The following is a 115,343-nucleotide window of genomic DNA, read 5'->3' as shown; positions in this document are numbered from 1 at the left end:
CCCAGCTTCTCAGCGAAACCCATGTCTTGCGATCCAGCCGATACCATTCGACGGGTACCATGCCGCCCAGCGCCAGCGAACCGACCATGCCGGAACCCTGAAGCTGGAAACCGCACTTTTGTATGACCCGGCGCGAGGCGATGTTGGTGACGCGGCACCGTGCGTCGATCTGCTCGATGTCGCGGGTTCGGAACGCCATGTCGATCAGGGCATGAGCGGCTTCGGTCGTATAGCCCTTGTTCCAGTAGGGTTCACCCAGCCAATAGCCCATTTCGAGGGTGTTTTGATCGGCCTGCGGCTCCAGCGCACAGCAGCCCATAAACTCGCCGTTCTCCATGCGGGTAATCGCATAGACGCACTTGCCAATCTCGCCCACTTTTGCACGTCGCACGAAATCCGCGGCATCTTTGGCCGTGTAAGGGTGCGGCATACGCGACACCATGGTCGCGATATTGGCGTTGTTGGCAAGATGGGCAAGGGCGTCAATGTCTTCTTCGTGAGGGGCGCGCATGACGAGCCTTTGCGATAATAAGACGGGGCAATCGCTCCTCGACCGATCAGGTCTCGGCCGTTCTTCGGGTGACCGTGATTGGTCTTCCCTTAACAATTCAGCTTGCATGGTTCAGTCCCTCCATGAGGTTAAGAAAAAAGGGGAGTTGGGTGGTGCCCCAACTCCCCTTTTTAATGACTGAACCTGTTACGTCTCAGCCGGGTCATTGGGACACCGGCTGCATATGACGCGACCGGCTTATTCTGCGGCTTCCGCTTTCGGTGCGACAGACACGTATACGCGGCCATTGCCCTTCGAGCGGAAGGACACGTTGCCGGCTGTCAGCGCGAAAATCGTGTGGTCTTTGCCGAGGCCAACATTGGCGCCGGGATGCCACTGCGTTCCGCGCTGGCGCAGAATAATGTTGCCTGGAATGACGGCTTCGCCGCCGAACTTCTTCACGCCAAGGCGCTTGGAATTCGAATCGCGACCGTTACGCGATGAACCGCCAGCTTTTTTATGTGCCATTGGATGTCTCCTTTAAACCTTGTTTCCCGTGTCGCGCCGATTAGGCTGCAACGATGTCCGTGATGCGGACGACGGTGTGATGCTGACGATGACCGCGCGTACGCTTGGAGTTCTGACGACGACGCTTCTTGAAGGCGATGACCTTCTTGCCGCGATTGTGTTCGACAACTTCAGCCTTGACCGTTGCGCCTGCAACGAAAGGTGCGCCGAACTGTGCGTCAGCGCCAACGCCGATCACGAGAACTTCGGTGAATTCTACAGTTGCGCCAGCGTCTGCTTCCAATTTTTCAATTGTGAGCACGTCGTTGGCCGCTACACGGTACTGCTTACCGCCGGTCTTGATGACTGCGAACATTTTTTACCCTTTCATGTTCGTTCCGGCTCTGCCCGCAAATGCGGTCTGGCCGTCTTTTTATCAGTCGAATAGCTTGGCTTCTTTAGGCTTTATGCTTGTGGAAACCGCGCCGGTGAAACCGCTTTTGACAAAGCGATACAAACGGAAGACGCAATACGCCCTCAATTTCACGTGCCGGATACGCGAGCAAGCCCTTTCTGTCAAGGTCTGGAGGGCATCGAAAACACCCCAAATGGCCAAGAATCTCGGGGGATTTAACCACTTGTGGCAAACAGGCCTCGAAATTTCGTCGGCAAGGGTTTATATGGGCCTCTCAACAAGGAGCAGAAATGGCCCGCATAGACAAAACCGACGATTGGCGGGATCGCCACGCGCCGACACTTTCAGCGTTCGAATCGCTTGCCATCGAGGCATATGGCCATTTGCCGGAAGAGTTTCGCGCGCTGACCAAGGACCTGATCATCGAGATCGCGGATTTTCCGACCGATGAGGTGTTCGAGGACATGGCGCTGGAAACGCCGTTCGATCTGCTCGGTCTGTTCGAAGGACGCGGCATTTCAGAACGTTTCACCATGGAAACCGGCGAGATGGTCAACCGCATCATCCTCTACCGTCGACCGATCCTCGATTACTGGGCTGAAAACGAGGAGACGCTGGGCGATATCATCACCCACGTCCTCATCCATGAAATCGGCCACCATTTCGGCCTGTCGGACGACGACATGGAGCGCATCGAAGAAAGCGCCGACGAGGCGGCGACGGATCGCTGATTCGATCATCTAACCCGTCATGGCGGACTTGATTTGGCATCCAGCAGCGCCGAGTTTGCGGGATGATGGTGTAGGTCTTTACTGCTCGCCCAGCTTCATATCCGGGTGGTATTCCTTGCCTTCGACGGTCTTGGTGACCGGCTGTCCGCAGTGCATGACGCCGGTTGCCGCATTGAACGCGTAGGTCGGTGATCCCGCCAGTTCCCAGCCTTTGTTGAGGGCTTCGGTGACGCGATGACAGAACTTTGCGTCGTCGGGACCGGTGATGAAACGATAGACTTTCATGGTGTTGCTGCCTTTCGTTGGGCAATGATGTCGGCCATGGCGACCAGCCGTTCAGCTGGGCCGACATGCAGCCGTTCGATCATTTTCCCGTTGGAATTGATGACGTTCAATCCCACAGATTCCGGTTTGGCGAAAGCCGAAATGATCTCGCGCGCCTCGTCCAGAGCCGATTCGGTGGGTTCAAAAGCCCGGTTTGCGGCGTCGATCTGGGCCGGGTGGATCAGCATCTTGCCATCGAAGCCCATGGAGCGGCCCTGCTCGCATTCTGCGGCAAAGGCATTGAGGTCGCGGAAGTCATTGGACACGCTGTCGATGACATCCAAGCCATAGGCGCGGGCGGCGAGCACGATCTGCATCAGCCACGGCACGAGGTACGTGCGCCCGGCTTCAGCGGGAACCCGCGTGTCCTTGCGCAGATCGTTAAGCCCGACCACAAAGCCGCCCAGCCGCGCGCCCGTCGTGTGGGACGCTTCGGCGATGGCGGCGGCATTCAAAACGCCCTTCGGCGTCTCGATCATCGCCCATATTTTCAGGTTTTCCGGTGCGTCATCCTCTGCCAAGAGATCAGCGACGTCCTGGATGTGGGAAAGCTGCTCGACCTTTGGAAGCAGTATGGCGTCCGGCGCGCAGGTCAAAATCGTCTTCAGATCGTTCTGCCCCGTCGTAGTGGAGATGGGGTTGATGCGGATGATCGTTTCACGCCCGGCCAGCGGCGTTTCCTTGAAGAAGGTCAGGAGGTTGTCGCGTGCCTCGTCCTTCGCATCCGGTGCGACCGAATCTTCCAGATCGAAAATGACGCCGTCGCAATCCAGTGTGCCGAGTTTTGCCAGTGCGCGCAGGTTGATGGCTGGCACCGACAGAAGGGACCGGCGTGGGCGAACAATATTGCTGAAATAAAAATCGGCCATGCCGCACTTGTGTCAACCTTTTGTGACATTCGCAAGCAGATAGGCGGTGCGCATCCTCTTGCAAGCGACGCAGAGAAGGCCCACATTCGTCTGGACAGAAAGGTTTGGATCATGCAGGGCATTCGTACATTCTTCTTCGCGGCTTCCAGCATTGCAATTCTGGCTCTGGCCGCACTCTTCACAGCGTCTCTGACGGTTGCGCTTATCGGCACCTTGGCCGTGCTCAGTGCCGCTCGTCTGTTGTCCGCCCGGCTGAAGCCCGCTCCCATTCCCGTTAAGCCGCGCCAGCGCGAGCAGCAGAACATGCGCGTTTGGAACGATGGCCGTGGGACGATCATCGATCTTTAAGATCGATCAGCAACGCGTTTCCATTACTTTGATATAGTTGGCGGCTGCTTTTTTGCGGTCGCCTTGTGCTCTGTCAGTGCTTAGACCTCGCCCGTGAGCCTCCTGTTTCTTGTAACGGAAAACCCGTTGTTTTCGTGAGGAGTTTTGCCTCAAACGGCATAGTCGTGTTGCAAAGTGGCGACTTTCCCAGTATCGACATGCCAGTCCAACCCACCTAATCGAGGGAAGCGAATGCGTATCGATGCTATTTCTATCGGCAAGAACCCGCCGGATGATATCAATGTGATTGTGGAGGTCCCGGTTGGTGGCCACCCGATCAAGTACGAGATGGATAAGGACGCGGGCGCTCTGGTCGTTGACCGTTTTCTCTATACCCCGATGACCTATCCGGGTAACTACGGCTTCGTGCCGCATACGCTGTCGGAAGACGGTGATCCGATCGATGTGCTGATCTGCAATACCCGCCCATTGGTACCAGGCTGTGTGATCAATGTGCGCCCGATCGGCGTGATGATCATGGAAGACGACGGCGGCAAGGACGAAAAAATCCTCGCCGTTCCTGCGCCAAAACTGACACAGCGTTACGACAAGGTTCAGAACTATACGGACCTGCCCGAGATCACGCTGAAGCAGATCGAGCACTTCTTCGAGCACTACAAGGATCTGGAGCCTGGCAAGTGGGTGAAGATGGGCGGCTGGCAGAATGTTGACGTCGCCAAGAAGCTGATCGTCGAAGCCATCGAACGCTACAAGGCGCAGAGCTGATTTAAACGACCGCATATTGCAAACGACACATCCTCCGGGTCGAAACCGATCCGGAGGATTTTTTATGTCGGTAGGAGCCGATCAAGCGACCAGCGGATAGATCGTATTCCACATCAGCGAGCGGATGAAGAAGATGATCAACAGCAGGATGATCGGCGAAATGTCGATGCCGCCGAGGTTTGGCAGAATACGACGGATGGGTCGCAGCGCCGGTTCGGTGACGTTGTAGAGGAAGCTGCCGATCGCGCCGACGAATTGGTTCGAAGAATTGATGACATTGAAGGCATAGAGCCAAGAGAAAATGGCGCTGATAATCAGCACCCAGGTATAAAGGTTTAACGCCAGATCGATTGTCTGAAACAGGGCAAGCATCAATGTCTCCATTCGTTGTTGGGTGACATTTAGTCATTCGCACGGCAACCGGCAAGTGGCCGTTGATTTGCATGCTCTTCCAGGCGGCACTCCGCTGTTTTTGCAATCCGCCGCGCAATCGTCCTCTGCTTTACTTGACCCCGCCATCTGTCCTGACGTGTGACACGGTCGATCGTCACCACGACCGAAATTGCACCAGTTTGAACATGCGTGCCATTTTGATGCAGGCGTCCGGTCTGCACGACATATGCGAGCGCGCGCCTGTGGATGTTAAGTCTGCGTTAATCATGTCGTCATTCTTTTGCAAATCCGCAGCCAACGGGCTCAGCGGCTCGACTAGAATGAAATCGACCCTATGAATGGGGCTGATTCGATTTGCTGAGGTGTTCCATGATGGATTCAAGTGACGGTACTGCGCCTTTCGCGTGGCCGGCTGTCGGCGCAAGTTTCAACCAGCCTTACCGGGTCGAGCACGCACTGAACTCTCCCATGTCGGAACGCCAAGCTGTACGGGCGCAACTATCGGATTGGGGCCAACCGGTGCACGATAACAGCCGCGCGCTTGTCGCCTCACAGCAGCCGTCAGGCAAACATTTCGATGAGATACCGCTGACGATGGAAGTCGTGATCGGGCAAGCGCAGGTTCCCGTTTCCGCGCTGATGGCCCTGACCAAAGATCAAGTCGTTCTCCTGAACAAGCGTTTTGGCGATCCGGTCGAAATCCGGGTCAACGGGCAAACCATCGGTCGAGGCGAAATCGTTTCCGACAATGACGACAACGTCATTGGCGTCAAGCTGACGGAAGTGCTGCGTAGCTAGACGCGTCTGTTTTCTTTAGCGTGCCGTTGAAGACCAAATCCAGAAACTGCGAGAGCCACGCCTTGAGCGCGTTGTCGAATAGCATTCGGCCTTCCAGGTGCTGGCTTCCGACCTGTGCGTTCGGCATGCCAAATTTCTCAGCACCACGCACCACCCAGCTCTGCATCATGGCGCGTGTCAATTCCGCGTGAAACTGCAGACCCCAGGCATTCTGGCCGTAGCGGTAAGCCTGGTTAGGATAGGCATCGCCCGTGGCCAGCAGCTCTGCACCGTGCGGCAATTCAAATCCTTCGCGGTGAAAGTGATAGACCATCTGCGGCCAACGGGGCAAAAGCAGGCGGCCTTTTTCGGTCGCATGCAGGGGATACCAGCCGATTTCCACTCTGCCATCGCTATCGGCAACAACCTTTGCGCCCAAGTGCTTGGAGAGCATTTGCGCGCCGAGGCAAATTCCCAGAAATGGCTTGTTTTCTGTCAGCGGAACTTTGAGCCAGTCGATTTCGGTCTGGATAAAGGCATCGGGATCGTTGGCACTCATAGGACCACCGAATATCACAGCGCCGCGATGCGCCGACAAGGTGGTCGGGAGCTCGTCGCCCAGTGGGGGCCGCCGGATATCGAGCCGATAGCCTTTTTCGACCAGCATCTGCCCCACTCGGCCTGGCGTGGATCGTTCCTGGTGGAGCACGATCAAGATTCTGTCTTGACTGCCTCTCTGGCAGGATGGGTCAAACAGCATCTTTCTGGTTTTCGCTTTCGTCGGATATATTTACATGCGTTGCAGCTTGCTGGCGCTGCAAAACGCGGTCTCGGACCGATACGCCCAGGAGATCGGCAACACGCCAGATGACATGATCTTCCATCTCGTTGCGTTCGCCATCGGCATAGACGATATCCCAGAGGATGCCGATCAACTCGATGCGTTTTTCCTCATCCAGATGGCGGCGAATGTCGGCGGTGAAGCGATAGTAGTCGACCGCTTCGCGCCCGGCCTCGCGGCCTGCATCCATCAACGCGTCCAGTTTGCTGGAGCTGAGATCATAATGCTCGTGCAGCAGCTCACGCAGACGCTGACGCTCAACCTTGGAAACGGTGCCGTCTGCCTCCATGACCTGAAAACACAGTGCGGCGATCGCGACACGCAGGTCGTCAGGTGCGAAGTCCTCAGATGCGCTGCCTTGCGTAAGAGTATGGAAAAATGACTGAATGCGCTCGAGCATAAGGGTCCTTACATCGGTTAAAACAATTTCAGTCGTGTTTTTTCGTCGGGCTCGGTCACAGGTTTCTTAACGCCCGGATCGTCCGGCGCCCCTCCGAAGAAGGCGACGGGCTCCTGTTGCTTTTCAAGCCGCTTGTCCTCGGTGGCATCCACGACAACGGGTTTCGGCGTTGTCGGCTTTTCCACTGTCGCCACAGTCGTGTCTGGCTTGAGCGCAGGCTCCACAGTTTTCACCGGAACCGGTACCTCGATGATCTTTTCACGAATCTCAGGCTTTGCGACATCGGGCAGGGACGACAATGCGCTGTCGACGCTCACATCCTCTACCGGGCCTTCGACTTGGCCGAATGGCATTTTCCATGCGAAAGCGTCCAGACGCCCTGTGACAGGGGAGGCAGGCAGCCATTTCTCAGAAACAATGCCATCTGCCACCCAGGCGTGATCTCGAGGCGCGCGCAAGGCCTGCGCCATCCAGTGACGAATGCGTCCCTGGTCACCGGTTTCGGCTTCCTCGATATCAGCGAGCAGCAGGAAGGTGCTTTCGCGCGGCTCGATGCGGGCGGCGGCCTGAGCCTTAGTGCGGGCGCGTGTGAAATCCTGGGCATCGAGAGCGGCCTGTGCGACGGCGAAGAGCGCTTCAACATTATTAGGCTTCAGGCTCTCAAGCCGCTCGGCGCGCTTGAGGCGGTCTATGGCTGTATCGCCACTGCGGGCACGCACATACAGCTGGGCGATCTGCGGGTGCGGTGCGATCTTCCAAACTGGCTCAAGAACGGCCGCTGCCTTGCGCAGATTGTCTTCGCGCAGATAGGACTTTGCAGCAACCAGAGCCGCAGGCACCAGCCCCTTGGAGAGTTTCAACGCGTGCTTGGCATCTTCGCGCGCGGCCTTCGGATCGCTTTCGAATTTCTCTTCCGCTTTTGCCGTCAGCAGAACCGCTTTCAAGCGCTCTGCTTCGCCGCGCTCGATAACGCTTGCCGCCTTCTGTTGGTCCAGCAGACGGATGGCATCGTCCCATTCGCCGTTGCGGGATTTGCTCTCAAGGGTCGCCTGCGCGGCCCATGGCAGGTAAGGCGCGTTCTTGGCCGCATCCTCGGCATATTCCAACGCCGCTTCGTTGGCGCCCTGGCGACGGGCTTCCATGTAAAGACCGCGAAGACCAAGCTCGCGTGTTTCCGGGTCCTGCGCCATCGCCTCGAATTTGCGGCGGGCAGCATCGTATTTGCCTTCGATCAGATCGGCCTGTGCCTCTAGAAGATGGATCAGCGGCTCCTGATCGGCATTCAACAGCCCTTGTGTTCGCGCCGTCATCTTGCGGGCGAGAAGAGCATTGCCAGCACCGGCTGCTATCAGCCCCGTCGACAGAGCCTGATAGCCCCGGTCGCGCTTACGGGAGCGGAAATAGCGGCGTGCCGCATGCGGCGAATTCCAGACGGTGTTGAACAGCCACCAGACGATCATCACGGCTGCAATCAGTGTTGCCACGATGGAGGCCGCCACCATGAGGCTCATCTCGATCAGTTGGCCCTGCCAGACGATGGACAGGACACCAGGGCGGTCTGCCAGCCACGAGAAACCGAAGCCGATGAGAAGAACGATGACGACGAAACTGATAATCTTTGTCATGTCTTACCCCTGCTGGCCGGTGCTGGTGATGGCGCGCGTCAGCGTGCCGTTCACGAGGTCTTCGACCTGAACGCGGGCATCGAGCGATGTCTTGAAGTCAGAAGATACGGCCTTGGCAGGTTCAGGCAGTCCGTCCCATTCCAGCGAGGCGCCCTTCAGGTCGCCATTGCGCAGCTTGTCCTCGATGCGGGCGATCTTGGCGTCAGCACCTTCGCCTTCTACATTGCCCACCGGCCGGACCTTGACCAGCGACAGCGCGCTTTCTGCGAGGCGATCGATGATGCCCTGATTGGGGTCGGTCTGGTTGAGCGAGTCGAGCATGGCATTTGCAACATCAGGGAAATTGCGCGACAGCTCGGAGCGGGACGGCACACCTGTGTTGGCGAAGGGCCGCAACGACTGTATCGCCGGATCGTCGGGCGTGACGCGCGACAGGGTATCGAGCTCCGTCAGGAACGGCCCGCCGCGATCGATGGCGGCTTTCAGACCGGCGGACGCAATGGCGCGCGCGACTTCGATGTCATCGCGTGGTTCGTTGATCTTGGTTTCTGCGTCACTCAGGCGGCGCGTCAAATCGGCATTGGCCGTGTCCTGCGCTGCTTTTTCCGATTGCAGGGTCGAGACTGTGCTTTCAAGCGAGGCGAGCTTGTTGGCGACATCGCCGCCACCGGATGCCGTGGAGCTCTCGAGTGCTGCCAAACGTGTTTCGAGCGCAGATGTATCAGCGGTTGCCTGTGGCGCACTGGCGATCTGCTGGCGCAGGGTTGAGACTTCTGCCTTGAGGGAAGCAAGCTCATCAGAGGAGCCGGCACTGGACGAAAACGGAGGAAGGTAGCCGGCATATTGCATGCTGCCCGCAGCCAGAAGCGCGACCAAACCACCAACGATGCCTGCAACGAGCGCGCCGGAGTTTCCGCTGCTGTTGCCCGTGCTGCTCTTGGCGGAGGCCGAGGATGTCGCAGAGGTTTTGCTGTCGGTCGCTGGTTTTGGTGCTTCCGGTTTCGGCGCCTGCGTTGTCGTCGTTTTCTCGGATTTCAGTGGTTCGCTCTTGAGAGGCGGAACGGTCGTCGTGCTTGCCGCCGCAGGTTTTGCGGTCTGGTCAGCCTTTGTCTCATCTGACTTATGGATGTTGGGCTCGGGTTCGATCGGTTTTTTGACTTCGTTATCCCATATCGGTTTTGGGTCCGATTTTTCAGCGCCGAAGGCCGAGGTTTTCGAAGATGCTGCATCGGTCTGCGATGCAGTTGCTGGTTTGGCCTCGATAGAGACGGTGTCCTTGTCCTTACCGATATCCTTCACGTCCTTTGCGTCCAGATCAATCGTGACCGGTTCAGCGGTGGACTTGGAGTGGCGTGGCGGTTTTCCCGATACCATGACAACCTCATTCTGCCTGCATTTGCCTAAACCTAGTCAGTGATAACGGCAAAGGAAAGGGGCGGAAGGGAATTAGGTTCCCGCATTTCGATCAAGAAGATCAAACATCCTGAATTCGCTTGGTGCCCCGCTGGCGAATGCCGCGTTTTGAAACGCTGCCGGGACGTGGGAAAGGACCTTGCTGCTGATGCAAATCATCTTGCAATGACGCAACTGCTCTAAACGTTGTTCTTTCTCCATCAGCGCAAAAAATATTCGCGCTGCTTCGCTGGAGTAGAAGAGGACCGCATCGACTGGTGCATCCGCGATACGCTCCTGCAACTGCTGTCGTGGCCAAGGCACTGGCTGCATCTGGTAGATTTCGACAGTTTCATAGGGAACGTTCAGGTCAACAAGCTTGTGCTCGAAGCCCTGATCACGCGGGGTGCCTGCCAGATAGAGAACTGTGCCGCGATGGCTGGCATCATCGTCTGCGATCCGTTGCGCCAGCGCCGTGCCATCGCTTCCGCCCGTGACAACAGCCTGAAAGCCCGCATCGCGTGCCGCTTTTGCGGAGGCCTCTCCAACGGCAAATAGGGGTCTGAGCAGGCTGGCGGACAGATTGGCGCCTGAGCCCACGAGCGCGCGGATTGCTTCCGCGCTCGTCACCGCCAGGGATGCCGGGGTCTTTGCAAGGGCGGTGATGGCTGCGTCCGTGTCATGGACGGGGACGGTCAGCGGTAGGAGGATAGGGTCATGACCGCGCTCGCGCAAAAGCTTCGCCGTCTTCAGTCCCGATGCTTCCGGGCGTGTGACGACGACGCGCATGGTTAGGTCCAGCTTTCGAAGAAACCGGTTCCAGCGGCGGCGCGAACCTGTTCGCCTGCCTTAAAGCCCAGTGCTTCGGCGTCGCTGCGTTTGCCCGATATTTCCACGCCGTGCTCCGTCTGGCCATCGGGTGTCAGGATCAGGCCATGGAAATGCAGCATATCGCCGTCGCAGGTGGCGTAGCCCGCAATCGGCGTGCGACAGGAGCCATCCAGCGCCGCCAGAAACGCCCGTTCGCAATTGACGGCATCAGTCGTTTCGCTGTGATCGACGGCGGTCAGCAAATCTTGAATGCGCGTATCGCCAATCCGGCTTTCCAGGGCAATGGCGCCTTGGCCGGGTGCGGGCGGAAAGGTTTTCGCGTCCAGCAATTCTGTCAGAACCGTTTCCTTGTTCAGGCGCTTCAGGCCGGCCAAAGCCAACAATGTGGCGTCGGCCTGGCCCTCTTCGAGCTTGCGCAGGCGCGTGTCCACCAGTCCCCTGAAAATGATGACATTAATGTCGGGTCTCAGACGACGAATAAGCGACTGGCGGCGAAGCGAGGCGGAGCCAACGGTGGCTGCGTGGGGAAGCTCAAGCAGCTTGGGCGCTGTTCTGCCGATGAAAGCGTCACGCACATCCTCGCGCGGCAGGTAGGCAGACAGATGCAGCCCGTCCGGTAATCGCGTCGACATATCCTTGGCGCAGTGAACTGCAAAATCGAGGTCGCCTGACAGAAGTTGCGTTTCCAGCTCTTCGGTGAACAGGCCCTTGCCACCGATTTCGGACAAAGGGCGGTCGGTCATGCGGTCGCCTTTTGTCGAGAGCGGCACGATCTGGAACATGTCCTGCGACAGGCCGTGTGCGGCCATCAGGCGGTCGCGGGTCTCGAACGCCTGGACCAGTGCCAGAGGGCTGCCGCGTGTGCCGATTCGGAAAGGTTTTGTTTGCATCCGCTTCTATCCATTGTTACCGGAGGTGTTCGTACCCAAGTTTCTGAAACACCGCAATCAACGAACCGGCTGATGACCCCCTTTCTTCGTATCCTCGGCATTGAGACAAGTTGCGACGAAACCGCTGCATCCGTGGTGGTTCGGCACGCTGACGGTCGAGGCGAGATCGTCTCCGACGTCGTTTTGTCGCAGCTGGAGGAACACAGTGCCTATGGCGGTGTGGTACCGGAAATCGCCGCACGCGCCCATGTCGAAGCGCTTGATACGCTTGTCGAGGAAGCGCTCGGCAAGGCTGGCGTCACACTTGCCGATATCGATGCCGTGGCCGCCACTTCCGGTCCGGGATTGATCGGTGGGCTGATCGTGGGGTTGATGACGGGCAAGGCGATTGCCAAGGCGGCGGGCAAGCCGCTCTATGCCATCAACCATCTGGAAGGTCATGCGCTGACGGCGCGGCTGACGGATGGCCTGTCCTTTCCCTATCTCATGCTTCTGGTCTCTGGCGGTCATACCCAGCTCATTCTCGTGCGCGGCGTCGGACACTATGAACGCTGGGGCACGACCATCGATGATGCCTTGGGCGAAGCCTTCGACAAGACGGCCAAGCTTTTGGGGTTGCCTTATCCCGGTGGACCCGCTGTTGAAAAAGCCGCCGCGACCGGCAACGCACACCGCTTTGCACTGCCGCGCCCCATGGTGGGTGAAGCGCGGCTCGATTTTTCGTTTTCCGGCCTGAAGACGGCGGTTCGCCAGGCGGCTACCGCGATAGCACCTCTTTCCGATCAGGATATCGCCGATATCTGCGCGTCCTTTCAAAAGGCGGTGTCTCGTACGTTGAAGGATCGCATCGGCCGCGGCTTGCAACGGTTTCTGGACGAGTTCCCAGAGGTCGACGGTGGACCGTCACTGGTGGTCGCGGGCGGCGTTGCCGCCAATCAGGAGATACGCCGCACGTTGCAGGATTTGTGCGACAAGCACCGTTTTCGCTTCATCGCGCCGCCTTTGCAGCTGTGCACCGACAATGCGGCCATGATCGCATGGGCGGGGCTTGAGCGGATGGCGCAGGGCATGGAGCCTGACAATCTCGACGTGCAGCCTCGCTCGCGCTGGCCGCTGGATGCGCAGGCGCAAACGTTGATCGGCTTTGGCAAGCGGGGAGCGAAGGCATGACAAAGCGTGAAAAGATCGTCGTCATCGGCGCCGGTGCTTTCGGCACGGCCATTGCCGTGGTCGTTGCGCTCGAAAATCGCCATGACGTGACGCTGTTGGGCCGGGATGCCGCCTTGATGGCAGACCTGCGGGACGATGGCGTGCACGATGCGGCGCTGCCGGGTATTTCTCTGCCGGATTCCCTGCACTATTCTGCCGAACCCGAAGTGTTGCGGGATGCGGGCATCGTTCTCTTCGCCATGCCATCGCAGGCGCAGGCCTACGCCGCACGCAATTACGGTCCTTACCTGGCTAATGATGCTGTTATTGTCACCTGTGCAAAAGGGATAGATCGTTCTTCTGGCCAGTTGTTGACGGATGTGCTGGAGCATGAGTTGCCGCATCACCCGGTCGGCGTGTTGTCCGGCCCCGGTTTCGCTGCTGACATCGCCAAGGGATTGCCGACGGCAATGGCTGTCGCAGCGGCGGATGTCTGTGTCGCTGAACGACTGGCGCAGACGATTTCCGGCCGCACCTTTCGGCTCTACGCGTCGACGGACCGCATCGGCGTGCAACTGGGCGGTGCCCTGAAAAACGTGCTGGCCATTGCTGGTGGCATTGTTGAGGGCGCCGGTCTTGGCGATTCGGCGCGGGCGGCACTGATCTCGCGGGGACTGGCAGAGATGTCGCGTCTCGTGGTTGCCATGGGCGGGCAGGCGGATACGGTGCGTGGTCTCTCCGGCCTTGGCGATCTGGTTCTGACGACCACCAGCCATCAGTCGCGCAATCTGCGTTTCGGTATCTCGCTGGGACAGGGTGGCGATCCCGACTCGTTCCATGGAGGGCTGGTGGAAGGCGCTTACGCTGCCTCTGTGGCTTCACGCCTCGCCGATGGTCTCGGGATCGAAATGCCTGTGACGGACGCCGTTGCCGCTATCATCGACGGCAGGCTTGATATCACAACCGCCATCCAACAATTGATGACACGGCCCATCACCACCGAGTAGGGCCCTCAAGAGGAGACGAAAATGTTGTTTGCCTTCATCTGCAAAGACAAGCCCGACCATCTGCATGTGCGCATGGACACACGCCCCGTGCATCTGGAGCATCTCAACAAACTCAATGCCGAAGGGACGCTGAAAATGGCCGGTCCGTTTCTGGATTCTGAGGGAAAGCCGAACGGCAGCCTGGTGATTGTGGAAGCAGCCGATATCGATGCGGCCAAAGCTCTGGCCGATGCCGACCCTTACGCCAAGGCGGGTCTGTTCGAAAGCGTCGATGTGAAGCCCTATAATTGGGTCTTCAACAATCCGGGAGTGTGAGCTGACATGGCGAATTACTGGCTTTTCAAGTCCGAGCCATCCACATGGTCGTGGGAACAGCAGAAGGCCAAAGGCGAGGCTGGCGAAGAGTGGGGCGGCGTTCGCAATTATCAGGCACGCAACAATATGCGTGCGATGAAGATTGGCGACAAAGGCTTTTTCTACCACTCCAACGAGGGGCTGGAGGTCGTCGGCATCGTTGAGGTCTGTGAGTTGTCGCGCCCTGACACAACGGCAGAAGGCGATGCGCGCTGGGACTGCGTGCATATCAAGGCCGTTTGCGATATGCCGACGCCGGTGACGCTGAAGGATGTGAAGGCCAATCCGAAGCTTGCGGAAATGTCTCTCGTTACCTCCATGCGGCTTTCCGTACAGCCGGTGTTGCTGGAGGAATATCTCGAGGTCTGCCGCATGGGCAAGCTCGACAAGCCTCCACGCTCTCCGGACTGAGCGGATTGAAAACCGATCCGCAGGTCTTCATCCGCGACAATACAACTGTCATGGCCCCGCCGCATGTGCCGGAAATCCGACTGCATCTGGCCAGTGAGGCCCATGAACTCTGGCTGAAGACGGAGGAAGAGTTGCAGGAGATCGGCCTGCCGCCGCCCTTCTGGGCCTTTGCCTGGGCGGGCGGACAGGGCCTTGCGCGTTACATTCTCGATCATCCTGAGGTGGTTGTCGGAAAGCGCGTGGTGGATTTTGCCAGCGGCTCCGGCCTTGTGGCGATTGCAGCTGCCAAAGCAGGTGCGGCCGGCGTGATGGCTGTTGATATCGACCCATGGGCAAAGACAGCCATTCTTCTCAATGCGGCGGAAAACAATGTCGAGATCGGTTTTTCCGGCGAGAACATCATCGGCGATGACGTAGAAGCCGATGTGTTGCTGGCGGGTGATGTTTTTTATGATCGGGCGTTTGCCGAGGTTCTCGCGCCATGGTTTTCAGCGCTCACGCAAAAGGGAGTTGTCGTTCTGGTCGGGGACCCCGGACGGGCATATCTGCCGCAAAAGCTGTTGCAGGCTTGTGCAACATATGAGGTGCCGGTGACACGGGTACTCGAAGACAGCGATGTTAAGAAAACCACAGTCTGGACGTTTGTCTAGGGGCGGATAACGCAGACGCCTGCTTCATAGGAGCATTCTGCGCCCACCGTCTTTTTGTTGACGTGGATAATGCGTGGCCTGACCGCGCTTCGGGTTGTTGAAGAATAGCGTATGCCGACACCATCATCCGCTGCAAAGTAGATGCCGTTTTGTGGCGCCCGGATTGCGGAGATGCCGCCCGCATATGTCCCGACGCCGCCGATATGAGACGGTAACCCGTCACCACCGTAGTAGGAACGATGCTGTTGTCGATGACTATAGAACCGGTTTTTCGACTCGAAATGGTCGGTTGCATATGAATAGGAATTGCCGACACATGAGCCGGTGATTGCTATCATAGCGGCGGCGATTCGGGTCGATAACATGACGAATACTCTCCGGATTTTTAATGGTCGAAATCGCCGTTAGGTGACATTTTTATTGACGTTGACGTAAGATAATTTGTGGGTCTTCAATTGGAAACGCTGGATATTTTATTTTCGATCCCCGGATTTGCAAAGATTCTTCTAGCCACAATCGATTAAATTCGTTTCCGCTGGCAATTGTGCTTGTGGTGATGACGCCGTGCTATTAAAGGTCGCGGTTGGTGCAATGCACATTCCTCCGTCATGTGCGTTGTTTGGGGGCGCCCGCAATTCGAGGCGCAGGAACGCCGTGAGGTTTATATGGCGAATACGACAAGCAATCGGCCATTGTCGCCGCATCTTCAAGTCTACAAGCTTATTCCAACCATGCTTGCGTCGATCGTGCATCGTATTACCGGTGCTGCGCTCTACTTCGGCACGTTGCTGGTCGCCTGGTGGCTGATCGCGACGGCGTCGGGTGTCGATGCCTATAGCTGGGTTCAGTGGGCCATGAGCTCCATCATCGGCAAGCTTGTGCTGATCGGCTACACTTGGGCGCTGGTTCATCACATGCTGGGTGGTTTTCGCCACTTCATGTGGGATCTGGGCCATGGCTTCGACAAGCATTTCACCACGAAGATCGCCAAGGCGTCTTGGGTGGTTTCGATCTGTCTGACCGCGCTGATCTGGGTTGTCGCCCTGATCGTGCGCTAGGAGATACTGTCATGGATATGCGTACACCTCTCAATAAGGTTCGCGGTCTGGGTTCTGCCAAGGAAGGCACCGAGCACTTCTGGCGCCAGCGCGTCACCGCGATTGCCAACGTGCCGCTGCTGATCTTCTTCGTCGTGTTTCTGGTCATGTATGGCGGCGCGCCGTACGACGTGGTTGCCTCGGCTCTTTCGAACCCGCTGGTTGCCGTGACGATGGTTCTTGTCGTCGTCTCCGGTATCATCCACATGAAGCTGGGCATGCAGGTCATCATCGAAGACTATGTTCATGCGGAAGTGCCGAAGCTGGTTCTTCTGATGCTCAACACCTTCTTCTCGGTGATCATGGCTGGTCTCTGTCTCTTCGCCGTTCTGAAAATCGCATTCGCAGGATAATCCGTCATGGCATCGATCAGTTCACCCACTCAGAACGGCAAGGCCTATACTTACGTCGACCACTCCTATGATGTGATCGTCGTCGGTGCCGGTGGCGCGGGTCTTCGCGCGACGCTCGGCATGGCCGAACAGGGCTTCAAGACAGCCTGCATCACAAAGGTTTTCCCGACCCGTTCGCACACGGTTGCGGCACAGGGCGGTATTGCCGCCTCGCTCAACAACATGACGCCGGATAGCTGGCAGTGGCACCTTTACGATACCGTCAAGGGTTCCGACTGGCTAGGCGACGTGGACGCCATGCAGTATCTGGCCATGGAGGCGCCGAAGGCGGTCTATGAGCTGGAGCATTACGGCGTGCCGTTCTCGCGTAACGCCGAAGGCAAGATTTACCAGCGCCCGTTCGGCGGCCACATGCAGAATTACGGCGAAGGCCCGCCGGTACAGCGCACCTGCGCTGCTGCCGATCGTACCGGCCATGCCATTCTGCACACGCTTTACGGCCAGTCGCTGCGCAACAATGCCGAATTCTTCATCGAATATTTTGCGCTCGACCTCATCATGTCCGATGATGGCAGCCGTTGCACGGGCGTCGTTGCCTGGAACCTCGATGACGGCACGATTCATCGCTTTACGGCTAAGATGGTCGTTCTGGCGACCGGTGGTTACGGCCGCGCCTACTTCTCGGCAACATCGGCGCATACCTGCACAGGTGATGGCGGCGGTATGGTTGCCCGCGCCGGTCTTCCACTTCAGGACATGGAATTCGTTCAGTTCCACCCAACCGGTATTTACGGCGCAGGCTGTCTGATTACCGAAGGTGCGCGCGGTGAAGGCGGCTATCTCGTCAACTCCGAAGGCGAGCGCTTCATGGAGCGCTATGCGCCATCCGCCAAGGATCTCGCCTCGCGTGACGTTGTTTCGCGCTGTATGACCATGGAAATCCGTGAAGGCCGTGGCGTTGGCAAGAACAAGGATCATATCTTCCTGCATCTGGATCACCTCGATCCTGCCATTCTGCACGAGCGCCTGCCGGGCATTTCCGAAAGCGCCAAGATTTTCGCAGGCGTGGACGTAACGCGCGAGCCGATCCCGGTTCTGCCAACGGTTCACTACAATATGGGCGGCATTCCCACCAACTATTGGGGCGAGGTGCTGAATGCCGATAGCGAGAACCCAGAGCGGATCATTCCGGGCCTGATGGCCGTTGGTGAGGCCGGTTGCGCCTCCGTGCATGGTGCGAACCGCCTCGGCTCCAACTCGCTGATCGACCTTGTTGTGTTCGGTCGCGCTGCTGCTATTCGCGCCGCCGAAGTGATCGATCGTGCCAGTGCTGTTCCAGCGCTCAACGTCGCTGCCTGCGACAAGATCATGGATCGCTTCGACCGCCTGCGCAACGCCAATGGCGGTACACCAACCGCCGTTCTGCGCGACAAGATGCAGCGTGCCATGCAGGACGATGCCGCCGTGTTCCGCACGCAGGAATCGCTGGAAAGCGGTTGCAAGCGCATCTCCGCCATCTGGAAAGAGCTGCCTGACATCAAGGTCACGGACCGTTCGATGGTCTGGAACTCCGATCTGGTGGAAACGCTCGAACTCGAAAACCTCATGGCCAATGCCATCACCACGGTTTACGGCGCGGAAGCCCGTAAGGAAAGCCGTGGCAGCCATGCGCGTGAAGACTTCGTCGATGGTCCGTTCGGTGGTCGCGACGACGTCAACTGGCGCAAGCACACGCTGGCCTGGGTCAACGAGCAGGGCGATGTGAAGCTTGATTACCGTCCGGTTCACACCGATCTCATTGCCGAGGGCATCGATCTCCAGAAGATCGCGCCCAAAGCACGCGTCTATTGATTTGAGAGGAACTGGACATGGTTGAACTTGCTCTTCCCAAGAACTCTCAGATGACCGAAGGCAAGGTCTGGCCGAAGCCGGCAGGCGCGAAGAATGTTCGCGAATACCGGGTTTACCGCTGGAACCCTGACGACGGCCAGAACCCGCGCATCGATACCTATTACATCGATGTCGATGATTGCGGCCCGATGGTTCTCGATGCGCTTCTCTACATCAAGAACAATGTCGATCCGACGCTGACGTTGCGCCGTTCCTGTCGCGAGGGCATTTGCGGTTCCTGCGCGATGAACATCGATGGCACGAACACGCTGGCCTGCACCAAGGGCATGGAAGAAATCTCCGGCACGGTGAAGGTCTATCCTCTGCCGCATATGCCCGTCGTGAAGGACCTCGTTCCTGATCTTTCCAATTTCTACGCCCAGCACCGCTCCATCGAGCCTTGGCTGAAGACGGTGTCTCCGACGCCTGCCAAGGAATGGAAGCAGAGCCATGATGACCGTCAGAAGCTGGATGGCCTCTATGAGTGCATTCTGTGCGCCTGCTGCTCGGCATCCTGTCCCAGCTACTGGTGGAATGGCGACCGCTATCTCGGTCCTGCCGTTTTGCTCCAGGCCTATCGCTGGCTCATCGACAGCCGTGATGAGGCAACCGGTGAACGTCTCGATAACCTCGAAGATCCGTTCCGCCTCTATCGCTGCCACACGATCATGAACTGCGCGCAGGCGTGCCCGAAGGGTCTGAACCCTGCCAAGGCTATCGCCGAGATCAAAAAGATGATGGTCGAGCGTCGCGTTTAAAGGTGGCTCATAATCGAAGATAGTGAACAGGCCGCGACTTCCCCGTCGTGGCCTGTTTGATAATAACTGGGCTGGAAATTTCTATAAAAATCGACTGAAATTGCAATTATCGCGGTAGCAGCTTGCGTTAGCTAATGCTTTGGTAATAATTCAGCCGTTTTGTGTAGACATGGTCCTGCCGAAGCAGAAAATCGGGAGCTTGAAATGCAGTTCAGATATGTGGTGACGGGTCTAGCGGTCGTTATGAGCCTTGCCAGTTGCCAGCGTACCTCCTTCGATTACAACAACAATAGCGCTCCAAGCGGCAATCCCGGTTATACTCCGCCGCTTCAGGCGCAGCCGGTACCGTCAGTGCAGTCCGGTGCGTTGCCACCTCCTGGCGGCTCCGCACAGTTCCCGAATGCGCCTGCAAATGCAGCACCTGGTGGCACAAACGTTGCCTCTGCTGCTCCGGCTGCTGCCATGGATGTTACCAAGGAAGCCATGGTCGGCAACTGGCGCGTGTCAAACGGCGGCGCAAGCTGCGATATGTTCCTGACATTGACGAACCTCGGCAGTGGCTCGCGTGGTGGTACGCGTGGTTGCGCGGGTGAATTGTCGTCCATGGGATCATGGGAAGTCTCCAACAAGATGGTTCAGTTCAAGAACCGCGCCGGCGATACGATCGGTCGTGTCTACAAGACCGGCGATACCCGTTACGACGGCACGACCAACAGCGGTCAGCCACTCAGCCTCAGCCGATAATTTTTGTCACGCGGGCAGCGTTTCACGTTGCTCGCGCCTGAGGCATGTTTATGAAGCCATTACCGGACTACAATCATAGCGTCGTTGAGCAACTCAACACATTGACCGCCTCTGGCGAGCTGAAGGCCGACGCCGCACAACTGGATGTGGCCGCCCATCTCGATCGTATTCTGACCGATCTCAAAATCCGCAAACCCGCCAAGAAGAAAAGCGCGCTGGGCTGGATGTTCGCCAAGAAAGCCGGGCCTGCTTCGTCCGTCAAAGGTCTCTACGTCGAGGGTAGTGTCGGTCGCGGCAAGACCATGCTGATGGACATGTTTTTTCAGTTGGCGCCGATCGAAAAGAAACGCCGCTGCCATTTTCACGAATTCATGGCAGACGTCCATAATCGCGTCCATGCGCATCGCCAGAAATTGAAGAACGGCGAGACCAAGCAGGCGGACCCTATCCCGCCCGTTGCCGCACAGTTGCTGGCCGAGGCGGAACTGCTGTGTTTCGATGAGTTTTCGGTCACGGATATCGCCGATGCGATGATCCTTGCCCGGCTGTTTACCGAACTTTTCGCCAATGGATGCGTGCTGGTGACGACGTCGAACGTCTTGCCGGACAATCTGTACAAGGATGGGCTCAATCGCAGCTTGTTTCTCCCTTTCGTCGATTTGCTACAGCAGCATGTCGAGGTCGTCACGCTGAATAGCCCGACCGATTATCGGATGGAAAAGATCAAGAGCCTGCCGGTCTATGTGACGCCGTTGGACGAAGCCGCCGACAAGGCCATGGATGTGGCCTGGCGGCAATTGACAGAAGGTCACGTCAGCGCACCCACCGAGATTGCCAGGAAGGGACGCTCGGTGCCCGTGCCGCAGGCTGCCGGTCGCGTTGCGCGTTTTTCATTCTCCGATCTCTGTGAAAAGCCGCTTGGTGCTTCGGACTTTCTGGCCATCGCTGACCGTTTCGATACCGTTTTCATCGACCATATTCCGTTGCTGAATGCCGACAAGCGCAATGAAACGAAGCGTTTCATCATCCTCATCGATGCCTTCTACGATCGTACGGTAAGGGTCTTCGCGTCGGCTGCGGCTATGCCGGAAGATTTGCTGGAGAAGCGCAAGGGTACGGAAGGTTTCGAGTTTGATCGCACCGCTTCGCGGTTGTTCGAGATGCGAAGCGCCGACTATTTGGCGTTACACAACGAAAAACGCGCCGCTGCGTGACACTTTTATAACTTAATTTCTTACGTTTACGTAAGTATTTTATGATCTAAACGATTGAAAATACTGACATCAAAACTATCTGTTGCCATTTATCTACAATAAAGCTAAGTCGAGTGCGACAATTTAAAGCCGCCATACATCCGCGGCGAAATTGAATTGAAGCTCGAGAGGAAGCATTCGATGTCTCGCAAAAAGATTGCACTTATTGGTTCTGGCATGATCGGCGGCACGCTGGCGCATTTGGCCAGCCTGAAAGAACTGGGCGATATCGTCCTCTTCGATATTGCTGACGGTATTCCGCAGGGCAAGGGTCTGGATATTGCCCAGTCCGGTCCGGTCGAAGGTTTCAATGCCAAGCTGACGGGCGCTTCCGACTATGCTGCCATCGAAGGCGCAGACGTTTGCATCGTAACTGCCGGTGTTGCCCGTAAGCCCGGCATGAGCCGCGACGATCTTCTCGGCATCAACCTCAAGGTCATGGAGCAGGTCGGCGCTGGCATCAAGAAATATGCCCCGAACGCTTTTGTTATCTGCATCACCAACCCGCTCGATGCGATGGTCTGGGCTCTCCAGAAGTTCTCCGGTCTGCCGAAGAACAAGGTCGTCGGCATGGCTGGCGTTCTCGACAGCGCGCGCTTCCGTCTGTTCCTGTCTGAAGAATTCAACGTCTCCGTTCAGGACGTGACGGCATTCGTTCTCGGCGGCCACGGCGATACCATGGTGCCTTTGGCGCGCTACTCCACCGTTGGCGGCATTCCATTGACGGACCTCGTCAAGATGGGCTGGCTCACTGCCGAGCGTCTGGAAGAGATCGTTCAGCGCACGCGTGACGGCGGTGCGGAAATCGTCGGCCTGCTGAAGACCGGTTCGGCCTACTATGCGCCTGCTGCTTCGGCTATCGAAATGGCTGAGTCCTACCTCAAGGACAAGAAGCGCGTTCTGCCTGCTGCCGCCTATCTGTCCGGCCAGTACGGCGTGAACGACATGTATGTCGGTGTTCCCACGATCATCGGTGCAGGCGGTATCGAGCGCATCATCGAAATCGAACTCAACAAGGACGAGGAAGCTGCCTTCCAGAAGTCCGTCGGCGCGGTTGCAGGTCTTTGCGAAGCCTGCGTCAATATTGCTCCGTCGCTGAAGTAATTGCCTTTCGGCACAAACAGGGATTAATCCATGAATATTCATGAATATCAGGCCAAGGCTCTTCTGAAGGGCTATGGTGCGCCGGTGGCCGAAGGGGTTGCTATCCTCAAGGTCGAAGAAGCCGAAGCCGCTGCAAAGCAGCTTCCTGGCCCACTTTACGTGGTCAAGAGCCAGATCCACGCTGGTGGCCGCGGCAAGGGCAAGTTCAAAGAACTCGGCCCTGATGCAAAGGGTGGCGTTCGCCTGGCCAAGTCCATCGAGGAAGTCGTTTCTCACGCCAAGGACATGCTCGGCAACACGCTGGTCACAGCGCAGACGGGCGATGCTGGCAAGCAGGTCAACCGCCTCTATATCGAAGACGGCGCAGACATCGACCGCGAACTCTATTGCTCGCTGCTCGTTGACCGTTCCGTTGGTCAGGTAGCTTTCGTGGTTTCCACCGAAGGCGGCATGGACATTGAAGCTGTCGCCCACGACACGCCTGAGAAAATCCACACCATCGCGATTGAACCTGAAGCCGGTGTAACGGATGAGAACATCGCAGCGATCTCCAAAGCATTGGAGCTTTCGAGCGCTGCTGCCGAAGACGCCAAGGCGCTCTTCCCTGCGCTCTACAAAGCCTTCGTCGAAAAGGACATGGCTCTTCTCGAAGTCAACCCGCTGATCGTCATGACCGATGGTCACCTGCGCGTTCTCGACGCCAAGATGTCCTTCGATGGCAACGCGATTTTCCGTCACGACGACGTGAAGCTGCTGCGCGACGAGACCGAAGAAGACGCCAAGGAAATCGAAGCCTCCAAGTGGGACCTCGCCTATGTGGCGCTCGATGGCAACATCGGCTGCATGGTCAATGGCGCCGGTCTTGCCATGGCAACGATGGATATCATCAAGCTGTACGGCAAAGAGCCTGCTAACTTCTGTGACGTCGGCGGTGGCGCTGGCAAGGAAAAGGTCGCGGCTGCGTTCAAGATCATTACCGCTGACCCGAAGGTCGAGGGCATCCTCGTCAACATCTTCGGCGGCATCATGAAGTGCGACGTCATCGCCGAGGGCGTGATCGCTGCGGTGAAGGAAGTTGGTCTCAAGGTTCCGCTCGTCGTGCGCCTTGAAGGCACCAATGTCGAGTTGGGCAAGAAGCTTCTGAACGAATCGGGTCTTGCAATTACGGCTGCTGACGACCTTGACGATGCAGCCAAGAAGATCGTTGCGGCGATCAACGCCTAATTGAGGGACTGGAAATAATGTCTATTCTTGTAAATAAAGACACCAAGATCCTCGTTCAGGGTCTGACCGGCAAGACCGGCACGTTCCACACCGAACAGGCGCTTGCTTATTACGGCACGCAGATGGTCGGCGGTATTCACCCGAAGAAGGGTGGCGAAACATGGACTGGCTCCAAGGGCGAAAGCCTGCCGATCTATGCGACCGTTGCGGAAGCCAAGGAAAAGACGGGCGCTGATGCGTCTGTCATCTATGTTCCGCCAGCAGGCGCTGCCGATGCCATCATCGAAGCCATCGATGCGGAAATTCCGTTCATCACCTGCATTACCGAAGGCATTCCTGTCATGGACATGGTTCGCGTCAAGGCACGGCTGGACCGTTCCAACTCGCGTCTGCTGGGGCCCAACTGCCCAGGCATCATGACGCCGGAAGAATGCAAGATCGGCATCATGCCGGGTTCGATCTTCCGCAAGGGTTCCGTCGGTATTGTGTCGCGCTCAGGCACACTTACATATGAAGCCGTGTTCCAGACATCCAACGAAGGCCTTGGCCAGACGACGGCTGTCGGCATCGGTGGCGACCCGGTCAAGGGTACCGAGTTCATCGACATCCTGGAAATGTTCCTGGCTGACGAAGCGACACAGTCGATCATCATGATCGGCGAAATCGGCGGTGCAGCGGAAGAAGAAGCAGCACAGTTCCTGATCGATGAAGCCAAGAAGGGCCGTAAGAAGCCAATGGCTGGCTTCATCGCCGGTCGTACGGCGCCTAAGGGCCGCACCATGGGTCACGCCGGTGCTGTCGTTTCCGGCGGTAAGGGTGATGCGGAATCCAAGATTTCGGCCATGGAAGCGGCTGGTATCAAGGTATCGCCTTCGCCTGCACGCCTTGGCAAGACGCTGGTCGAAGTCCTCAAGGGCTGAGACAGACATATATCTGGCAGCGGGCAGGGGTCGGAAACGGCGGCCTGCCCGAAGCCGCAAGAGGAATAGTCGATGCTTTTGCATCGGAGACTAAGCGGCAGACCGGCAACGGTCATCAACGGGATTGAGGAGGCGGGCGAATACGTCCGCGAAAGCACCATGGCAAGGCAAGAAGCCAACGAGCAGTTTTCGATCACGTCGTTTCTGGACGGCGCGAATGCAGCCTATATCGAGCAGCTCTATGCCCGGTATGAGGAGGATCCATCCTCCGTATCGCCAGAATGGCAGAGCTTCTTCAAGGGGCTTTCCGACAATCCCGAAGACGTGAAGGCTGCGGCGAAGGGTGCTTCCTGGAAGCGCTCGAACTGGCCGATTGCGGCCAATGGCGACCTGATTTCGGCACTGGATGGCAACTGGGCCACCGTCGAAAAGGCCATCGAAAAGAAGGTTCAGGCCAAGGCGGAAGCCAAGGGCGCTGAAACCGGCAAGACCGTCAGCGAAGCCGAGGTTCTTCGTGCGACACGCGATAGCGTTCGCGCCATCATGATGATCCGTGCTTACCGCATGCGCGGCCACTTGCACGCCAAGCTCGATCCGCTCGGCATCGCCAGCGCCGTCGAGGATTATGACGAGTTGTCGCCGAAGTCCTATGGCTTTGAGGAAAGCGATTACGACCGCAAGATTTTCATCGATAACGTGCTCGGCCTCGAATACGCGACCGTACGCGAAATGATCGAGATTCTGGAGCGCACCTATTGCTCGACGCTCGGTGTCGAGTTCATGCATATGTCGAGCCCGGAAGAAAAGGGCTGGATTCAGGAGCGTATCGAAGGGCAGGACAAGGGCGTTGCTTTCACCGCCGAAGGCAAGAAGGCGATCCTGTCCAAGCTGATCGAAGGCGAAGGCTACGAGCAGTTCCTGGACGTTCGTTTCAAGGGCACCAAGCGTTTCGGTCTGGATGGCAGCGAGTCGCTCATTCCTGCGCTGGAACAGATCATCAAGCGCGGTGGTCAGGAAGGCCTGGAAGAGGTCGTTCTCGGCATGGCCCACCGTGGTCGCCTCAATGTTCTCACCAACGTCATGGGCAAGCCGCACCGCGCTGTGTTCCACGAGTTCAAGGGCGGTTCGTTCAAGCCTGACGATGTCGAAGGTTCCGGCGACGTGAAGTACCATCTGGGTGCATCGTCGGACCGCGAATTCGATGGCAACAAAGTTCACTTGTCGCTGACGGCCAACCCATCTCACCTTGAGATCGTCAACCCTGTTGTCATGGGCAAGGCCCGCGCCAAGCAGGACCAGCTCGCCAAGGCATGGGATGGCGATACCATTCCGCTGTCGGAGCGTGCCAAGGTTCTGCCGCTGCTTCTGCATGGCGATGCTGCCTTTGCAGGTCAGGGTGTCGTTGCTGAAATTCTCGGCCTGTCTGGCCTGCGCGGCCACCGCGTTGCCGGCACCATGCACGTCATCATCAACAACCAGATCGGCTTTACGACGAACCCGGGCTTTTCGCGCTCGTCGCCGTATCCATCTGACGTTGCCAAGATGATCGAAGCGCCGATCTTCCACGTCAACGGTGACGATCCGGAAGCTGTTGTTTATGCGGCCAAGGTCGCCACCGAATACCGCATGAAGTTCCACAAGCCTGTCGTCATCGACATGTTCTGCTACCGCCGCTTCGGCCACAATGAAGGCGACGAGCCGTCGTTCACGCAGCCTAAGATGTACAAGGTCATTCGTGCCCACAAGACCGTTGCGAACATCTATGCCGAGCGTTTGATTGCCGAGGGTCTTCTGACCGAAGGCGAGTTTGAGAAGATGAAGGCCGATTGGCGCGCGCATCTCGAGCAGGAATTCGAAGCTGGCCAGAGCTACAAGCCGAACAAGGCCGACTGGCTGGACGGTCAGTGGTCCGGTCTTCGTGCCGCCGACAATGCCGATGAGCAGCGCCGTGGCAAGACCGGCGCACCGATGAAGCAGCTTAAGGAAATCGGCCGCAAGCTGTCGACCATCCCGGAAGGCTTCAAGGCGCACAAGACCATCCAGCGCTTCATGGAAAACCGTGCGCAGATGATCGAGACCGGCGAAGGTCTGGATTGGGCGATGGCGGAAGCCATGGCGTTTGGCTCGCTGGTCGTTGACGGTCACAAGATCCGTCTCTCCGGTCAGGATTGCGAACGCGGCACGTTCTCGCAGCGCCACTCGGTTCTTTATGATCAAGAGACGGAAGAGCGCTACATTCCGCTGGCAAACCTTGCGCCGACGCAGGCACGCTACGAAGTCATCAACTCGATGCTCTCGGAAGAAGCCGTTCTCGGCTTCGAATACGGTTACTCGCTTGCTCGCCCGAATGCGTTGACGCTTTGGGAAGCCCAGTTCGGTGACTTCGCCAATGGTGCGCAGGTCGTGTTCGACCAGTTCATCTCGTCTGGTGAGCGCAAGTGGCTGCGCATGTCCGGTCTCGTCTGCCTTCTGCCGCATGGTTATGAAGGTCAGGGCCCGGAACACTCGTCCGCTCGTCTGGAACGCTGGTTGCAGATGTGCGCCGAAGACAACATGCAGGTCGCCAACGTTACGACGCCGGCTAACTATTTCCACATCCTGCGCCGTCAGGTGAAGCGCGACTTCCGCAAGCCGCTGATCCTGATGACGCCGAAGTCCCTTCTGCGCCACAAGCGGGCGACGTCTTCGCTGACGGAACTGGGTGGCGAGTCCTCCTTCCACCGTCTTCTGTGGGACGATGCGGAGGTCATCAAGGACGGTCCGATCAAGCTGCAGAAGGATTCGAAGATCCGTCGCGTCGTGCTTTGCACGGGTAAGGTCTACTACGATCTGCTCGAAGAGCGCGAAAAGCGCGGCATTGACGACGTCTACCTGCTGCGCATCGAGCAACTCTATCCGTTCCCGGCCAAGGCGCTCATCAACGAGCTGTCCCGCTTCCGCAACGCAGAGATGGTCTGGTGCCAGGAAGAGCCGAAGAACATGGGTGCGTGGTCGTTCATCGACCCTTATCTGGAATGGGTTCTGGCCCATATCGATGCCAAGTACCAGAAGGTCCGTTACACGGGTCGCCCGGCAGCTGCATCGCCTGCAACAGGCCTGATGTCCAAGCACCTCGCGCAGCTCGCGGCATTCCTGGAAGACGCGCTGGGAGAGTGAAAACTCTCCCACACGCACCCTCTCAAAACCGATATTTGATGAAACGGAACTAGATCATGGCCACTGAAATCCGCGTACCAACCCTCGGCGAATCCGTCAGCGAAGCAACTGTCGGAACATGGTTCAAAAAGGTTGGCGATACCGTCAAGGCCGACGAGCCGCTGGTAGAGCTGGAAACCGACAAGGTAACCGTTGAAGTTCCGGCACCCGCCTCCGGCGTGCTGACCGAGATCGTTGCCCAGAATGGCGAGACGGTTGGCCTTGACGCTCTGCTTGGCCAGATCGCAGAAGGTGCAGCGGGCGCTGCTCCATCCGCACCGGCTGCTGCGCCTGCAAAGGCACCTGAGTCAGCGGCTGCTGCCGCCGCACCAGCTGCTGCCGTTTCGTCTGCTGCGCCAAGCTCCATGCCGCCTGCACCGGCTGCTGGCAAGCTTTTGTCCGAAAACAACCTTTCTGCCGATCAGGTCGATGGTTCCGGCAAGCGCGGACAGGTCTTGAAGGGCGACGTTCTGGCCGCTGTTGCTAAGGGTACGTCTGCACCAGCCGCAGTCCCGGCTGCCGTTGCTGCACCTCGCCCGGTTTCTTCGGAAAGCGATGCTGTTCGCGAAGAGCGCGTGAAGATGACGCGCCTGCGCCAGACGATCGCACGTCGCCTGAAGGACGCACAGAACACAGCCGCGATGCTCACCACTTACAACGAAGTGGACATGACGGCGGTCATGGAACTACGCAATCGCTACAAGGACGTGTTCGAGAAGAAGCATGGCGTCAAGCTCGGCTTCATGGGTTTCTTCACCAAGGCCGTGACACACGCCCTGAAGGAACTGCCAGCCGTCAACGCTGAGATCGACGGCACCGACATCATCTACAAGAACTATTGTCACGTCGGCATGGCTGTCGGCACGGACAAGGGCCTTGTGGTTCCGGTCATCCGCGATGCCGACCAGCGCTCGATTGCAGGCGTTGAAAAGGAACTCGGTCGTCTTGCCAAGGCAGCCCGCGATGGTTCGCTCGGCATGGCCGACATGCAGGGCGGCACCTTTACTATCACCAATGGTGGCGTCTACGGCTCGCTGATGTCTTCGCCGATCCTCAACGCACCGCAGTCCGGTATTCTCGGCATGCATAAGATTCAGGAGCGTCCGGTCGCTATCGGCGGCCAGGTTGTCATCCGTCCGATGATGTATCTAGCGCTGTCCTACGATCACCGTATCGTTGACGGCAAGGAAGCCGTGACCTTCCTCGTGCGCGTCAAGGAAAGCCTTGAGGATCCCGAGCGTCTGGTTCTCGATCTCTGATCGAACTTGCTTTTTCAGTCAGCGGGGTTTCAAGTGAAATCCCGCTGAAATTGTCTCAGGAGCTTGCTTGTGCAACCCACTTTCCTCGCCGCATCACCGTTTCTGCCCCTCATAGGGGTCAGTGTGCTCATTCTTATGGTGCATATCGCGCTGCAGGCCATGATCGCAACGAAAGAGCTTGGTAGCAGCTGGAATGCCGGTCCGCGTGACGATGGCAAAAAAGTGCAAGGCAAACTCGCTGGCCGCGCTGAGCGTGCAGCCTCGAATTTTCTCGAAACCTATGTCGCCTTTATCGCCTTGGCGTTTGGCGTCATCATGGCGGGTGACCCGGTTGGCCTTGCGTTAATTGGCGCATGGATTTGGATTGTCTGCCGCATCGTCTACATTCCGCTCTATCTGGCAGGCATCCCCTATATCCGGTCGCTGGTCTGGGTCGGCTCCATGATCGGGCTCTTGCTCATGCTCTTCGTCTTGCTGTTCTAGGAGGCAGATTGATGCACCAATATCTGATCGAACTTGCATCCTTGATGGCAATCTTCTTTTTCGGGATCATTTCACCGGGTGCCGATTTGGCGATGGTGATGCGGCAGGCTCTTTTGCACGGACGCCGCCAAGCCATCATCACGAGCTTTGGAGTCGGAACGTCTTTGATGTTCCATGTGACCTACACGATCCTAGGGCTCGGGCTGATCATCTCGCAATCCATCTATCTCTTCAACATCGTCAAATGGCTCGGCGTTGCCTATCTGATCTATATCGGCATCAAGGCTTTGCGGGCTGGCAAGATGGAGATGCCAGAGGCCGATGGCGTTGATGTCGTGCAGCAGAAAAGCCAGTCAGGTTTAAAAGCCTTCACGCTCGGTTTTGCTGCCAATGCGCTCAACCCGAAGCCGGTCTTTTTCTTCTTGTCGATCTTCTCGACGGTGGTGCATGCGCACACGCCAGTTCCGATCAAATTCGGCTACGGCTTCGTCATGGCAAGCTGCCTCATCCTCTGGTTCGTCGGTGTCAGCATGTTCATGACGACGCCGCGCATGCGCGCAGCCTTTGCCCGCGCCAGCCAATGGATCGACCGGACCAGCGGCGTCGTGTTCATCGCGCTCGGTATCAAACTGGCAACGGAAAAGTCGGCCTGATTTTTCAGGTCAAACGAAAGTAGGGCGGCTCACGTTGCTGCCCCCAATCTATCAGGAACGAACACATGGCATATGATGTAGTTGTAATCGGCACAGGCCCTGGCGGATATGTTTGCGCGATCAAGGCGGCACAGCTTGGCTTGAAGGTCGCCGTTGTCGAGAAGCGGGCGACCTATGGCGGTACCTGCCTCAACGTCGGCTGCATTCCATCCAAGGCGCTGCTGCACGCATCGGAAGTTTTCGCGCATGTGGCCCATGGCGTCGATAGCCTTGGTATTGAAGTTGCTGCGCCGACGCTCAACCTCGACAAGATGATGGCGCATAAGGACGGTGTCGTGAAGGCCAATGTCGATGGCGTTTCCTTCCTCTTCAAGAAAAACAAGGTCGACACCTTCCAGGGTCTCGGCAAGATCGTGTCTGCCGGCAAGGTGTCCGTCACCAACGATGCGGGTGAGGTTCAGGAAATCGAAGCCAAGAACATCGTCATTGCGACCGGTTCCGATATCGCGGGTATTCCGGGCGTGCAGGTCGATATCGATGAGCAGGTCATTGTCTCCTCCACGGGCGGCATTGCGCTGACGAAGGTTCCAGAAAAGATGATCGTCGTTGGTGGCGGTGTCATCGGCCTCGAGCTCGGCTCGGTTTGGGCGCGTTTGGGCGCCAAGGTCACGGTCGTTGAATATCTCGACAATATTCTCGCTGGCATGGACGGCGAGCTTTCCAAGCAAGCGCAGCGTCTGTTTGCCAAGCAGGGCATTGATTTCAAGCTGGGCGCCAAGGTCACCGCCGTCGGAAAGGCTGGTGATGGCGCCAAGGTTACGTTCGAGCCGGTCAAGGGCGGTGCGGCTGAAACGCTCGACGCCAGTGTCGTGCTGATTTCCACCGGTCGTAAGCCTTTCACTGAGGGTCTCGGTCTGGCGGAAGCTGGCGTTGTGCTGGATAGCCGTGGCCGCGTCGAGATCGACGGTCACTACAAGACCAATGTCGAAGGGATTTACGCCATCGGCGACGTGGTCAAGGGCCCGATGCTGGCACATAAGGCTGAGGACGAAGGCGTTGCGCTAGCGGAAATTCTTGCCGGTCAGCACGGCCATGTGAATTATGATGTCATCCCTGGCGTCGTCTACACTCAGCCGGAAGTCGCTTCTGTCGGCAAGACGGAAGAGGAACTGAAGGCTGCGGGCATCGCCTACAAGGTTGGCAAATTCCCCTTCACGGCCAATGGTCGCGCCCGCGCCATGCAGGTCACGGACGGTTTCGTGAAAATTCTGGCTGACAAGGAAACCGACAAGGTTCTCGGCGGTCACATCCTCGGCTTCGGCGCTGGCGAGTTGATCCAGGAAGTTTCCGTGCTGATGGAATTCGGCGGCTCGTCGGAAGATCTGGGTCGTACCTGCCATGCACACCCGACCATGTCGGAAGCGGTGAAGGAAGCGGCACTCGCCACCTTCTTCAAGCCGATACACATGTAAGCTTTCAAGCCAACAAAAAGGCCGCAGTCTCCACGGACTGCGGCCTTTTTTATGCGTGCTTTTTGCGCGCCGTATTACGTTCTGATAGCGTGAAGATATTGGAAGTGCCTGTCATATTGCAGGAGCACGTCCTGAATGAGCTCTTCTTTCGTAAAGCCCATCACGTCGTAATCCTGCCCGCCATCCGACAGGAAGACTTCTGCCCGGTAATAATACTCGGCTTTCTTGCGGCTGGATTGGCTTTCGAAGAAGCTATACCCAGGCGTCTCATAACGGCGCATGCGGATGCCGTAGATGAACTCCTCCGCTTCTCCCGGCGTAACGGTCAGCTTCAGCCTGTCATCATTGTTGTCCAACTGCGACGTGAGGGAGCGCTTCTCAAGCTCAAGCGCCACGGCTTCCAATGCAGGTGTTGCGGTTTCCTGCAGGAAGCGCTCGGTTTCGGCCTTGCCGGGGTGGTTGAGAATGCCCTGCAACTGTCGCTGCCAGCTTGCCGATTGGCGTGGCCGCAGACTCTGCACCAAGGCATTCTGGCGCAGGCCTTCTTTTTGCAGTCCCTTCCAAAGGCCCCAGCACATCAACAGCATGACGAAAGTGAAGGGCAGGGCACCGGCAATGGAGGCGGTTTGCAGGGCATCCAGTCCACCGGTCGAGAGCAGGATGGCACCGATGACACCAGAGACGATTGCCCAGAATACGCGACGCGCGGTGGGTCCATCCTCGCGTCCGCCCGATGTCAGCGTATCGATGACAAGCGCTGAGGAGTCCGCACCTGTGACGAAGAAGAACACGATCAGCGCCATGGCAAACCACGAGACGTAAACGCCGAATGGAAACTGCTCCAGGAACACGAAGAGAGCGAGAGTGACATCGTTGGCGACCGCTTCAGATACGGCTGTCGTCGCGCCCGTCAGGTGCATGGACAGGGCCGTGTCGCCAAAGACCGTCATCCAGGCGAAGCTGAAACCGGCTGGAACGAGCAGAACACCTGCGATGAATTCGCGGATGGTGCGACCGCGCGAAATGCGGGCGATGAACATGCCGACGAAAGGCGACCATGCGATCCACCAGCCCCAATAGAACAACGTCCAGTCACCCAGCCACTCGCTCGGTCCCTTATCGGGCGCATAGGCATACATGTAGAAGGTGCGCAGAACGAACTGGTCGAGATAGGCACCGAGGTTCTGCACGAAGGCTCGCAGAAGGAATGTCGTTGGACCCATGACGAAGACGAACAGCATCAGGGCAACAGCCATCAGCATGTTCAGATTCGATAGAAACTTGATGCCCTTGTCGAGACCGGTCGCGACGGAGACGGTTGCCATACCGGTGATGACGACGATCAACGGCAGCTGTATCCAGAAGCTGATCGGCCAGCCGAGAACATGGTTGAAGCCAGCATTGACTTGGAGCACGCCGAGGCCAAGGGACGTGGCGACACCGAAGAGCGTGCCGATGACGGCAAAGATATCGACGGCATTGCCGATCGGCCCGTAGATGCGATCACCAATCAGCGGATAAAGCGCCGAACGCATAGTCAACGGCAGACCGTGACGGAACGAGAAATAAGCGAGCGACAGGCCAATGACGGCATAAACGGCCCAGGCGTGCAGACCCCAATGGAAATAGCTGATTTCCATGGCCGTGCGGGCGGCTTCTATGGTGGCGGGATCACCGGTTGGTGGTGCGGTGAAATGCTTGACCGGCTCCGCTACGCCGAAAAAGACCAGCCCGATGCCCATGCCAGCGGCAAACAGCATGGAGAACCATGCGCCGTAACTATAGTCCGGCTCTGAATGATTGGGCCCCAGCTTGATTTTGCCGTGGCTGGAAAAACCCAGATACAGCATGAAGATGAGAAAGACGGCGACGGATAGGAGATAGATCCAGCCAAGCTCGGTAACGATCCAGGATTGTACCGAACTGAAGAATGCTGCGGACCCTTCCGGAACGACCACGCCAGCAATAACGAAGGCCAGTGTCAGCGCGACAGACCATATGAAAACCGGTTTATTGACACCCTCGGTCAAGCCCACGCGTTTTTGGGCGGGCGGTTGCTCCTCAGCCATATCTGTTCCCCTCACGAAATACTGTGTCCAGAACGCAGCGTGTTCCATCGGAACGGGGAATGAATTGCGCGCGAGAAAGTTGCATGCCGCGCGAATCTTTAGATTTAGAATTTTCTAATTTTACAGTGGGTTAGGGCGTTTCTCTGTCTCAATGAACAGCTTTCAGCGTAAAACCCTTGGCACGCAGAAGTTCGACGATGCCGACCTTGCCGGGCAGGTGCAACGCGCCGACTGCCATGAAGACATTGCCTTTTTCCAAATGCGGTCCAGCGCCATCGGCCATGACGTGGTTGCGGTCATCGATGATGCGCTGTTCGAAGGCATCGTAGCCATCCTGGCGCTCGCCGATATTGGCATCGATGTTTTTCATCATCGGCATGATCATGCCTACCTCACCTTTGAGGTAGAGGTCGATCATTGTCGCCATGACGTCTTCCATGCGGTCACCCAGTTGCAGCATGTCGATCAGCGACTGAACGTGGAAGGACATGGGCAGATCGGACAGCGCCTTCATCTGCTCCAGAAGGGTTTCGAGACCCACCAACTGCTTGCCGCCAGCCAATGCGTCATTGGCAAGTTTCATATCCAGAAAGCTGGCGCCGCGTGCCTTGCGGGCAAATTCGCATGCGGGCAGCGCAACGAAACTCGACAAGATCCACGGTTTCATTTTCAAAACGGCGTTCAAGGGAATGCCGCGTTCTTTCAGACCGGCCTCGAGCTTTGCGATATCGTCCTTCGACAGCATGTCGGTGATGGATTTTCCATCGGTGAACATCGTCAATTCCGGCTGTGCAAGCAGCTTTACGGTTGCCTGCTGCTGACTGGTGATTTCATCCGATTCGACGATGACGGTCGCTGCCTTGTCGAAGGCGGCCTTGGCACCTTCCGGCATGGCCAGTACGCGGGGATCGGAAATATGCATGGTGCCGAGCAGCCAGGAGGGTTCTGCGCCAGCCTTCTCGATTTTCCAGAACGTGCCCTTGCCATTCGGGATTGCCTTGGCTTCGGCAATGATCGCGTCATAGCGGGCGGTGTCGTTCTTTTGCATATCCGTCAGAATATCGCTGCCCGCACAGGCAACGGATGGCTCGGCTGCCTGCGCTTCGGAGAGCGACAGGAGGGTCAGCACGAGAACGGCGATGGCGACCACATGCACGGATGCAAACAGCCAAAGCAGCGTGTCACCGACGCGGCCCATCAAAAGTGATGTCATGTTTTGCGGTCTGGAAAGAACAATCATCGAATCACCCCCGTTTCCTGCCATCGCTTATAAGAGCGGGGTTTTGCATGGACGGTTAACGTCTGTGGTTAATAAATCGTTAGTGCTTGGTTCTTTTTAAGCATCGCTGGAAAGCCCCACCTTCATGCGCGTGGATGGGCGTTATCGTAGATTTCGAGCAGCCTTGCGGTATCGACGCCAGTGTAGATTTGTGTGGTGGACAGGCTGGCATGGCCAAGCAGTTCCTGAATGGTACGAAGATCACCACCGCCTGCCAGCAGGTGGGTGGCGAAGGAATGGCGAAGCGCATGCGGCGTTGCATTGTCAGGCAGGCCGAACGCGCCGCGCAATTTCTGCATTTCCCGCTGAATGATGGCCGGTTGAAGCTTGCCGCCGCGCGCGCCGAGAAACACGGGATCGTCTGGGGCCAAGTGGTAGGGGCAAAGTGTACGGTAGGCATCGACGGCTTCCAGAACGACGGGAAGGAGCGGAACGATCCGCATCTTGTTGCCCTTGCCGGTGACGCGCAGGCTGCGGGTGCCCGTGGTCAGGTCTGATGCCGTCAAATCCAGCGCTTCTGAAATGCGCAAGCCGCAGCCATAGAGCAGGGCAAGTACAGCGGCATTACGGGCTGCGATCCATGGCTCCTCGGACAGTTGCGCGTCCGCCGTTGTAATTTTCAGCGCCTGGCGGTCCGTCAGCGGTTTGGGCAGTGATTTCGGCTGTTTGGGTGAGCGCATGGCGGTTGCGCCGGCGGCGTTGACCAGCCCTTTCTTTTCCAGATGGCGCAGGAAAGACCGGAGGCCGGCGAGATGGCGACCGAGCGACCGGGCGCCGTCGCCGTGCTTACGGCGCGCGGCCAGAAAGGCACGCAGATCGACTGGACGCAGATTGCTGACATCCTTGATGCGTGTGGGATGCCCGAGATAGCCGGTCATGAACATCAGATATTGTCTGGTATCGCGCTCATAGGCCTCCAGCGTATTTTCCGCCAGCCGCCGTTCACTTTCGAGCGAAGACAGCCACAGCTGCCGTTCGTTCAAAAGGTCCTGATCGGCAAAGGTGAGGATATCATCCAAGGCGCTTGTCCCATTGTTTCCGTTCGATCCTAAGGCATGTGTCATCTGCATTTGGTTAAAATGCAGATGACATGGCAGGCTCGTCTCCGCTAAAGGTTCCCTTTCCCGATTCCAGAGGGCATTGTCGCCAGCATCATGGCAAAAGATTCGACCGATCTGTTCGGGGCGCTGTTTGATCAGCGCAAGCCCGCTTCGTCTGAGCCTGTTTCGGCTGTGCCCGTTCTGGTCCCTTTGCCGGCACCGGGACCGTATAGTTACGCGGTGCCGCAAGACATGGTGGTCGAGCCGGGTTCGGTGGTGCAGGTGCCCTTGGGTCCACGGCAGGTCATTGGGGTGGTCTGGGATAAAAGCGATGGCTCGACCGTCGATCCGAACAAGCTTCGGCCCATTACGAAAACCTTCGATTGCCCGCCGATGCGCGAGGAAATGCGCCGTTTCATCGATTGGGTGGCAGCCTATACGCTGTCGCCACCCGGTCTTGTGGCGCGCATGGCGCTGCGTGCGCCTGCGGCTTTCGATCCCGAACCGATGATCGAAGGTTTGCGGCTGACGGAAGCGCGCCCTGAACGGCTGACGCCTGCGCGCGAACGGGTGTTGGAGCTTGCCGCAGAAGGGCACGCCTGGACCAAGAGTGGGCTTGCCAATGCCGCCGGTGTCTCTACAAGCGTCATCGAGGGTCTCGCCAAGCAGGGGATTTTCGAAAGCGTCTTCCTGCCTGCCCCCGCCGTGGTGGCCGAGCCTGACCCTGACTATACTGAGCCCCGTCTTGAAGGTCCGCAAAAGCAGGCCGCATCTGAAATTCTGGAAGATGTGAAGAAGGGTGGCTTTGCGGTCTCTCTGATCGACGGCGTCACCGGCTCCGGCAAGACGGAAGTCTATTTCGAGGCTGTGGCCGAGACCTTGCGGCAGGGCAAACAGGTGCTGATCCTGCTGCCGGAAATCGCGCTGACAGCGTCATTTCTGGATCGTTTTCAGGATCGCTTCGGCTCCAAGCCAGCCGAATGGCATTCCGATCTTTCGCCACGCATGCGTGAAAAAGTCTGGCGTCAGACGGTGACGGGCGAGGTGCGTGTCGTTGCCGGTGCACGGTCTGCGCTCTTCCTGCCCTTCGATAATCTCGGCCTGATCATTGTCGATGAGGAGCACGACCCGGCTTACAAGCAGGAAGATCGTGTCTATTATAATGCCCGTGATATGGCGGTTGTTCGGGCGCGGATCGCGGATTTTCCGGTCGTGCTCGTGTCAGCCACGCCATCTGTCGAAAGCCAGGTGAACGGCACGTCTGGCCGTTACAACACCATTCATCTGCACACGCGTTTTGGCGATGCGGCGATGCCGGACCTGCATCTGGTCGATATGCGCCGCCATCCGCCGGAGAGAGGCGGCTTCTTGTCGCCTGTCTTGCTGCGTGGCATTGCCAAGACCATGGATAAGGGCGAGCAATCGCTGCTGTTTCTCAACCGGCGTGGTTATGCCCCGCTGACGCTATGCCGCGTTTGCGGTCACCGCTTTCAGTGCCCGCAATGTTCCAGCTGGTTGGTGGAGCACCGCTTTCGCAGCCAGTTGCAGTGCCACCAGTGCGGTCACAACCAACCGACGCCGGATCATTGCCCGGAATGCGGCACCTTCGATCATCTGGCGGCCTGCGGTCCCGGCGTGGAGCGCATTGCCGAGGAGGTGGAGAAACATTTTCCCGAGGCGCGCACCATCGTGCTGTCCTCTGACCTGATGGGCGTCAAGCGGTTGCGGTTGGAGCTGGAGGCCATCGTCAAAGGTGAGGCGGATATCGTCATCGGTACGCAGCTCGTGGCGAAAGGGCATAACTTTCCGCTGATGACGCTGGTGGGTATCGTTGATGCGGACATCGGTTTGGCCAATGGTGATCCGCGCGCGGCGGAGCGGACGTTCCAGCTTTTGTCGCAGGTCACAGGACGTGCGGGACGAACGGGCCTGAAGAGCCACGGCCTGTTGCAGACCTATCAGCCGCAACATCCGGTCATGCAGGCCATCGTGTCTGGCGATGCTGCCGCCTTTTACGAGCGGGAAGTTATCGAGCGGGAAAAAGCCTTGCTGCCGCCGTTCGGGCGGTTGGCATCGGTCATCATTTCCGCCGACACGCGGGCAGAGGCCGAAACGCATGCGCGTGGTTTGCGGGCGTCAGCCCCTCCTGCCTCCGGTATCATGCTGCTTGGCCCGGCCGAAGCACCGCTTGCATTGATCCGCGGGCGTTACCGGTTCCGCTTGCTCGTCCACGGCAAACGCAATTCGGACATGCAGTCCTTCATGCGGGCCATGCTGGGCAGCGGGCCGAAGGAGCGCGGATCGATCCATGTGCAGGTCGATATCGATCCACAAAGTTTTCTCTGACCTTCTTTCGATGATCTCTGCGCCATGCCATAAGGCGGCAGGGGAATACTGATTTGGGGACGATCATATGGAATTTTATTTTCCGACAGAGTTTGGCGAACAACTGGCCTTTTCGGCCGCTGCCGTTTCCGCCATCATCGGGCTTGTCATCATGTTTGCACCGGGGCTGACGTTTCGGCTGTTCGGTCTGAACTATCTGACGGAACGCCGTGATGGTCTGGTGCTGCTGCGCTCATCGCTTGCCGGGTTCTATCTGGGCTTCGGGGTAAGTGCCCTGCTTCTGGCGCAGCCGATGGTGTACCTTGCGTTCGGGATATCCTTTGCCATCGCCGTCTTCGGCGCGCTCCTCTCGATTCTGTCGGATGGAGGCGCAACTGTACGAAATTGCCTACTTATGGTTGTGCATTTAATGCTTGCCGCACTTCCGCTCCTGTACGTTTTTGGATGGGTCTGAGAGGCTGTTGGGGGCAAAATTGCCCGTCACCGTCGTCTTTCTTGGGTGATGTCGGAAAATTTAACGCCATCCCTCTTGCCCAAAAGACAGTTTCCGTTACTACGCGTGTTGCGAGTCCCGGCATCCTATGCTAGACGGACCGCGAAATCGAGATAAGGCAGGGGGGAATTCCGGCCTTTTTCGGGGAAATTGAAACGATTTCAAGAATTTGGAAAGCTGAACAATCGGCCCCGTCTTCTTGGACGATTAGCAGGGAAAGAGTGCGCGTGGCAGATACCTCCCATGGAACATCCGGTGTAGCGGAAAGGTATGCGTCGTCGCTTTTCGAGCTTGCCTTGGAAGCGGGTGTCATTGACGCGGTTGGTGCCGACCTCGATAAGTTTCAGGGATTGCTGGACGAAAGCGACGATCTGAAGCGCCTGGTTGCGAGCCCCGTCTTTTCGGCGAAAGAGCAGACCAATGCGATTTCCGCCATTGCAGAGAAGGCTGGTATCACTGGCCTCACCGCAAACTTTCTGAAGGTCGTTGCTGGCAATCGCCGTCTGTTTGCCGTTCCCGGCATGGTCGTTGCCTATCGTGAATTCGTTGCCGCTCATCGCGGTGAGATTACTGCCGAGGTTACCTCGGCCCATGCGCTGGACGAAGCGCAGGAAACTGAACTGAAGGCGGCGCTGAAGAGCGTTACTGGTAAGGATGTGAAGGTCGTTCTGACCATCGATCCATCCATTCTTGGCGGTCTCATCGTCAAGGTTGGTTCGCGCCAGACCGATACGTCTCTTCGCACCAAACTTTCCACCCTTAAGCTTGCACTGAAAGAGGTTGGCTGATGGATATCCGCGCCGCGGAAATTTCCGCAATTCTAAAAGACCAGATCAAAAATTTCGGCAACGAGGCAGAAGTCTCGGAAGTCGGCCAGGTGCTTTCCGTCGGTGACGGTATTGCCCGCGTTTACGGCCTCGACAATGTTCAGGCCGGTGAAATGGTCGAGTTCCCAGGCGGCATTCGCGGCATGGCCCTCAACCTCGAAAACGACAACGTCGGTGTTGTTATTTTCGGTTCTGACCGTGACATCAAGGAAGGCGACACCGTCAAGCGGACCGGCGCCATCGTTGACGTTCCTGTTGGGCCAGAGCTTCTCGGCCGTGTGGTCGATGCTCTCGGCAACCCGATCGACGGCAAGGGTCCGATCAACGCAACGCGCCGTTCGCGTGTTGACGTCAAGGCACCCGGCATCATCCCGCGCAAGTCGGTTCATGAACCGATGTCGACCGGCCTCAAGGCTATCGACGCTCTGATCCCGGTTGGTCGCGGCCAGCGCGAACTTGTCATCGGCGACCGCCAGACCGGCAAGACCGCGATCATTCTCGACACCATCCTGAACCAGAAGGCCATTCACGATAACGGCCCTGACTCTGAAAAGCTGTATTGCGTTTACGTCGCTATCGGCCAGAAGCGTTCGACGGTTGCCCAGTTCGTGAAGGTTCTGGAAGAGCGTGGCGCTCTTCAATATTCGATCATCGTTGCTGCAACGGCTTCCGATCCTGCTCCAATGCAGTATCTGGCACCGTTTGCTGGTTGCGCGATGGGCGAATATTTCCGTGATAACGGCATGCATGCGCTGATCGGTTACGATGACCTTTCCAAGCAGGCTGTTGCCTACCGTCAGATGTCGCTTCTTCTGCGTCGTCCTCCGGGCCGCGAAGCTTATCCTGGCGACGTTTTCTACCTGCATTCCCGTCTGCTCGAGCGCGCCGCCAAGATGGGCGACGATGCTGGCAATGGTTCGCTGACGGCTCTGCCTGTCATCGAAACGCAGGGTAACGACGTTTCTGCGTTCATTCCGACCAACGTGATCTCGATCACCGACGGCCAGATATTCCTTGAAACCGACCTGTTCTATCAGGGTATCCGTCCGGCTGTTAACGTCGGTCTGTCGGTGTCTCGCGTTGGTTCTGCCGCTCAGATCAAGGCCATGAAGCAGGTTGCCGGTTCGATCAAGGGTGAGCTTGCCCAGTATCGTGAAATGGCAGCATTCGCCCAGTTCGGTTCCGACCTCGATGCCTCCACACAGCGCCTGCTGAACCGTGGTGCACGTCTGACCGAATTGCTCAAGCAGCCACAGTTCTCCCCGCTCAAGACGGAAGAACAGGTTGCCGTGATCTTCGCTGGTGTTAACGGTTACCTGGATAAGGTCGCTGTTGCTGATATCAGCAAGTTCGAGCAGGGTCTGCTGTCTTACCTTCGTTCCGAAGGCAAGGACATTCTCGACACCATCCGCACGGAAAAGGCTGTTAGCGATGACACCAAGGGCAAGTTGAAGACTGCTCTTGAGAACTTCGCCAAGTCTTTCTCCTGATTAGCCTCGTGACTGGGACGGATAACGGATGCCTTCACTAAAGGATCTGAAAAACCGCATAGCCTCCGTAAAGGCGACGCAGAAGATTACCAAGGCGATGAAAATGGTCGCCGCGGCGAAGCTTCGGCGCGCCCAGGAAGCTGCGGAGGCCGCCCGGCCTTACTCGCAGCGCATGGGTGCCGTTCTTGCCAACATCGCTCAGGCGGTAGAGGCAGACGTTGCTCCGGTTCTGATGACCGGTACGGGCAAGGACGACGTGCATCTGCTCGTCGTCTGCACGGCTGACCGTGGTCTTTGCGGTGGTTTCAATGCGCAGATTTCCCGTTTTGCCCGTGATCGTGCCCGCAAGCTGATTACAGAAGGCAAGACGGTCAAAATCATGACTGTCGGCAAAAAAGGCTACGATAGCCTGCGTCGCGAATTCTCGTCCAACATCATCGAGCGCATCGAATTGCGTGACGTGAAGCGGGTGGGTTTCGAGAACGCCGACGGTATCGCCAAGAAGATCATCGCGCGTTTCAACGCCGGTGAGTTCGATGTCTGCACGCTGATCTATTCCGAGTTCAAGTCGGTCATCAGCCAGATCCCGACGGGCCTGCAGCTTATTCCTGCTGCGGCACCTGCGGTCGAGGTCGAGCAGTCTGCAACGACGGCGATTTACGAATACGAGCCGGATGCGGCTTCCATTCTGGAAGACCTTATTCCGCGCAACATTTCGGTTCAGGTTTTCCGGGCTCTGCTCGAAAACGTGGCTGGCGAAATGGGTGCCAAGATGAGCGCGATGGACAACGCCACGCGCAACGCCGGTGAAATGATCAACAAGCTGACGCTTTCCTATAACCGTCAGCGCCAGGCTCAGATCACCAAGGAACTGATTGAAATCATTTCGGGCGCGGAAGCGCTCTGAGGTTAAGGAAAGAGGGTAAGGATAATGGCTAAGGCAGCTACCCCAAAGAAAACCGCAGCGATCACTGGCGCGACCGGCAAGGTTACGCAGGTTATCGGCGCTGTTGTCGACGTGGCGTTCGAAGGCGACCTGCCTGCGATCCTCAACGCGATTGAAACTGACAATAACGGCAACCGTCTGGTTCTCGAAGTTGCGCAGCACCTCGGCGAAAATGTCGTGCGTACAATCGCCATGGACTCGACCGAAGGTCTGGTTCGCGGTCAGGCCGTTCGTGACACGGGCGCTCCGATCACCGTCCCCGTTGGTCCTGAGACGCTCGGCCGTATCATGAACGTCATCGGCGAGCCGGTTGACGAAGCAGGCCCGTTGGTCACCTCCGGCATGCGCGCCATCCACCAGGAAGCACCTTCCTACGTCGAGCAGTCCACAGACGGCCAGATTCTGGTCACCGGCATCAAGGTCGTCGACCTTCTCGCTCCTTACGCCAAGGGCGGTAAGATCGGCCTGTTCGGCGGCGCCGGCGTTGGCAAGACCGTTCTGATCATGGAACTGATCAACAACGTTGCCAAGGCGCACGGTGGTTACTCGGTGTTTGCTGGCGTGGGTGAACGTACCCGCGAAGGCAACGACCTTTACCACGAAATGATCGAATCCGGCGTGAACAAGCTGGGCGGCGGCGAAGGCTCCAAGGCTGCGCTCGTTTACGGTCAGATGAACGAACCACCAGGCGCGCGTGCCCGCGTTGCCCTGACGGGTCTGACCATCGCGGAAGACTTCCGCGACAAGGGCCAGGACGTTCTGTTCTTCGTGGACAACATCTTCCGCTTCACGCAGGCTGGTTCCGAAGTGTCGGCTCTCTTGGGCCGTATTCCTTCCGCTGTGGGTTATCAGCCAACGCTGGCAACTGACATGGGCCAGATGCAGGAACGCATCACCACCACGACCAAGGGTTCGATCACCTCGGTTCAAGCAATCTACGTGCCTGCCGACGACTTGACCGACCCTGCACCAGCAACATCGTTCGCCCACTTGGACGCAACGACGGTTCTGTCGCGTTCGATCGCTGAAAAGGGTATTTACCCGGCTGTTGACCCGCTCGACTCAACGTCGCGCATGCTTGACCCGATGATCGTTGGCGAAGAGCACTATGAAGTTGCCCGTAAGGTTCAGATGACCTTGCAGCGCTACAAGGCTCTCCAGGACATCATCGCCATCCTCGGTATGGACGAACTGTCTGAAGAAGACCGTCTGGCCGTTGCGCGCGCTCGTAAGATCGAACGCTTCCTGTCGCAGCCGTTCTTCGTCGCTGAAATCTTCACCGGCGCCCCAGGCAAGCTGGTTGCTCTTGAAGACACGATCAAGGGCTTCAAGGGTCTCGTCAACGGCGAGTACGATCACCTGCCTGAAGCTGCTTTCTACATGGTTGGTTCGATGGAAGAAGCCGTCGAAAAGGCCAAGAAGATGGCTGCTGAAGTCGCCTAATATCGAAAAGAAGGCGCGTGGTTTTTGCACGCGCCTTTGTCCGTCGCGCAACGAAAAAGAAGTGAATAGCCATGGCCGACAGTTTCAAATTCGAACTTGTTTCTCCGGAGCGCCTGCTTGTTTCCGAGACGGTCACTGAAGTTGTCATTCCGGCTACGCTCGGCGAGATGACGATCCTGCCGAACCACGCGCCTGTCATGACCACGATCAAGCCAGGTCTCGTGACGGTGAAGTTCGCATCCGGCGAGACGCACAAATATGTCGTCTTTGGTGGTTTCGCAGACATCGTTCAAAGCGGTTGTACGCTTCTGGCCGAATCCGCAACGGCTGCCGACGATATCACGCCTGACGATTTGCAGAAGCGGATCGATGCTGCCCGGTCGGAAATCGAAGATGGCAATCATCATCATGAGCATCTGACCAAGCTCGAGAAGCATCTCTATGAATTGACGAACCTGCATGAGGTTCTCGTCGCCGCTTGAAAGCACCGGGCGGGTTCTTAAAGAACGACTGCCCACAAAGCGGACACTTGAAGCGGCCTCATGGGCCGCTTTTTGTATTTGGGACGCGGGAATTACTCGGAGGTTTATCATGTCGATGACGCCAGCATATCGCGCGGTCAAGCGCATCTCCCGTCGCGACGGTCTGGTGACCGTTGGACAGCGTGATGTTCCCGAAGAGGTTCCGGTCGCGTTTTCCTATGGTGGCTCTACCCATGCCGTGATGATGGCATCACCGGTCGATCTCGAAGATTTTGCCGTCGGCTTCAGCCTGACGGAAGGGATCATCATCGAGCCATCGCAAATCGAAGCCATCGAGGTGGTCCATACGGAGCAGGGCTATGATGTGCAGATCACGCTGTTTGACGAGCAGGCGGATGCGTTGCGGCTTCGCAGGCGTCATATGGCTGGCCCGGTCGGATGCGGATTGTGCGGTATCGAATCCATAGAGCAGGCCGTGCGCCCAATCCCTGACGTCTCAACGGTGCAGCTTGCTTTGAGCGCTGATGATCTTGTTGCCGCGATGGATGCGCTTCATCAGGCGCAACCGATCTTTCGGCAGACGCGCGGCGTGCATGGCGCTGGTTTTTTCAGTCGCGAAAAAGGCTTGATTGCAGCGCGCGAGGATGTCGGGCGGCACAATGCGCTGGACAAGCTTGCTGGCGCCGTGCTTCGCAACGGAAATTCAGGTGCAGCCGGTGCAGTCGTCGTCACCAGCCGTATCTCGGTGGAAATGGTGCAGAAGGCGGCGATCCTCGGCAGTCCCATTCTGGCGGCAGTCTCCGCGCCCACAGCGCTTGCCATCGAAACTGCCGAGAAGGCCGGGATGACACTGGTTGCGCTTGTTCGTGGTGAGGATCTCGAAATATTCACGCGCCCCGACCGTATCACGATAAACGGGCTTACAACCGAATTGGGCGATTAACGGCATCATTCATTTTGCTTTCCGTTGCAGCTTTGATATTCGTCAATCCAACATTGCTTTGATGTGGCGCGACCGATGACGTCGCGCCGGAACGCGGCAATCTCCATGCACACAATCTGACGGACCGTTTGGCGATGGCGGCAACCGGAGAGCACCATGCAGCATGACCTGATCTCAAAAACACGGGCAGCAGCACCGGAAACCGATTTCGGTCCTTGGCTTGCCAAAGCGTCCATTCTCATCATCGATGACGAGCCGGGCATGCGCAATTTCCTGATGCGGACACTGGAGACCCGATGCGCCTTTGTGGACGAGGCGGGAGATACAGCCGAAGCGACCAGGAAACTGGATGAGCGCCATTTCGATATCGTCATTCTCGACAATATCATGCCCAAGAAAACCGGACTGGAATGGCTGGCCGAACAAAGAGCCATCGGCTTTTATGCGGACGCGATTTTGATGACGGCCTATGCCGATCTCGATACGGCCATTCAGGCCATTCGGGCGGGTGCTGCGGATTTCGTGTTGAAGCCATTCCGGTCTAACCAGATTCTCAATGCCATATCGCGCGCACTGGACCGATCCAATTTGCAGCGAGAAAACTCCGCACTGAAATACCAGCTGAAAAACGCGTCCGATCATCTGTTTCTGCGTGATCGTCTGGTGGGCAGCTCCGCCACCATTCAACAGACCCGCGATATGATCAGCCGCGTGGCACCGCTTCCGACCTCCGTCTTGCTGACGGGGGAATCCGGGACGGGCAAGGAAGTTCTGGCGCATTCCATCCATGAACTTTCAGACCGTGCCGGCAAGCCTTTCGTGCCGATCAACTGCGCGGCTATTCCTGCGGATATGCTGGAAACGGAACTGTTCGGCCATGTGAAGGGTGCATTCACCGGCGCCGAAAGCCGTCGCGAGGGACTGTTCCTGCATGCCCAGGGTGGAACGCTGTTTCTGGATGAAATCGGTGAGATGCCGATTGCCCTGCAAAGCAAGCTGTTGCGTGTAATCGAGGACCGCAAAGTCCGTCCCGTGGGTGCAGAGCGGGAAGTGCCGATCGATATCCGCTTCATCTTTGCCACCAATGCGGATTTGGCAGCGGACGTGGAGAAGGGGCGTTTCCGCGCCGATCTCTTCTACCGCATCAATGTCATGGAAATCTATCTCGCGCCGCTGAGAGACCGTGAACGCGACGTGGTGGAGTTGACGGACCTCTTCATGCACAAGCTCTCGCAACAGCTCGGTATGCCGCCGGTTGTCATCGATGATGCCGTGCGGGCCATGCTGCTGGCTTATCATTGGCCCGGCAATGTCCGGGAACTGCGCAACTTCATCGAACGCAGTCTCATTCTCGGGCGCTTCCCGATGGATTTGCGTGGCGGTGCCCCTGCCGCAGTGGCGTCCGGCACACTCGAGGATGTCGAGAGGCGGCATATTCTCGCTGTACTGAGCGACGTGTCGGGAAACAGGGACGAGGCGGCGCGACGGCTGGGCATTTCCCGAAAGACGATTGATCGCAAGATGTCGTCCTGGCATGGCTGAAACATCCGCTATTTCGACCTTTTGCGATGCCTTGAAGTCGGTTCGGTTCCGGTTACTGGCGATTGCGCTTTTGCCGACACTCGTCATCCTGCCATTGTTGTTGGGCGTGACCATGGTGCGCTGGAGCGGCAAATTCGATGCGCTGCTGATCACCAAGGTGAACAGCGACCTGACCGTCGCGCGCCAATATCTCGCAACCATTTTGGAAAACACCGGCGAACGGCTTGAAGGGATCACGGATTCTGCGCGGCTGCGAGACATCGTTGCGGCGGGTGATCCAGCCCCGTTTGCTGAATTTCTCGAGGAAAATCGCGAAAAGCTCGGCCTCGACTTTTTGTTCGTCGTTGATCGCGATGGCAACGTGTCTGCCAGTGCAGGAACGGATGCGCGTAAGACCCGTGTGGATTGGCCGGTTCGGACAACGGCGCTGTCCGGCACAGCATCCTACGCCATGGATGTGTTCTCGGAGCAGGATCTGGCGGCACTGTCCCCATCGCTGGCGGAGCGGGCACGTATCGAGCTTGTATCGACACCGGGTGCCAAGGAGGAAGGACGTCGATTTGAAACACGCGGGATGATGATCCATGCTGCAAGCCCTTTGCGTTTGCCCGGCGGTCAAGCCCTGGCGCTGGTTGGCGGCAGGCTGCTCAATCAGAACCTCGATTTTATCGATACGATCAACGATCTGGTCTATCGGGACGCCAGTCTGCCGGAAGGCAGCCGGGGGACGGCGACACTGTTTATGGATGACGTGCGCATCAGCACGAATGTTCGCCTGTTCGAAAACCGGCGGGCCTTGGGGACACGGGTATCGGAAGCGGTTCATTCGGCCGTTCTGGGTGCCGGTAAAGTGTGGCTGGACAGCGCTTTCGTCGTCAATGACTGGTACATTTCGGCTTACGAACCCTTGGTCGATAGTTACGGCAAGCGCGTCGGCATGCTCTATGTCGGCTTTCTGGAAGCGCCGTTTGCGCGCGCCAAATATGAGACGCTGGGTTCCGTCATCGCCGCCTTTTTAGGGATAACGATCCTCAGCATTCCGGTTTTTCTGCGCTGGGCACGCGGCATCTTCAAGCCGCTGGAGCGGATGACGCAGACCATCTCGAAGGTCGATGATGGCGATCTGGGTGCGCGCACAGGCCTGCCGCCCACCGGCGATGAAATCGGACAGGTCGCCGTGCATCTCGATGGCTTGCTTGAGCGGCTCCAGCAGCGTGAGGGCGAGCTTCGGGCCTGGAACGAAGAGCTGAATGTGCGTGTCGAAGAACGGACGCAGGAACTGCAACTCGCCAATCTGCGTATCGAAGCCACCACCAAGCAGCTCGTCATGTCCGAAAAACTGGCGACCATCGGCGAGATCACCGCCGGTGTGGCCCATGAAATCAACAATCCCATTGCCGTCATTCAGGGCAATCTTGAGGTGGCGCGGGCCATGCTCGGCGAGACGGCGGATGTTGCCAGAACGGAGTTCAATCTGATCGACGAGCAGGTGGATCGTATCAGCCGGATCGTTGGCAAGCTGCTACAATTTGCACGACCGGAAGAGTTTGCCGGTTATGTGGAGCGCCAAAGCCCCGAGACGGTGATTTCCGATTGCATGCCACTCGTCAAACACGTGCTGACCCGCGCAGGCATCGACGTTGTCAGAAACGACGAGGCGAGCGGACTTTTGGCAATGAACCGAACGGAGTTGCAGCAGGTTCTGGTCAACCTCATCGTCAATGCCGCCCACGCCATGCCGCAAGGCGGAACGGTGACGCTTGCAAGCCACGATGAAGAGCGGCATGGGTCTCGCGGCGTGGCAATCAGCGTGGCGGATACCGGCGTCGGTATGAGCGAAGATGTCGTGGAGCGCATTTTCGATCCTTTCTTCACCACCAAACAGCAGGAAGGCACGGGCCTTGGGCTATCGGTCAGCCAGATGCTGATCGCGCGACAAGGTGGGGAGATCAGCGTCAAGAGCACTCTTGGTTTGGGCACGGTGTTCACGATCTGGCTGCCGCAGGCGCTGTGACATCCGACAATTCAGTCATTTCGACATTCTAAAATATGGCGAAAATCAAGCAAAAATGTGGACATTTTGTCGCGCTATGTTGGACAAATTGTCTCATGCGACTGAGTCACCTGACGCATCCTATTGATAAGTCACAATCTATGTTCTGGCACGCGAATTGCTGGGTGTCATCGGCAACACATAAGGCCGATTGCGTGTGAGCGTCCCGTAGAAGGAGCCGCCACCGCAAGTCGGCCCGTGGGCTTGGGACATTGTTTCGGATGGAATGTTGCGTGACCTGCATCGACTTGCAGGCCACGCAACGACCCCGAGGCGAATAGCAACATCGAAATTCATAGCGCTGGGCGTTGTGAATGGAGGGACACACAATGACTGCGACGAACCAAACATTCGCGCCGGGGGCTGCGGGTGCAGGTCTTCTGGACCGTGAACGCATTATCGCAAAACCTGGCTTCAACCGCTGGCTGGTTCCACCGGCTGCACTTGCCATCCATCTTTGCATCGGCATGGCCTACGGCTTCTCGGTTTTCTGGCTGCCGCTGACGAAGGCAATCGGCATCACCTCGACGGTTGCCTGCCCTGATCTCAATCTCGCTTCGGCACTGTTCACCACCACCTGCGACTGGCGCGTCAGCGACCTCGGCTGGATCTACACGCTGTTCTTCGTGCTGCTGGGCTGCTCTGCGGCTATCTGGGGCGGCTGGCTGGAACGTGCTGGTCCACGCAAGGCCGGTTTCGTATCCGCCATCTGCTGGTGCGGTGGCATGGCCATTGCCGCCATCGGCATCATGACACACCAATTGTGGTTGATGTGGTTCGGCGCCGGCGTTATCGGCGGTATCGGCCTTGGCCTCGGCTACATTTCTCCGGTCTCCACGCTGATCAAGTGGTTCCCGGACCGTCGCGGAATGGCAACCGGCATGGCCATCATGGGCTTCGGCGGCGGCGCAATGATCGGTGCTCCGCTTGCGGATGCGCTGATGCGCCACTTCCGCACCGATGCATCCATCGGCGTCTGGGAAACCTTCCTCGTCATGGCGGCAATTTATTTCGTCTTCATGATGGCTGGCGCATTTGGCTATCGCATTCCGCCCGCAGGCTGGAAGCCTGAAGGCTGGACGGCACCCGCTGCCAAGAACTCCATGATCACGACCCGCCACGTTCATCTCAAGAATGCACACAAGACCAAGCAGTTCTGGATGATCTGGCTTGTTCTGTGCCTCAACGTATCCGCTGGTATTGGCGTTCTCGGCATGGCATCGCCCATGCTTCAGGAAATCTTCGCCGGTTCGCTGATCGGTCTCCCTGACGTGAAGTTTGCCGACCTGACGCCTGAGCAGCTCGCTCAGATCGCGGCCATTGCTGCCGGTTTCACTGGTCTGCTGTCGGTATTCAACATTGCTGGCCGCTTCTTCTGGGCGTCGCTTTCCGACCGCATCGGCCGCAAGGCAACCTACTTCACCTTCTTTGCGCTTGGCATCGTGCTGTATGCATCCGCTCCATGGGCGGCTGGTCTTGGCAATAAGGCTCTGTTCGTCGGCATGCTCTGCATCATCGTGTCGATGTATGGCGGTGGCTTCGCAACGATCCCGGCTTACCTTGCCGATATCTTCGGCACGCAGTTCGTTGGCGCCATCCACGGTCGTCTACTGACGGCATGGGCAACGGCGGGCATCATCGGTCCTGTCGTGGTCAACTATATTCGTGAAGCACAGATCGCTGCGGGCATTCCACGCGCGCAGGTCTATGATTTCACGATGTATATTCTGGCCGGTATGCTGGTGCTGGGTCTCATCGCCAACCTCATGGTCAAGCCGCTCGCAGACAAGTGGTACATGTCCGATGAGGAAGTTGCTTCCCTTCAGGCGAAAACGTCTGCTGCAAGCAGCGGCCCGACAGGTTCCTTCGGCATCGGCAAGGGCGGCTTCGACGCCAAGGCAGCGATTGCCTGGGCCGTTGTCGGTATCCCGATCGTCTGGGGTATCTGGATCACCCTGCAGAAGACGTTCGTGCTGTTCACCTGATCAGTGAACTCTTTAAGTAGAAAACAAGAAGGCGGCACCTGTGCCGCCTTTTTCAGTTCGCTGGTTCTGGTCTTCTTATCCTTTGACCTTTGTAGATTACCTGCGGCCAGATGCTGTCTTCTGGACAGCCGGTTCGTCGTAATCTGTCCCATATCGTGACGATGGCGCCGACGACGCTGGCCCGTCACTCACCTGGAACTGGGTCAGCAGTTCTCGTAGGCTTTCGGCCTCGCGCGCCAGCCCGTGGCTCGCAGCGGTGGTTTCTTCAACCATCGCGGCGTTCTTCTGGGTTGCCTGGTCCATCAGGTTCACAGCGTCATTGATTTCAGCCAGACCATTGGCCTGTTCGCGGGATGCCTCGACGATGGCCACGACGTTCAGATCGATTTGGCCGACCTGTTCGGCGATCTGTTTCAATGCGTCGCCCGTCTGGCCGACAAGCTCGACACCGTTGGACACGTGTTGGCGCGACTTGTTGATGAGTTCCTTGATGGCCTTGGCGGCACTGGCAGAGCGTTGCGCAAGCTCACGCACTTCCTGGGCCACCACTGCAAAGCCCTTGCCCGCTTCGCCAGCACGTGCGGCCTCAACGCCCGCATTCAGAGCCAGAAGATTGGTCTGGAAGGCGATCTCGTCGATGACGCTGATGATGCTGGTAATTTCGCCGGATGACTGCGAAATCTCGTCCATCGCTTCGATGGCGCGGTGGACGATCTCACCGGACCGCTCGGCGCTTTGTCTGGTCGAAGCGACGAGCCGTCCGGCTTCGTCGGCGCGGCTGCTGGAATCCTTGACCGTGGTGGTAATTTCCTCGAGTGCTGCGGCGCTTTCCTCCAGAGAGGCTGCCTGCTGCTCGGTGCGCCGGGCAAGCTGATCTGCGGCGACGCGAATTTCCGCAGAACCGGAGGCGATCGTTGCCGAGTTATGGGCGACCGTCTGCATGGTGGAGCGAAGCGTTTTCATGACCTCGTTGAAGTCGGCGCGAAGTTTCTCCATGCTGGGCACGAAGGGGACGTCGAGGCTCTGGCGAAGCTCGCCATCGGCCAATAGGCGAAGGGCGGAGCCGAGTGTGGAAATCGCACTCATGCGCGGGGTCACATCTGTCGCGAATTTGACGACTTTGACCACGAGGCCCTTGCTGTTCAGGATGGGGTTGTAGGCGGCCTGTATCCAGACTTCCTTGCCGTTCTTGCCGAAGCGCACGAACTCGTCAGAAATAAACTCACCGGCTGCCAAACGCTTCCAGAAGCTGGCGTAGTCCGCAGAGGCCGAATAGGTTGGCTCGCAAAACACCCGGTGATGTTTGCCAACGATGTCGCTCAGGCTGTAGCCCAATGTGGCGCAGAAATTATCGTTGGCGGTGATGATCTCACCTGTCGGCGTGAACTCGATGACGGCCTGAGAGCGGGAAATGGCTTGAAGCTTGTTGTTGTCTTCTTCGGCCTTAAGCTTCTTTGCCGTGATATCGGTTGCAATCTTTACAACCTTATAGGGCTGACCACCCCGCAGGACGGGATTGTACGAAGCTTCTATCCAGATTTCGCTGCCGTCCTTGCGAATGCGCTTGTAGTCGCGTGCATCGAACTTTCCGGCGCCAAGTCCTGCCCAGAAATCCGAATAGGCTTTCGAGTTGATATAGTCTTGATCGCAGAAGATGCGGTGATGTTTTCCGATGATTTCCGCAAGTTCATAGCCCAGCGCAACGCAGAAGTTCTTGTTTGCCGTGAGGATATTGCCCTTGAGATCGAACTCGATCACCGCTTGCGAAGCCGATAGGGCATCCAAGACGTTTCGGTTGTCAGCATTTTTTCCCAGCCAAAGCATGCTATCTCCAAGTAAGCTGAAAATGCCGCGGCAGTGCCATACTTCATTGTCGCGCGCGTTTTTGTTGTGGGGTTCGTTACAAGATATTTTCGTGTTTCAATTGAATTAGACATTAATGATATTAACAGTAAGTTGACGAGATGTTGAATTGAAGTTGAATTTATGAATTCATGAAGTTTAAATTTGCCTATTTTGATGACGTGACAGCAACACCAATGATTCTTTTCTTGATTGTTATGTCGACGAATTTTCTTTGCATCTGGGTTTCTTCACCGAAAAAACCGCAAACGAAAATACGCCGCCTGGTTACCCAGGCAGCGTGCTTCGAAGACTCAGTTGAATGCGCGGGTGATCGCGATTAAGCGGCCAAATCTTCCAGGTCTGTGCCCTTGAACATCTTGGCGAGGTTCAAGAAGCAGATCATGCCATGTTCGTTGGCGATGATGCCTTCCGAGAAGGACTTATCGAAAGAAGCAGAGACTTCAGGAACTGGCTGTACCTGGATTGCCGGGATCGTCAGAATGTCCGAGACGCGGTCCACCAACATGCCGATGACCATGTTATGAACTTCTGCCACGACGATGGCGCTGCGCTCATTGGCGACGGTGCTCTTCATGCCGAGCTTGTAGGCAAGGTCAATGATCGGAATGACCGAGCCGCGAAGGTTCATCACACCGATGACGTCTTTCGGAGCGTGCGGGAGAGGAGTGGATGGAGCCCAGCCGCGAATTTCCCGGATGGTGGTCGTTTTGACGCAGAACTCCTGATCATGCAGACGAAACGCGATGATTTCGAGGGTATCGCCGCCGAAGTTCGTAGAATTAATCGTAACCATCAGAATTCTTCCCAATCCTTGTTCTGGGCTAGTGCAAGCGCACCGACGCTCGCGTATCCGGATTTTGGCATCCTGCCTGGTGTACGAACAACCGGCTTATTTTCGTCCGGCTTCATCTTTTGATTCGTAGCAGAAGAATGTTTCTCAAATCTAAACTGCGTTAACAATTCTCGCAAAACATGCGCTTCATGCGCAAGGCTACGGCTTGCCGCTGTCGTTTCTTCCACCATCGCGGCATTTTGCTGTGTGTTGGCGTCCATTGCTTCAACGGCCTGGTTGATTTCTTTGAGGCCACTTGCCTGCTGGCGTGCTGTTTCAACGATGGCGACAACATTGGTATTGATCTCGCCAACCTGCGTCACGATCGTGGCGAGGGCCTTTCCGGTCTCGCCGACCAGTTCGACGCCGTCCTTGACCTGCTCGGACGATGTGGTGATCAGCGTTTTGATTTCCTTGGCGGCTTGAGCCGAGCGCTGGGCAAGTTCGCGCACTTCCTGCGCGACAACCGCAAAACCTTTGCCGGCCTCGCCAGCGCGCGCGGCCTCTACGCCGGCATTCAAGGCCAGAAGATTGGTCTGAAACGCGATGTCATCGATGACGCTGATGATGTTGCTGATTTCGTTGGACGATTGCGAAATGCGCCCCATCGCCTGTATCGCTTTGGTGACCACGGCACCGGAATGCTCCGCTCCAGCCTTGGTCTTGGCGACGAGTTCTCCCGACTGTTCGGCACGCACCGTGTTTTGTGCAACGGTTCTGGTGATCTCGCTCAAAGCGGTGGACGTCTGCTCGACGGCGGCAGCTTGCTGTTCGGTGCGTTTGGCCAGATTGTCGGCTGCTTCGCTCACTTCGCGGGAGCCGGTGGCAATGCCAGCAGCGCTTTCCGACACGTTGCGCATCGCATCCTGCAATTTCACCAGCGAGCTGTTGAGATCCCTTCGCACCTTTTCCAATGTGGGGCTGAAGGGCTGCTCGATGACAGCCGTCAGATCGCCGTTTGCCAGCGCTGTCAAGCTATCGGCCAGGTTATCGACAGCGCGAACCCGCTCCGTCACGTCGGTCGCAAATTTGACGATCTTGAAGACCCGTCCGTCCTGATCAACGATGGGGTTGTAGGAGGCCTGAATCCAGACGATTTTTCCGCCCTTGCCAATTCGTTTGAACGTAGCGGATATGAATTCACCAGCGGCCAATTTACGCCAGAACTCGGCATATTCTGCGCCGTTGCGAAAATCCTCTTCGCAGAACATGCGGTGATGTTGGCCGCGAATTTCGGTCAGGCTATAACCCAGGCAGTTCAAGAAATTTGCGTTGGCAGTGATGATCTCACCGGACGTGGTGAACTCGATCACCGCCTGCGCTCTTGAGATCGCGTCGATTTTACCGGAATCCTCGGCCGCTTTCATCTTCGCTTCGGTGATGACGGTCGCAAGCTTGAGAATGCTCCTGACCTTGCCACCGGTCATGAGAGGATTGTAGGATGCCTGTATCCAGACTTCCTTGCCGCCATTGGCGATGCGCTTGTACTGGCGGGCATCGTATTTACCAGCGCCGAGTTCTTTCCAGAACGTGCTGTATTCCGTGCTTTTTGCGTAAGCGGGTTCGCAGAATATGCTGTGGTGACGGCCAACGATCTGCTCTTCGCTATAACCCATGGCACGGCAGAAATTTTCGTTTGCAGACAGTATTTTTCCGCTGGTATCAAATTCAATCATCGCTTGTGAGCGACCCAATGCGGTAAGAACAGCTTTCGCATGCGTTCCAGGAAAAGATAGCACGTCGATGAAACTCCAAGGCATGAACCGACAGGTTCAATGCAGCCTTTTGCCGTTGCGCGCGGACCTGTCAGGTGAAAACCCGTTCAAGGCAACAAGAATTTACCTACAAGAACTACTTTAAAAATATCTGAATATGAGCGTTAAATATCGAGCATACGATAAGATCGCTGCCCCGCGACGATCTTATTTCAGGTGTCAGTATTCCTTTTCATAGAAAATACCGGCAGCACCTGCACCGTCCGCGCCTGCTTCACCACGCAGTTTTACGCCTTTGCCCACGTCGAGATTGATGATGGCTTTCGCACCTTCGCTTCCGCTCTGTTCAAGTTCGAGATAGGTGCGGTCGTTGATGTACTTACCAGCCGACACGCGCGCCTGACCTTCCGAATCGGTGGAAATGTCGAGATCGTCAATGCCGAGATTGCTGCGCAGACTATCGAACAGTGATGTGGACCGTCCGCCTGCCAATTGACCTGCAGCATCTGCCAGCCGCGCGATTTGCAGCGCTGATAATTTGGACATGGACTGGCCGAAAATGAGCTGCGCCATCACTTCGTCCTGGGGAAGGGCAGGGGAGGACGTGAAACCGAAAGCCGGGTCATTGGCATTGCCGGTGACCGTGACGGTAACCGTCGTGGAGCCTGCTGTCGATTCTGCTGCCATATTGAGGACAGGAACGAGACCGCCACCGAAGGTAATGTCGCCGTTCGTGAAATCCAGACGCCGCGTCAGGATTTCAAGTCGGCCACGCCGCATCTGAAAACCACCGGAGACCGCAGGATTGGCAGCCGTGCCGCGCACCGTCAAGCTCCCCGTCAATTCCGCATCGATCCCTCGGCCGCGGACAAAGATGCCGCTCGGCGCGTTCACTTGGAGATCGAGCGCCATGTCGGAAGAGCTGCCACTGCCGCCCTTGTCCGCATTGAGTTTTTTGTCCTGCGCGCGTACTGCCGCGGGTGCGTTTTTGTGTTTGATGTCCATCTGCGACAGCGATGCAGGCAGACGTTCCGGGATCGTGATCGCGCTTTTTTCCAGTGTGATGGTGCCGCCGAGAACCGGGGAATTCAACACCGGTCCCTTCAGGGTCAGCGTGCCGCTGGCATTGGTGGTGAACAACGTGCCGTCATTATAGGCGGCGCGATTGAGTGTGATTGTCAGGTCTGCGGGAAAGCCGGAGCCCGGTGTGATGCCGACGCTGCCGGTGCCGGACACCGTGCCGCCGCCCGCCAACCGGCCCGTCAATCGGGAAATCGTCGCACGGTCGCGCTCGAGGTTGATGGTTGCAGCCAGATTGTTGATGGTCAGGTTGCGGCGCACGTCGGTGACGCGGGTGCCATCGGTGGTAATGCTGCCGGTGACGATGGGGGCGCTGGCTGTGCCTTCGATCTTGACATCGACCGCCGCCTTGCCGCTGACATCGAAACCTTGCGCCGCTGTCTGTGCAGCAACAGCACCAAAGGGGAGCGCGCCCTTGAACGCCATCGAGATGGGTCTGTTGCCCGCAATGCCGAGCGTGCCGCCGCCGGACAGCGAAAGCCCGCCCTGACCGGTCGCTGTGGTATCCAGACGCAAGGTGCCGCCAGCAAACCGGCCATTGGCCTTAATGCCTAGCGGACCCAGACCTACGGAGCGGGTCTGGCTCACTACGGCATCGGCCCATATCAGATCGTAATCGACGGATGGGTCAGACGCCGTGCCCTTTGCCGTCACGGTGCCGGAAATCGTTCCGGCTGCGTCCAGCGCGGACGAAAATGCATTGGCGAGGCTGGCGGGCAATGCGCGGATCGTGGCGTTGAGATCAAGCGCCTGTCCGGCCGTACCGTTGATTTCGATGCGGCCATTGCCGGTCTGGATCACAAGGCCAGAAATACGCGCCGTGCCAGCATTAATAGCGATCGCCGTTGGCTGCACCAGCTTCACCGGGATGCCATTGGGCGTGGCGGTGAAGGTGTCGAGGTTCACCATCATAGGAGAGGCTGCCGTGTTGGCCGTTCCCTTGAATGCCAAAGGCGCGTTGTCATAACGGCCCGTCAGGTCAAATGCAGTACCCGTGCCAGAATGATCGATGTCAAGGTTCAGATTGGAGACATCGGCTGAACCGGCCTTTATCGTTTCCGCCGTTACCTTGCCGTTGATGGCCAGTGCTTGCAGGTCAGCGACCTTCAGATCAGCTGCGAGTTTGGAGATCGTGGTCGTGCCTTGGCGGATCGTGCCACTGGCGGCTTTGATTGTTGCTGCGATCTTTCCATCCGCGTTCGACACTACGATGTCGCCTTTTACGTCACCGTCTGCCTGCTGGGCGGCGAGGGCTGCCAGCAGCGACAGATCGGGAAAGTCGAAGGAAAGATTTCCGGTCGGCAAAAATTGCGGAGTGAACTGAAGATTTCCGGTCAGCACGTTGCGACCGACGGTCACGTTCAGCTTGGGAATGGTCGTGCCGTTTTCGCCTTGCACAAGTTCGCCAGAGGCGTCGATGATCTGCTTGTCAAGCGTACCGCTCGCCTGAAACTCCGCCTGCGGTGCGTTGAGATCGGCCTTGCCCTTGGCCGAAACTTTCAGCGCTTCCAAGGCGCGGCCCGCCAGTGTCGCCTTGGCGGAATTCAGGCTGACCTGAAAATCAGCGGCATTAAGCGGACCGTTGGCTTCCAACGAAAAGCCGAGCGCTCCGGCTGCCTGAGGAGTCAGTTTTTCAAGTGCGGGAAGGCGGCCACCCAGCTTTGCGGTGACATTGCCATTGTCCAGCGCAAGATCGCCATTGGCTTCGATCGTGCCGGATTTGACGACGAGATTCTCGACACTGGTCGCCCCGCCAATCGTGCTGTTGACGTAAGCATCGATGGCAATCGTCGTGTCGAATTTATCGGCGAGAGCGGGCGGCAAGACAGCAGGCAGCACGAAGAGGCGAAGGTTTGTCGCGACCGTGCCAGCGGAAAGATCGTAAGTTCCGCTGCCGGTGCCGCCGATGCTGGCGCTTTCCAGCGTCGCGCCTTCGAAGGCGATTGTACCGGGCGAGATGCGCAGGGGTGCGTTCAGCTTTAGCGGCGCCTTGATGGCCCGCTCAAGGTCCTGTGCCGTCATGGCGGATTGCGTAATGCTCAGGCTGGTATTCACCGTGCCGGTCTGGCTGGCCAGATTGAGGTCGTCGCTATTGGCCAACAGCTTTACGTCTTCAAATCGGCCTTGTGGCAAAGCGAGCGAGCGTAGTGAGGCGCTGACGTTGAGGCGGGCGGCATCGGCGTTACCGCGCAGAGCAAGGTCGACACCATTCACCAGTGCCGCCACTTCGCCGTCTGCAAGCGGAAATCTGATATCGACAGGGCCATTGGTGCCGATCAGGTTCGCGGAAAGATCGTTCTGCCCCTGGCTGTCCATCGCACCCGATGCGGTCAGCAGCAGCTTTCCTGTTTCCAGATTGCCGCTTTCAACACTGATGCGTCCTTCGGGCGATATGCTCGTTGCAAGGTCGAGCTTCGTCTGACCGGCAAACAGCTGGCGCATCATCGGCGGCAGCAGCATATCGGGCTGGCCGCCGCCATGCAGTTCGATCCGGCGTGTGCCGTCTGTCGCCAGTTGATGGCGACCCGTCAGATCCAGAACCGGATTGCCGGCAACCGCACCGGTCAGTTTTCCCGACCAGTCGGACAACGCACCATCGCCTTTGATGGTGAGCGCGACGGCAGGTGCATCTGGCAGGCGTAGAAGCGTGGCTAGCAGCCCGCCTTGCGGTTCGTTCAGGACAGCATCGAGCTTCAGCACATTCTCATTCGGGACAAAAGCGATTTCGGCAGTGACGAGAGCATTCGGCTCGTCTTTCCGGTTGGCGGAAAGAGCCAGCATGATGGCGCTGTTCGTTGCTGTGCCACTGCCCTTGGCTGCCAGCTCGAACGCGCGACCCGCAAGCTTTTCACCGAGCGCGATGTCGGGTAGCGACAGGTCATCGATGGTAATGTCGACCGGCAGCGAAAAGCCGGTTGAGGCTTTCGTGGCGGGCTCGGTCGATGGACGTGGCGCTCTGTCGATAGCGACCTGCGCCGCCTCGATCCGCTCGGCACGAAACGTTCCGCCCAGAAGGGCCAGAGGTGACCAGTCGACCTCAACGCCTGCAAGCCGTGCATAGGGGCCTTCACGGTCTGAAACCGTCACGCTGTCGAGGCGAAGGCTGCCCGTGAGCAGGCCCTTTGGCGGTGAGATGTCGATTGTCTGGTCGGGGCTCGAGATGAGCGACGAGACCTGACGCGCAACCAGTTGCGTACCGGTCGATGTATATCCAAGGAAGAACACGGCAATGATGAGCAGTGCGACACTGCCAAGAGCAATGTAGGCGATCCATATCAACAATCGAGTCAGTGCGGTCATCAAACGTAATCTACACTTTTCTTGTTCTTGTGTGAAATAACGTTCGCTTAGAACGCCTGACCGATGCCAGCATAAATGCCGAAGCTGCTTCCATTTTCATATTTTTTCAGCGGCATGGCCACATCGAGGCGCAGAGGACCGAACGGTGTCGCATAACGAAGCCCAATGCCTGCACCGGCGCGGATATCGGAAAAATCGGGAGCAAGGTCGGAGGAGACAACGCCCGCATCCACGAACGGGACAAGTCCAATGGTGTCCGTGACCTTGATGCGCGCTTCCACCGATGAGACGACGTAGGAACGCCCGCCTGTCGCCTCGCCGTCCGCATTGTAGGGCGAGATTTCCTGATAGCTGTAACCGCGCACCGAGCCGCCGCCGCCTGCGTAGAAACGCCTCGTTGCGGGAACGTCTTCCAAAGAGCTTGCACCGACCAGCAGGCCGCCCGCGATCTTTCCAGCCAGCACCACCTGATCATCGGACCCAAGCCCCTTATAGGCGGTGGTGGAGCCTTCGAAGGAGGTGAAGAATGTCCCGTTCAGCGCTTCGAAACTCGGCTGGGCCGAGATTGCCGCCCGGAAACCTTCGGTGGGGTTCAGCTTGTCGTCGCGCCGGTCGCGCACGAATTCCAGTGGTATGGATGTGGTCAGATACTGGTTGTTGCCAAAGGCGTCGTCGGCATCCGTCCACTCGACCTCGAGACCCGCAGACGCGGTATCGTAGTCGTTGAACTCATAGGAAAATCCGCCATAGCCGGTGATCGATCTCGCATCATAGCTATCGGGATGCTCGGTTTTGGCTTTCAGGCTTGCCGTAAACGTTGTCTCAGGATTGAAGATGCCGGGCTTGGTGAAGATGATCCCGGCGGAATAGTCCATATCCTTGACATTGGATGCTTCACCCAGCCGTGAAACCGCGCCTTCGATGCGCAACGATTCGGCTTTGCCGAACAGATTGCGGTGGCCCCAGTAGCCCTGAAGACCAATGCCTTCGGTGGTGGAATATTGCGCACCTAGACCCAGATAACGGTGCTTGCCTTCCGAGACCTCGATGGTGAGCGGAATGCTGCCATTGCGCGACAGCGCGTTTGCTTCCTTGATGGTGATGCTGGAGAAGACGCCAAGCTTGCGCAAGCGGTCCGAGGCCTTGCGCAATTTTTCCGGCGAATAGGGCTCGCCGCCGTTCAAACGTGAATAGCGCCGGATGAAATCGCCATCGACCGTCTTCTCGCCTTTTACCGCGACTTCGCCCAACGGCGCGATCGGGCCCCCTTCGGCGGACAAGGTCAGATCGACGGTGTTGGTTGCGTGGTTGGCAACAGCTTCCCGCTTGGTCAGTTTTGCGAGCGGTCGGCCTTCCGCCTTCAATGCTTCGATCAGCTTGTTGCCGCCGCGGATGATGGCGAGCGATCCCGCATCTCCACCCGTCACGAGGCCGTACTCGTTCAGGTCACGACCGGCGACATCGCCTTCGAGCTTGATTGCACCAAGCGTGAACACCGGGCCGGGCGTGACATCGATGACGACAGGAACCGGCGCTGAGCGGTTGAAAGACGGGTTGGGCGGAATGGCGTCGATATCCTGGCCCGCCACCGTGATTTTTACGGTACCGCCATATCGGGCATTTTCATAAAGCGCTGCCACTATCCGCTCGCGGTCGTCGCGGGCACGAATCAGAAGCCCCAGATCACCCGAAGCGGGTTTGTCCGGCTCCGACGTTAGCAATGAGCTGTTTTCGAGGCTCTTTCGTAGCTTGTCGTCTGCGCCGGTCGCGTTGAGCGTAACTGTGAACTTGACCGGATCGAGGACCTCTTGCTCCTTGTCATCGGAGCCGAAAAGAGTGATGCCGAAAATCTTCAGCGCATAGGCATCCCGAACGAACCAGGGAGATAGCGTCACGGATGCAGCAACCGCCATAGCAGTGCCAGCCTTCCAGAACGCAATACTCTTCTTTGGGTCTGTGTGTCGGTTTGACATACGCTACTTTTATGGTTGAGGATTTATTATCGGCCCCACCGGTTTCCCGTCCGTTAACAGGGCAGTTTAATCACAAAAGGGGTGATTGACACCCACAAAAGCGTATTTTTCCAGCACAAACGCAAAAGCCCCGGAGAACCGGGGCCTTCGTTTCTTCATTGTTGGCGGTATTAGCGGCAACGAGCGGTGTAACGCTGACCGTACTGGTCGCGATAGTAGCAATAGCCTGGCTCGGAAGCGTTACCGATCAGTGCACCGCCAACGCCACCGATGGCTGCGCCCACGGCTGCGCCACGAACGTTGCCTGTGACTGCGCCGCCGATGACAGCACCGGAAACGGCACCAATGGACGCGCCCTTTTCAGTCTGCGTGCAGCCTGCAAGTGTCAAACCGATTGCGGCGAAAATAATGGCCTTCTTCATGAACTCTCTCCAACGTTACAATGAGCTCTGTGGCTCTTTGGTAGGCGTCCCATAACTCATCTGCGGCGACTGCTACCTCCGACCGCTACAGATGTTTAACAAGTCGAGTGTGTTTATGGAAGCGTCCCTTAGCAGGCTGCGTCCCGGCCCCAATCGATTGTGCCCTACTGAACGGGCAGAGCATGGAAAAGTTCCATTTTTGTCGTCATTTGATGTGAATCAATTTTACGGGTTGATGAATCTCTTATATGTGTTTCTGGAATGGTTCAAAAGTGAGGGCGAATTGACGCAGTTTCGTGCAAACGGCGTTGAGGGGGTTGACGGTTTAGAGAGGTGAGCCGACAACGACGACAAGAATTCTGGAGCATGGAATGGACTTCGAGGCATACTTCAAGACCGAGCTGGATGGCTTGCATTCGGAAGGTCGATACCGCGTATTCGCCGACCTAGAGCGGCAGCAGGGGAATTTTCCGCGCGCGACACGCTATACCGCAGATGGCGAAAAAAGAGACGTCACGGTCTGGTGCTCCAATGATTATCTCGGCATGGGACAAAACCCCAAAGTCGTCGAAGCCATGAAGGCGGCCATTGATCACTGTGGCGCGGGTGCGGGAGGCACCCGGAATATTTCTGGCACCAACCATTACCATGTCAAACTCGAGCGGGAGCTTGCCGATCTGCATGGCAAGGAATCGGCGCTGATTTTCACCTCCGGCTATGTTTCCAACTGGGCAACGCTCGGTACACTCGGCCAGAAAATCCCCGGCCTGATCATTTTCTCCGATGCTCTCAACCACGCCTCGATGATCGAGGGCATTCGGTACGGGCGCTGTGAGAAGGTCATCTGGAAGCATAACGACCTCGACGATCTCGAAGCCAAGCTGAAAGCAGCGGACCCATCTGCTCCGAAGATGATCGCGTTCGAATCGGTCTACTCGATGGACGGCGACATCTCGCCGATCAAGGAAATCTGCGATCTGGCCGATAAATACGGTGCGATGACCTATCTCGATGAGGTTCACGCGGTCGGCATGTATGGTCCGCGCGGCGGCGGCATTGCCGAACGCGAAGGTCTGATGGATCGCTTGACGATTATCGAGGGCACGCTGGGCAAGGCATTTGGCGTGATGGGCGGTTACATCGCCGCGTCGGAAGCCCTGTGCGACTTCATCCGTTCGTTCGCGTCCGGCTTCATCTTTACAACCGCACTGCCGCCGTCACTGGCCGCTGGCGCTGTTGCGTCCATCCAGCATTTGAAGGCGAGCCCGTTTGAACGCGCCCGTCATCAGGAACGGGTGCGGACATTGCGTGCGATGCTAGACAAAAGCGGTATTCCGCATATGCCCAACCCCAGCCACATCGTGCCGGTGATGGTTGGCGACGCAGCCAAGTGCAAGTGGATTTCCGATATCCTGCTCGACGATCACGGCGTTTACGTGCAACCGATCAATTATCCGACGGTACCGCGTAAAACCGAACGGCTCCGCATCACGCCGACGCCGCTGCACACAGACGCCGATCTGGAACAGCTTGTCGGTGCGCTGCATCAGCTTTGGGCGCGATGTGCTCTGGCAAGGGCGGTCGCCTAAGTCAAAATCAAGAATGAAAAAAAGGCCGCTTTAAGCGGCCTTTTGTTTTTGTGAGATCGCTTCCTGCGCATAGATGCGCGCTTGCTCGTCGGTAGCAAGTACGTCTTCGATGGTCTCCGCCACCTGGCCGTTGTTCAGGCGGTCCATCGTCATCTCAACGATATCGGCCATATCGAGAAAGCCGATCTGGCCATCCACGAAGGCGTGAAATGCGGTTTCATCGGCTGCGTTCAACACGGCACCCTGCGCCCCGCCGCGTTCCAGTGCAGTTCTGGCAAGCCGAAGAGCCGGGAAGCGGACCTCGTCTGGGGCTTCGAAGTCCAGCCGTGCCAATTTGGTGAAATCCAGCCGTTCCACGTCGATCTCGCCACGGGCGGGGTAGGTGAGGGCATAGGCGATGGCCGTGCGCATATCCGGGCAGCCGAGCTGAGCGATCACCGATCCATCCGTATAGGCGACCATGGAATGGATGATCGATTGCGGGTGCACGATCACCTCGATCTGGTCTGGACGAAGATCGAACAGGTATTTCGCCTCGATCATCTCCAGCGCCTTGTTGAACATGGACGCGCTGCCGATGGAAACCTTGAGGCCCATCGACCAGTTGGGGTGGGCGCGGGCGGTCTCTGCCGTCACGCCTGCCATTTGCTCGCGGGTGAAGGTGCGGAATGGACCGCCGGATGCGGTCAGCACGATGCGCTCGATATTCGCCTTGTTCGCCGGCTCAAGACATTGGAAGATCGCGCTGTGTTCGCTGTCGACCGGAATCAACTGCCCACCGCCCTGGACGACGCTGCGGATGAAAACGTCTCCGGCAGACACGAGGCATTCCTTGTTGGCGAGCGCGATATTGGCACCGCGCCGCGCCGCTGTCAGCGTGGGTTCCAGACCTGGTGTTCCGGCAATGGCCGCCATCACCCAGTCCGCGTCCATCTCGGCTGCTTCCTGCAAACCGCTCCTGCCGGAGGCAACCTTTATATCGCTGCCAGCCAGTGCGCCCTTGAGCGCCTCGTAATTATCGTCTTCGGAGGTAACGGCCAGCTTTACGCCCAGCGCCAGCGCCTGTTCTGCCAGAAGCGCGATATTTCCAGCCCCTGTTAGCGCCATCACGTCGAACCGGTCGCGTCCACCAAGCTGGTTGATGACATCGACCGTGTTGGTGCCGATGGAGCCGGTGGAGCCCAGAACGGTCAGTTTTTCGGGTGCAGTGGGGCGCTTTGGGTGCGTCATGTCAATCCGGATTTTCTCAACTTTGTCATGCAAGCGTCTACAAGTGAAAGGTGAGCATAACAAGGAGGAAAGCCACTCTTGTGTTTGGTCTGAACCATCAGCATATTCCAGACTATTCATGAAGAGGAATGGCATGCGACGCTTTTTTGTTTCCAGTGGCTGGATTTTGGCCGCGACTTTCGTTCTTGTGCTGGTCTTTATTCCTTTCGATCCCGTTATTTCGCAACGCGCGCAAGCACTTCCGGGCTCCGTCATCGGTTTCAACAAGGCGATCACCGATTTCGGCACGTTCCGCTGGATGCTCTATAGCACCGGGCTTCTGGCAATTGTCGCTTATACTGCCACGCGCGTGCTGGCGAGCTACTCCTATGCCAGCCGCATCAAAACGGCATGGCGGTTGTTGCTGTATTTCTTCCTGACCATCGGCATGGCCAGCATTCTCGTGCACGTGCTGAAATTTCTGATCGGGCGCGCAAGGCCTGAACTTTTGATGGACATGGGCGCTTACAGCCTCACACCTTTCACCGGTGACAATCTCTATGAGAGTTTTCCTTCGGGACATTCGGCAGCAGCAGGGGCGTTTTTCGGCGCATTCCTGATGCTCATCCCGCGCTTCCGTTTCGTTTTCATCGGCCTTGCCTTGGTCATCGGCGTTTCACGGGTGATCGTCGGTGCGCATTATCCAAGCGATGTCGCGGCAGGTTTGCTGTTGGGAACATGGACGGCGATGGCGTTCGCTTTTATCTTCGCACGCTCCGAATGGTTGTTCCGTTTGGACGCAAATGGCTGGCCACATCCCAAGAATGCGGTTAGCCCCGCTGTTTGAGCGGTAAGGGGACGTCAATGGAAAACATGGATACGGATCGGTCGATCAAAACCACGGTCGCGATAGCGGGTGGCGGACCGGCTGGCACGATGCTGGGGCTGTTGCTGGCTCGCGCCAATGTCGACGTCACCGTCATCGAAAAACACAGCGACTTTCTGCGGGATTTTCGCGGCGATACCATTCATCCCTCCACGCTCGATATCATCGACCAACTCGGGTTCATCAGGGAATTTCTGGCGCTGCCGCACACGCGGGCGGAAAAGTTGCATGCGGAGATCGGCGATCAGAAAGTCACGATTGCCGATTTCTCCTGGTTACCGGTCAAGAACCGCTTCATCGCCTTCATGCCGCAATGGGATTTTCTGAATTTCCTCGCAGGCAAGGCCGGGCAGTTCGAGAATTTTAGACTGCTGATGAATGCGCCGGTGACTGACCTCCTTCAGGATGGAGGCAAGGTCCACGGTCTCAAAGTCGAGACGCCGGAAGGTCTCCTGACCATCGAAGCAGATCTCGTTATCGGTGCCGACGGGCGCAATTCGGTTATCAGGGACAAGGCCGGTCTGGAAATCCAGCGTTTCGGTGTTCCCACCGAAGTGGTGTGGATGCGCCTGTCGAAACAACCCGGTGATCCCCAGGAGACAATGGGGCATGCGGGTCCGCAACAGGGTTTCGTGCTGATCGACCGGGGCGATTACTGGCAGTGCGGCTACGTGGTGCGCAAAGGCTCCTATGCCGAATTCCAGGAGAAGGGTCTAGAGGCGTTTCGCGACCGCGTTGCCGAGGTCTGCCCTTTGCCGCGCGAACGCCTTTCGGAAATTCAAAGCTGGGACGATGCATGGCTGTTGACGGTGCGCATCGACAGGCTGACACAATGGTGGAAACCGGGTTTGATCTGCATCGGGGATGCTGCCCACGCCATGTCGCCGATTGGCGGTGTGGGCGTCAACCTTGCCATTCAGGATGCGGTGGCGGTGGCGAATGTGATCATTCCGATCCTATCGTCCAGGCGCGCAATCACCGATGCCGATCTGGCGGCAATCGAGAAGCGCCGTTCTTTTCCGACCAAGGCAACGCAGCGCTTGCAATTGATGATGCGCAGCAAAAACAAGAAGGATCAGGCCGACGTCAAAAAGGCGAAGGGGCCGCCTGCCTTCGTGCTGGCCATCATGCGCTTTCCGCTGCTCGCGCATCTGGCGGGCAGGGTGATCGGGCTCGGTTTCCGGCGCGAAAAACTCAGATACTGAGCTTGTCGAATTCTCGTTCTTCGTAGAAACGGCGCAATATTCTTGCTGTGCCTGCCGCACCATCCAGATCGAGATCGATTTTATCCGGTTCCGGCAGGTTCAGCGCCACATTAATGGCCTCTGCCATGGATTGCGGCGATATGGCGCTTTCTTCCAGAACGTGGGCAACGCCCAGTTTTGCGAGGCGAGACGCACGCGCGCCCTGCTCTGTTTCACCGCTGGCAGCGAAAGGAATGAGAAGCGAGCGGCATTTTGCCTGCAAGATGTCGCAGACCGTGTTGTAGCCCGCTTGCGAAATGGAAAGCCGGGCACCCGACAGCAGGCTGGCAAAATCCTTGCGGAAACGAAACACCGAGATGCCGTCGCCTGCCTGCTCGGAAATGGCGTCGAAATCCGCCTTCGGCATGTTGGGACCGGTGATGAGGCACCAGCTTTTGACGTGATCGAGCTTTGGAGCGGCTTCCAGTGCAGCACGGATCAGCGTTGCCCCCACCGCGCCGCCGCCTGCGGAAACGACGACATCGAAGCGTTCCTGTGGTGGTTCCGGTTTGGCCGCAGCCACGAGGCCGGTATAGACGATCCGCTGGCTGATCTGATCCGCCAGCGGAAAGGTCTCTTCCAGCCGCACGAAGTTCGGATCGCCATGCACCAGAACCGTGTCGAAATGCTTTTTGACCAGCGCAATGGTTTCCTCATCACGGCCCGGCTTGGCGCGTTCCTGAAGAATATCGCGCAAGGATGTCATTACCAGCGGACGCTCGATGCTTCGCTCGATGGCGTCCAAAAGCGGCAGGAGTTCAAAACGCACCTGCCTGCGTCCAAACGGAAACGCCTCGATGATGACGATATCAGGCCGTGCGCCGTGATAGGCACCCAGTAGCATGCTGGTGCGGTCATCCTTGAATGTGTCATCCACCGGCTGACCCGTGGCATCCACGAGGCCGGAGAAGTTGCCGTCGCTGACGGCAATCGGCGGCAGTTCGATATGGCGGATGCCTTCGCCGGGAAATCCCGGGACCGGCTTTCCGCCCGTCACCAACGTCACATCGAATCCATCCGCGACCAAGGCACGTGCGACACGGCTGGCACGAGCGATGTGGCCGATGCCGAGCAGATGCTGAACATAGAAGAAGACGCGAGGAGCAGATTTTTTTGCGGTCACAGGTCTTTCTCCCATTCCTGCTCGAACAATGCTTTCAACTCTGTGATGCTATTGCGATGATCAAATGACGTTCGGACCCTGTTTTCCGCCGCGTCGCCAAGTTTTGTCCGAAGGCCGGGATCAGTGATCACGCTCAGCAGAGCTTGCGAAAAGGCGGTCGCATCTTCGGGCTCTGTCAGCAACCCGTTTTCGCCATCGATGAAGAATTCGGGAATGCCTGAAATGTTGGTGGAAATGCAGGCAAGGTTCTGGCTCGCTGCCTCCACCAAGACGTTCGGCAGTCCATCACGATCACCATCGCTGGTGATGCGGCAGGCGAGCGCGAACAGATCGGCCTGTCGGTAATGTTCCAAAACCTGTTTCTGCTCCATCGCCCCCGTCCACTCGATGCGCTCGGAAAGGCCGAGTTCGTCTGCCAGTGCCTTAAGTGTCGCTAACTCATCGCCGCCGCCGATATGGGTAAAACGCCAGTGCAGTGATGACGGCAGAGCAGCCAAGGCCTGCAAAAGGATGTCGATACCCTTTTTCTTTACGGCACGGCCGACGCTCAAGATTCGGACCGGATCATCAGGATCGGAGCCGTCGCGTGATGGACGTGGACCTTCGAAATGCGGAAAGCGCGTCAGATCGAGACCGTGATAGCTGAGGTGAACCTTGGTCTTGTCGCTCGAGAGATTTTGCAGATGCCTGAAACCACTGGCCGTACAGGTCACGGCCCAGCGGGCGCTGTCGAGCTTCGCCGAGAGATTCCGATCGCTGGAGGTCCAGATATCCTTGGCGTGGGCAGAGATCGTCCAGGGCGTACCGGTGATCAGATGGGTGTAAGCGGCGACCGATGCCGGTGTGTGGATGAAATGGACGTGCAACCACCCGGCATCATCAGGCCATTCATGTGCCAACACAGCCGCCTGTCCAAAGCGGCGGAAGCGATTGCGAGTCAGATCGTGTCGCAAGTCGTGGCCAAAGCAGCGAAGCGCCTTACCGAAACCGGGTTTACTCCGGCAGGCCCAGAGCGCTTTCAGCACGCGCAACGGTTCTTCGTGCAGATATTCCGGAAGGTAGGTTACATTGGCGCGGATTTCATCATGCACCGGGTGGCGCTTCTTGTCCGTCGGGCGGCGCATGGAAACAAGCTCCAGCTCGAGCCCTGCCTTTTCAAGCCCCAGAAGTTCCTGTGCAATGAAGGTCTCCGAAAGGCGCGGATAGCCTTTCAGGAGAACCATGATTTTCTTTTTGACGGTCACGATGTCAGCGTCACTTTCCGGGCTCAAGCGCGGGGGATCGCGGCTTTTGCGGTATCGTCCGTCTGAAGCCATTCGGCAATCCGTTTGGAAATATTTTCCAGCCCGTCGAGCTTGAGGTTTCTGCCATTGGCCGAAGGCGGCGCGCGTTTCAGCAAATCCTTGAGCGCCTGCGCCATTTTTTGCGGGTTTTCAGCCTCTTCGGGCACCAGCATATCGAACAGACCCAGTTCCGATGCGCGGCTTGCGCGGATCAACTGTTCCTCGCGGGGCACGATACGGGGCACGATCAGCGCCGGCTTGTCGAAGGACAGGATTTCGCACACCGTGTTGTAACCGCCCATGGACACGACAGCCTTGGCGCCCGCAACGATGTCTTCCATGCGATTGTCGAACCCGATGATCTCGATATGGGGAATGTCGGATATGTTCTGCATGAAGCGCGCGCGTTGATCTCCCGGCATATAGGGGCCCAGCACGATCAGGGCTTTTTGCGTGAGTTCCGGATCGGCCTTGTAGGCATTGATCACATCGTCGATCAATTCGCTGCCGTCGCCACCGCCGCCGGTCGTTACCAGAATATAATCGCCATCAGTGCGATGCGATGGGCTTTCCGACTGTGTTTTCGAGCGTTGCAAGAAGCCGACGAAATCCATCTTTTCCCGCACTTTCGGCGGGACATCCAACCCGGTCAGCGGATCGTGGAAGTCAGGCGGGCCATAGACCCAGACGTGATCATAATAGCGCTCGATCTTGGTCAGAACATCGTTGCGCTTCCACTCGGCTTCCAGCAGTTGCGGCGCGTCCATTACGTCGCGAAGGCCAATGACGAGTTTGGTGCCCCTCTCCTTCAGATAAGCGAGCGTCTCTTCCACCTCGCCGCGAAGCCCCATGGGCTCCTTGTCGACGATGAAGATGTCTGGCTGGAAGCTTTCAGCGGTGTGATAGATGATCGAACGGCGCATCTTCAGGGTTTCCTGAAGGTCGATGTGCTGATCAAGCGAGGTGTATTCACCGTTTCTGAGCTTGATGACGCTGGGGATTTTCACGAAATCGACGCGGGCACGGTAGTCAAATGCACCGGCAATGGTCGCACCGGATATGATCAGCACATTCAGGCCACGATAATCCTCCACCAGCGCATGCGCGATGGTGCGGCAGCGGCGCAGATGCCCGAGGCCGAACGAGTCGTGGCTGTACATCAAGATACGGGCATCGTTCAGACGGGTGCTCACAGCGGGCACCTCTTGTCCAGTGTCGCATGGCTGGTCGGGTTGGGTCGATGGGTCACTGGACGGTCCGTGGTTATTTAAAAGGGTCTGCCGCATCACGTAGTCCATCGCCGAAGAAATTAAAGGCCAAGATAACGAGCACCACCGGCACCGTTGGCAGAAGAAGCCACGGATACAGGGCAATCACGCTCACACTTCTCGCTTCTGTGAGCAAAATACCCCAACTTGTGATCGGTGGGCGCAGGCCAAGGCCTAAGAAGCTGAGTGCCGTTTCGCCCAGAATCATGCCCGGTATGGTCAGCGTTGCCGAGGCGATGAGATGGGACATGAAGCCGGGAATGAGATGCCGACCGATGATACGTGGCGTGCTGGCACCCATCAATTGTGCGGCCAGAACATAGTCTTCCTCGCGCAACGCCAGAAGCTTGGAGCGCACCGCGCGGGCAAGCCCGGTCCAGTCCAGAAGGCCAAGGATAAGGGTGATGCCGAGATAAACGAGGATGGGGCTCCACGTCACCGGCATGATGGCGGCGAGCGCCAGCCACAGCGGAATGCTGGGGATGGACTGCAGAACCTCGATGATGCGCTGGACGATCAGATCGAAGATGCCGCCGCGATAACCGGCCAGACCACCGATCACGATGCCGAGAACGAAGCTCATGGCGACGCCGATCAGACCAATGGTGAGCGAAATGCGCGCGCCGTAGATGATGCGCGACAGCACGTCACGCCCGAGGCGATCGGTGCCGAGCAGATACATCTGCCCGTCTTTTGCCGGGCAAACCAGGTGCACATTGCTGTCGAACAGACCCCAGAACTGGTAGTTGTCGCCACGGCAAAAGAAGCGCAGTTTCTGTACGTCCGTCGGCACGTCGGTATAAACGCGCCGCAGGTTTTCCATGTCGAGGCTCATGCTGCGTCCGTAGACGAAGGGGCCGACAAATTCGCCGTCATGAAACAGATGGATGGCCTGCGGCGGCGCATAGATGTTTTCGACGTTGCGGGTGTGCAGATTGTAGGGTGCCAGAAATTCGCAAATGAGGATCGACACGTAGACGAACAGCAGGAACGCACCGGAATAGAGCGCGAGCTTGTGCTGCTTGAACTGCCACCACATCAGCTTGAATTGCGACGCTTTGCTGAAGGCGGCAAGGCCCGATGTCGTTGGCTCGACCAGATTGGGATCGAAGGGTGCGGTCGAAACGTAATGCGGCAAGGCTTCGCCGGGCTTGGGAAGAGTGGACGTCATTTGATGTTACCACCCCCAAAGCGGATACGCGGATCGAGAATGGCAAGCGCAATGTCGGAGATCAGCACACCGATCACCGTCAGGAATGCGAGGAACATCAGGAAGGAGCCTGCCAGATACATGTCCTGGCTTTGCAGCGCACGGATCAGCATCGGGCCTGTCGTTTCCAGCGATAGAACGATGGCGGTGATCTCCGCACCGGAGATGATGGCTGGCAGGATCGAGCCGATGTCAGAGATGAAAAAGTTCAGCGCCATGCGCAGCGGATATTTCGTCAGCACCTTGAAAGGATGCAGGCCCTTGGCACGGGCGGTCACCACATACTGCTTTTGCAACTCATCCAGCAGATTGGCGCGAAGGCGCCGGATCATGCCCGCGGTTCCGGCAGTACCGATGATGAGGACGGGTATCCAGAGGTGCTCCAGAATGGACTTGAATTTGGGCCAGCTCATTGCCTGGTTTAGATATTCCCGGTCCATAAGGTGGCCGATGGAGGTGCCGAACCAGATATTGGCGAAATACATCAGGATCAGCGCCAGCATGAAGTTGGGAATGGCTATGCCGAGAAGCCCGAGAAATGTCAGGCCATAATCGCCCCAGCTATATTTATGCGTGGCCGAATAGATGCCGATGGGAAACGCGATGATCCAGGTGACGATGATGGTGACGAAGGACACCAGCATGGTCAGCCACAGGCGGTCGCCCACCACTTCGTTGACGGGTAGCTGGTACTCGAAGGAAAAGCCGAAATCGCCCACCAGCATGCCGGTTGCCCAGCGAAAGTAGCGGATCGGTGCCGGTTGGTCGAAACCGTAGCGGCTGCGCAGTTCCTCGATCTCGGCCAGATTGGCGGTTTCGCCCATGGCCCGCATCTCGGCAACATAGCTTTCGAAATAGTCGCCTGGTGGCAGTTCGATGATGGTGAAGACCAGCATCGAGATCAGGATGAGCGTCGGGATCATCACAAGCAGGCGCCCTAGAATATATCTGAGCATGTCATGCGTCTCCGTCGTACCAGAACGCGTCTGGCATATAGACACCGAGATAGGAGGTCGGCTCGAAACCGTAGAGCGCTTTTTCCGGCACGTTGCGCATCTTCTTGACATGCACGACGGGTTGAAGCGCGCTGTTGACGATACCGATGGAGAAGACCTGCTGCGAATAGATTTCCAGCATTTCCAGCCAGATGGCCCGCCGCTCTTCTTCCGTGATGCTCCGCCGCCATTTTTTCAACAGAGCCAAGAGATGCGCGGCTTCAGGAAGGTCCGGTTCGGTACCCTCCCGTCCACCAGAGAGATAGTGAATGCCCCAGACCGGCCATTGCAGCTGGTCGTCGCCCGTTGGCGCAAGGCCCGCGGGCAGCATGTCGGGGGTTGGGACGGCATTGTCCATGCCGAACCAGACAGACATCATCACTTCACCGCCCATGGCGCGTTTGCGGAAAACATCGCGTTGCGTCGGGCGGCTAGATAGCGAGATGCCGAGCTTGCGCCAATAGTCGGTCACCAGTTCCAGCACATCGGTTTCCAGCGTGCTTTCGCCCGCTGTCTCAACGATGATATGAGCAGGCCGTCCATCGGGAAGCAGGCGCACGCCCTTGTCGTTGCGCTTGGTCAGTCCCAACTCGTCCAGCAACGCATTGGCCATGGCAGGATTGAAGTCCGACCATGCTCTGGCAAATTCCGGTCGGAACAGCGAGCTTTCCGGCAGCACGGTATCTGCACTTTCCTTGGCAAGCCCGTAGAAGCAGACCATATTGATCTCATGCCGGTTGATACCGACAGACAAGGCACGGCGCATCCGCACGTCGCGGAACAGAGTTCGCCAGACCTCATCGGCACAATTCAGATTTGGCAGCAGGCAGACCCGCGAGCCCTGGCTGCGTGTCCACAGGTTCACCTTCAGCGGATACCGGTCTTCCGCATCCTTGAGGAACGTGTAGTCGTTAAAATCCAGCCCCATGAATTGCAGGTCGCTGTCGCCGGACGCCGTTTTGGCAGCGATGATTTCCGACGAGGTGACGTTAAGCAGGAAGCGGTCGAGATAGGGCAGCTGTAGGCCATTTTCGTCAACGCGGTGGTAATAGGGGTTGCGCTCGAAAATGAACTGTTCGGCTGGCGGATAGGTGATGTTGCGCCAGGCGTCGAGTGTTGGAAGATCGGGGTTTTCGGGCCGCACCTGCCGCGACATCTTGATGTGCAGGCTGCTCCAATCGTCCACCTTGTTCTTTTTCGCCAGCTTGGCGAGATTTTCCGGCGTCTGATATTTGATGTGGAACTGCTTCATATAGGCGGCTGGCAGGCACAGGCGGGCAGGAGACGCACCGGCCAGCTTTGCCAGAAAGTCCGGGTTTGGACCTTCCCATGTGTAACGAACGCTCAACCGGTCGATGACCTCGACCGTTGGCGGTTTTTCGTAGACCAGCAACTCAATGGGCGGGCCGCCCTTGTGAATTTCGCGGTTGAGCGCCACGTCTTCCCAGAAATAGCGGAAATCTTCGGTTGTGAAATCACTGCCATCGGACCATTTATGGCCATCGCGCAGCTTGAGCGTGAAGATGCGCTCTTCATCGACCGTATAGCCTTCGAGAATATCCGGCTGGAAATTGAATTTCTCGTCATAACCCACCAGCCGCGCATAGCTGTTGATCGGCATGAGCCTGATATCGCGTTGGCCACCGATCAGCATGCGCACGGAGCCACCGTGTTTGCCCGGCTCACGTCCAAGGCTTTTCAGGTTCATGACGCGGGGATTTTTCGGCAGTCGCTGGTCGATGGGCGGCAAATCGCCCTTGTCGCGTTTTTCCTTCAGGAATTCGGAATCCGTATAGGCGGCAAAGGCTTTCCATGGGGCAAAGACGGAGGCGAGGAGGGCGAGTGTCGTTCGGCGCGTGATCACGAGCGTAACTCCGCAATGTCGACATTTCCATTGGCCAGCACCAGATGGCCGCCGCCGAGATCGGCCGTCACAAGATCGGTGTCGTCGCTTTCACGAAACTGCTTGCCCCAGTCGAATTTGCCGGTGGCGCTGATTTTGGCGATGGTGCTGAAATCGAGCGGTCGATCCAGATCCGGGAACGGAACGGCGGCCAAAAGCGATTTGGTGTAGGGGTGCACGGGGTTGCGCATCAGCGCTTCACGCGGCGCAAGCTCCACGATTTTTCCCTCACACATGACAGCAACCCGGTCGGCCATATAATCCACCACAGCCAGATTGTGCGAAATGAACAGGTAGGTGAGGCCCAGCTCTTTTTGCAAATCCTTCAAAAGATTGAGAATTTGTGCCTGAACCGAAACATCGAGTGCCGAGACGGGCTCGTCGCAAATCAACAGTTCCGGCCCCAGTGTCAGGGCTCTGGCAATGCCGATGCGCTGGCGCTGACCGCCGGAAAAACTATGCGGATAGCGGTTGAGCGCGCTTTCGCCAAGGCCGATGGCTTTGAGAAGGTTACGAACTTTTTCCGCGCGATACTTGGCGTCGCCTCGACCATGAATTTCGAGCGGCTCGCTTAGAATATTGCTGACCGTCATGCGTGGCGACAGAGAAGAGATGGGGTCTTGAAACACCATCTGTATCTTCGTGCGCAATTCGCGCAGATCGCCATCCCTAGCATTCAAAACGTCGATATCGCCTTTCTTGCTGTGAAAGGTGATGGACCCCTCGTCCGGCCGCACCGCACGCATCAGGATTTTGCTGACGGTGGTTTTGCCACTGCCGCTTTCACCCACAAGGCCAAGGCATTCGCCGCGGTGAATATCGAAGCTGACGCCATTGACGGCTTTCGTGCCGGTGGACTTGCCGGAGCTGAACCAGCTCGATTTGCGCGTGGTGAATGTCTTGCTGACACTGTTGACGCTGAGCAAAACGCCTTTGGTCTTGTCGACGGTGTCAGTCTTCTTCCCGATCAGGCTTTCCTTGTCGATGATGACATCGCGGAGTGCCTTCAACCGCTCGCCCGGCTTCATGTCGAAATGCGGAACGGCGGCCATCAGGCCCTTGAGATAGGGGTGGGACGGTGAGCGGAAGATATCACTGACGGGGCCGGATTCCATGATCTCGCCCTGATAGATGACGGCCACTTCGTCGGCTATGTTGGCGACGACGCCGAGATCGTGGGTGATCAGCAGCATGCTCATGTTCAGGCGGCTTTGCAGATCGCGCAGCAGCTTGAGGATTTGTGCCTGGATCGTCACGTCGAGCGCAGTCGTCGGCTCATCGGCGATCAAAAGCGCCGGGCGACAGATCAGCGCCATGGCGATCATCGCACGCTGGCGCATGCCGCCGGACAACTCGAACGGATACATGTTGCAGATTTTTTTCGGATTGGAAAACCCGACGAGATCGAGCGTTTCCTCCATTTTTTCCTGCCGTTCACGCGGCGTCAGAATGGAGTGAATGCGCAAGGCCTCATCGACTTGGTTGCCGACCGTGTGCAGCGGTGAAAACGAGGTCATCGGTTCCTGAAAGATGAGGCCGATGCGATTTCCACGGATGGCCCGCATAGGCTTGCCATCGGGTTCCAGCTGCAAAAGATCGATCGCGCCTTTTTCAGGACGGGCGGGGTCGGAAAACAGCACGCGACCCTTCACCCGTGCCGTGCGCGGCTGAATGCCCATAATGGTCTGGCCGATGACGGATTTGCCTGAGCCGGATTCGCCCACCAGAGCCGTCACTTTGCCCGGTAAAATGCGCAGGCTGGCATTTCTGACGGCATCGATTTTGCCGCCCATCAACGAAAAGGAAACCTCGAGATTCTCGATGCGAAGCAAATCGGCGCCTGAACTCATGCCAAGGGTGTCCTCACCGTTCTTACTGTGTCTGTGGCAGTTGCTTAGGGGCCATCAAAGTTACGTTATCGCAGGGCTTTAGTTCTGTCTATGCTCCTGAAACCCCGAAAATTTCAGGAAGTTCCAATTAACCGGGGCTTGCGAAAAAACATCTATTTCGAAGATATGTATGAGTGATGAAGACAGGACGGACCGCCATGCCCGACAAAGCGTATTTCGACGATAAACTGGCCGCCGCCCGTCGCTGCATTGCCGAGGGCGATTTCGCAAATGCCCGCGCGATTTTGGATGCGCTTTCGAAAGAGCGTGACCGGCATTTGATGGGTGAGGAAACGGCGCTGGACCTGCCGCGCAGGCTCCACTCCGTCTTCTTGGCGCTTGCCAAGGCGCAGGGAGATGTCGTCAGCCGCGTCGGTTACCAATATCATCTGGTGCTTGCGCCGGAAATTTTCGAACCCTATGGCCGTTTTTCGGCGGATGAGCGTCGGGTGATTGCGGTGAAGAACCGGGAGCCGGTGCCGAAGATCCTTCACCAGATCTGGATCGGCGACAAAGACGTACCCGTATCGACACCTGCATGGGCTGCCCATGCCGAAAAACACGGGCTCGACTATCGTCTCTGGCGTGAAGTCGATCTTGAACGGGAAGGCGTTTCTTCCAACCCGATCTTTGCCGCAATGCTGGCCGAACGGGATTATCCCGGTGCGGTGGATGTGGCGCGGTATATCATCCTGTCGAAGCTGGGCGGGATCTATCTCGATTGTGACTTCTATCCAGCCCGCGATGATCTGAGCTTTTTCGATGTGCTCCCGATGATCGGGTTGACCGCTTTTGCCGAGGACGTGCCACGCAAGACGGGGCAGGGCAGTGTCCTTTTGGCCAACTCCTTCATTGCCACACCTGCCGGTCACCCTGTCTTTAGCCGGATGCTCGACGCTTTCCCCGAGATTTTGGAGAAACTGCCCAAAGCACCCGCATGGTGGGCAACCGGGCCGCTGATTTTCACCGTGGTGGCGCGATCGGGATCAGTCTCTCTGGCCGGTGGAGATTTCGTCGCGGCATGTCTGCCGGATCGCTCGCCCTTCAGCGCGGTAGAGGCCTCGTGTCTGGATTGCGACAGTGATGGGCTGCTGATCGCCTGGAAATCATGGTGACGTATGTTCAAGCCATTGGCGTGAGGAGCGCCAGCGGCACGCGGGGTGATTGGTCGTGAGGTCGAAGAGCGACTGCAGAAAAGCCCAAACGCTTTCGTCGTGATCAAGATGGTGGGTGAGGATACCCGCCATGCCGCCCGTTTCATCGGCCTGTCCTAAGCGTTCTGCTGTCTCGGCAAACAGCAGGTCATGGTTCTTGCCACCACGGGTGCCGCGCCAGTCGATGACATCGACATGGGTGTTGAGAAGTGGGAGGGCATCCGGCTTTTCGGGGCCGAAGACCGACAAGGCCCGATAACCGGCCTGCGGCAAATGCTCGATAACGGTTTGATCGATCCTGTTCCAGGGCGGTACGAGCATCGGAACGAAACGGGGGCCGTGTAGCGATTGGAGTTTGGTCAGTCCTGATTTCAACTCATCCAGCACGGTTTCCAAGGGTCTGTGAAGGCCGAGTTCGCGTTTCTTTTCCTCCGGCCTCGCGTGGTTTCGATGCGCCCAGCCGTGTATTGCAACATCGATGCCGCTCGTTGTCTCGAGCCGCTTTGCCAGCGCGTCTCCGGTTGGTTCCGGTATGACCGCCAATGTCATCGGCACTGTGTAGCGCGCGGACAGGTCGAGCAACCGATCCAATGCAGAACTTGGCTGCGTGGCATCGTCATCGCGTAGCCAGAAATCCGCGACGCTGTTTTTGCTGGCAAAATCATCCAGCGTGTCCAGAAGCAGTTTTTTGGTCATGATGTCCGTTCCGGCAGGTTTTCGAGGATGTCGTTCAATGTGGTGGCGGCGTGTTCGATGGACCGTTCGGCGGTCGCGAAATGGCGAGCTTTCTGCGCCATCGTCTGACGCAGATCGTCATTTCTCATCAATCTAACCAAAGCATAAGCATAGGCTTTGATATTGCCGGGTTCCGTGAGAATTCCGGTTTCACCATTTTTGATGACCTCCGGCACGCCTGCGATTCTCTCGGCAATCACCGGTAAACCCGCCGCCTGCGCTTCCAGATAGGCCAATCCATAGGCCTCCCCGTGTCCCGGCCAGACATAGAGTGAAGCCTGTGACAGGATTTCGGCAATGGTGCCGGCCTGTTGTTCGCCATGCCAGATGATGCGGTCTGAATCGAAGGCGTCAAAGAGACCCTCTACAGTCTTCCGTTCGGGGCCGTCTCCGATGATCTCCAATGTCCAAGGCAGCTCCTTCGGCACCAGCTTCAACGCCTCTGCCAGTGCCCGATAACTGCTCACCTTGTCGCCCGGACGCATCATTGCAACGGTGGCTAAGCGATAGCGCGTGGAAGCAGGAGTGATTTTTGCGAAGGTCGCGGTGTCGATAAAGGGCGGCAGCTTTGCGAGACGGATGCTGGGGTCAGCGTTTGAAAGTCCCATTCTGTCGCGCTCGGTAAAGCAGATGTTGACGGCGGCGAAACGGAGATCGGCCAGAATTGCCACCTGTATGTCTGCCCAGCCCATCGCGTTTCGTTTAGGCGAATAGGATGCTTCCGCAGTCACGTAGGCAATTCCAAAGTGCTGGCAGAGTTCGGGTCCGAGAAAATCTCTCGCCTTGTAATAGGGATGATAGCAAAACCAGATGTCCGGCTTGCCATCCTTTGCCCATGTGGCGGCAATGCGCTCCCGTTCCGCTTCGGCCGTCCGCTTCAGTGTGTCGAGGCCTTCGACATCAGGCTCGCGCAGAAAACTGCGAAGCTCAGAGACCACGTCGACCTCATGCCCGGAAAGGCGCATGGCCTGCATCAACATCCGCGCCATCAACCGGTCGCCAGAGGGGACGGGATGGTTGGGCGATTTCAGCGGGGCATGGAATGCGATTTTCATGGGTCCGTTCTGCTTTGCCGTCAGGCACTTCGTCAATGGGAATTTGCCTGCGCCAAACCTTGACACTGTGCCTGTTCTCGCCCAACTGATGGGCATGTTTTTCCATGCGCGGAGCGCAATCAGCTTTGACTTCCTCTTCAAACGCACAGCAACTTCTTGGAACTATCCAGTCAAAAAAGGCGAAAGCGGGGGTTATCGGCCTCGGCTACGTCGGCTTGCCACTGGCGATGACGATTGCCCATTCCGGCTTCAATGTTATCGGTTTCGATATCGATCCGGCCAAGATCACGTCGATTGATGCCGGTGAAAGCTATATCGAAGCCGTCTCACACGATGTTTTGAACGGCGCGCGGGAAAATGGCGGCTTCGTCGCGACCTGCGATTTCGCCCAGCTTGCCGATTGCGATGTCATCGCCATCTGCGTTCCGACGCCATTGACGAAGTACCGCGATCCCGACCTGTCCTATGTCGAAAATACCTGCCGGGAAATCGCCAAGACATTGCGCCCCGGCCAGCTGATCGTGTTGGAATCCACCACCTATCCCGGCACCACGGATGGCATCGTCAAAACCATTCTGGAAAAGACGGGTTTGAAATCCGGCGTTGATTTTTTCTTGGGTTTTTCGCCGGAACGCGAAGACCCCGGCAATCGCGATTTCCAGACCTCGACCATTCCCAAGGTTGTCTCCGGTGAAGGTGCCGATGCGGCGGAACTGATGGTGGCCTTTTATGGCTCCGTCGTCAAAACCGTGGTTCCCGTCTCCACCAATGCTACGGCAGAGGCGGTGAAGATCACCGAGAACGTGTTTCGTGCCGTCAACATCGCACTCGTCAACGAATTGAAGGTCGTTTACGAAGCGATGGGCATCGACATCTGGGAGGTCATCGATGCGGCCAAGACCAAGCCCTTCGGCTATATGCCGTTTTATCCTGGCCCCGGCCTTGGTGGGCACTGCATTCCCATCGACCCTTTCTATCTGACGTGGAAGTCGCGCGAGTATGACTTGCCGACGCGCTTTATCGAGCTTGCCGGGCAGATCAACACCGGCATGCCGCGCCACATCGTCAGCCGTCTGGCCGAAGCGCTCGATATTCACCGCGGCAAGGCGCTCAGCCGCTCCAAGGTTCTGATCGTCGGCTTGGCCTATAAGAAGAACGTGCCGGATATTCGCGAAAGCCCGTCACTGAAGTTGATCGAACTCATCATCGAGCGCAGCGGCCAGCCGTCCTATTTCGATCCTTACGTCGCGGAAATCCCCAAAACCCGTGAATATAGCGACCTCCTGGGTATGAAATCCGTTGCCTGGGACCAGCAGACGATCAGCGGTTTCGATGCGGTACTCGTTGCGACCGATCACGACACGATCGATTACCAAAGCCTGAGCGAATGGTCGCCGCTGATCATCGATACGCGCAATGCCTTTGCCAAGCGCGGTATCGTCGCAAGCCACATCATCAAAGCCTGATGGAAGACAACAGATGAGCAGACTGGACAGCTTCATTCGCCGGTTGACGGCGCAGCGCGATATTCTCAACCACGTCCATGCCGATCTTAACCTTCCGGCCGGTCCCGTGATGGAAGTCGGGCTTGGCAATGGGCGCACGTTCAATCATCTGCGCGAACTGTTTCCAGATCGCCGCATCGTCGCCTTCGACCGCGCCATGGGCGCGCACGCGTCTTCCGTGCCGGCTGAAGAGGATCTGGTGATCGGTGAGATTGCGCAGACGGCGCAGGCCTATCTGGGCGTCGAGGCGGCCCTCGTTCATGCCGATATTGGCACCGGCTATCCTGAAAAGGACGCGGTGACATTGACATGGCTGCCGCAGCTTGTCGCGGGCATGCTCGTCAAAGGTGGCGTGGCAATCAGCGGGCTTCCGCTGGAGGAGAAAACGCTCAATCCTCTTCCGGTACCGCCGTCCGTTCCCACGGATCGCTACTTTCTGTATCGGAAAATCTAGAGCGTTTCCTTGTTAAATGGAATCGTTCTGCCGGAGCAGATTTTCGTCAGGACTAAGGCGATTGGTGAAGGGCATACCCAGAGGTACGGTCGAGCGGATCGCCTTAGTCCTGGCGGAAATATGTCCGGCCCTTCGGGTTGGTTGAAACGGGCCGTCTGCTCGCCCGAACGGCTTGGCCGTATGCTATGGCTACGGCACGCGCCGTCCGGACAAGCAGTCGATCCCGTTTGAACCAACAGAACTGTTTCCATTTAACAAGGAAACGCTCTAGGCCGCCTAGACGAAGCGCTGACTTTCCGCGTCCGAAATCAGAAAAACCTTCATCTGCGCGCTTTTGCCTCTGATCGGGATGGTCCGGCTCTCCAAGGTGCCGATGTCATGCGCTGATTGTTTCAACACCGGCTCCGAAATCACGATTGCCGTATCGAACTCCTTGGCAGCCGTTTCGAGCCTGCTGGCGACATTGACGGTATCACCGATGGCGGTGAGCGTCTTGGCAGCCCCATACCCCATCACACCCACGATGGATGGTCCGGCGTGGATGCCGACCACGATGCGCAGCTTGACCGCGAACTGCTTTTCCAGCTCCTCGTTCAACGCTTCGACATTGCGCAGGATAAGCGCTGCTGCCTTCAAGGCATCGCGGCTTGCCGTCTCCTTGTTGCCATCCAGACCAAACAGCGCCATTGCACCATCGCCGATGAATTTGTCCAGTCGGCCACCGGCCTGCTCTACGGCTTGGCCGACAACCGTGAAGTAGCGATTGAGCAGAAACACCATGTCATAGGGCAGGCGTGCCTCCGATAAAGCTGTGAAGTTGCGCAGATCGCAGAACATCACCGCGATTTCCTCCTCGCGACCGGGACGGATCGGCTCGCCGCTGGCTGGAATATCGCTTTGTTGTTTGGAGGCCAGTAGCAAGGCCACGTTGAGGCTGTGCTTGGGACGAAGCTGGCATCCAAGCCTGACATCCGAGTCGGCATGGATACGCTGAAGCGTGGCGCGTTCCATCGAGGATGGTTCCGGCAAAGGTCCGTCCGTGCTGATGACCCTCACTCGGCAGGTGGAGCACCGACCTCTGCCGCCGCAGGCTGAAAAGTGAGACACGCCGCCTGATCGACTGGCCTCCAATATGCTGAGCCCAGCCGACGCCCGAACGAGTGCCCCATGCTCGTAGCGTATTTCGAATGCGTTTGATCGCTGCCGCCAGCTACGCACGCCGCGAAGTGCAAAGACCAGCACGACGGCACCGCCGAACAGGGTTTTCACACCTGCCGTGAAGCCATCGATGACAGCATCGAGTTCGGCCTGATTGGCGTGGGGAACACGGGGCGGTGGCGGATTATACTCCATGGCCCGGCCCGCATCGCTAAAGCCGAGAAGCGCCAGGATTGGTAGAAGCACGGCAATCGTCAGCAGATAGGGCGATATTCGCTTGTACCAGTCGCGGTAGCGCAGCCAATAGAAGACGCCGAGGCATCCATGCGTCCATATCAGCACCAGAACGGTGCTCTGCCGCAGACCCAGCATCGGCCTGCGGATCCAGAAATTGTTGATGATGATGTCGTAACCGATGTCGATATCGTAGAGCATCCGCGACAGGCGAATGCCACTGGCATGATCGATGATCATATAGGGGATGAGCAGCCCGATGATGATCTGCAGCGCTTCGCGCGCGGGCATTTTCAAAGAGCGGCGCATATAGATGGAGCGCAGGACCAATATGATGTGGGTGAGGACCGAGCCGTAAAAGATGACGCTGCTGACGGGGTTGAGCCAGATAAGGCTGAACCATTTTCGGCCGTATTCGGCTGTCTCCAGCGACACCAGCGCCAGCGCGTGGTTGACCATATGGCTGAAGACGAAGAGAAGCATGACGAGGCCGGACAACAATCGTGCACGTCTGAGCGACGTCTCCGACATGATGTTGGCCATGCTTTACGTCTCCAATTGCCGTGTGTCATCGCAGTACGGCACATTGCCAGGGGAGACATCCCTGTTGATAGCCGTTCATTGCTATACGTCAATGCTCGAAGAACCAGAAGAGTTCAACGATCACGTCATCGGCATTGTCTGAGAGCCAACATCGCATGGCTAAAGTTCGATCGTCTGGCCATCCCAGGCTGCAAAAACACCGGCGAACTCTTTCTGTGCATCCGCTTCGATCGCCTCAAGCTCGTCATCGGTGCGGAACGGTGCATGATGGATGAGACCGACACTTTTGGCATTCGCATGCTTTGCCAGCAGAACGGCCTGCTGCCATGAGGAGTGGCCATAGCCCCGGTAGGTGTTCATCTCCGCTTCGGTAAAACTTGCATCGTAGAGGAACAGGTCCACATTATCGATGAGCTTCAGAACCGATTTATCCAGCTTGCCGGTTTCGTGTTCCGTATCCGTGATGATGGCAAGGCTGCGGCCCTGCCAGTCGATCCGGTAGCCGATGGCGTTTCCGGGGTGGTTGAGCATATCGGTGGTGATGTTGAGGTCTGGATGGACGTCAAGAACGTCCCCGGCTTTGAAATCCTTGGTAACGATCTGCGCGCAGCACACGTCAAGCGGCACAGGAAACCATGGTGGGCTCATGAACTCGGCGATTATTTCGTGTGTGGTCTTTTGCCCTGCCAGATGCCCGGACCAGATACGCACGTCGTTCTCGCGATTGAAGAACGGTTTGAAATAGGGAAAGCCGATGATGTGATCGTAGTGACAGTGGGAAAAGAACATATTGACGTCGCCGATGCCTTCCGCCTTCAGCGCTTGGCCGGCTGGCAGCAGTCCAGATCCTGCATCGAACAGCAAGACATGGCTTCCGCACCTGACCTCGATGCAGATCGTGTTGCCGCCATACTTACGGAATTTTTCTCCTGAAACGGGAAGCGTTCCTCGTGCTCCCCAGATCTTAACGCGAAATTCCTGTTTATTGTCCCGACGATGATCGTCGGAATTCAACGCCATGATGCACCCCAATTTACCACGAACATCCCAAGCTTCCTCCCATGGGCGCCCGTGTATCTCTCTTGTCTTAGCCCCAACTTTCCGGGAGACAATTTATGTCTCCGCCAATAGTACGCTCAACATTTCAGTTTTATGACAATAGTACCACTTTTATTTTTCTTTTTGAAAGCGGCTGTCAAGAACGCTGTTGCGTCTAAGCACTCGAACCCGACCGCGCTTTGCTCAGCTCTGTCGTGGTTTGCGTCAGACGTTCAGCAAGAACGCGCATGACCTTGATGGTGATGTCTGGAAAATCGGACATCAGCTTGAAGAATTGCTCCTTGCCGATGCGCAATGCTTCCACAGATGTGGAGGCTTGCACCGTCGCCGTTCTGACACTGTCGCACAGAATGGCGATTTCGCCGACAATCGCGTTTCCGCTCATTTCGGTCAGCTTGATCTGCCCGGAGGGTGAATCGATGAGGACATCGACCTTGCCCGTCAGCAGCACGTAAGCCGCATCGCCGATATCGCCCTGGCGAAACAATTCGTCGCCGGCATGATAGGAAACCCTGTCAGATGCGAATGCCAACAGCTTCAGCTTGGAGGGTTCCATCTGGCTAAAGAATGGAACGCGTTTGAGCATCTGAATTTCGTCTTTGAAAAGCATCGCTTCGTCCTGTGCGGTTCCTGTTTATCGCTCACCTCTCAGGCTGCGATCATTTCCTTGAATGTATCGTTTTCTTCGAGAAGAGTCTCATAGGGACCGTCAGCCACGATCGACCCATGGTTGATGACGATAACACGGTCGAACATTTTTGAAAGTGAGGGGTTGGAAAGCACCCACAACACGGCCGGATTGGCGCCATCGTTTCTGAGGAAGGAAATGACGTTGTCGACGATTTCCTGTTGCATCCGGTGATCGAGGCCAGGAAGCGGGCGGTTCAGAACGTAATAGTCCGACTTTCTGATCAGCGCGCGTGCCAGATTGAGCTTCTGCCGCTGCAATGGCCCCAGCCGCTTGCCGCCCGCGCCCAGATTGAATTCCAGACCAACAGCCAGAACCTTGTCGTACAGTCCCTGTTTCTTCATGGCATCGGCAACGATCTTGGTGATGCGCCGCGATGCGTCGGGATAACGATGGCTGATCTTGCCGAACAGAATATTATCCAGAAGGCTGGCAGACGTGCCGTATCGTTCAGGGTCGTAGGGCTCGATCCAGCTGCGCAAGTCGTCCGGCAGCTTCTCGTGGAACATGTGGCGGACCTCGACGATCTTGTCCATCACTTCCTGTGTCAGAAGGCCGAAGCGCTGTCGTGGTTCGATGTAGAAGAAGCTGAGCCGCAGCATGGCGCGCTTTTCGGCCTCGGTCGCATCCTTGTAGCCCTTGCCCTGCAGGCGCTGCAACATCTGCTGATAGCCTGGAATATCGTCTGCCGTCATGAAGGTGAGCTGCTGGAAGAACGGGTGATCCGGCGCAAGATCGCTGAAGATTTCAACGACGTTTTCGGCGATCGTATAGCCCATGTCGAACAGGGTGTCGGACAGGCCGCTGCCGCGCATCAGAGAGCGGAAATAGTCGCTATCGATGATCTTGCGGCTTCCGGTCGAGGAATCCCGCATGGTGCCGAACATGATGTTTTCGCCAACCGTAGCCTCGGCGTTGTAGCTATCGGGCTCGAACGGCACGATCAGTCCGCTGAGATTTGCCTGTTCCAGTTCCGTGCGCAGAGCCTGACGCAGTTCCACGATCCGAGCGGCCAGATGCAGGTCGGTGAGCGGATCGATGGACGAACGCAGGGCGAATTCGAGCACGTCGGGCGATAGCTGCACCGTATCGAGAACCGCCAGCATCGATTTGAGGAACTGCTCTTCCTCGTCGCTCCCCGCCGGGCTGGATGCATAATCGATCCAGTCGCTGTTGATATCGATATCGGGGTTTTCGGCCAGCTTTGCCTCTCGAATTTCCCATTTCCGGTGCTCGAGGTCCGCACCATTGTATTCCTTCGGCTTTAACGGTGCATGTTTGAGACCGTAAACGAGGTTTTCCTTCAGGCTGGCGTGGAAGAAGTAGGTGTCGGCGGATACATAAGAGATGCGGCGGCCGGTGACGGATTCTGGCAATTCATGCAGATCTGTATCGCCGAAGGTGATCTTGCCCGAGGTTGGCCACAGCGTTCTGCCCAGTGCATCGGCCAGTGCCTCCGCGCCTGCCGTGCCGACGATGCCGATGGTTTCTCCCGGATGGATGGTCAGCGACGCCTGATCGAGAAGACGTGTGCCGCTATCGTCATCCAGCGACAGCCCGGCGATGACGATCGGTCCTGTGATGGCAGCGGCTGCTTCCGGAGACAGCGCCTGGATTTTGGCGTCGATCATCAAGGGTGAATCGAACTGCTCGAACACCTGTTCATATTTGACCTGAACGTCCTGACGCGCCTGATCCCAATCGATCAGTTCCTTCAATGGGCCGGGTAGTTCCTTGTAAGCGTTGATGACCGCCACGAGCTGACCGACGTCGAGACTGCCTCTCAGCGTCAGGTAACCGCCCAGCGAGTAAAAGAAGAATGGTGTCAGCTGCGCCAGAAAATTATTGATGAATTTGACGATAAATTTCCACTGGTAGAGATCGTAGCGAATCTTGAAGATTTCGCCGAGCCGGTGGGCTGCATCCGCACGCTCGTAATTGGAGGTATCATAGGCGTGGATCGTGCCGATACCATCGACCATTTCACCGATACGGCCAGCGAGCTGTCGTGCGCTGAGCTGGCGCTGTCTGCCAAGTTCGATCAGGCGGCGGCGCATCTGGGGGATGATGCCAACCTGAATCGCAGCCATGAAGGCTGCAATCAGGCCCAGCCAGAAATTCTGCACGAGAATGAAGAAGAGCGCGGACAGCGCCTGTCCGCCGAGAAGGGCAGGCTGCACGAAGGCATCGCCGGTAAAGCCACCCAGCGGTTCCACTTCATCCTTGATCATGCTGGAGATTTCCGCACCTTTTACCCGCTTGAAGTGGGAGGGGGGAAACAGCAGGATGCGGTCAATCAACTGGAAGCGGATGCGACGCAGCAAACGTTCGCCCAGCCGACCTTTGTAGGTGTTGATGTAATATTTGAAGAGGCCGTTGATGATGACGAGCGCCAGGAAGGTCAGGCTCAGACCCATCAACATGCCAAATCGAGTCAGCTCGATACCCGGAAATAATGTGATCGTTCCCATGTAGGGAAGATCCAACGTCAAATGCATGAAAAGTTGGGTAGAGTTCACGCCTTCGAACCCATCCCCTTGGATGGGGCCGTTGACGATCTGCTTGGGAAGATCGAAGGCAAGGAAATACGGTATCATTGATAGGGCGACGATCAGCAGAATGAACACCTGCTGGCGTCGGGTATGATTCCAGATATAGCGAGTTAAACTTTTTTCCATGTAGGATTTCTACGCCTTGCCGGGCCGAGCAGTATGATGTTCAGGCCAAGCAGACCTGAACATCATACTGCTCTACATCAAAAAATGAGAACGGAATGGAAAGGCAAAATCCCCCATATCTTTTGCCTGATTGCGCTCACAGGAAGGTAGTCGATGTTTTCGATTGCGTCAAAGCCGGATCACGTGATCGGCGCCTGCCGTTCGAAATGGATAATCATGCATTTAGAGTAGGGTAGAGCCCTCTGGATGAAGGGTATGCAGTCTGCGTCATCGCCAGCATTTGCGCTTGAACAAGCGATATAGTGATTTTCCTTAGAAACGAAAGACTTGGTTGCTGCCAAGCGTGCGAATTTCGCCGTTTGGCGCCTGTGAATTGTGCGGGCCGATCGGTCGCAGTTCAACGGTACGAGCCTCACCCGGCGCCAGATGAAACCAGTCATCCGATGGGCGGAAGCCTTCGGCATCGATATGAACCGATTGGGCGAAACGGTCTGCGGTTACCTGCAAAATCCAATTTTCGTTTTCGAGGTTCACTTCGGTCCGCAGAGTTGCAGCATGCATCGCCACCTGCCGCCCCCGCGGAAAATGAAAAGCAGTGGCGATCAGCGCGCCTGTGTCGGCGTCAATCAACCTTGCTACGGTGACATTATGGGACGGAGGGCCGAAACGATAGGCGTAGGTCGTGTCGAAGAAAGCACCGAACAGGTCGGTTGCAGCGATGACCTGCTTTTGGCGGGACGCAAGGCTCAACGCACGTTTGCCGGTGACGACGGGCTGAAGACCATCGCGCAGGCATGTGATTTCCACCACAACATCATGCATATCGAGTGTTTCGTTGATGAGGTGAATATCGAGCCCATTCGTGCCCTCGTCCAGAAGGTTGATGTGCAATGGGCGAAAGGCGCGTTTCAGGCCGTACCACGCCGCCTTCGGTTCGCCAGTCGCGTCAATCACGCCCCAGCCGGGACCTGGCAGAAAATCCTGCAAGGTCCAGACCAATGCGCCCTGGCAGGATGAGCCCGCCCGCCGCCATTCCGCGAATGTCGCTTCCATCACCTCAGCTGTAACAGCGCGGGATAAATCGAGATAGCGTTCGCCATCTTCGCGGCGCAAGGTGGATGGGTCGATATCGTAGAGCAGCTTGAGATAATGATCTCGGATGTCCTCGAAATCCCAAGACGCGCCGCGGTCTCTCGGCACACGCGCTTTCCACTGCGGGTCGTGAACCGGCTTTGCCGGCAAGTGCTTGTCGAGCGTTCGCTGTTGCGGGACGTTCGCGAAGGCGAGGCATTCGGCTGCGAAGCGAACGTCGGCACGCCGCGCATCCTCCAGCGGTCGGCAATAGGCACCGACGCCATAGTAATGGCCAACCTTTTCGTTCGGGAAAAACGGCAAAGCGCCACCGAAGGGAGAGTTGGGCACATAGGCGATGTCTGGCCGCAAACGCCTGATATGAGCGGGCAAAATTTCTTCCGTCAGCGAACCCTTCCAAAACTGTTCCGACAATCCCAGCATCGCACCCTGCTGATACATTTCGCTACCGCCGCACAGCACGGTCAGCGAGGGAGAAAGGGCGGTGTTCATGAGAAGTTGCGAGATTTCCGTTTCGATATGGGCGAGGAAGGCTTCATCCTTAGCCGGGTAATCGAAATTGGCTAGCATCATGTCTTGCCAGACCATAAGCCCCAATTCGTCACACAGCGCGAAGAAGTCCGGCGTCTCGTATGTCATCGTGCCGCCGATGCGGATCATGTTCATACCGGCTTCAGCGGCAAGGCGCAGACAGGGCTCGTAATCCGCTCTGGCGCCGGGCAGTCGCACGATATCGGCATTCGTCCAGACGGCACCCCGGCAGAAAATCGGCTCGCCGTTGATCGTTACCCCGAAGCCCTTGCCATCTGTACCGTGGTCTATCTCGATGCGACGAAAGCCTGTTTTGCCAAGATGATATGTTCGTCCATCGATACGAAGGCTGACATCATGAAGGCTGGGCTTGCCATGCGTTGCGGGCCACCATGGTTCGATGGTGTCCAGTCGCAATGCGCCCTCGAAGACGCCGTCACCTCTAGGTTCGAGTCTGGCGGAACGACCTGCGCACATGATCTCGATTGTCGAGGCCTCACGTTGGACGCGTGCAGAGAAATGCAGCACTCCCGTTCCGTCCGTATCCAGTTCTGATCGAGACGACAGCACGTCGAAGGCGCGCTCGTTGTCACGGATCAGGCGGACAGGGCGCCATGGACCAACGGCGTGGATTTCCGGGCACCAGCCAGGCATGTGGCCGAGAGCCGTCGTCCTGATCAGCCGCAGCCCTTGCGAATTCATCATCTGCGGGCGCCAACGGGCGCGAGGGCCGGGCTTTTCTAACCGCGGTGCCAGCGCGCGAAAACAGATGGCGAGTTCGTCAGCGCCGGTTAGCTCAAATGGAATATCGAGTGCTTCGAACATGCTGGTGGACTGGGCAACGCGTTCGCCATTGAGGAAAATGTCCACGATTGTCGCTAGTCCCTCGAAGCGCAGCGTGGCAGGTCCGACGCTATCCGAGATCAGCGTCAGTCGATACCAGGCGTCGTAGATATTCAAGGGTTTAGGGTGAAGGCGATCAAATTTTCCCAGCACTTCCAGCGCCTGCGCGACGGTGCCGGGAACAGGGGACGTCACCGCCTCGGCCTCGACGGGAATGGCGACCGGTGTCTGATAGGCATCAGGCTCCGTCAGCGTTAAGGTCCATCCCTCGCTCAACATTTGGCCATCCGTTGCGGGGAAAACGGATGGGGCCGTCACGCTGCCTCGCTTGTTTTGCTGAGCCTGTTGTTAAGTTCCGCCATCATCTCGTCCCAGGCAGAGATGGCTGGGTCAAGCGCGGTGGCGAGCGGTTCGAACTTGCGGCGTGCGATGGCCCGGGCAAGCTGAAACTGCACGGATTTCGCCACCTCCGAAATACGAAGCGCGTGCACGGATGCCTGGCCGAAGCGTTTTTCGCCGTCCAGCCACTCCAGATGGCTGGCGGCCAGTTCAAAATTGGCCCCGAATTGGCGAAGCGTGTTGAAGGCATATTTGTGGAAAAAGCCGAAGGGCCGGTCGGCGACCTTCTCGACCTGTGCAGGAAAGACCTCGGCGAATGCTCGGATCGGATTGTGCGTCGGGCGTCTTGCAAAGTGTTGAACCAGAAGCCGTTCTGCCGCTCTTCGTCTTTCCGTTTCGCCAACAGCTTTTTCAGGAAATTTCGCAAACTCGGTATAGGGCAGAAAGGGAAGATCATCATCGGTCAGATGGTGCTGGAAGATGCCTGAGAAATCGTCTCCATCTAGCGCGAAGTAACCGCCATTGTGGAAATATTCCAGCCTGCGATTTTCGACATCCATTCGGTTGATGGCGACGGTCGTTTTGCCGTGTTCCTTGCGGTACGCTGTACCCTGCGTATCCGGCATGTAAAAACTGTCCATCTCGATCAGGCAGATGCGCCCACGCTGCAACTGCGTTTGGATATGGTTTTCCAACCGGTCGAAAATCGCCAGTTCGGTGACGCGGATGCCGTAGAGCGTCTCGAGGTCTTCTAGCGGCACCTTGAAAAAGGTGAACTGATCGCCTTCGAAATCCTGGGTCAGCGTAAAGCCGAGCATAGCTTCAGGCGGCAGGCCGCTTGCGGCGAGAAGTTCAATCCACAGATCGACATAGCAATTGGTTTCCGGCCACATCCGCTCGAGCGAATGGAGCGAATGTGGAACATAGGTTTCAGCGTTCAGGGCAGGAAAAATGCTCGTCATGCCGTCATCAGCCCCACAGCGCGTCCCGCACCGGCTGCGGCCATGCCTCGACATCCAGTCCATGTTTGGCAAACAGCGCCAGCGCGATGCGTTCTAGACCGAAGCCGACGCAGGCGGTGTGTGCAACGTCGCCATTTTCGAGGTTGAGGCCCCATTTCGCGCCGAATGCATCCTGATGGTAGTTGAAGCTCATGCAGGCTGTCTGGTTGGTCGTGGACGTGACCGGAATCAGCAGCTCGAATTTCAGGTTCTGGTCGCGCTGGTTGTTGGCCAGCATCTTGCCAGCACGCCCGAAGAACGGGTCGTTGGCGATATCGAGTTTCACATCGAGACCGATCTTTTCCATCATCTCGACGCCCCGATCCATCCACAGCTGACGGAATTCCGTAACGTCACTTTCCGTGCCCATGCGCACATATTCGCGCATGCGGAACAGCTGCTGACGCGCCGGGTCCTTCGACGGCTCATGGCGGAAGCAATAGGATTGAATATCGTAGAGACCGCCATTTCCCGGCAGGTTTCCGCGCTTGGCGATGGTTGGATACAGCGGGTAGCAGGCTGCAGGCGTCAGCACGATGTCGGTGATCTTCTGGTCCTTCGTCCAGTCGGTGCCTTCATCCATACTCTTGATCAGGCTCACATGATCCAGCTCGCATCCGCAAAAGGAATGGACGGTGCCGGCCAGTTGCGGGAAGCTTTTCATGTAGCCGCTTTTTTCGAAATAGGCGCGGTTGATGCCGGGGGGGAAGCGGATGACTTCGGCCTTGTCGCCACCGCCAACCGTGCCAATCAGGCGTTCAAAACCGGCAATCACGTCTTCGAACTGGCCGCTCCGGCCATAAAGGCCATCCACGCCGGTATCGATCAGCAGGCCCTTGTCAAACAGGCGATCGAGAAAAGATGTTTGCGTGTCCATGGTCTTATCCCGAAAGGCTGGTGTCCTGCTTCTGGACGAGCAGGAGATTGGCGGAGTTGCTTAAAATTCTGTCGTTGGAAATCATCAGTTGCGCCGAATGCGCATCGCGCAGGTGGCGCCCTAGGCTGTAGGGCGTCCCATTTTTGTAGCCCATGATGCCGCAGATCAGCATGGCATGATTGATGATCTCGAGAATGGTTTCCGAGGAGCAAATCTTAACGTTGTTCATGGCGATGGCAAAGCCCATCGACATCAGCTTGTCGGGATCTGACTTGGTGCCCTCATAGGCTTTGAGACCGGCAATGATATTCGATTTGACGATCTGCAGCTTGCTCGACACTTCAGCCAGACGGATGGCACCGGGCGGTGTAACGCCGGGCGATTTTCGGGCGGCCGCACGAACGAAGGCTTGTGCCCGCAAGACCGCGTCAGATGCAATGCCGTACCACACGCCGCTCCACAAAAGATGGGATGTCGCCAGCATGGATTGTGCTGCGATTTCGGCAAAAGGCTTGGAGAATATCTGCTCGGAGGGAGCCGCTCCCTTGAACAGGAAGCCATCGGAACAGGTGCCGCGCATGCCGAGCGTGTTCCAGATATGGGTCCGTTCGAGCGTGTACTGGTCTTTCAGGAAAACGGTCATCACCTGATCGGCGGGCGCCGCTGCTGCATTGGCACGCGAGGTGATGAGAATGGCATCGGCGTGCATGCCGTAGGAAATGACGGTCGCGTCTTTTTCCAACGCGCAATCGGGACCATCGACCTCGATAGCGCAGATGGAATTGCGCATGTTTCCGCCAATGCCGCCTTCGGTGGTGGCAGACGCCAGAAGCAACTGCTCGGACGCTACGCGGCGCATGAAACCGGTGTGCCATTCGCTGTCTTCGCCATGTTCCACCAGGCTGGAGGCCTTGATGTGGTGCATGGCGAAAATCATCGCGGTTGCGGAACAGGATTGGCCAAGAACGCAGCAAATATCCGCAATCTGGGCGATGCTGGCACTCTCGCCACCAAGGTGAATAGGCACCTGTATTCCCAAGAGACGTTCAGCACGCAGGGCATCGATGGCCTCAGTGGGAAAACGTGCAGCGGCATCAACATCGTCGGCATGCCGTGCAGCGATAGCCGCGACACGTGAGGCGCGCGCGATCAGCGTTGCATCAGGCGGGGTGACCGACAGGTTCATCAAGCGGCCTCTTTGCCATCGAGAATGGTTTTGACCGTGTCTTCGATGGCCTTGATGCTGGCGAAGGACTTACGGTTCAGCATGCTGTCTGGAAATTCGATATCGAATGCATCTTCAATGCCAAGCATCAGTTGCACGGATGCGAAAGAAGAAAGGCCCGCAGCATAAAGATCAGCGTCGTCAGCTATTGTATCGACCGGCACTGGGAGTTGGCCGAATTTCGATAGTATTTCACGAATAGTTGAATTCATCTCAGGTACTCTCCCCTTCATAGCTCGCCATCATAACGCACTCTTCGAGTTAAGCTCGAAAAAATAACATTCGAATAAATGGATGGGTTAACTTAGCGTAATTTTCTGTTTTTCAACAGTCTTCACAGATCGCTTGACAAATTTCTTCGTCGGGTTTCTGATTGAGACATTCACCAGGGGAGTCCCGGCAAGGGGCTGAGATACTGCTAGCGCGCGCAGTGACCCGTTGAACCTGATCCAGTTCATACTGGCGTAGGGACGGTGCAAACGCGGGAGCAGCAGGTCGGTCTTGCCGAACTGGTCGTATGTCTTCCCGTGGTTTTTCGTCTTCATGCTCGAACTGGGTCTCCACTGTTTTTGCTTTGGAGCCTCACGATGAACATTGCCGCTAAAAATCTCTCCCCTGTCGTCACCACAGGTCCGCTGCCCGCTTCGACCAAGGTCTACAAGCCCGGCATCATTCACCCTCACATCCGCGTGCCCATGCGCGAAATCGCCGTGCATTCCACCGCTGGCGAACCACCTGTTACGGTCTATGATTCCTCAGGTCCCTATACCGACCCCACCCATGCCGTCAGCATCGAAGGCGGTCTGCCGCGCCTGCGCCACGACTGGGTTGTCGCGCGCGGCGATGTGGAGGCTTACGATGGTCGCCACGTCAAACCGGAGGATAATGGTTTTGCGACGGGCGAACGCCTGACGCCGGAATTTCCACTGCGCCACCAGCCACTGAAAGCGAGAGATGGTAATGCGGTGACGCAGCTAGCCTATGCGCGCGCTGGCATCATCACCCCGGAAATGGAATTCATCGCCATCCGCGAAAACCTCGGCCGCGAGGCGGCGAAGGAAAAGCTGGTGCGCGATGGCGAAAGTTTTGGGGCCAATATTCCAGATCTCGTCACGGCGGAATTCGTGCGCCAGGAAGTGGCGGCGGGCAGGGCGATCATCCCCGCCAATATCAACCATCCCGAAGCCGAGCCTATGATCATCGGTCGCAATTTCCTCGTCAAGATCAACGCCAATATCGGCAATTCGGCGGTCACCTCATCAATGGCGGATGAGGTCGACAAGATGGTCTGGGCTATCCGCTGGGGTGGCGATACGGTCATGGATCTGTCCACCGGTCGTAACATTCACAATATCCGCGAATGGATCATCCGCAATTCGCCGGTGCCGATTGGAACCGTTCCGCTCTATCAGGCGCTGGAAAAAGTGAACGGCATTGCCGAAGACCTGACCTGGGAAGTGTTCCGCGATACGCTGATCGAGCAGGCCGAGCAGGGCGTGGACTACTTTACCATCCATGCCGGCGTGCGGCTGCATTACATTCCGCTGACCGTCAATCGCGTCACGGGCATCGTCTCGCGCGGTGGATCGATCATGGCGAAGTGGTGTCTTCATCACCACAAGGAATCCTTCCTCTACGAGCATTTCGAGGAGATTTGCGACATCTGCCGTGCCTATGATGTGTCCTTCTCGCTTGGCGATGGTCTTCGCCCCGGCTCGATCGCCGATGCCAATGATGCGGCGCAATTTGCAGAACTTGAGACGTTGGGTGAACTGACGCAGATCGCCTGGGCCAAGGATTGTCAGGTCATGATCGAAGGCCCCGGCCATGTGCCGATGCACAAGATCAAGGAAAACATGGACAAGCAGCTGAAGGTCTGCGGCGAAGCGCCTTTCTATACGCTGGGGCCGCTGACGACTGACATAGCGCCCGGCTACGACCACATCACGTCAGGCATCGGGGCTGCGATGATCGGCTGGTTCGGCACGGCCATGCTTTGTTATGTCACGCCGAAGGAGCATCTGGGCCTGCCGGATCGCAACGACGTGAAGGTCGGCGTCATCACCTACAAGATTGCCGCCCACGCTGCTGATCTCGCCAAGGGGCATCCGGCAGCACAAATCCGCGACAATGCGCTGTCGCGCGCGCGGTTCGAGTTCCGCTGGGAAGATCAGTTCAACCTGTCGCTCGACCCGGAAACGGCGCGGTCCTTCCACGACGAGACCTTGCCGAAGGAGGCACATAAGGTCGCGCATTTCTGCTCCATGTGCGGACCGAAATTCTGCTCCATGCGCATCTCGCACGACATCCGCGCCGAGGCGCAGAAGGAAGGTCTTGAGGCGATGGCGCAGAAATTCCAGCAGGGTGGCGATCTCTATATGCCCTTGGAAAAGCCGGTCGCGGGGGAATGAGATGCGCATTCTCATCAAAGGGGCAGGCGTTGCCGGTTTGACGGCTGCTCTTGAGCTTGCCCGACATGGAATGGGGGTCGCGGTTTGCGATCTCGCCAAGCAACCGGGGCGCGGTGCGTCCTGGTTTGCAGGCGGCATGCTGGCACCTTGGTGCGAACGTGAAAGCGCCGATGAAGCTGTGCTGAACCTTGGCCAGTCGGCGCTAGACTGGTGGGACGAGGCGACGCCGATGCTGGTGAAGCGCAACGGTACACTGGTTGTGGCCCCAGCGCGGGACAAGGCAGAACTTTCACGCTTTGCCTCTCGCACATCAGGCTATCGCTGGGTGGATGAGGACGAGATTGCGGCGCTTGAGCCCGATCTTGCCGGACGTTTCCGGACCGGGCTGTTCTTCGAGGGCGAGGGGCATCTCGATCCGCGACTGGCGCTCCTGACACTTTATGAGCGTCTTGTTTCGATGGGTGTCCACTTTCACTTCGGCGCTGAGGCGATGGATGAAAGTGAATTCGATCACGTCGTCGATTGCACGGGCGCGGCACAGACCGGCAAGCTTGCCGGACTTCGCGGCGTGCGTGGCGAGATGCTTCATCTTTCGACCGATGAGGTGAAACTATCCCGTCCCGTGCGGCTGCTTCACCCGCGCATTCCGCTTTACATCGTGCCGCGTGAAGCGGGGCGATACATGGTGGGTGCGACGATGATCGAAACGGATGAGGCGGGGCCGATTACGGCACGTTCGATGATGGAGCTGCTGAATGCGGCCTATGCTCTGCACCCCGCTTTCGGGGAGGCGCAGATCATCGACACCGGCACCGGCATCCGTCCCGCCTTTGCCGATAATCTGCCCAGCATTCGCGAAGAGGACGGCACGCTCTTCATCAATGGCGCCCATCGGCACGGATTTCTGCTGTCGCCAGCCATGGCGCGGCAGGCCGCAGATATCATCATTTCCAAGGAGGTTTCCCATGAAAATTCTCGTCAACGGGCAAGAGCATGATCTTGTGACCGACAGGCTTTCGCACCTGCTGACCGCTCTGGAATACGAGGGCGAGTGGCTGGCAACAGCGGTCAATGGCGATCTCGTCCATGCGCAGGACCGCGATGATTTTCGGCTGAAGGAATTCGACAGGATCGAAGTTCTGTCACCCATGCAGGGAGGATAGGCGATGTTGACACTGTATGGACGCGAGGTCGGATCGCGGCTGCTGCTCGGGACTGCGCGGTATCCTTCTCCTGCCGTGCTGGCGGATGCCGTGCGCGCGAGCAAAACCGATATTCTGACGATTTCGCTGCGACGCGAAACGGCGGGCGGAAAGACCGGCGGGCAGTTTTTCGAACTCATCCGCGAGCTGGACCGAAACATTTTGCCCAACACCGCCGGTTGCCACACCGCCAAGGAAGCGGTGCTGACGGCCAAGATGGCGCGGGAGGTGTTCAAGACCAATTGGATCAAGCTGGAGGTGATCGGCAATCACGATACGCTTCAGCCCGATGTTTTTGCGCTGGTGGAAGCTGCCCGCATTCTGAGCGATGACGGTTTCGAGGTTTTTCCCTATACGACCGACGATCTGGTGGTGGCGGAAAAGCTGGTGGATGCGGGTTGCAAAGTGCTGATGCCTTGGTGCGCGCCCATCGGCAGCGCCATGGGTCCGCTGAACATTACCGCTCTGCGCTCCATGCGCGCCCATTTCCCTGGTGTGCTGATAATTGTCGATGCCGGTCTTGGACGACCATCCCATGCAGCGACTGTCATGGAGTTGGGTTACGATGCCGTGCTGCTCAACACGGCGGTAGCGGGTGCCGGTAATCCCGTCATCATGGCGGGTGCCTTTGCGAAAGCGGTGACGGCTGGGCGCGAAGCCTATCTCTCCGGCATGCTGGAGCCGCGCGACATGGCGGTGCCATCCACGCCCGTTATCGGCACGGCGGTGTTTTCCTGAGCCGTTGACAAGATGAGGTGAGGGCGGGATACCGGCAGGGATGAGCCTCAAGAGGGACCCAGACATGCACAATCTGCTGACCGACATCGACGGTGTGGCTGTCGGTCATGCCACCGATCTCCAACTCGGATCGGGCGTCACCGCCATCGTCTTTGACGAACCGGCCATCGCCTCCGGTTCGGTTCTTGGCGGTGCACCGGGCGGGCGGGACACGGCGCTGCTCGATCCCGCGATGACGGTGGAGGTGGTCGATGCCTTCGTGCTGTCGGGTGGTTCTGCCTTCGGTCTGGATGCGGCGGGCGGTGTGCAGTCCGGGCTTCGCGACATCGGGCGTGGTCTTGCTGTCGGCTCGACCCGCGTTCCCATCGTGCCGCAGGCGATCCTGATGGATTTGCTGAATGGCGGCAACAAGGATTGGGGCCTGCATTCGCCGTATCGTGAAATGGGTTATGGCGCCTTCAAGGCCGCAACTCACCAGCCGTTTGCGCTCGGTAGCGTCGGGGCTGGCACCGGCGCGACGACCGCGACTTTCAAAGGCGGGCTTGGTTCTGCCAGTGCCGTAACCTCGGGCGGTCATAAGGTTGCGGCGATTGTCGCCGTCAACGCTTTGGGCTCCGCGACGGTGGGAAACAGCCGTTATTTCTGGGCCGCCCCCTTCGAGCGCGACAGAGAATTTGGCGGGCTCGGATTGCCAGTGCAATTTTCACCCGCCGACACGGCCATGCGCATCAAGGGGGTGACGCTGACGGCAACGACGATTGGGGCGGTGGTGACGGATGCCGTACTGACGAAAGCACAAGCGCACCGGCTTTCGATCATGGCGCATGGCGGGCTTGCCCGCGCCATTTTGCCGTCGCATCTCGCCAGTGATGGTGACACGATGTTTGCAGCTGCAACCTGCCAAAGGCCAATGAGTGCCGTAAGCGACTTTGCCGAGCTCTGCCATCTTGCAAGCATGGTCGTCAGTCGTGCCATTGCCCGCGGCGTTTACGAAGCGACGGCCTTGCCGCATGCAGGTGCGCAAAAATCCTGGCAAGATTACTTCGGTGCGGGTGCCGAATGAGTGATCAAAAATCGAAGTTGCCACTTAAAACGGTTTTGCGGATCGATTTTCCGCCAAGTGATAGACTTGGACGGGGAAAAATCCAGTTGATGGAACTGATCGCCTCGACCGGCTCGATTTCCGCTGCCGGGCGGGCCATGGATATGTCCTATCGCCGGGCATGGCTGTTGGTGGATGCGCTGAACCATATGTTCAAGGAACCGGTGATCGAATCCCAGCGCGGCGGCAGCCAGGGCGGCGGGGCAAGCTTGACCGTCTTCGGGCAGGAACTGCTCGAACGCTATCGCGCCATGGACCAGCGCCTTAAGGATGCCCTAAAAGCCGATCTCGACTGGCTTGAGGCCAATAGAAACTCCGGTCAGTAAGGATCGAGTGCTGCCGATTTGATGATGGCAAAGATCGGCTGCCTCGGTTCCAGCGCCAAGCGTTCGACCGACAGCCTCGTAATGCGTGACGCGATGATATCGCCACCGCAATCGACCTGAACCATGGCCATGCCATCCTCCGACAGCACGATGTCTGCGATACGGCCTTCTAGAATATTGAGCGCGCTTAGACCTTGAGGCTTCACTGTCGCCAGCATTACGTCGCGAGCGGGAATGTGGACGCGAACGTGGTGTCCGACCCTCGCTGCTGATGCGGGAACCTGTAACGCCACCTTGTCCAGCCTGATTGTGGCAAGCCCGTGCTTAGAATCGAAATCCTCAACACTGCCAGATAGAATGCTACCGACTTCTCGGCGCTCCAGTTGCGCGGTGAAAGCGGCGCGCGACAGGATGTCCGCTGCCGGACCTGCGACCTCTATCCTGCCGTCCTTCATCACCACAATCTGGTCCGCAAGGCGCGATACCTCGCTGATGGAGTGGCTGACATAGATGATCGGAATCTTCGTCTCGTCTCGTAGCCGTTCCAGATAGGGAATGATTTCCGCCTTGCGTGCCTCATCGAGTGCGGCCAGCGGTTCATCCATCAACAGCAAGCGCGGCGATGACAGAAGCGCACGGCCAATCGCCACGCGCTGTTTTTCACCGCCGGAGAGTTTTTCCGGGCGGCGCTTCAGCAGGTCTCCAATGCCGAGCATCTCGATAATTTTTGTGCTTTCCGTCGGTGCGCCGGTTTTGCCAGAGAACCAGCGGCCATAATGCAGGTTCTGCTCGACAGTGAGATGCGGAAACAGGCGTGCTTCCTGAAAGACGGTGCCGAAGCGGCGTTCGTGGCAGGGGGTGAAGAGCCGTTTGGCGCTATCGGCCAGTACAGTTCCATCGAGGATCAATGTGCCATGATCGGGTTTCGTCAGTCCGGTAATGATGCGGATAACGGAGGTTTTGCCGGAGCCGGAACGTCCGAACAGGGCGGTCACGCCTTTCCCTGCGATGAGGTTCGCGTCCAGCGTGAAGGCACCCAGTCGGTGTTTGACAGTGAGTGTCAGCGTCATTGCGCATTCACCCTTTTGCTGACGATGCGCGCCAGATATTCCGACGTCAGCAGGGCGAGCATGGAAATGGCGATGGCAACCAGCGTCAGCCGCATCGCGCCCGCATCACCGCCCGGAACTTGGGTGAAGGTATAGATGGCTGCCGACAGGGTCTGCGTTTCGCCGGGAATGTTCGACACGAAGGTAATCGTCGCGCCGAATTCCCCCATGGCCTTTGCGAAAGCGAGGATCATACCGGCAATGATGCCGGGCAAAGTCAGCGGCAGGGTGACGGTCAGGAACACCCAGAGCGGGCTCGCGCCCAGTGTGCCTGCCGCTTCCTCAAGCTTGCGATCCACCGCTTCGATCGAAAGCCGGATGGAGCGTACCATCAGCGGAAAGGCCATGATGGCGCATGCCAAGGCTGCGCCCGTCCAGCGGAAGGAGAAAACGATGCCGAAATACTGATCGAGAAACTGTCCGATCACGCCTCGGCGTCCAAAGGTGACCAGAAGGATGAAGCCGGTGACAACAGGAGGTAGGATGAGCGGCAGGTGCACGATGCCGTTGAGCAGCGATTTGCCCCAGAATTGACCGCGTGCCAGTGCAAGCGCGATCAAGATGCCGAAGGGAAGGCTCGCAAACATGGCGATGCTGGACACCCAGAGGCTCAGGCGTATCGCCGTCCATTCTTCCGCGCTGAGGGTGAGCCAGTCCAATACGCCATTCCCGCTGAGATGTGGTGGCACCGAAGATTGCCGGAGCCATGAGGATCGTGAAAGCCGATCTTACTTCAGAATGGTAAAGCCCTGCTTTTCAAAGAAGGGAGCGGCCTTGGCCGATTTCAGGAATTCGAGATAGGCAGCCGCTGCCGGGCTTTTGGATTCCGACAGGATGGCAACCGGATAGATGATCGGCTCATGGCTGTCCTGCGGGAAAGTGCCGACGATCTTCACGCCCGGGTCGGCGGCAGCATCGGTCTGGTAGACGATGCCATAAGGGGCCTCGCCGCGAGACACGAGAACCAGCGCTGCACGAACGCTTTCCGCACCCGCAACCTTGGCTTCCACGGAAGACCAGACGCCGAGCTTTTCCAGCGCGGCCTTGCCGTATTTTCCAGCCGGAACGCTATCGACCGCACCCATGGCCAGCTTGCCGTCACCCACCAGCTTTGCAAGGTCGAAGCCCTGTTTGATGTCGACAGGCGTCGCCTTATCGGCAGGCGCGACCAGCACCAGACGGTTGCCGAGCAGGTCGGTGCGTGTGTCGTCCTTGATCAGCTTTTTGCCCGCGACATAATCCATCCATGCAAGGTCAGCCGAGATGAAGAGATCGGCAGGCGCACCCGCTTCGATCTGTTTCGCCAGTGCCGAGCTGGCCGCGTAGGACACCGTGGCCTCATTGCTGGTTTCTTTGGCCCATTCGGCATTGGCCGCATCAAGCGCGTTCTTCATGCTGGCGGCGGCGAAAACGGTGACCTTGTCCTGCGCAAATGCCGATGCCGACAGGCCAATGGTTGCCACCACGGAGCCGACAATGGCTGCAAGAGTGGTTCTGATAAGAGTGCGACGAAGAATTCCCATGCCCTTTGGACCCCTTTTAGCGACATATCCTGACGAATATATCGAACTGTGTAGATGGTGGACTTTATATTTTCAAGAATATAACGATGCGCGGTGGATACGACGCTCGCTTGAGCCTCAATCCGCAGGTGTTCAGATGCGCTCACTTGCCAAATGCGCGATTTGCGCGCCTGCTTCGTAGTAGGCTTCTCTCAGCGCGAGGACGCTGCGGGCTTTTGGGTCCGTGATCGGCAGCGGCATGGCGTCTTCGGTGATATCGCCTGCCACGTGGGCAGCCAGCGTTTTGCCGAAAACCGTTCCCGGCGCAATGCCGCGACCGTTATAGCCGCAAAAGCCGACGACGTTTTTTGCGAATTTGTGGAAGCGGGGTACGGAATCGTCGGTCATGCCGATCTGGCCGTACCATTCACATTCGAATTCGATCTCGCCCAATTGCGGGAACAGCCGCTTCATCGCACGTTTGGCCCATGCAGGATGAACGGCGGCACCCGTGTTGCGCAATGCGCCGACGCTGCCGAAGATGAGGCGTCCCGCCTGGTCCATGCGGAAGGAGGAGAGGATTTCGTTCGTGTCCCAGCAGCCTTCGCGGTTCGGCAGAATGGTTTTTCTGACGTTGTCGCCCAGCGGTCTGGTCGCGACGTTGAAATAGGGCAGATAGACCTGCTCTTCGCGCATGATTTTCCACGGTCCGGTGCTGTAGGCCTCCGTGGCGACGATGATCCAGTCTGAGCGCACAGAGCCACTGGCCGTCTTGACCACCCACCCGTCGCCATCCGCCTGGCTGTCGATGACAGGGCTGGAGGTATAGATTGTGGCCCCTGCGTTTTGTGCCGCCTTTGCAAGGCCGCGTACATAGGCGAGCGGTTGCAGCGTGCCCGCACGTTCATCCAGCAAGGCGCCGCTATAGGCTGAAGAGCCTATGCGGTCTGCGGTTTCCTGTGCGTCGAGAACCCTGACAGGCGCGCCGCGTGCGGCCCACTGCGCGCAACGTTCGCGGATTTCGACCAGTCCCTTTTCGCCTACGGCGCAGTGGAGCGTGCCGTTCTTTTCAAGCTGGCATTCGATCTGATGTTTTTCGATGATCTCGCGCACCAGAAAAGGTGCGTTGCCGAGAAGATCGAGCAGGCGCTCGCCATAGATGGGGCCCAAAACATTTGGCAGCTCTTTGGGCATGACCCACATGCCGCCATTGATGAGGCCGACATTGCGACCCGCGCCGCCAAAGCCGATCTCCTTGCCTTCGACAACGATGACCTTGATGCCACGCTCCGCCAGATGCAGGGCTGCGGAAAGGCCGGTAAAGCCACCGCCCACGACCACGACATCGGCCTTCTCATGGCTTTCGAGCGCTAAGGTGACGGGCGGTGTCGGCGCGGTTTTTTCCCAAAGGCCGTGCGAGCGTGGATCATTGTACATCGAGATCACCCAAGGATGCGGAGGGCATGTGCGCCGTCTGTCGGCCGAGCCGATGTCCGTCACGCATAATGCGGGCAGCTTAGTCCTGCCTTGCGCGGGAGAATACCGACATATCGTCATCATGTCATGCCTGACCGGAATGTGGCGTCACACCTAAGATATGCAAACAGGCTTGAAACACGCGCGCGGCTGGGACAATAGTGCGGCACGACGCGCAAGGGCGGTCTGCCAGTTGCGCTTATCTCAATTCGTGACGGGAAAAAGATCATGAAGCCCATTTTTGTTCAGCTTCAATGCACGCCCGGCAAGACATACGACGTTGCCGATGCCATTTATAAAACGGAACTGGTTTCCGAGCTTTATTCCACGAGTGGGGAGTATGATCTTCTCTTGAAGATTTATCTGTCGCCGGAGGAAGATGTCGGCAAATTTATCAACGAAAACATCGTCAATATTCCAGGCATTGTGCGGTCTTTGACGACGCTGACATTCACGGCGTTCTAAGCGCAGTCTTCAGGCTGGAAAGGCGTTGTCCCGTGCAGAGGGAACGCCTTCATTCAAGGTCTTCACACCAGCGCTGCGACATTGCGGTTGCGCACCAGATTGCGAATGGCAAGCCGCACGTCGTCGGCGCTGTCAAAGCGTTGCTCGTCAAGATCGTGAACGTGATATTTGACGGCAATGAACTTGAGACGGTTGTTGTCAGGGACAACGATGCCCACGGGTTCACCAGCGAATTCAATAACTTGCTTTTGCATCATACATACTCCCGCTGTGGCTTGGCACACAGCATTTCGTCGAATCGAATTTTTGAAGATGGGTGGACCGTTAGGTCACATTCGACAGCAGCGGGAACACATGGATGTGTGACCGGCACTCACAAACCGCTGATCAAGGATCGCGGCGATGCGTTTCATATTTGACATGTCACTCTCCCTGTTTTGGTGTGAATCCAGAGCGCCAGAAACAACGTCTCCAGCGGAATCACTGATACTCCAGATTCGCGGCGTAATCAATGATTTTCAATATAGGTAGAATATTTTTCTTTATGATGACAGGACAGGGGCGGAATTGTGAAATTTTTGTTTCTTTGGTATCGTCCGAAGCGAGGCTTTGATATGCCCTGCTTATTAGCTCTGTCTATTCCGGCTGCGGCGGATAGGTGTGAACGTTGCCGTTGAAATCGGAAATGGAGTAGCAACCCTCGGGCTGTTTCGCCGCCGCATTCTGACCTATGACGGCTTTTCCATGGCCGCCGGGAATATCCAGCACATACGTCGGCTGACACAGACCGGAGATATGTCCGCGCATGGCGGCAACGATTCGTTGCCCTTCCTCTATCTCCATCCGGAAATGGCTGGTGCCTGGTGCAAGGTCCGGGTGGTGGAGATAATAGGGCTTTACCCGCGTTTCCACGAAAGCGCGCATGAGATCGGCAAGAACGCGCGGATCGTCATTGATGCCCTTCAGCAGCACCGATTGACTGACCATGGCAATGCCAGCGTCGATGAGGCGAGCACAGGCCGCTCGCGCCTCAACCGTCAATTCGCGCGGATGGTTGGCGTGAAGCGCGATATAGGTCGTCTTGCCGCTGGATTTCAGCGCTTCGACCAAGTCCGCATCGATGCGGCCGGGATCGACAACGGGTACGCGGGTGTGAAACCGCACGATTTTGACATGCGCTATCGCCTTCAAGCCATCCATGATGGCCGTCAATCGGCGCGGCGAAAGCACAAGCGGATCGCCACCGGTGAGAATCACTTCCCAGATGTCTTCGTGCGCCGAGATGTAGGCAAGAGCTGCCGACAATTCATCACCCGTCATCGTGCCGTTGCCCTGCGGGCCGACCATTTCCCGACGAAAGCAGAAGCGGCAATAGACCGGGCAAATATGCACGGCCTTCAACAGAACGCGATCCGGGTAGCGATGGACGATACCGGGAACCGGGCTGTGCGCCTCGTCGCTGATGGGATCGGCGCGTTCTTCCGGTGTTTGCAAAAGCTCTGCGTCACTGGGCAGGAATTGCAATCCAATGGGATCGGTCGTGTCTTGTCTGTCGATGAGATTGGCGACAGTTGGCGTGACGGCGACGGCGTAGCGTTCCGCCACGGGACGAATACGGTCCAGCGTCGAGCCGTCGATAAGACCGGCATCGAACAGGTCCTCTGCCGATTTCAAGCTGCGGGTGCTCATGATCCGTAACTCGTCACCGGCGCCCACATGACGAGATCGATGCGGGGTGCGCCTGTTGCCAGCATCACCAGCCGATCAAACCCCAGCGCAATGCCGCTTGCCGCAGGCATGATCTGAAGTGCTGCCAGAAAATCTTCGTCTATCGGATAGGTTTCGCCATAAACGCGTTGCTTCTCCGCCATTTCAGCCTCAAAACGCCGCCGCTGCTCGGCTGCATCCGTCAGTTCACCGAAAGCGTTGGCCAGTTCCACGCCGCAGGCATAGAGCTCAAAGCGTTCGGCAACGCGGCTGTCTCCTGATGAATGGCGTGCAAGGGCGGCTTCGCTGGTGGGGTACTCGTCCAATATGGTCGCGCGCCCGAAGCCGAGTTTGGGTTCGACCCGTTCCACGATGACGCGGCTGAATAAATCCGCCCAGCTATCGTCATCCGCCACGCGAATACCGGCCTCCTTCAGCTTTGCAGCGAGATGATCGCGGTCCGTTTTGCCATCCGTGTCGATCGTGGCCAGCAGATCGATATTGCCATAGCGCTTAAAGGCTTGCGCCACGCTCAGCCTTTCCGGCTCGATAAACGGATCGACGCTGTGCCCGCGATAGGTGAAGCTCTTCGTTTTCATCGTTTCGGCTGCGAGTGCCAGCACATCGGCACTGTCACGCATCAAGGTTTCGTAGGTTTCACCGACGCGGTACCATTCCAGCATCGTGAATTCGGGATGGTGAAGCGGTCCGCGCTCGCGGTTGCGATAGACATGCGCGAAACAGTTGATCCGCTTTTCGCCCGCAGCCAAAAGCTTCTTGCAGGCAAATTCCGGTGATGTGTGCAAGTAGAGCGGGGCCTGTGAACCGCTGGTCGTTATGCCGGTCGTCGCAAAAGCGTGAAGATGGGCTTCGTTGCCGGGCGATACCTGTAACGTGGCGGTGTCGACTTCCAGAAAGTCATGGGCTGCAAAAAAGCCGCGCATGGCGGCCTGGATCGCGTTGCGCCCCATTAGAAACGGGCGGCGATCCTGGTGCACATCCGGCATCCACCATGGGGATGTCGTGTCGAGGTTTGAGGCCATCTGTTGCTTTCTTTGCGATGCCAACCCATGCCTTGGGGCCGATTTATTTGAAAACCGTTGCACTGTTTTTGGTTCAAGGCTTTTGAAGGCTGGCATTTACCACGGATTTAAGGTAGTTGCGCCCCAGAAAACAGACAAAACGTCCATTGGGTCAGTGCCACTGCTCGGTCCTTTACGACGCATTTTATTGAGTTACAAGGAAATCATATGGTCAAGGTTATCGCCTCATCCGTGCGCAAGGGCAATGTCATCGATGTCGACGGCAAGCTTTACGTCGTTCTCAACGCCAACAACTTTCACCCCGGCAAGGGTACCCCTGTGACGCAGGTCGATATGCGCCGCATCTCGGATGGCGTGAAGGTTGCCGAACGCTGGCGCACCACCGAGCAGGTCGAGCGCGCCTTCGTTGAAGACCTGAACTTCCAGTTCCTGTATGAAGACGGTGAAGGCTTCCACTTCATGAACCCGGAAAATTACGATCAGGTCGTGGTGGATGTCGAAACCATGGGCGACCAGAAGGCCTATCTTCAGGAAGGTATGACCTGCGTTCTGTCTATCCATGAAGGTCTGCCGCTGGCTGTCATCCTGCCGCGCCATGTGACGCTTGAGATCATGGAGACCGAACCGGTCGTGAAGGGTCAGACGGCATCGTCTTCCTACAAGCCGGCTATCCTGTCCAACGGCATCCGCACCATGGTGCCGCCGCATATCGATGCTGGTATCCGCGTGGTGGTTGCGACCGAAGACAATTCCTACGTTGAGCGCGCGAAGAACTGATTTTCGCAGCCATCGTTGTTTTGAAGAAGCCCCGGAGTGATCCGGGGCTTTTTTCGTTGGCTGCCTTGCGCACAAAAAATCCCGCAACTCGCGTTGCGGGATTGATGTCGTGTAAAAAGTGGACTGCCGCTCTTACATGCCCTTGGGTGTGTTGGCTACCATGACGGTGTTCGACGATGCCGTCGGCCCACCAACGGCATAACCGCCGCCGAGAGCAACGCTCAACCGAACATAGTCCTGAGCTGTTGTCTGCACCGCTGTTGCCAGGTTGGCCTGGGCCGTGGAGACCTGACGCTGTGCGTCGAGAACGTCCAGCAGCGAGGACGCGCCATCGCGGTAGCTTGCTGTCGCGAGCGAAAGCGCTTCCTGGTAGGACTTGACGGTTCTGCGAAGGGCATCTTCCGTCTGCTTGTCGCGGTTGACGGCGGCAAGTGCGTTTTCCACTTCTTCGATACCGTTCAGCACGGTTTCCTTCCAGGCCAGATACTGCTCGCGAGCAGACGACTTGGCGATATCGACATTGGCGCGCAGGCTGCCACCATCGAAGATCGGCAGCACGAGGCTTGGGCCGAAGGACCAGGAGTTCGATGTTCCGCGCGAACCGTTGTTGGAAAGGTTCACGTAGCTTGGCGAAATCGAACCACTGATCGTGATGCTGGGGTAGAGACGCGATTCGGCAACGCCGATTTCCGCGACGGCCGCTGCCAGATTGCGCTCGGCCACACGAATGTCGGGACGATTGCGGATGAGGTCGGCTGGAATGCCAGTCAGCGCTGCCTTGCGTGCAACAGGCTGACGCGCGCCGCGCTGCAATTCGACAACGAGCGACGATGCCGGCATGCCCAGCAACGTTGCGATGCGGTGAGCCGCCTGGCGGAAGCTGGTTTCCAGACCCGGCATGTCTGCAAGCGTCGAGTTGACAAGACCTTCGGACTGGACGACGTCGAGGCGCGACGCCGCGCCGGCTTCAAGCTGAAGCTTCGTCAGGTCAAGCGTTTCGCGACGTGACTTCAAGTTGGCGCGGGCGATGGCCAGGCGCTCCTGATAGTAGCGAACGTCGATATAGGCAGAGACGACGGACGAGATCAGCGTCAGACGCTGAACGTCGGCCGTGGAATATGCAGCGTCCAGCGAAGCGCTGGCGCTTTCCTTGGCGCGGCGATACTGGCCGAAAAGGTCCAGCAGCCAGGATGCATCAAGCGCGCCGCCCGAGACGTTCTGAACGGCGGAGCTGTTCGATGGGAAACTGCCCTTCGTCTGCGATGTCGTGTGGCTGCCGGAGCCCGTCAGGCTTGGAAGAGCGCCTGCGCCCGCAACGGTAATCTGGGACTGGGCCTGGTTGATGCGCTCGATGGCCTGGAGAACCGTGAGGTTCTGCGCAAGACCCGTCGAAACATAGCCATTCAGGCGGCTATCGTTAAACGCGTTCCACCATGCAACCGTCGCAACGTCGCCATTGCTGGTTTTTCCGCCTTCAGCAAATTTGACCGGAAGCTGTGCTTCGGGTGCCTTGTGATCGGGGCCGACAACGCAACCGGAAAGCAGAAGCATCGTGAGAGGAAGGGTAACACGAATAGACGGCATGAAATTTTCCCAATTTAATTTGGCGCACGTGGCACCTCAGTCAAAACGAGCGGAGCGCTGCTGTGGGCTGAAGAAATGCAGTTCACAATTGCCAACATTTCTAACAGCGTCTTGCGGTTTTGCTAGCACGTTTTTGGTTTGTTAACGTTTAGATAGGCGCCGAATCATGACGAAAAACGATGGAATGAAGAAAATTCCGAGGAGTGTTGCAGAAAGCATACCACCCAGAACGCCGATACCGATCGCATTCTGTGCCGCAGAGCCCGCCCCGCTGGCAATGGCCAGTGGAACGACGCCGAGGATGAAAGCGAGAGAGGTCATGATGATCGGACGCAGTCTGAGCTTTGCAGCCTCGAGTGTCGCGTCAAGCAGACTTAACCCATGCTCCTGCCGTTCCTTGGCGAATTCCACGATCAGGATCGCGTTCTTCGCCGCAAGGCCGATGGTCGTCAACAGGCCCACCTTGAAGTAGACGTCGTTGGACTGGCCGAAGAGATCGGCGGCAAGCAGAGCACCCAACACGCCCACGGGCACAGCCATGATGACGGAGAAGGGGATAGACCAGCTTTCATACAGCGCCGAAAGGCACAGGAAGACGATCAGAACAGACAGGGCGTAAAGCAAGGGTGCCTGAGATCCGGAGAGCCGTTCCTGATAGGACAATCCCGTCCAGGCCACCGAGTATCCACCATCCATCTGGGACACGATGCGTTCCACCTCGTTCATGGCATCGCCGGAGCTGACGCCTGGAGGTGCCGAGCCTTCCAGCGAGAACGCATTGGCGGCATTGTAGGCAGAGACGGATGGTAGACCGTTCACCCATTTTGCCGTCGTGAACGACGTAAATGGCACCATTTCGTTGCCCGAATTTCGGGCGTTCCAGTATTTCAGGTCCTCGGCCTGCATGCGGTAGGGCGCATCAGACTGCACATAGACCTTCTTGATCTTGTTGTTGAGCGTGAAGTCGTTGACACGGCTGCCGGCAAAGATCGTGGTCAGCATGGAGTTGACTTCGGAGGTGCTGAGGCCCATTGCGCCCAACTTTTCCTGGTCCAATTCAAGCTTGACCTGACTTTCCTGGTCGCGGTCGTTGGCACGCATCGCGGTGATCATCCCGCTGGAGTTTGCAGTCTGGATGAGTTGCTTCGATGCGCTGACAAGTGCGTCACTTCCCTGGTTTCCACTGTCCACGAGATACATGGAGAAGCCACTGGAGTTGCCAAGGCCCTGAATGGCCGGTGGCAGAATGGGGAAGACCTGTGCTTCGCGGAAGGTCATAAACGTTCCCATCGCGCGCTGGACAATCGCCGAGGCAGCCATGTTCGGGTCGGTTCGCTGGTCGAAATCCTTCAGCTTCGCAAAGACGAGGGCATAGCTTTGTCCACTGCCGGTAAAGCTGAAGCCGTTCACCGCAAAGATACTGTCGATGACGTCTTTTTCCTTGTCGAGGTAATAGTTCTCGACTTTTTCGACGACCTTTGCCGTCTGCGCGCTGGTGGAGCCGTTCGGCAGTTGGATGATCGTCATCAGAACGCCCTGGTCTTCCTGCGGCAGGAAGGACGATGGCAGACGGCTGAAGAACCAGGCGCATCCGCCCATGACGATCGCGAACATCAGAAGCACACGCAATGGCCGCTTCAGAAGATAGCCGATAGAGCTGACATATCCCGTGGTGGTGCGGTCGAAGTTACGGTTGAACCACGCGCCGGGGCCACGGGTCTTCTTTTTATGATCGATCGGCTTCAACATCGTTGCGCAAAGCGCCGGGGTCAGCACGATGGCCACCACAGCCGACAGCAGCATGGCCGACACGATGGTGACGGAGAACTGGCGGTAGATGATACCGGTGGAGCCGCCGAAGAAGGCCATGGGAATGAAGACCGCTGTCAGAACAAGCGCAATGCCGACGATGGCGCCGGTGATTTCGCCCATGGACTTTTCGGTTGCTTCTAGCGGGCTCAGCCCTTCCTCGGACATGATGCGCTCGACGTTTTCAACAACGACGATCGCATCATCGACGAGAAGACCGATGGCAAGGACCATCGCAAACATCGTGAGCGTGTTGATCGAATATCCGGTGAGCGCCAGAATGCCGAAGGTACCGAGAAGCACCACGGGAACCGCGATCATTGGAATGAACGTGGCACGCAGGTTCTGAAGGAAAACCAAGAGCACGACAAACACCAGAACGATGGCTTCGATCAGTGTGTGCGCGACTTTTTCGATCGAGAGCGAAACGAACGGTGTCGTATCATAGGGGTAGATGACCTTGACGTTCTGCGGCAGGGTCGGGGCGACCTGCTCCAGCTTTGCCTTGACCAGAGCCGCCGTATCGAGCGCGTTGGCACCCGTCGCAAGGTTCACAGCGAAACCGGAGGCAGGCTGACGGTTCGAGCGCGACGTGGAAGCATAGGTTTCCTGGCCGATCTCAACGCGCGCAACGTCGCTCAGCCGGACATTGGCGGCGGTGTTATCGACCTTGAGGATAATGCGTTCGAAATCGGAAACGGTCGTCAGCTGGCTTTGTGCCGTCATCGTGACGTTGATCTGCTGACCTTCCAGCGAAGGCAGTCCGCCCACCGAACCAACGGAAACCTGCGTATTTTGCGACTGAATGGCTGCCGTTACATCGGCTGGCGTCAGCTGGAATTTCTTCATCTTGAAAGGGTCGAGCCAGATACGCATCGCGTAGGCCGAACCGAAGGCATTGATATTGCCCACACCCTCGATACGTTTCACCTGGTCTTCGATCTGCGTGGAGAAAATGTCGCCAAGATCCGCTGAAGAACGCTTTCCATCGGTCGAAACCAGCGCGCCGACGAGCAGGATGCTCGACGTCGATTTGGTGACTTCGATGCCGAGATCCTGGACCACGGCTGGCAGCTGCGAGGTGACGAGCTGGAGCTTGTTCTGGACCTGAACCTGCGCAATATCGCCATTGACGCTATTGTCGAAGGTCAGCGTGATGCTTGCCGAGCCCGTCGTGGACGACGAGTTCATATAGGTTAGCCCATCGAGGCCGGTCATTCCGTCTTCAATGATCTGCGTGACGGTTTTGCGCACCGTATCGGCACTGGCGCCCGTGTAACTTGCGCTGATGCGGATCGTGGGCGGCGCGATTTCAGGATATTGCGAAATCGACAAGGTACTGATGGCCAATGCGCCACCCAACATGATGACGATGGAAATGACCCAAGCAAAGATCGGCCGCCGAATGAAAAATTTTGACATATCTAGTTCCTGATCACGATGTTGCCGAGCATGTCTTCAGACATCATGATTTCGGCGCGGGAGCTGGCGCAGCCTGAGCGCCCTGCTTTTCTATGATGGATCCCTTTTCATCGATTTCGACCGGTATGGGATTGACGGCGGCATTGTCGGCTATCCATTGAAATCCGTCCGCGATCAGCTTGTCTCCGTCCGCAACATTCTCTGTGACGAGCCAGTTGTTTCCGGACAGCTGGCTTGTGGGGAATGTTCTGGTCTCGACCTTGTTTTCGGCCGTGACGAATTTTGCGGTCAGCTCGCCATTGGCGTTCCGGCTGGCCGCGCGCTGCGGAATGAGGTAACCGATTTCCTTGCCGACGGTGATGGTGGCACGCACATACATGCCTGGCAGAATGGTGTTGTCAGGATTTTCAAACAGGGTGCGGATGGAAACGGTGCCTGTCGTCGTGCTGACAGCCATTTCCGACATGTCGAGCTTGCCGACGCCGGGATATTCCGAACCGTCTTCCAGCGTCAAACGAATGTCCGTCGTTTCGCTGTTGTCGCTCCGCTCCAGCTTTCCAGCCTTGATCGCAGACTGCAAACGAAGAAGGTTTACACTGGATTCGTTCAGCTGGATGTAGATCGGATTGATCTGGCGAAGCGTGACCAGAGAATCCGTCTGGCTTGCGGTGACGACGTTTCCAATCGAGAAATTCGTCGCAGAGGTCACGCCGTCAAAGGGTGCGCGCACTTCGGTCAAAGACAGGTTGATCTGGGCGGTCTGCAAGGTTGCGCGCGCCTGAGCAACGGAGGCTCTCGCCTGAAGAAGCGTCGTGCGCGCATCTTCGAATTCTTTCTGTGATGCGCCGCTATTGGCGAGGCGCTCATAGCGCTGCAAATTCGCTTCGGCTGCGGGAACGCTGACTTCCGCGCGCTCCAGAGATGCCTGCGCTTCCGCAAAGGACGCCTGATAGGTATCGTCGTCGATCTTGTAGAGAAGATCGCCCGCTTTGACGAAGCTGCCTTCCTTGAAGGCGATCTGCTTGATGATGCCGCCGACACGCGGACGAATGTCCGCTGTCTGGAAGGCGTCGGCGCGACCGGGCAGCAATGTCGTGAGCGGATAGTCGCTCTTTTTCATGGAAACGACACTGACCGGGGCAGGGGGCCGCTGGCTGCCTTGCGCCGGAGCCTTCTTGGCCTCGTCGCTGTCGCTGCAGCCGGCAACGACGCCTGCCATGAGCAAGATGGTGAATAGAGGAGCTAGACGTCTTTTCATCGTTTTTCTCATGTTCCACGGTCGCATTTAATGCTGCTGTAACGGGGCCTGAGCATTTCTGCTCCAGTGGGTTCAATCGGCTCGCAGATCGTCAAGGCGGCATTTCGGAAAGAGGTGACGTATAGACCTTATCGTCACTTGGCAATCCCATACCGCAGTGCACAATCCACGAGGCGAGCCAGTTCCTGGCTTCGTGTTGCCAAAATGTCGACGTCCTCGTGGGCGATCAGCGCGGGGTGCAGCACACTGGTCAAGGCCATGAGTGCGGTGCGAGCCGATGCGTCCACATCTGTCTGCGCATAAATGCCGTCTGCTATTCCGTCTGTGATAATGGCGGCCAGAAGGTCTGTGATGACATTCTCATAATAGCGACCACAAGCAAGCTCTCTTTTGGCCGTCATCAAAATCATTTCGAAGATATAGGGATTGTCGTTCAGATCCCGGCGATGGTTTTCCATCAAGCTGCGCGCCAGGTGGCTCAGTCTTTCAAATGGCGGGTGCGTCGCGTCCAGTGGGTCGAGCTTCTGCTCCAGCAAGCGGATTTGCTGGAGGAAGATGGCATCGACAAGCGCATTCTTGGAGTGGAAATGCTTGAACACATTTGCAGGCGACATGTTGAGCGCGCCGGCAATGTCGGCGATCGACACCGATCCAAACCCGCGCGCGCGGAACAACCGCTCTGTCATGGCGAGGATGTCACGACGCGTTTCCTCGGCCGAACGGCGCGGGCGTAGTTTGCGCACGCTGGGTTCTTCTTTTTTCGGTGAGATGTGTCCGGTTGCTTTTGTCAAAATCACGCTCCCTGGAAAAACGGCTCCAGATTCTTTCGAACTCTGTCAATCGCGGATGCTTCGCTATCGTCCGGATGAAAAACATCGCCGGTAATGCGTTCAAACGCTTCTATATACACCTTCGAGGTCTGGAGCACGAGTTCCCCAGGGATTTCGGGGATGTCATCCTTATAGGGGTCGCAGCGCTCGGCTACCCAGGAGCGAACGAAATCCTTGTCGAAACTGCGAGGACGGGTGCCGTTCTGGAAAGCTTGCTCATAAGTATCTGCCATCCAGTAACGGCTGCTATCGGGCGTATGGATTTCGTCAGCCAGAATGATGGTGCCGTTTTCATCGGTGCCGAATTCATACTTCGTGTCCACCAGAATGAGACCTTGCTTGGCCGCGACATCCTGCCCGCGCTTGAAGAGTGCTAAGGCATAGGTGGAAAGCGTTTCCCATTGCGTCTGCGTCAGCAATCCCTTTTCGATGATTTCGGCCGGTGTCAGCGGCTCGTCATGGCCACCATCGAATTCCTTGCTGGTCGGCGTGATGATCGGCTCAGGCAGAGCCTGATTGTCTTTCATGCCATCCGGGAACGTGACACCATACATGTTGCGCTCGCCCTTCTTATAGAGCGTCAGAATGGATGTGCCCGTCGTGCCGGCCAGATATCCGCGCACAACAATCTCGACGGGCAGAATATCCAGTCGCTTGCCGATCACCACATTCGGATCGGGATAGGAGACGACATGGTTTGGACAAATATCTTTCGTCTGCTCGAACCAGTAGCGCGCCGTTTGCGTCAGCACCTGCCCCTTATAAGGAATGCAGGTCAGAATGCGGTCGAAAGCGCTGAGGCGATCGGTCGAGATGATGATGCGGTTGCCGTCCGGCAAGTCATAGTTTTCGCGGACCTTGCCGCGATAATAGTGTGGAAGTTCGGGGATGACGGCTTCTTCTAGAACGCGCACGCGATTGTCCAATCTCTGTCGATAAGGCGATAACCGGCTCAAACGCGCCGGAGAGTATGGGTCATCCTATCGCACGTTTTAGAGGCAAGGACCAGTCTGGGCTTTTGCGAGCAGAGCGAAGCCGTTGAATATCAAAAATCCGAATTTATCTACGAAATCATGATCTTACAAAATATGTCTATTTTTTTACAATACCCC

Annotated in this window: 101 protein-coding genes and 1 riboswitch (1 of these 102 running past the window's edge); of the genes, 48 read left to right on the top strand and 53 right to left on the bottom strand. The window is 57.5% G+C overall.

Annotated features, from left to right (window positions below; genetic code table 11):
- The 3 genes from RRU01S_RS13940 to rplU all read right to left on the bottom strand — a co-directional run.
- Nucleotides 1–619, bottom strand: the 5' portion of a protein-coding gene (locus tag RRU01S_RS13940) for a GNAT family N-acetyltransferase (RefSeq protein ID WP_045230878.1). 14 nt of this gene lie to the left of the window's left edge; the window shows 619 of its 633 coding nt (coding positions 1–619); its start codon is at nt 617–619; the stop codon falls past the left edge of the window.
- Nucleotides 620–748: 129 nt separating this feature from the next.
- Entirely contained in the window at nt 749–1,018 is a 270-nt protein-coding gene (rpmA, locus tag RRU01S_RS13935; protein WP_045230877.1) for a 50S ribosomal protein L27, read from the bottom strand.
- A gap of 40 nt (nt 1,019–1,058) precedes the next feature.
- On the bottom strand, nt 1,059–1,373 hold the full coding sequence (gene rplU, locus RRU01S_RS13930; protein ID WP_045230876.1) for a 50S ribosomal protein L21: 315 nt from the start codon (nt 1,371–1,373) through the stop codon (nt 1,059–1,061).
- A 329-nt stretch (nt 1,374–1,702) separates the two neighbouring features.
- Here rplU and RRU01S_RS13925 point away from each other — a divergent pair, with 329 nt between their 5' ends.
- Complete coding sequence (locus RRU01S_RS13925) at nt 1,703–2,143, top strand: metallopeptidase family protein (protein ID WP_045230875.1); 441 nt, start codon at nt 1,703–1,705, stop codon at nt 2,141–2,143.
- Nucleotides 2,144–2,221: 78 nt separating this feature from the next.
- Here the strand turns inward: RRU01S_RS13925 and RRU01S_RS13920 are convergent, their stop codons facing one another.
- Both RRU01S_RS13920 and RRU01S_RS13915 read right to left on the bottom strand, forming a co-directional pair.
- The gene (locus RRU01S_RS13920; protein WP_045230874.1) at nt 2,222–2,428 is read right to left on the bottom strand and encodes a DUF1737 domain-containing protein; all 207 of its coding nucleotides are present in this window, start codon (nt 2,426–2,428) and stop codon (nt 2,222–2,224) included.
- Nucleotides 2,425–3,336 carry an HpcH/HpaI aldolase/citrate lyase family protein gene (locus RRU01S_RS13915; RefSeq protein ID WP_045230873.1) on the bottom strand — a complete coding sequence of 304 codons (912 nt, stop codon included), beginning with the start codon at nt 3,334–3,336 and terminating at the stop codon, nt 2,425–2,427. The genes RRU01S_RS13920 and RRU01S_RS13915 overlap by 4 nt, the downstream gene beginning before the upstream one ends.
- Before the next feature lie 111 nt (nt 3,337–3,447).
- On the opposite strand from RRU01S_RS13915, the gene RRU01S_RS13910 reads away from it, so the two are divergent.
- Nucleotides 3,448–3,684 (top strand): hypothetical protein, encoded by a 237-nt coding sequence (locus RRU01S_RS13910; RefSeq protein ID WP_045230945.1) that lies wholly within the window; start codon nt 3,448–3,450, stop codon nt 3,682–3,684.
- A 231-nt stretch (nt 3,685–3,915) separates the two neighbouring features.
- Nucleotides 3,916–4,449, top strand: a complete 534-nt coding sequence (gene ppa / locus RRU01S_RS13905) for an inorganic diphosphatase (protein ID WP_045230872.1) — start codon at nt 3,916–3,918, stop codon at nt 4,447–4,449.
- 81 nt (nt 4,450–4,530) lie between these two features.
- Here ppa and RRU01S_RS13900 read toward each other — a convergent pair whose 3' ends face one another.
- On the bottom strand, nt 4,531–4,821 hold the full coding sequence (locus RRU01S_RS13900) for a YggT family protein (RefSeq protein ID WP_045230944.1): 291 nt from the start codon (nt 4,819–4,821) through the stop codon (nt 4,531–4,533).
- A gap of 393 nt (nt 4,822–5,214) precedes the next feature.
- Here RRU01S_RS13900 and RRU01S_RS13895 point away from each other — a divergent pair, with 393 nt between their 5' ends.
- On the top strand, nt 5,215–5,640 hold the full coding sequence (locus RRU01S_RS13895; protein WP_165572229.1) for a FliM/FliN family flagellar motor switch protein: 426 nt from the start codon (nt 5,215–5,217) through the stop codon (nt 5,638–5,640).
- On the opposite strand, the gene RRU01S_RS13890 is transcribed toward RRU01S_RS13895, so the two are convergent.
- The 6 genes from RRU01S_RS13890 to hemC all read right to left on the bottom strand — a co-directional run bounded on the left by RRU01S_RS13890 (nt 5,612) and on the right by hemC (nt 11,598).
- Nucleotides 5,612–6,379: a glutamine amidotransferase gene (locus RRU01S_RS13890; RefSeq protein WP_045230871.1), complete on the bottom strand. Its 768-nt coding sequence runs from the start codon at nt 6,377–6,379 to the stop codon at nt 5,612–5,614. The two genes, RRU01S_RS13895 and RRU01S_RS13890, sit on opposite strands and share 29 nt — an antisense overlap.
- On the bottom strand, nt 6,369–6,860 hold the full coding sequence (locus RRU01S_RS13885) for a tellurite resistance TerB family protein (protein WP_045230870.1): 492 nt from the start codon (nt 6,858–6,860) through the stop codon (nt 6,369–6,371). Before RRU01S_RS13885 ends, RRU01S_RS13890 begins: the two co-directional genes overlap by 11 nt.
- A gap of 17 nt (nt 6,861–6,877) precedes the next feature.
- Nucleotides 6,878–8,485 (bottom strand): heme biosynthesis protein HemY, encoded by a 1,608-nt coding sequence (locus tag RRU01S_RS13880; protein ID WP_045230869.1) that lies wholly within the window; start codon nt 8,483–8,485, stop codon nt 6,878–6,880.
- A 3-nt stretch (nt 8,486–8,488) separates the two neighbouring features.
- Entirely contained in the window at nt 8,489–9,859 is a 1,371-nt protein-coding gene (locus tag RRU01S_RS13875; protein ID WP_045230868.1) for a COG4223 family protein, read from the bottom strand.
- Nucleotides 9,860–9,931: 72 nt separating this feature from the next.
- A complete protein-coding gene (locus RRU01S_RS13870; RefSeq protein ID WP_045230867.1) occupies nt 9,932–10,666 on the bottom strand; it encodes a uroporphyrinogen-III synthase in 735 nt (244 codons plus the stop codon).
- Nucleotides 10,667–10,668: 2 nt separating this feature from the next.
- Nucleotides 10,669–11,598 carry a hydroxymethylbilane synthase gene (hemC, locus tag RRU01S_RS13865; protein WP_045230866.1) on the bottom strand — a complete coding sequence of 310 codons (930 nt, stop codon included), beginning with the start codon at nt 11,596–11,598 and terminating at the stop codon, nt 10,669–10,671.
- Between the two features lie 72 nt (nt 11,599–11,670).
- Here hemC and tsaD point away from each other — a divergent pair, with 72 nt between their 5' ends.
- The 5 genes from tsaD to RRU01S_RS13840 are packed head-to-tail and all read left to right on the top strand — an operon-like array spanning nt 11,671 to nt 15,169.
- The gene (gene tsaD / locus RRU01S_RS13860; protein ID WP_045230865.1) at nt 11,671–12,768 is read left to right on the top strand and encodes a tRNA (adenosine(37)-N6)-threonylcarbamoyltransferase complex transferase subunit TsaD; all 1,098 of its coding nucleotides are present in this window, start codon (nt 11,671–11,673) and stop codon (nt 12,766–12,768) included.
- Nucleotides 12,765–13,754 (top strand): NAD(P)H-dependent glycerol-3-phosphate dehydrogenase, encoded by a 990-nt coding sequence (locus RRU01S_RS13855; RefSeq protein WP_045230864.1) that lies wholly within the window; start codon nt 12,765–12,767, stop codon nt 13,752–13,754. Before tsaD ends, RRU01S_RS13855 begins: the two co-directional genes overlap by 4 nt.
- 21 nt (nt 13,755–13,775) lie before the next feature.
- A complete protein-coding gene (locus RRU01S_RS13850; RefSeq protein ID WP_045230863.1) occupies nt 13,776–14,069 on the top strand; it encodes a YciI-like protein in 294 nt (97 codons plus the stop codon).
- A gap of 6 nt (nt 14,070–14,075) precedes the next feature.
- Nucleotides 14,076–14,519, top strand: a complete 444-nt coding sequence (locus RRU01S_RS13845) for an EVE domain-containing protein (protein WP_045230862.1) — start codon at nt 14,076–14,078, stop codon at nt 14,517–14,519.
- Between the two features lie 5 nt (nt 14,520–14,524).
- Complete coding sequence (locus tag RRU01S_RS13840; RefSeq protein ID WP_045230861.1) at nt 14,525–15,169, top strand: class I SAM-dependent methyltransferase; 645 nt, start codon at nt 14,525–14,527, stop codon at nt 15,167–15,169.
- On the opposite strand, the gene RRU01S_RS13835 is transcribed toward RRU01S_RS13840, so the two are convergent.
- The gene (locus RRU01S_RS13835) at nt 15,166–15,534 is read right to left on the bottom strand and encodes a hypothetical protein (protein WP_131367796.1); all 369 of its coding nucleotides are present in this window, start codon (nt 15,532–15,534) and stop codon (nt 15,166–15,168) included. The two genes, RRU01S_RS13840 and RRU01S_RS13835, sit on opposite strands and share 4 nt — an antisense overlap.
- Before the next feature lie 300 nt (nt 15,535–15,834).
- Between RRU01S_RS13835 and sdhC the strand changes: the two genes are divergently transcribed.
- The 14 genes from sdhC to lpdA all read left to right on the top strand — a co-directional run bounded on the left by sdhC (nt 15,835) and on the right by lpdA (nt 31,574).
- Nucleotides 15,835–16,227, top strand: coding sequence for a succinate dehydrogenase, cytochrome b556 subunit (gene sdhC / locus RRU01S_RS13830; RefSeq protein ID WP_045230942.1), 393 nt, complete (start codon nt 15,835–15,837; stop codon nt 16,225–16,227).
- A gap of 11 nt (nt 16,228–16,238) precedes the next feature.
- A complete protein-coding gene (sdhD, locus tag RRU01S_RS13825) occupies nt 16,239–16,619 on the top strand; it encodes a succinate dehydrogenase, hydrophobic membrane anchor protein (protein WP_045230859.1) in 381 nt (126 codons plus the stop codon).
- Nucleotides 16,620–16,625: 6 nt separating this feature from the next.
- A complete protein-coding gene (sdhA, locus tag RRU01S_RS13820) occupies nt 16,626–18,470 on the top strand; it encodes a succinate dehydrogenase flavoprotein subunit (protein ID WP_045230858.1) in 1,845 nt (614 codons plus the stop codon).
- A gap of 17 nt (nt 18,471–18,487) precedes the next feature.
- Nucleotides 18,488–19,267, top strand: a complete 780-nt coding sequence (locus RRU01S_RS13815) for a succinate dehydrogenase iron-sulfur subunit (protein ID WP_045230857.1) — start codon at nt 18,488–18,490, stop codon at nt 19,265–19,267.
- Nucleotides 19,268–19,471: 204 nt separating this feature from the next.
- Entirely contained in the window at nt 19,472–20,011 is a 540-nt protein-coding gene (locus RRU01S_RS13810) for a protease inhibitor Inh/omp19 family protein (protein ID WP_045230856.1), read from the top strand.
- Between the two features lie 50 nt (nt 20,012–20,061).
- Nucleotides 20,062–21,225, top strand: a complete 1,164-nt coding sequence (zapE, locus tag RRU01S_RS13805) for a cell division protein ZapE (RefSeq protein WP_045230855.1) — start codon at nt 20,062–20,064, stop codon at nt 21,223–21,225.
- Nucleotides 21,226–21,405: 180 nt separating this feature from the next.
- Complete coding sequence (mdh, locus tag RRU01S_RS13800; RefSeq protein ID WP_045230854.1) at nt 21,406–22,368, top strand: malate dehydrogenase; 963 nt, start codon at nt 21,406–21,408, stop codon at nt 22,366–22,368.
- A 30-nt stretch (nt 22,369–22,398) separates the two neighbouring features.
- A complete protein-coding gene (gene sucC / locus RRU01S_RS13795; RefSeq protein ID WP_045230853.1) occupies nt 22,399–23,592 on the top strand; it encodes an ADP-forming succinate--CoA ligase subunit beta in 1,194 nt (397 codons plus the stop codon).
- A gap of 17 nt (nt 23,593–23,609) precedes the next feature.
- Entirely contained in the window at nt 23,610–24,512 is a 903-nt protein-coding gene (gene sucD / locus RRU01S_RS13790; protein ID WP_045230852.1) for a succinate--CoA ligase subunit alpha, read from the top strand.
- 159 nt (nt 24,513–24,671) lie between these two features.
- Nucleotides 24,672–27,668, top strand: a complete 2,997-nt coding sequence (locus RRU01S_RS13785; RefSeq protein WP_045230851.1) for a 2-oxoglutarate dehydrogenase E1 component — start codon at nt 24,672–24,674, stop codon at nt 27,666–27,668.
- 56 nt (nt 27,669–27,724) lie between these two features.
- On the top strand, nt 27,725–28,966 hold the full coding sequence (gene odhB, locus RRU01S_RS13780) for a 2-oxoglutarate dehydrogenase complex dihydrolipoyllysine-residue succinyltransferase (protein WP_045230850.1): 1,242 nt from the start codon (nt 27,725–27,727) through the stop codon (nt 28,964–28,966).
- Between the two features lie 69 nt (nt 28,967–29,035).
- Nucleotides 29,036–29,449 (top strand): MAPEG family protein, encoded by a 414-nt coding sequence (locus tag RRU01S_RS13775; protein ID WP_045230941.1) that lies wholly within the window; start codon nt 29,036–29,038, stop codon nt 29,447–29,449.
- An 11-nt stretch (nt 29,450–29,460) separates the two neighbouring features.
- A complete protein-coding gene (locus RRU01S_RS13770) occupies nt 29,461–30,102 on the top strand; it encodes a LysE family translocator (protein WP_045230849.1) in 642 nt (213 codons plus the stop codon).
- Between the two features lie 65 nt (nt 30,103–30,167).
- Nucleotides 30,168–31,574 carry a dihydrolipoyl dehydrogenase gene (gene lpdA, locus RRU01S_RS13765; protein WP_045230848.1) on the top strand — a complete coding sequence of 469 codons (1,407 nt, stop codon included), beginning with the start codon at nt 30,168–30,170 and terminating at the stop codon, nt 31,572–31,574.
- Nucleotides 31,575–31,648: 74 nt separating this feature from the next.
- Here lpdA and RRU01S_RS13760 read toward each other — a convergent pair whose 3' ends face one another.
- From RRU01S_RS13760 to RRU01S_RS13750, 3 genes are all read right to left on the bottom strand, one after another.
- A complete protein-coding gene (locus RRU01S_RS13760; RefSeq protein ID WP_045230847.1) occupies nt 31,649–33,643 on the bottom strand; it encodes a BCCT family transporter in 1,995 nt (664 codons plus the stop codon).
- Nucleotides 33,644–33,791: 148 nt separating this feature from the next.
- Entirely contained in the window at nt 33,792–34,856 is a 1,065-nt protein-coding gene (locus RRU01S_RS13755; RefSeq protein WP_045230940.1) for a TraB/GumN family protein, read from the bottom strand.
- Between the two features lie 149 nt (nt 34,857–35,005).
- Nucleotides 35,006–35,986 carry a tyrosine recombinase XerC gene (locus RRU01S_RS13750; protein WP_108722648.1) on the bottom strand — a complete coding sequence of 327 codons (981 nt, stop codon included), beginning with the start codon at nt 35,984–35,986 and terminating at the stop codon, nt 35,006–35,008.
- A gap of 90 nt (nt 35,987–36,076) precedes the next feature.
- Between RRU01S_RS13750 and RRU01S_RS13745 the strand changes: the two genes are divergently transcribed.
- From RRU01S_RS13745 to RRU01S_RS13695, 11 genes are all read left to right on the top strand, one after another.
- On the top strand, nt 36,077–38,308 hold the full coding sequence (locus RRU01S_RS13745; RefSeq protein WP_045230846.1) for a primosomal protein N': 2,232 nt from the start codon (nt 36,077–36,079) through the stop codon (nt 38,306–38,308).
- A gap of 67 nt (nt 38,309–38,375) precedes the next feature.
- A complete protein-coding gene (locus RRU01S_RS13740; protein ID WP_045230845.1) occupies nt 38,376–38,762 on the top strand; it encodes an AGROH133_08824 family phage infection protein in 387 nt (128 codons plus the stop codon).
- A 260-nt stretch (nt 38,763–39,022) separates the two neighbouring features.
- A complete protein-coding gene (locus RRU01S_RS13735) occupies nt 39,023–39,589 on the top strand; it encodes a F0F1 ATP synthase subunit delta (protein ID WP_174003203.1) in 567 nt (188 codons plus the stop codon).
- A complete protein-coding gene (gene atpA / locus RRU01S_RS13730; protein ID WP_045230844.1) occupies nt 39,589–41,118 on the top strand; it encodes a F0F1 ATP synthase subunit alpha in 1,530 nt (509 codons plus the stop codon). Before RRU01S_RS13735 ends, atpA begins: the two co-directional genes overlap by 1 nt.
- Nucleotides 41,119–41,146: 28 nt before the next feature.
- Nucleotides 41,147–42,025, top strand: a complete 879-nt coding sequence (locus RRU01S_RS13725; protein ID WP_045230843.1) for a F0F1 ATP synthase subunit gamma — start codon at nt 41,147–41,149, stop codon at nt 42,023–42,025.
- 24 nt (nt 42,026–42,049) lie between these two features.
- A complete protein-coding gene (gene atpD, locus RRU01S_RS13720) occupies nt 42,050–43,507 on the top strand; it encodes a F0F1 ATP synthase subunit beta (RefSeq protein WP_045230842.1) in 1,458 nt (485 codons plus the stop codon).
- Between the two features lie 71 nt (nt 43,508–43,578).
- The gene (locus tag RRU01S_RS13715; protein ID WP_045230841.1) at nt 43,579–43,989 is read left to right on the top strand and encodes a F0F1 ATP synthase subunit epsilon; all 411 of its coding nucleotides are present in this window, start codon (nt 43,579–43,581) and stop codon (nt 43,987–43,989) included.
- Between the two features lie 109 nt (nt 43,990–44,098).
- Nucleotides 44,099–44,932: a formate dehydrogenase accessory sulfurtransferase FdhD gene (gene fdhD / locus RRU01S_RS13710; protein WP_045230840.1), complete on the top strand. Its 834-nt coding sequence runs from the start codon at nt 44,099–44,101 to the stop codon at nt 44,930–44,932.
- A gap of 156 nt (nt 44,933–45,088) precedes the next feature.
- Complete coding sequence (locus tag RRU01S_RS13705; protein WP_045230839.1) at nt 45,089–46,474, top strand: sigma-54-dependent transcriptional regulator; 1,386 nt, start codon at nt 45,089–45,091, stop codon at nt 46,472–46,474.
- Complete coding sequence (locus RRU01S_RS13700; RefSeq protein ID WP_045230838.1) at nt 46,467–48,488, top strand: sensor histidine kinase; 2,022 nt, start codon at nt 46,467–46,469, stop codon at nt 48,486–48,488. The genes RRU01S_RS13705 and RRU01S_RS13700 overlap by 8 nt, the downstream gene beginning before the upstream one ends.
- A 368-nt stretch (nt 48,489–48,856) precedes the next feature.
- Nucleotides 48,857–50,512: an OFA family MFS transporter gene (locus RRU01S_RS13695; RefSeq protein ID WP_045230837.1), complete on the top strand. Its 1,656-nt coding sequence runs from the start codon at nt 48,857–48,859 to the stop codon at nt 50,510–50,512.
- Between the two features lie 96 nt (nt 50,513–50,608).
- Here RRU01S_RS13695 and RRU01S_RS13690 read toward each other — a convergent pair whose 3' ends face one another.
- From RRU01S_RS13690 to RRU01S_RS13660, 6 genes are all read right to left on the bottom strand, one after another.
- Nucleotides 50,609–52,336, bottom strand: coding sequence for a methyl-accepting chemotaxis protein (locus RRU01S_RS13690; protein WP_081880075.1), 1,728 nt, complete (start codon nt 52,334–52,336; stop codon nt 50,609–50,611).
- A gap of 358 nt (nt 52,337–52,694) precedes the next feature.
- Entirely contained in the window at nt 52,695–53,171 is a 477-nt protein-coding gene (locus RRU01S_RS13680; protein WP_045230835.1) for a chemotaxis protein CheW, read from the bottom strand.
- Nucleotides 53,171–54,970 (bottom strand): methyl-accepting chemotaxis protein, encoded by a 1,800-nt coding sequence (locus RRU01S_RS13675; RefSeq protein ID WP_108722642.1) that lies wholly within the window; start codon nt 54,968–54,970, stop codon nt 53,171–53,173. Before RRU01S_RS13675 ends, RRU01S_RS13680 begins: the two co-directional genes overlap by 1 nt.
- A gap of 174 nt (nt 54,971–55,144) precedes the next feature.
- Nucleotides 55,145–59,305 carry a translocation/assembly module TamB domain-containing protein gene (locus RRU01S_RS13670; protein WP_045230834.1) on the bottom strand — a complete coding sequence of 1,387 codons (4,161 nt, stop codon included), beginning with the start codon at nt 59,303–59,305 and terminating at the stop codon, nt 55,145–55,147.
- Nucleotides 59,306–59,352: 47 nt separating this feature from the next.
- Nucleotides 59,353–61,278: an autotransporter assembly complex protein TamA gene (locus tag RRU01S_RS13665; protein WP_081880074.1), complete on the bottom strand. Its 1,926-nt coding sequence runs from the start codon at nt 61,276–61,278 to the stop codon at nt 59,353–59,355.
- 170 nt (nt 61,279–61,448) lie between these two features.
- Nucleotides 61,449–61,700 carry a YMGG-like glycine zipper-containing protein gene (locus tag RRU01S_RS13660; protein WP_045230832.1) on the bottom strand — a complete coding sequence of 84 codons (252 nt, stop codon included), beginning with the start codon at nt 61,698–61,700 and terminating at the stop codon, nt 61,449–61,451.
- Between the two features lie 371 nt (nt 61,701–62,071).
- On the opposite strand from RRU01S_RS13660, the gene hemA reads away from it, so the two are divergent.
- Nucleotides 62,072–63,289, top strand: a complete 1,218-nt coding sequence (hemA, locus tag RRU01S_RS13655; RefSeq protein WP_045230831.1) for a 5-aminolevulinate synthase — start codon at nt 62,072–62,074, stop codon at nt 63,287–63,289.
- Nucleotides 63,290–63,319: 30 nt separating this feature from the next.
- Here the strand turns inward: hemA and dxr are convergent, their stop codons facing one another.
- Complete coding sequence (dxr, locus tag RRU01S_RS13650) at nt 63,320–64,519, bottom strand: 1-deoxy-D-xylulose-5-phosphate reductoisomerase (RefSeq protein ID WP_045230935.1); 1,200 nt, start codon at nt 64,517–64,519, stop codon at nt 63,320–63,322.
- Between the two features lie 133 nt (nt 64,520–64,652).
- On the opposite strand from dxr, the gene RRU01S_RS13645 reads away from it, so the two are divergent.
- Nucleotides 64,653–65,345: a phosphatase PAP2 family protein gene (locus RRU01S_RS13645; RefSeq protein ID WP_045230934.1), complete on the top strand. Its 693-nt coding sequence runs from the start codon at nt 64,653–64,655 to the stop codon at nt 65,343–65,345.
- A 17-nt stretch (nt 65,346–65,362) separates the two neighbouring features.
- Entirely contained in the window at nt 65,363–66,589 is a 1,227-nt protein-coding gene (locus RRU01S_RS13640; RefSeq protein ID WP_045230830.1) for an FAD-dependent oxidoreductase, read from the top strand.
- Here RRU01S_RS13640 and RRU01S_RS13635 read toward each other — a convergent pair.
- The 7 genes from RRU01S_RS13635 to RRU01S_RS13605 all read right to left on the bottom strand — a co-directional run bounded on the left by RRU01S_RS13635 (nt 66,579) and on the right by RRU01S_RS13605 (nt 76,260).
- Nucleotides 66,579–67,766, bottom strand: coding sequence for a glycosyltransferase family protein (locus RRU01S_RS13635; protein WP_108722641.1), 1,188 nt, complete (start codon nt 67,764–67,766; stop codon nt 66,579–66,581). The two genes, RRU01S_RS13640 and RRU01S_RS13635, sit on opposite strands and share 11 nt — an antisense overlap.
- A complete protein-coding gene (locus RRU01S_RS13630; RefSeq protein WP_045230933.1) occupies nt 67,748–68,974 on the bottom strand; it encodes a glycosyltransferase in 1,227 nt (408 codons plus the stop codon). Before RRU01S_RS13630 ends, RRU01S_RS13635 begins: the two co-directional genes overlap by 19 nt.
- Before the next feature lie 44 nt (nt 68,975–69,018).
- Nucleotides 69,019–70,227 (bottom strand): glycosyltransferase family protein, encoded by a 1,209-nt coding sequence (locus tag RRU01S_RS13625; protein WP_045230828.1) that lies wholly within the window; start codon nt 70,225–70,227, stop codon nt 69,019–69,021.
- A gap of 70 nt (nt 70,228–70,297) precedes the next feature.
- Nucleotides 70,298–71,473 (bottom strand): ABC transporter permease, encoded by a 1,176-nt coding sequence (locus RRU01S_RS13620; protein ID WP_045230827.1) that lies wholly within the window; start codon nt 71,471–71,473, stop codon nt 70,298–70,300.
- On the bottom strand, nt 71,470–72,468 hold the full coding sequence (locus RRU01S_RS13615) for an ABC transporter permease (RefSeq protein WP_045230826.1): 999 nt from the start codon (nt 72,466–72,468) through the stop codon (nt 71,470–71,472). The genes RRU01S_RS13620 and RRU01S_RS13615 overlap by 4 nt, the downstream gene beginning before the upstream one ends.
- Nucleotide 72,469: 1 nt before the next feature.
- A complete protein-coding gene (locus RRU01S_RS13610) occupies nt 72,470–74,371 on the bottom strand; it encodes an ABC transporter substrate-binding protein (RefSeq protein WP_045230825.1) in 1,902 nt (633 codons plus the stop codon).
- The gene (locus RRU01S_RS13605; RefSeq protein ID WP_045230824.1) at nt 74,368–76,260 is read right to left on the bottom strand and encodes an ABC transporter ATP-binding protein; all 1,893 of its coding nucleotides are present in this window, start codon (nt 76,258–76,260) and stop codon (nt 74,368–74,370) included. The genes RRU01S_RS13610 and RRU01S_RS13605 overlap by 4 nt, the downstream gene beginning before the upstream one ends.
- Before the next feature lie 197 nt (nt 76,261–76,457).
- Here RRU01S_RS13605 and RRU01S_RS13600 point away from each other — a divergent pair, with 197 nt between their 5' ends.
- On the top strand, nt 76,458–77,414 hold the full coding sequence (locus tag RRU01S_RS13600; RefSeq protein WP_045230932.1) for a glycosyltransferase: 957 nt from the start codon (nt 76,458–76,460) through the stop codon (nt 77,412–77,414).
- On the opposite strand, the gene RRU01S_RS13595 is transcribed toward RRU01S_RS13600, so the two are convergent.
- Both RRU01S_RS13595 and RRU01S_RS13590 read right to left on the bottom strand, forming a co-directional pair.
- Nucleotides 77,406–78,149, bottom strand: a complete 744-nt coding sequence (locus RRU01S_RS13595; RefSeq protein ID WP_045230823.1) for a polysaccharide deacetylase family protein — start codon at nt 78,147–78,149, stop codon at nt 77,406–77,408. The genes RRU01S_RS13600 and RRU01S_RS13595 overlap by 9 nt on opposite strands.
- Nucleotides 78,146–79,243: a glycosyltransferase family 4 protein gene (locus RRU01S_RS13590; protein ID WP_045230822.1), complete on the bottom strand. Its 1,098-nt coding sequence runs from the start codon at nt 79,241–79,243 to the stop codon at nt 78,146–78,148. The genes RRU01S_RS13595 and RRU01S_RS13590 overlap by 4 nt, the downstream gene beginning before the upstream one ends.
- A gap of 104 nt (nt 79,244–79,347) precedes the next feature.
- Here RRU01S_RS13590 and RRU01S_RS13585 point away from each other — a divergent pair, with 104 nt between their 5' ends.
- Together RRU01S_RS13585 and RRU01S_RS13580 are read left to right on the top strand one after the other, a co-directional pair.
- Nucleotides 79,348–80,709, top strand: a complete 1,362-nt coding sequence (locus tag RRU01S_RS13585; protein WP_108722640.1) for a nucleotide sugar dehydrogenase — start codon at nt 79,348–79,350, stop codon at nt 80,707–80,709.
- A 13-nt stretch (nt 80,710–80,722) separates the two neighbouring features.
- Entirely contained in the window at nt 80,723–81,202 is a 480-nt protein-coding gene (locus RRU01S_RS13580; RefSeq protein WP_045230821.1) for a class I SAM-dependent methyltransferase, read from the top strand.
- 276 nt (nt 81,203–81,478) lie between these two features.
- Here the strand turns inward: RRU01S_RS13580 and RRU01S_RS13575 are convergent, their stop codons facing one another.
- The 9 genes from RRU01S_RS13575 to RRU01S_RS13535 form a co-directional block, all read right to left on the bottom strand.
- Nucleotides 81,479–83,137 (bottom strand): adenylate/guanylate cyclase domain-containing protein, encoded by a 1,659-nt coding sequence (locus RRU01S_RS13575; RefSeq protein WP_045230820.1) that lies wholly within the window; start codon nt 83,135–83,137, stop codon nt 81,479–81,481.
- 159 nt (nt 83,138–83,296) lie between these two features.
- Complete coding sequence (locus tag RRU01S_RS13570) at nt 83,297–84,157, bottom strand: MBL fold metallo-hydrolase (RefSeq protein WP_065700541.1); 861 nt, start codon at nt 84,155–84,157, stop codon at nt 83,297–83,299.
- Between the two features lie 193 nt (nt 84,158–84,350).
- Complete coding sequence (locus RRU01S_RS13565) at nt 84,351–84,806, bottom strand: cyclic nucleotide-binding domain-containing protein (RefSeq protein WP_045230819.1); 456 nt, start codon at nt 84,804–84,806, stop codon at nt 84,351–84,353.
- Nucleotides 84,807–84,844: 38 nt separating this feature from the next.
- On the bottom strand, nt 84,845–87,562 hold the full coding sequence (locus RRU01S_RS13560) for an ABC transporter ATP-binding protein (RefSeq protein ID WP_045230818.1): 2,718 nt from the start codon (nt 87,560–87,562) through the stop codon (nt 84,845–84,847).
- A 312-nt stretch (nt 87,563–87,874) separates the two neighbouring features.
- Nucleotides 87,875–90,307: a glycosyl hydrolase 2 galactose-binding domain-containing protein gene (locus RRU01S_RS13555; RefSeq protein WP_045230817.1), complete on the bottom strand. Its 2,433-nt coding sequence runs from the start codon at nt 90,305–90,307 to the stop codon at nt 87,875–87,877.
- 35 nt (nt 90,308–90,342) lie between these two features.
- The gene (locus RRU01S_RS13550; protein ID WP_045230816.1) at nt 90,343–91,329 is read right to left on the bottom strand and encodes a DUF1839 family protein; all 987 of its coding nucleotides are present in this window, start codon (nt 91,327–91,329) and stop codon (nt 90,343–90,345) included.
- A 7-nt stretch (nt 91,330–91,336) separates the two neighbouring features.
- Entirely contained in the window at nt 91,337–92,245 is a 909-nt protein-coding gene (locus RRU01S_RS13545; RefSeq protein WP_045230815.1) for an amino acid--[acyl-carrier-protein] ligase, read from the bottom strand.
- 4 nt (nt 92,246–92,249) lie between these two features.
- Nucleotides 92,250–93,431 (bottom strand): acyl-CoA dehydrogenase family protein, encoded by a 1,182-nt coding sequence (locus RRU01S_RS13540; protein ID WP_045230814.1) that lies wholly within the window; start codon nt 93,429–93,431, stop codon nt 92,250–92,252.
- On the bottom strand, nt 93,431–93,682 hold the full coding sequence (locus RRU01S_RS13535; protein WP_045230813.1) for an acyl carrier protein: 252 nt from the start codon (nt 93,680–93,682) through the stop codon (nt 93,431–93,433). Before RRU01S_RS13535 ends, RRU01S_RS13540 begins: the two co-directional genes overlap by 1 nt.
- 165 nt (nt 93,683–93,847) lie before the next feature.
- Nucleotides 93,848–93,959, top strand: a riboswitch (TPP riboswitch).
- A gap of 98 nt (nt 93,960–94,057) precedes the next feature.
- On the opposite strand from RRU01S_RS13535, the gene thiC reads away from it, so the two are divergent.
- From thiC to RRU01S_RS13500, 6 genes are read left to right on the top strand one after another with little or no spacing between them, the layout of a single operon-like run.
- Nucleotides 94,058–95,881: a phosphomethylpyrimidine synthase ThiC gene (thiC, locus tag RRU01S_RS13525; protein ID WP_045230812.1), complete on the top strand. Its 1,824-nt coding sequence runs from the start codon at nt 94,058–94,060 to the stop codon at nt 95,879–95,881.
- Nucleotide 95,882: 1 nt separating this feature from the next.
- On the top strand, nt 95,883–96,878 hold the full coding sequence (gene thiO, locus RRU01S_RS13520) for a glycine oxidase ThiO (protein ID WP_045230811.1): 996 nt from the start codon (nt 95,883–95,885) through the stop codon (nt 96,876–96,878).
- Complete coding sequence (thiS, locus tag RRU01S_RS13515; protein ID WP_045230810.1) at nt 96,847–97,044, top strand: sulfur carrier protein ThiS; 198 nt, start codon at nt 96,847–96,849, stop codon at nt 97,042–97,044. The genes thiO and thiS overlap by 32 nt, the downstream gene beginning before the upstream one ends.
- Before the next feature lie 3 nt (nt 97,045–97,047).
- A complete protein-coding gene (locus tag RRU01S_RS13510; RefSeq protein WP_045230809.1) occupies nt 97,048–97,821 on the top strand; it encodes a thiazole synthase in 774 nt (257 codons plus the stop codon).
- 40 nt (nt 97,822–97,861) lie between these two features.
- Nucleotides 97,862–98,884 carry a P1 family peptidase gene (locus RRU01S_RS13505; protein WP_234936152.1) on the top strand — a complete coding sequence of 341 codons (1,023 nt, stop codon included), beginning with the start codon at nt 97,862–97,864 and terminating at the stop codon, nt 98,882–98,884.
- On the top strand, nt 98,881–99,249 hold the full coding sequence (locus RRU01S_RS13500; protein ID WP_045230807.1) for a winged helix-turn-helix domain-containing protein: 369 nt from the start codon (nt 98,881–98,883) through the stop codon (nt 99,247–99,249). The genes RRU01S_RS13505 and RRU01S_RS13500 overlap by 4 nt, the downstream gene beginning before the upstream one ends.
- On the opposite strand, the gene modC is transcribed toward RRU01S_RS13500, so the two are convergent.
- The 4 genes from modC to RRU01S_RS13480 form a co-directional block, all read right to left on the bottom strand.
- The gene (modC, locus tag RRU01S_RS13495; protein ID WP_045230806.1) at nt 99,243–100,319 is read right to left on the bottom strand and encodes a molybdenum ABC transporter ATP-binding protein; all 1,077 of its coding nucleotides are present in this window, start codon (nt 100,317–100,319) and stop codon (nt 99,243–99,245) included. The genes RRU01S_RS13500 and modC overlap by 7 nt on opposite strands.
- Nucleotides 100,316–101,017: a molybdate ABC transporter permease subunit gene (gene modB, locus RRU01S_RS13490; RefSeq protein ID WP_045230805.1), complete on the bottom strand. Its 702-nt coding sequence runs from the start codon at nt 101,015–101,017 to the stop codon at nt 100,316–100,318. Before modB ends, modC begins: the two co-directional genes overlap by 4 nt.
- Nucleotides 101,018–101,086: 69 nt before the next feature.
- The gene (gene modA / locus RRU01S_RS13485; protein WP_045230804.1) at nt 101,087–101,881 is read right to left on the bottom strand and encodes a molybdate ABC transporter substrate-binding protein; all 795 of its coding nucleotides are present in this window, start codon (nt 101,879–101,881) and stop codon (nt 101,087–101,089) included.
- Nucleotides 101,882–102,013: 132 nt separating this feature from the next.
- Nucleotides 102,014–103,297, bottom strand: a complete 1,284-nt coding sequence (locus RRU01S_RS13480) for an NAD(P)/FAD-dependent oxidoreductase (RefSeq protein ID WP_045230803.1) — start codon at nt 103,295–103,297, stop codon at nt 102,014–102,016.
- 267 nt (nt 103,298–103,564) lie between these two features.
- Between RRU01S_RS13480 and RRU01S_RS13475 the strand changes: the two genes are divergently transcribed.
- Entirely contained in the window at nt 103,565–103,801 is a 237-nt protein-coding gene (locus RRU01S_RS13475) for an Lrp/AsnC family transcriptional regulator (RefSeq protein WP_045230802.1), read from the top strand.
- Between the two features lie 62 nt (nt 103,802–103,863).
- On the opposite strand, the gene RRU01S_RS13470 is transcribed toward RRU01S_RS13475, so the two are convergent.
- The 3 genes from RRU01S_RS13470 to epmA form a co-directional block, all read right to left on the bottom strand.
- A complete protein-coding gene (locus RRU01S_RS13470) occupies nt 103,864–104,055 on the bottom strand; it encodes a hypothetical protein (RefSeq protein ID WP_045230928.1) in 192 nt (63 codons plus the stop codon).
- 382 nt (nt 104,056–104,437) lie between these two features.
- The gene (locus tag RRU01S_RS13465) at nt 104,438–105,490 is read right to left on the bottom strand and encodes a lysine-2,3-aminomutase-like protein (RefSeq protein WP_045230801.1); all 1,053 of its coding nucleotides are present in this window, start codon (nt 105,488–105,490) and stop codon (nt 104,438–104,440) included.
- Nucleotides 105,487–106,551: an EF-P lysine aminoacylase EpmA gene (gene epmA, locus RRU01S_RS13460; RefSeq protein ID WP_045230927.1), complete on the bottom strand. Its 1,065-nt coding sequence runs from the start codon at nt 106,549–106,551 to the stop codon at nt 105,487–105,489. Before epmA ends, RRU01S_RS13465 begins: the two co-directional genes overlap by 4 nt.
- Before the next feature lie 207 nt (nt 106,552–106,758).
- On the opposite strand from epmA, the gene efp reads away from it, so the two are divergent.
- Complete coding sequence (efp, locus tag RRU01S_RS13455; protein ID WP_045230800.1) at nt 106,759–107,328, top strand: elongation factor P; 570 nt, start codon at nt 106,759–106,761, stop codon at nt 107,326–107,328.
- A gap of 132 nt (nt 107,329–107,460) precedes the next feature.
- Here the strand turns inward: efp and RRU01S_RS13450 are convergent, their stop codons facing one another.
- The 5 genes from RRU01S_RS13450 to RRU01S_RS13430 form a co-directional block, all read right to left on the bottom strand.
- Entirely contained in the window at nt 107,461–108,912 is a 1,452-nt protein-coding gene (locus tag RRU01S_RS13450; RefSeq protein WP_045230799.1) for an efflux transporter outer membrane subunit, read from the bottom strand.
- Between the two features lie 141 nt (nt 108,913–109,053).
- Complete coding sequence (locus tag RRU01S_RS13445) at nt 109,054–112,143, bottom strand: efflux RND transporter permease subunit (RefSeq protein ID WP_045230798.1); 3,090 nt, start codon at nt 112,141–112,143, stop codon at nt 109,054–109,056.
- Nucleotides 112,144–112,186: 43 nt separating this feature from the next.
- The gene (locus RRU01S_RS13440) at nt 112,187–113,401 is read right to left on the bottom strand and encodes an efflux RND transporter periplasmic adaptor subunit (protein ID WP_045230797.1); all 1,215 of its coding nucleotides are present in this window, start codon (nt 113,399–113,401) and stop codon (nt 112,187–112,189) included.
- Nucleotides 113,402–113,535: 134 nt separating this feature from the next.
- Entirely contained in the window at nt 113,536–114,192 is a 657-nt protein-coding gene (locus tag RRU01S_RS13435) for a TetR/AcrR family transcriptional regulator (protein WP_234901957.1), read from the bottom strand.
- Between the two features lie 2 nt (nt 114,193–114,194).
- Nucleotides 114,195–115,145: a phosphoribosylaminoimidazolesuccinocarboxamide synthase gene (locus tag RRU01S_RS13430; RefSeq protein WP_045230926.1), complete on the bottom strand. Its 951-nt coding sequence runs from the start codon at nt 115,143–115,145 to the stop codon at nt 114,195–114,197.
- Between the last annotated feature and the right edge of the window lie 198 nt (nt 115,146–115,343).

Origin of the sequence: Agrobacterium rubi TR3 = NBRC 13261, from assembly GCF_000739935.1 — a bacterium.
Lineage (GTDB): Bacteria > Pseudomonadota > Alphaproteobacteria > Rhizobiales > Rhizobiaceae > Agrobacterium > Agrobacterium rubi.
Note: the sequence above shows the minus strand (reverse complement) of the source record. Positions and strands in the feature narration are given on the sequence as shown.

What these genes read in the sequence shown, in the direction of transcription:
- rpmA (WP_045230877.1), bottom strand. Translation starts at nt 1,018, where the DNA reads ATGGCACATAAAAAAGCTGGCGGTTCATCGCGTAACGGTCGCGATTCG.
- rplU (WP_045230876.1), bottom strand. Translation starts at nt 1,373, where the DNA reads ATGTTCGCAGTCATCAAGACCGGCGGTAAGCAGTACCGTGTAGCGGCC.
- RRU01S_RS13925 (WP_045230875.1), top strand. Translation starts at nt 1,703, where the DNA reads ATGGCCCGCATAGACAAAACCGACGATTGGCGGGATCGCCACGCGCCG.
- RRU01S_RS13920 (WP_045230874.1), bottom strand. Translation starts at nt 2,428, where the DNA reads ATGAAAGTCTATCGTTTCATCACCGGTCCCGACGACGCAAAGTTCTGT.
- RRU01S_RS13915 (WP_045230873.1), bottom strand. Translation starts at nt 3,336, where the DNA reads ATGGCCGATTTTTATTTCAGCAATATTGTTCGCCCACGCCGGTCCCTT.
- RRU01S_RS13910 (WP_045230945.1), top strand. Translation starts at nt 3,448, where the DNA reads ATGCAGGGCATTCGTACATTCTTCTTCGCGGCTTCCAGCATTGCAATT.
- ppa (WP_045230872.1), top strand. Translation starts at nt 3,916, where the DNA reads ATGCGTATCGATGCTATTTCTATCGGCAAGAACCCGCCGGATGATATC.
- RRU01S_RS13900 (WP_045230944.1), bottom strand. Translation starts at nt 4,821, where the DNA reads ATGCTTGCCCTGTTTCAGACAATCGATCTGGCGTTAAACCTTTATACC.
- RRU01S_RS13895 (WP_165572229.1), top strand. Translation starts at nt 5,215, where the DNA reads ATGGATTCAAGTGACGGTACTGCGCCTTTCGCGTGGCCGGCTGTCGGC.
- RRU01S_RS13890 (WP_045230871.1), bottom strand. Translation starts at nt 6,379, where the DNA reads ATGCTGTTTGACCCATCCTGCCAGAGAGGCAGTCAAGACAGAATCTTG.
- RRU01S_RS13885 (WP_045230870.1), bottom strand. Translation starts at nt 6,860, where the DNA reads ATGCTCGAGCGCATTCAGTCATTTTTCCATACTCTTACGCAAGGCAGC.
- RRU01S_RS13880 (WP_045230869.1), bottom strand. Translation starts at nt 8,485, where the DNA reads ATGACAAAGATTATCAGTTTCGTCGTCATCGTTCTTCTCATCGGCTTC.
- RRU01S_RS13875 (WP_045230868.1), bottom strand. Translation starts at nt 9,859, where the DNA reads ATGGTATCGGGAAAACCGCCACGCCACTCCAAGTCCACCGCTGAACCG.
- RRU01S_RS13870 (WP_045230867.1), bottom strand. Translation starts at nt 10,666, where the DNA reads ATGCGCGTCGTCGTCACACGCCCGGAAGCATCGGGACTGAAGACGGCG.
- hemC (WP_045230866.1), bottom strand. Translation starts at nt 11,598, where the DNA reads ATGCAAACAAAACCTTTCCGAATCGGCACACGCGGCAGCCCTCTGGCA.
- tsaD (WP_045230865.1), top strand. Translation starts at nt 11,671, where the DNA reads ATGACCCCCTTTCTTCGTATCCTCGGCATTGAGACAAGTTGCGACGAA.
- RRU01S_RS13855 (WP_045230864.1), top strand. Translation starts at nt 12,765, where the DNA reads ATGACAAAGCGTGAAAAGATCGTCGTCATCGGCGCCGGTGCTTTCGGC.
- RRU01S_RS13850 (WP_045230863.1), top strand. Translation starts at nt 13,776, where the DNA reads ATGTTGTTTGCCTTCATCTGCAAAGACAAGCCCGACCATCTGCATGTG.
- RRU01S_RS13845 (WP_045230862.1), top strand. Translation starts at nt 14,076, where the DNA reads ATGGCGAATTACTGGCTTTTCAAGTCCGAGCCATCCACATGGTCGTGG.
- RRU01S_RS13835 (WP_131367796.1), bottom strand. Translation starts at nt 15,534, where the DNA reads ATGTTATCGACCCGAATCGCCGCCGCTATGATAGCAATCACCGGCTCA.
- sdhC (WP_045230942.1), top strand. Translation starts at nt 15,835, where the DNA reads ATGGCGAATACGACAAGCAATCGGCCATTGTCGCCGCATCTTCAAGTC.
- sdhD (WP_045230859.1), top strand. Translation starts at nt 16,239, where the DNA reads ATGGATATGCGTACACCTCTCAATAAGGTTCGCGGTCTGGGTTCTGCC.
- sdhA (WP_045230858.1), top strand. Translation starts at nt 16,626, where the DNA reads ATGGCATCGATCAGTTCACCCACTCAGAACGGCAAGGCCTATACTTAC.
- RRU01S_RS13815 (WP_045230857.1), top strand. Translation starts at nt 18,488, where the DNA reads ATGGTTGAACTTGCTCTTCCCAAGAACTCTCAGATGACCGAAGGCAAG.
- RRU01S_RS13810 (WP_045230856.1), top strand. Translation starts at nt 19,472, where the DNA reads ATGCAGTTCAGATATGTGGTGACGGGTCTAGCGGTCGTTATGAGCCTT.
- zapE (WP_045230855.1), top strand. Translation starts at nt 20,062, where the DNA reads ATGAAGCCATTACCGGACTACAATCATAGCGTCGTTGAGCAACTCAAC.
- mdh (WP_045230854.1), top strand. Translation starts at nt 21,406, where the DNA reads ATGTCTCGCAAAAAGATTGCACTTATTGGTTCTGGCATGATCGGCGGC.
- sucC (WP_045230853.1), top strand. Translation starts at nt 22,399, where the DNA reads ATGAATATTCATGAATATCAGGCCAAGGCTCTTCTGAAGGGCTATGGT.
- sucD (WP_045230852.1), top strand. Translation starts at nt 23,610, where the DNA reads ATGTCTATTCTTGTAAATAAAGACACCAAGATCCTCGTTCAGGGTCTG.
- RRU01S_RS13785 (WP_045230851.1), top strand. Translation starts at nt 24,672, where the DNA reads ATGGCAAGGCAAGAAGCCAACGAGCAGTTTTCGATCACGTCGTTTCTG.
- odhB (WP_045230850.1), top strand. Translation starts at nt 27,725, where the DNA reads ATGGCCACTGAAATCCGCGTACCAACCCTCGGCGAATCCGTCAGCGAA.
- RRU01S_RS13770 (WP_045230849.1), top strand. Translation starts at nt 29,461, where the DNA reads ATGCACCAATATCTGATCGAACTTGCATCCTTGATGGCAATCTTCTTT.
- lpdA (WP_045230848.1), top strand. Translation starts at nt 30,168, where the DNA reads ATGGCATATGATGTAGTTGTAATCGGCACAGGCCCTGGCGGATATGTT.
- RRU01S_RS13760 (WP_045230847.1), bottom strand. Translation starts at nt 33,643, where the DNA reads ATGGCTGAGGAGCAACCGCCCGCCCAAAAACGCGTGGGCTTGACCGAG.
- RRU01S_RS13755 (WP_045230940.1), bottom strand. Translation starts at nt 34,856, where the DNA reads ATGACATCACTTTTGATGGGCCGCGTCGGTGACACGCTGCTTTGGCTG.
- RRU01S_RS13750 (WP_108722648.1), bottom strand. Translation starts at nt 35,986, where the DNA reads ATGACACATGCCTTAGGATCGAACGGAAACAATGGGACAAGCGCCTTG.
- RRU01S_RS13745 (WP_045230846.1), top strand. Translation starts at nt 36,077, where the DNA reads ATGGCAAAAGATTCGACCGATCTGTTCGGGGCGCTGTTTGATCAGCGC.
- RRU01S_RS13740 (WP_045230845.1), top strand. Translation starts at nt 38,376, where the DNA reads ATGGAATTTTATTTTCCGACAGAGTTTGGCGAACAACTGGCCTTTTCG.
- atpA (WP_045230844.1), top strand. Translation starts at nt 39,589, where the DNA reads ATGGATATCCGCGCCGCGGAAATTTCCGCAATTCTAAAAGACCAGATC.
- RRU01S_RS13725 (WP_045230843.1), top strand. Translation starts at nt 41,147, where the DNA reads ATGCCTTCACTAAAGGATCTGAAAAACCGCATAGCCTCCGTAAAGGCG.
- atpD (WP_045230842.1), top strand. Translation starts at nt 42,050, where the DNA reads ATGGCTAAGGCAGCTACCCCAAAGAAAACCGCAGCGATCACTGGCGCG.
- RRU01S_RS13715 (WP_045230841.1), top strand. Translation starts at nt 43,579, where the DNA reads ATGGCCGACAGTTTCAAATTCGAACTTGTTTCTCCGGAGCGCCTGCTT.
- fdhD (WP_045230840.1), top strand. Translation starts at nt 44,099, where the DNA reads ATGTCGATGACGCCAGCATATCGCGCGGTCAAGCGCATCTCCCGTCGC.
- RRU01S_RS13705 (WP_045230839.1), top strand. Translation starts at nt 45,089, where the DNA reads ATGCAGCATGACCTGATCTCAAAAACACGGGCAGCAGCACCGGAAACC.
- RRU01S_RS13700 (WP_045230838.1), top strand. Translation starts at nt 46,467, where the DNA reads ATGGCTGAAACATCCGCTATTTCGACCTTTTGCGATGCCTTGAAGTCG.
- RRU01S_RS13695 (WP_045230837.1), top strand. Translation starts at nt 48,857, where the DNA reads ATGACTGCGACGAACCAAACATTCGCGCCGGGGGCTGCGGGTGCAGGT.
- RRU01S_RS13690 (WP_081880075.1), bottom strand. Translation starts at nt 52,336, where the DNA reads ATGCTTTGGCTGGGAAAAAATGCTGACAACCGAAACGTCTTGGATGCC.
- RRU01S_RS13680 (WP_045230835.1), bottom strand. Translation starts at nt 53,171, where the DNA reads ATGGTTACGATTAATTCTACGAACTTCGGCGGCGATACCCTCGAAATC.
- RRU01S_RS13675 (WP_108722642.1), bottom strand. Translation starts at nt 54,970, where the DNA reads ATGCCTTGGAGTTTCATCGACGTGCTATCTTTTCCTGGAACGCATGCG.
- RRU01S_RS13670 (WP_045230834.1), bottom strand. Translation starts at nt 59,305, where the DNA reads ATGACCGCACTGACTCGATTGTTGATATGGATCGCCTACATTGCTCTT.
- RRU01S_RS13665 (WP_081880074.1), bottom strand. Translation starts at nt 61,278, where the DNA reads ATGTCAAACCGACACACAGACCCAAAGAAGAGTATTGCGTTCTGGAAG.
- RRU01S_RS13660 (WP_045230832.1), bottom strand. Translation starts at nt 61,700, where the DNA reads ATGAAGAAGGCCATTATTTTCGCCGCAATCGGTTTGACACTTGCAGGC.
- hemA (WP_045230831.1), top strand. Translation starts at nt 62,072, where the DNA reads ATGGACTTCGAGGCATACTTCAAGACCGAGCTGGATGGCTTGCATTCG.
- dxr (WP_045230935.1), bottom strand. Translation starts at nt 64,519, where the DNA reads ATGACGCACCCAAAGCGCCCCACTGCACCCGAAAAACTGACCGTTCTG.
- RRU01S_RS13645 (WP_045230934.1), top strand. Translation starts at nt 64,653, where the DNA reads ATGCGACGCTTTTTTGTTTCCAGTGGCTGGATTTTGGCCGCGACTTTC.
- RRU01S_RS13640 (WP_045230830.1), top strand. Translation starts at nt 65,363, where the DNA reads ATGGAAAACATGGATACGGATCGGTCGATCAAAACCACGGTCGCGATA.
- RRU01S_RS13635 (WP_108722641.1), bottom strand. Translation starts at nt 67,766, where the DNA reads ATGGGAGAAAGACCTGTGACCGCAAAAAAATCTGCTCCTCGCGTCTTC.
- RRU01S_RS13630 (WP_045230933.1), bottom strand. Translation starts at nt 68,974, where the DNA reads ATGGTTCTCCTGAAAGGCTATCCGCGCCTTTCGGAGACCTTCATTGCA.
- RRU01S_RS13620 (WP_045230827.1), bottom strand. Translation starts at nt 71,473, where the DNA reads ATGACGTCCACTCTTCCCAAGCCCGGCGAAGCCTTGCCGCATTACGTT.
- RRU01S_RS13615 (WP_045230826.1), bottom strand. Translation starts at nt 72,468, where the DNA reads ATGCTCAGATATATTCTAGGGCGCCTGCTTGTGATGATCCCGACGCTC.
- RRU01S_RS13605 (WP_045230824.1), bottom strand. Translation starts at nt 76,260, where the DNA reads ATGAGTTCAGGCGCCGATTTGCTTCGCATCGAGAATCTCGAGGTTTCC.
- RRU01S_RS13600 (WP_045230932.1), top strand. Translation starts at nt 76,458, where the DNA reads ATGCCCGACAAAGCGTATTTCGACGATAAACTGGCCGCCGCCCGTCGC.
- RRU01S_RS13595 (WP_045230823.1), bottom strand. Translation starts at nt 78,149, where the DNA reads ATGACCAAAAAACTGCTTCTGGACACGCTGGATGATTTTGCCAGCAAA.
- RRU01S_RS13590 (WP_045230822.1), bottom strand. Translation starts at nt 79,243, where the DNA reads ATGAAAATCGCATTCCATGCCCCGCTGAAATCGCCCAACCATCCCGTC.
- RRU01S_RS13585 (WP_108722640.1), top strand. Translation starts at nt 79,348, where the DNA reads ATGCGCGGAGCGCAATCAGCTTTGACTTCCTCTTCAAACGCACAGCAA.
- RRU01S_RS13580 (WP_045230821.1), top strand. Translation starts at nt 80,723, where the DNA reads ATGAGCAGACTGGACAGCTTCATTCGCCGGTTGACGGCGCAGCGCGAT.
- RRU01S_RS13575 (WP_045230820.1), bottom strand. Translation starts at nt 83,137, where the DNA reads ATGGCCAACATCATGTCGGAGACGTCGCTCAGACGTGCACGATTGTTG.
- RRU01S_RS13570 (WP_065700541.1), bottom strand. Translation starts at nt 84,157, where the DNA reads ATGGCGTTGAATTCCGACGATCATCGTCGGGACAATAAACAGGAATTT.
- RRU01S_RS13565 (WP_045230819.1), bottom strand. Translation starts at nt 84,806, where the DNA reads ATGCTTTTCAAAGACGAAATTCAGATGCTCAAACGCGTTCCATTCTTT.
- RRU01S_RS13560 (WP_045230818.1), bottom strand. Translation starts at nt 87,562, where the DNA reads ATGGAAAAAAGTTTAACTCGCTATATCTGGAATCATACCCGACGCCAG.
- RRU01S_RS13555 (WP_045230817.1), bottom strand. Translation starts at nt 90,307, where the DNA reads ATGTTGAGCGAGGGATGGACCTTAACGCTGACGGAGCCTGATGCCTAT.
- RRU01S_RS13550 (WP_045230816.1), bottom strand. Translation starts at nt 91,329, where the DNA reads ATGACGAGCATTTTTCCTGCCCTGAACGCTGAAACCTATGTTCCACAT.
- RRU01S_RS13545 (WP_045230815.1), bottom strand. Translation starts at nt 92,245, where the DNA reads ATGGACACGCAAACATCTTTTCTCGATCGCCTGTTTGACAAGGGCCTG.
- RRU01S_RS13540 (WP_045230814.1), bottom strand. Translation starts at nt 93,431, where the DNA reads ATGAACCTGTCGGTCACCCCGCCTGATGCAACGCTGATCGCGCGCGCC.
- RRU01S_RS13535 (WP_045230813.1), bottom strand. Translation starts at nt 93,682, where the DNA reads ATGAATTCAACTATTCGTGAAATACTATCGAAATTCGGCCAACTCCCA.
- thiC (WP_045230812.1), top strand. Translation starts at nt 94,058, where the DNA reads ATGAACATTGCCGCTAAAAATCTCTCCCCTGTCGTCACCACAGGTCCG.
- thiO (WP_045230811.1), top strand. Translation starts at nt 95,883, where the DNA reads ATGCGCATTCTCATCAAAGGGGCAGGCGTTGCCGGTTTGACGGCTGCT.
- thiS (WP_045230810.1), top strand. Translation starts at nt 96,847, where the DNA reads ATGAAAATTCTCGTCAACGGGCAAGAGCATGATCTTGTGACCGACAGG.
- RRU01S_RS13510 (WP_045230809.1), top strand. Translation starts at nt 97,048, where the DNA reads ATGTTGACACTGTATGGACGCGAGGTCGGATCGCGGCTGCTGCTCGGG.
- RRU01S_RS13505 (WP_234936152.1), top strand. Translation starts at nt 97,862, where the DNA reads ATGAGCCTCAAGAGGGACCCAGACATGCACAATCTGCTGACCGACATC.
- RRU01S_RS13500 (WP_045230807.1), top strand. Translation starts at nt 98,881, where the DNA reads ATGAGTGATCAAAAATCGAAGTTGCCACTTAAAACGGTTTTGCGGATC.
- modC (WP_045230806.1), bottom strand. Translation starts at nt 100,319, where the DNA reads ATGACGCTGACACTCACTGTCAAACACCGACTGGGTGCCTTCACGCTG.
- modA (WP_045230804.1), bottom strand. Translation starts at nt 101,881, where the DNA reads ATGGGAATTCTTCGTCGCACTCTTATCAGAACCACTCTTGCAGCCATT.
- RRU01S_RS13480 (WP_045230803.1), bottom strand. Translation starts at nt 103,297, where the DNA reads ATGTACAATGATCCACGCTCGCACGGCCTTTGGGAAAAAACCGCGCCG.
- RRU01S_RS13475 (WP_045230802.1), top strand. Translation starts at nt 103,565, where the DNA reads ATGAAGCCCATTTTTGTTCAGCTTCAATGCACGCCCGGCAAGACATAC.
- RRU01S_RS13470 (WP_045230928.1), bottom strand. Translation starts at nt 104,055, where the DNA reads ATGCAAAAGCAAGTTATTGAATTCGCTGGTGAACCCGTGGGCATCGTT.
- RRU01S_RS13465 (WP_045230801.1), bottom strand. Translation starts at nt 105,490, where the DNA reads ATGAGCACCCGCAGCTTGAAATCGGCAGAGGACCTGTTCGATGCCGGT.
- epmA (WP_045230927.1), bottom strand. Translation starts at nt 106,551, where the DNA reads ATGGCCTCAAACCTCGACACGACATCCCCATGGTGGATGCCGGATGTG.
- efp (WP_045230800.1), top strand. Translation starts at nt 106,759, where the DNA reads ATGGTCAAGGTTATCGCCTCATCCGTGCGCAAGGGCAATGTCATCGAT.
- RRU01S_RS13450 (WP_045230799.1), bottom strand. Translation starts at nt 108,912, where the DNA reads ATGCCGTCTATTCGTGTTACCCTTCCTCTCACGATGCTTCTGCTTTCC.
- RRU01S_RS13445 (WP_045230798.1), bottom strand. Translation starts at nt 112,143, where the DNA reads ATGTCAAAATTTTTCATTCGGCGGCCGATCTTTGCTTGGGTCATTTCC.
- RRU01S_RS13440 (WP_045230797.1), bottom strand. Translation starts at nt 113,401, where the DNA reads ATGAAAAGACGTCTAGCTCCTCTATTCACCATCTTGCTCATGGCAGGC.